We start from the raw sequence: 114,716 nt of genomic DNA on the forward strand, positions 1-114,716 counted from the left end.
GCCGGTCGCGCCGTGCGCCCCCAGGACCTGCGGTAACAGCGCGAGCGGGCCGAAGAGCACGAGGTACCCGCACAACGCCCCGGCCAGGCCGAGCGACACGACCGGCGGCCGCAGCACCGACAGGTGCAGGATCGGGCTCGCCGCCCGGTGCTCCCGCGCCACGAACGCCGCCGCGGCCGCGACCCCCGCCACGAACAGCACCGGGGTCGCCCACCCGGGCAGCCTGAGGCCCGACAGCCCCGACACCGCGAGCAGCACGGCCGTCGACGCGGTCGCCAGCAGCGCCACGCCGGCGCCGTCGAAGCGGCCCAGCGGCGTGCGCTCTCGGGTGCGCGGCAGCAGGTACCGCCCGGCGATCAGCCCCGCGAGCCCCACCGGCGCGTTGACGAGGAACACCCACCGCCAGCCGACGGTGTCGACGAGCAACCCGCCGGCCGCAGGCCCGAGCGCGAGGCCGAGTGCCTGCGCGGCGGCCTGCACCCCCAGCGCCGCGCGCATCTTCTCGCGGCGGACGCTGCCCACGACCAGCGCGACGCTGTTGGCCTGCAGCATCGCCGCCCCCAGGGCCTGCACCACGCGGAACACGACCAGCCAGGTCAGCGTCGGCGCGAGCCCGCACGCGACCGACGCCGCGGTGAACACACCGAAGCCGTGGACGTAGGTGAGCTTGCGCCCGTAGGCGTCCGCGAGCCGGCCGACCGCGGCGAGGGTCCCCACCAGCGTCAGCAGGTACGCGAGCGACACCCACTGCACGGCCGCCAGCGGCTCCCCGAACTCGCGCTGCAGCGCCGGGAACGTGAGCGTGACGATGCTCGCGTCCAGCTGGCCCATGAACGCGCCGAAGCACACCGCGCCCACCGCGAACCAGCCCGCGAGGTGGTGCTCGCGCACCGCCCGCGGCCGCGGCCGCTCCACCAGCACCGCCACGCCTTCCCCTTCCCTCGAACATTTCGTTCTCACACAGAACTATACGAGGCGACTTTCGGCAGTGCAGCGCGATCGGTACCACAGAGTTAACTCGGTATCCGAAGCACTATGTCCGACTGTCGCACATTGAGACCCGCACGGGGGCCGAGGTGCGCTCTGATGACGGGAACCCTCGTCGCCGGCAGGACAGGAGCGTCCCGGATGTCCCACCCCTCGGCACCGGTCACCAGCGCACGCCAGCTCAAGACCCCGCTGGCGCTTTCGCTGGCCGACCTCGCGGCGATCTTCGACGACCTGCAGTTCACGCTGCGCTGCTGCGAGCGCCTGCTCGTGGAGCTGGACCGCGGGGCGCAGAGCGACCCCGCGGTGGTCGAATCGCTGTGGGTCTCGGCCCTGAACTCCTACGCCCGCTGCTTCCGCCCCGGCGAGCGCGGCATGGGGCTGACCGAGGCCGACCTCAAGGCCACCGGCGTCGAAGGCGACGTCGTGGAGTGGCACGGTCTGCTGCGCAAGATCCGCAAGTTCGCCGTCACCGGCGAGACCAACCCGCGCGAGACCTACTCGATCGGGGTCACGCAGGACGCGGACGGCCGGCCCGAGGGCATCGTCATCACCTCGGTCGTCAACCCGGTCGTGGACGACGTGACCGTCCGCCAGACCGGGCGGCTCGCGTTCGAGCTGAGCAAGCTGCTCGACGAGCGCATCAAGGAGCACCAGAAGAAGGTGTTCGCCGCCGTCGAGGACCTGCCGCGGGCGAAGCTCGACGAACTGCCGGCCATCGAGATCACTTCCTGACCCCGCCGCTCGGGACCGCCGGAACCCGGCGGGATGTCCTTCGGGCACTCCGCGGGGAGAAACGGGCACTCCCGCCCGGGTGCGCGTGCACTCGCCGGGGCGGGAGCGATGACCTGGTGTGGACGCGGGTGCGGGAGCCTTCCCTCGCGCACCCGCGTCCTTGCCAACCAGCTGCCAACCGACCGGCGGCCGGCACTCAGCCGGTGATGCTGTCCGAACCGTTCTCCAGGTGCCCGACGTAGCGGCGCGACCAGGAGCTGTCGCCCACCAGCGTCACGCTCAGGTCGTACCAGCCGTGGGACGACGCGCACGGGTCCACCGAGTGCAGCGTGCGGCCGTGCGCCGGCACGCGGTAGGTGCGCGGGCGGTCGTTGGAGTAGTGGTTCGGTGCGACGGTGAACGTCACCGCGCGCGAGCCGTCGTTGACCAGCTCGAGCAGCAGCCGCGGCGTCGAGCCGAGCCCGCCGTCGTGGTAGGTCGCGGTGACCTGCGCGGTGCGGCCGGCCGCGTCGACGTCGCCGGTGAAGTGACGCAGGAAGCGGTTCGGGCCGACCACCGTGAGGTCGTAGGTCCCACCGCCGATCTCCACCGAGCCGGGCACGGTCTCGTCCCGGACCGTGTTCGACGGCGCCACCGTGTACTGGCCCGGGAACTTCGCCGGGTAGTCCGCGAGCGACGGGGTCGCCGCCGTGTTGTCGTACACCGAGAAGTGGCTGGCCTTGCTCACGTGCTTGCCGTTGTTGCTGAACGACAGCTTCGCCGTCACCGCGCCGCCGGCGCCGAAGGCGAACCCGTCGAGGTTCGCGTTGGGCTGGTACGGCAGGGCCCGCGCCTTCTTGGTCCCGGGCTCCTGCACCGGCAGCTTGTTCGTGGTCACCGGCGGCTGGTACGCGCCACCGGCCGGGTCACCGATCACGGCGGTCTTCGGCAGCGCCGGCAGGCCGTAGACCGGCGCCTTGAAGTCGAACGCGCCGGTGAGGTCACCGCACACGCTGCGGCGCCACGCGCTGATGTTCGGGCAGCGCGCGGGCTTGCCGAGCGCGTCGGTCCACTTCTCGAGGAACTGGATCACCGACGTGTGGTCGGAGACCTCCGAGGTCACCCAGCCACCGCGGGTCCACGGCGAGATCAGGATCAGCGGCACGCGGAACCCGAGCCCGACGGGCATCGGCTGCGTGGCCCCCGCGTTGGCGAGCGCGCCGGAGGTCTCGAGGTAGAACTCGTCGGTCGTGCCCGGCGCCGGCACGGGCGGCGGCACGTGGTCGAACTGCCCGTCGTTCTCGTCGTAGTCGATGATCACGAGCGTCGAGTTGAAGACGTCGGGGTCGGCGTTGAGCGATTCGAGGACCCGGTTGACGTAGTAGGCGCCGTCGTTCGGCGGGCCGTCGGGGTGCTCGGAGAAGGCCTGGTTGGTGACGACCCACGACACCTGCGGCAGCTTGCCGGCCACGACGTCGGCGCGGATCGCGTCGGCGAGGTTGTCGGCGTTGGCGGACAGGCCGGTGTGCGGTTCGGGGACGATCGCCACGCCCTGGTCGTAGTAGACGTTGCCGGGCGCGGCGGTGCCGCCCTGCGAGGGGTCGAGTTTGGCGAAGGTGTCGAAGTATTCGAGGCCGTTGTCGCCGTAGTTGTCCGAGCCCTGGTAGACCTTCCAGCTGTAGCCGGCCTTCTGCAGCGTCTCGGCGTAGCTCTCCCACAGCAGGTGCTTGCCGAGTTCGTCACCGCCGTTGTAGGCCACGTAGTCGCCGTGCTGCTTTGCGGCGTTGATCGAGCCGCTCCACAGGTAGGTGCGGTTCGGTCCGGTCGCGCTGAGCACCGAGCAGTGGTAGGCGTCGCCGACGGTGTAGGTGTCGGCCAGCGCGTAGTGCCACGGGATGTCGGAGCGGTCGAGGTAGCCGAGCGTGGTCGGGCCGCCCTTGGCGTAGTACCAGCCGTTCATCAGGCCGCCGTACCAGGCGCCGTGCTGGTCGTCCCAGCTGTGCGAGGTGCCGCCGTAGCCCTGCGCGCCGACCTCCGAGGTGGGCGGCTGGTGGCCGGCCGGGTAGTCGGCCACCGCGGCGTCGGACAGGTGCCACGGGAACTGCGTGGCTTTCACCGGCGCGCCGGGCGCCGTCGTGGGCTGCTGGAACACCGACAGCCCCCCGGGCAGCTGGATGGTCGAGCGGTCGCCGAAGCCGCGCACGCCCTTGAGGCTGCCGAAGTAGTGGTCGAAGCTGCGGTTCTCCTGCATCAGGATCACCACGTGCTTGATGTCCCGCAGGTCTCCGTGGCGCTGCTGCGGGGCGGGCGGCCGGGGCGAGGCCTCGGCTTCGGTGGCGGACAGCCCGCCCCCGACGACCGCGGCGCCGGTGACCGCCGCGGCTGCGCCGAGGAAACCTCTACGGGAAAGATCGGACATGGGTGGGAACCTCCGGATAACGGCCGGCGCCCGCGCACGGGCGCGTCGGGTCCGCCGAAACCTACGGGCGCGGAACAGGTTCGGAGCGAACTTCCCCTGAACACCCGCTGACGCGAGCGGGAACCGTAGCCGGACTCGTCCGACCGGCGCAGTCCACACCGGACAGAGCGGACACGGCACCGCCCCCGGACGCGAGTGGGATCACGGCTCGGTCACGTCCGCAACTTCGCGGCGATCCGCACGTCTTCTCCCGTACAGCAAGCTCGACCGAATTCGTGGGGGATCCAGAGTTGATGCGCGCCGGCCGGTTCAGAACCGCTCTCGCAGCCGCTTCCGTCTCCGCCGCCGTGCTCACCACGGCGTGCACCGGCGGGCCCGGGGCGCCACCCGCTCCCCCGGCTCCCGTGAGCACGTCCGCGGCACCGACCGCGACCGCCGCCCCGGTGGTGGCCGCGGCCGGCACGGGGCTGAAGTTCCCGGGCAAGAGCCTCGACGTGCGGTTCACCGCGTACGACTTCACCACGAACTTCGCATCGTTCTACGTCACGCGGACCGAGCCGACCGGCGGCGGTCCGCACGTGGCCGACGTCCCTGGCCTGCACCGGCTGCCGCTGGCTCCGGCGGCGCGGATCACGTCGAGCGACCCCGGCGGCTTCCCGTTCGAGACGTGCCCGCCGCAGAACTGCACCCCGGGGCACGAACTCGAAGCCGTGCTGGGTCACCACGCCCCCGGCGGCCTCTTCGCACGCATGGACGTCGACGTCTCCGACCAGATCACCGCGATCGCGGAATCGGCGTACTGACGCGGGCGCTGCTGCGGGCGCCAGGCTCCCCCGTCAGCCGTTCTGCTGTGACCGCATGCGCGCCCGGTACGCGCGCAGGTTCACCGCGTTACCGCACACCTGCACGTTGTGCCACACGCCGCTGTTGTTGCGGGAGCGGTCGTAGAACGCCACCGCGCAACGGTTGTTGCGGCAGGTCTTCAGGCGCCGCCAGCGATCGGCGCGCTGGGCTTCGAGGACTTCGATGAGCACGATCGACGCCACGCGCCGCCAGCCGGTGCCGCGGGGCTCGGGCCGCAGCCAGCCGTCGGGCCCCGGCTGCAGCAGCACAGGAGCGCTGGGCAGCGCGCCCGCGTCCTCGGCGGCGTGGCCGGTGGCGGCCTGCAGCTCGTCGCGCAGATCACGCAGGTGCTCGACGTCGTCGGCAGTCAGCTCGACGCGCTCGGCCGGGCGTTCGGTGGCCTCGGCCCAGCGGTCGAGGGCGGCGTCGAGCCAGCGCTGCGCGTCGGCCACCTCGGCCAGCAGGTCCGTCTCGCGGGGTTTGCCCGCCGAGAGCGTGTTGAGCAGGTCGTGCACGAAACCCAGGCCGCCCGGGCTCACCTCGAGCTCGTAGCGGTCGGTGGCCGGCCAGTTCATCCGCACCCCTCCCGGCATAGTCGTCGATCTGTCGACTATTTCGATGCGACTATAACCGACCCGGGCAGCACGGTTGTTCGATCGGAGCTCGGGAAAGTTCCGACACAAGCACTGGTGCTTCGGTTACGTCGGATTTGCGTCGGAGCACCGGGAAACGCGCGACACGCCGGGCCCCTCAGGACAGGTGCTCTTCAAACGAGGATCGCGTGGCGGCACTGGAGCGGGCGAACTCGGCGACGTAGGGGTCGAAGTGCCCGCCCGGGATCAGCTCGAGCTTCTTCGGCTGCAGCGCGCGTTCGTAGGCGGCGAGCGCGAGGTCGGTCACGGTGATCGTGGCACCGAGCGCGACCACCAGCAGCAGCCGCGTCGGCGAAACCCGGCTGATCCACGCGCCGGCCTCGCACCTGCGCGCGGCGCGCGGGGAACGCACGGTGACCTGGTTGGCCCAGCTCCCCGCGGGGATGTCCTGCAGGTAGAACGCGAGGGCGTCCAGCGCACGGTACGACGCGGGCACGGCCGGATCGGCGCTCACGATCGGCTGCCTCCGCGGCGGCTCGCCACGGCCGACGGCGCGGTCGTCTTCGGCGAACGCGTGCTCCAGCGCGGCGACCGCGTCCGACGGCCCCCGGCGCAGGCCCTTTGTCATGGGCAGCCTGAAGTGACTCCCGCCGCAGAAAGCCCTGGAACAGACCAGCTTCAGGGGGCCTCCCGACAGAAGTGACGCCGGTTCACTGCCGGTAGGGTGCGGCCGCGGCCTGCGCCGCCGTGACGAACGCGCCCTTGTTCTTCGGCCAGAACGTGCTGTCCACGCAGGAGTAACGGGGCAGGAACCCGCCGCACGTGCCGCTGGAGGCACCGACCTCGAAGGTGAAGCCGGCGACGCCGAGCGCGCCGTAGGTGAAGTCGTCGGTGGTGCCGCTCGTGTCGTAGCCGACGGTCTCGCGGTTGGTGCCCACGACGTAACCGTTGGACGCGGTGAACTTCGCCCCGAGCTTGCGGTACTGCGCGTCGTTGGGGGAGGTCGCCTGGGTGAAGCCCCACGGGATGACGATGTCGTTGCCGTAGCTGTGCAACGTGATCATCGTGCCGCGCGCGGTCGCCGGCGCCGGATCGTCGTTCCCGGTCCCGCGCTGCACCGGGTAGATCGCGCGGAAGAACTTCTCCAGTGCCTGGGTCTCCGGCTCGGACCCGGCGCTCGCGCCCTGGTAGGTCTCGGCGCACGGCGAGTTCGAGTCGCCACCCCACTGAAAAGTGGAGTTGCGGTTCACGTCGATGCCGATGTTCGTGCCGGTGCAACCGCCGCGGCTGTTGTCGGCGTTCTTGCGCTGCAGCTTGGGCGAGTTGCCGCCGGAGGCGACGACGTCGACGCCGTCGGGGTTCGCGATCGGGATCACCCACACCTCGGTGGTGTCCAGAATGGACTTCGCGGTGGCGTCGCTCGCGTAGCCGTCGGCGAGGTAGTCGATCCAGCGCCAGGCGAGCTCACCCGTCGAGATCTCGCGCGGGTGGATCTGGGCCATCAGCACGAACTTCGGTTTGGGCGAGGTCGTCGAGAGAGCGCAGTCACCGGCTTGCTTCTTGCTCAGGCAGATCGCCCGGAGGTCGTGCCCGCCCTGGCCTTTCGTCTTCTTCCACGACGGGCCGAGGTCGTACACCGTCGCGAGATCCGGGTGCGCGGCCGCGACCTGCGCCAGGTGCGCCTCCTGGGCGGCCACCGTGCGGTACCCGCCGTAGAACGTGTCGGCGGCGGCCGCGCGCGAGCTGCCGGCGGGCAGGTCTTTGTAGACGGTGTCGAAGTAGGACGGCCGGTACCCCAGCGCGCGCAGCCGCACCGCGACGGACTCGTCGCCCACGACGTAGGCCGCCCCGGCGTCGGACTCGCCGACGTCGAACCCGGCGCGGCCGAGCCCGGCGACCTGCACCGCTGTCGCCGGCACGCGCCAGAACACGGGGCGCCGGCGGCCGGCGCGGCGGTCGCGGTGCCGGCGGCCGGCCCCGCCACCAGCGCTCCGACCGCCGCGAGCGCAGCCTTCCACGACGACCTGGCCTTCATCGGCTCTCCTCACGACGTGCGTCCGCAGCGGAACCGTCGGTGACCGGTCCGCAACGCACAGTGTGAACGGCGCGGACAAACCCGGCACACCTGCGAAAGTCGGAAGTCCCCCGGGTTCAGCCTTCCGTGAGGATCGTGGCCAGCAAACCGGCGGCGATGTTGCGCCCGGACACCACGAGCACCACAGGCCGGTCGGCGGGAACGAGGCCCGCCCGCAACGCGGCGAGCGCCGCCGCGGACGACCCTTCGGCCACGAGCCCCGCCGTGAGCGCGAGTTCGCGGACCGACCGGCGGATCGCGGCCTCGTCGACGTCGACCAGCCGCACCCCGGCCTCGCGCACGATCGCCGGAGTGATCGACTCCGGTTCGAGGTTGCCGACGAGCCCGTCGGCGATCGTGTCGCCCACCGGCACGGTCACCACGTGTCCGGCCGCGACCGCGGCGGACACCGCGTGGCACGCGGCGGATTCGACGCCGAGCACCCGCACGTCCGGCCGCGCCCGGCGGGCGCCGAGCGCCGTGCCGGCCAGCAGCCCGCCGGCGCCCGTGGGCACCACGATCGTGAAGTCCTCGCCGAGGGTTTCGGCGACCTCGCCGACGAGCGTGCTCTGGCCCCCGATCACGTGCGGGTCGTTGTAGGCGGACACGAACTTCCGGCCCCCGGCCGCGAGTTCGAGCGCTTTCGCCTCCGCGCCGTCGTATCCACCGGGCGCCAGCACGAGCTCGACCGGGTAGGTGCGCAGGGCCGCGATCTTCGCCGGCGAGCCGCCCTCGGGCACGACCACAGTGGACTTCGCGCCGAGCAGGCGGGACGCGTGGGCGATGCCGAGCGCGTGGTTGCCCGCCGACGCCGTGACGACGGGGACGCCCTCGGCGGCATACGCGGTGAGCGCGGCGACCCCGCCGCGGACCTTGAACGAACCGGTGGGCTGCGCACCCTCGTACTTGAGGTACACCGGTACCTCGAGGCCCGCCGCGTGGTAGGGCAGCAGCGGGGTCCGCGCGAGGTTCCGCGCGACGGTTTCCCTTGCGCGGTCGAGGATTTCGTCGGCGATCACGGTTTCTCCCGGGGGGATGGGGGTTCAGGCATCGCCGGCGAGCTCCCGGCGCAGCCGTGTGAGCAGTTCGTAGGTGTCGAGGGCGGGGTCGCGCCCCACGGCCATCGTGGCGAGCACCAGCATGTCGGCGACGAGCAGCCCGCCGATCGGTTCGGCCGTGAGGCCACCCGCCGACGCCTCGTCGCGCAGGACGACGTCGACGGAGCCGGTGATCTCCTCGCCGAGGTTCTCGGTCACGAGGATCAGCCCGGCCCCGGCGGCCCGCGCGTGGGCGGTGAGCAGCGCGAGCTCGGGCAGCACGCGGCCGGGCGCGAAGATCACCACCGCGTGGCGGGCCGAGAGGGCGAGCAGGTCGTCGGCGAGGGTGAAGCCGGTGGCGCCCGAGGAGACGGCGAACTTGCCGGCCCGGTTGAGCTTCAATGCGAGGTAGCGCGCGGACAGCTCGTTGACACCCCAGCCGTAGCAGAACACCGTCGACGCGGGCGCGATGAGCTGCAGCGCGCGGCCCAGCGCCGCCGGGTCGGTCTTGCGGCCGAGCTCGGCGACGCGGTCACGGGCGTCGGCCACGACCCGCGCGGCGGTCGCCGCGAGGTCGCCGGCGGACCGGGTGAGCTGCAGGCGTTCGCTGATCTGCGGGGCCCCGGTGGCCACCGTCGTCAGGTGCGCGCCGAGAGCCGCCTTGAGGTCCGGCAGGCCCGCGTAGCCGAGACGGCGCGCGGTGCGCACGACCGTGGCGTCGCTGGTGCCCGTGGCGCGGCCGATGTCGCCTGCGGTGGCGAGCATGACGCGCTGTGGCGGTGCCGCGACCAGGTAGCGGGCGACGACGCGTTCGGTCTTGCTCAACCGGGTCCACTCGTGGTTCACCCGGCTCGCGAGGGACAACCCCGATTCTGAAGTGTCCAATTCAGCTAGTGCCGTTTCTGTCGTCACTGCTACAGTGACCGCAGCTTAACCCCCGCCGGCCGGAAGTGCACCGGCTGGTTCCCGCCGCGGTCGACCCGCCGTGAAGAAGGAGGCGCCTTGTCCCCGACCACCGGTGCGATCGCGTCCCCCCACTCGCTGGCCACCCGGGCCGGCGAGGAAGCGTTCCGGGCCGGTGGCAACGCCCTCGACGCCGCGCTCGCGACGGCCACGGCGCTCACCGTCGTCTACCCGCACAACACCGCCCTCGGCGGCGACCTCGTGGCTCTCGTGCGAACCCCCGGCGGCACGATCACGTGCGTGAACGCCACCGGCACCGCCCCGGCCGCGCGCGACCTCGCCGAACTGCGCGCCCGCCACGGCGACCGGTTGCCCGAACGCGGTCCCGACACGATCACCGTGCCCGGCGCCGTGCGCGGCTGGGAAGCGATCCGCCGGCACGGCGCGGCACTGGATTGGGCCGCGCAGTTCTCCGCCGCGATCGGCTACGCGGCTGACGGCGTGCCCGTGGCCCGCTCACTGGCCGCCGCGTTCGTGACCGACCGCGCCCTGCTGGAGGCCGACGCCGGTTCGCGCGCGGTGTTCGCACCCGGCGGGGAGTTCGTGCGCGAGCGGCTCACGCAGCCGCGGCTGGCCGAGTCGCTGCGGGCCATCGCGGCCGGCGGCCCCGGCGAGTTCTACGAAGGCGCCGTCGGCGCGGCGCTGGCCCGCGGCTCACAGGCCCTCGGCTGTCCGCTGACGACGCTCGACCTCGCGGCCTACCGCGTGCGCGAGACAGCCGCGCTTTCCGCACCACTGGGCGGGTTCCGCGTGCACACGAGCCCGCCCAACACCCAGGGCTTCGCGCTGCTGCGAACGGTGCGGGCGCTCACCGGACTCGGGTACGCGGCCGCGCCGTGGACCACCCCCGCCGCCGTGCTGGGCCGCTTGTTCCACGACGGCACCCGCGTCCGCGACACCCTGCTGGCCGACCCGGACTTCGCCACGACCGACGTGGAGAACGACGGGTTCGCCGGACTCCTCGCGTCGCTGCGGGAGCCACGCGGCGCCGCCACCGTCGCCGCCCCGGCGATCCCCCGAGGCGACACGGTCGGCGTCGCGGCGGCCGACTCCTCGGGGTTCGCGGTGTCGATCATCCAGAGCGTCTTCGACAGCTTCGGCGCGGGCGTGCTCGAACCGGAGACCGGGATCATCCTGCAGAACCGCGGCAGCAGCTTCTCCCTCGACCCGGGCTCGCCCAACGTCATCGCACCCGGCAAGCGGCCGAAGCACACGCTGATGCCGGTCCTCGTCACGGCCGGGGACGGCCGCGTCCGCTGGGTCAACTCCACAATGGGCGGACACGGCCAGCCGCAGATCCACGCCCAGGTCCTGCTGCGCCTGCTGGCCGGCGATTCGCCCCACGACGCGGTGAGCGCACCACGCTGGGTCGTCGGCGCTCGCGCGGGAGGCCAGGCCTCCGACACCGTCCACCACGAAGCCGACCTCTCCCCCGCCGTCGTCGCGAGCCTCGCCGCCGATGACTTCCCGCTGTGCGAAGTCCCGCCGCGCACCGAGTTCCTGGGCCACACCAACGTGGTGTCGATCGACGCCGAGGGCGTGTTCACCGCCGGCAGCGACCCCCGTTCCGACGGTTCGGCCGCCGTGGTGCGGCGGTGACCGCTCGCCGCCGGCCCGGTTGAAGGTGGCGGGCGCGTGCGCACCCGCCACCCGGGCGACGTCACGCGCCCTGCGCGGAGCTCCATCGCCCCGAGGAACGTCTCCAGCGCCACGTTGCGTCCACAGAGGACCACCGCGACCTTCTTGCCCCGGTACTGCTCGGCCGTGCGGATCAGCCCGGCCACCGTGACCCCCGCGGCACCCCCGACGATCCAGCGCTCGCCCTCGGCGATCGTGCGCATGGCGCCGGCGATCTCGGCCTCCGTGACCGTCACGGTCTCGTCGATGACGTCCTGGCAGAGCGGGAACGTGACGGACCCGGGTGCGACCGCGCCGGCCGAACCGTCGGACAGCGTGGGCCGCTCCGGCGTCGCCACGAGGTGGCCCGCCGTCAAGGAATCCAGCATGCACGTCGAGGCTTCGGGCCGGACGCCGACGACGCGCGTGGCCGCGCTCAGCCGCTTCAGCGCCGTGCCGGTACCGCCGATCAGCCCGCCGCCACCCACACACACGAACACCGCGTCGAGGTCCGGCGCCTGCTCGGCCAGCTCCACCCCGAGCGTGCCCTGTCCCGCGACGGTGTCGAGATCGTTGTACGGCGCGACGTACGGCTTGCCGGTCAGTTCGGCCTGGCGCCGAGCTTCCTGTTCCGCGTCGTGCGGATTGCCCTCGACCAGCACGACATCGGCGCCCAGCGCTTCCATCGCCGCGATCTTGCCCGGGGTCGTGATCGAGGCGACGTACACGGTCACCCCCACCCCCGCGAGCTGTCCGGCCCGCGCGACGCCCTGGCCGTGGTTGCCGGTGGAGGCGGTGATCACGCCCGTCTCCCGGGCGCTCTCGCCGAGCACGCGGATCTTGTTCGCCGAACCCCGCACCTTGAACGAACCGGTGGGCATGAGGTGCTCGGTCTTGAGCCACACGTCGCACTCGAGCTCACGCGAGAGCCGGGTGCGGCGCTCCAGAGTGCTCACCGGCACCTGCGGACGGATCCCGCGGTGCGCGTCGAGGATGCGGTCGACCAGATCGGGCACAGCAAGCTCCCGCTGGGTTTCGGCGGCGATTTCGGTAGTGGTTCAGAGGAATCGGCCGGAGACGCCGGGGCCTCTGGTCTCCCTTCGGCAGGTAATATAGCCTATAAGCTGTATGGAAGGAGGACCGTGAGCACACAGCCGCAGTCCGGCAGCTACGCCAGCCTCGCCCACCTCGACCTGGGCGGTGAGCGCTACCGGGTGCACCGCCTCGACGCCGTGCCCGGCGCCGAGCGGCTGCCCCTGAGCCACAAGATCCTGCTGGAGAACCTGCTGCGGCACGAGGACGGCCACACCGTCACCGCCGAGCACATCGCGGCCCTCGTGCACGGTGGCTCCGAGCAGGCCCACGACGTCGTGGCGTTCTCGCCGTCGCGGGTGTTCCTGCACGACACCAACGGCGTGCCGGTGCTCACCGATCTCGCCGCGTTGCGCGATGCCGTCGCCGCGGCGGGCGGCGACCCCCGCAGCGTGCGCCCGCGCATCCCGAGCCACCTCACCGTGGACCACTCCGTGGCCACCGAAGTGTCCGGTCGCCCCGATGCCCTGCGCCGCAACGTCGAGATCGAGTACACGCGCAACGCCGAGCGCTACCGCTTCCTCAAGTGGGGCGAGAAGCTCGACGGCGTGCACGTGGTGCCGCCCGGCACCGGAATCATGCACCAGATCAACCTCGAACACCTCGCGAGCGTCGTCGAACGCCGCGACGGCTGGGCGTTCCCCGACACGTGCGCCGGCACCGACTCCCACACCACGATGGTCAACGCGCTCGGCGTGCTCGCGTGGGGCGTGGGCGGCGTCGAAGCGGAAGTCGCGCTGCTGGGCCAGCCGCTGAGCATGCTCGTGCCGCCGGTGGTGGGCGTCGAGCTCACGGGCGAGCTCGGCCCCGGTGTCACGGCGACCGACCTCGTGCTCACGGTCGTCGAAACCCTGCGCGCCCACGGGGTCGTCGGCAAGTTCGTGGAGTTCACCGGTGACGCGGTGACACGGATCCCGCTCGCGCACCGGGCCACGATCGCCAACATGTGCCCGGAGTTCGGCGCCACCGCGGCGATGTTCCCCATCGACGGCGCGACGCTCGACTACCTCCGCCTCACCGGCCGCACCCCGGACCACGTCGCCACCGTCGAGGTGTACGCGAAGGAACAGGGTCTCTGGCACGATCCCGCCGCCGGTCTCCGTTACGACGAGCGCGTGCGCATCGACCTCTCCGGTGTGACGGCTTCCCTGGCCGGGCCCCGGCGCCCGCAGGACCGCGTCGCGCTGGCCGCGGTGCCCGGCAACGCGGCGGCGGCGCTCGAGCGCGTGCGCTCCGCCCGCGAAGACCGCACCCCGAGCGAAAGCCCGGTGCCCGACGGCGCCGTCGCCATCGCCGCCATCACGTCGTGCACCAACACGTCCAACCCGCACGTGATGGTCGCCGCGGGCCTGCTGGCCCGCAACGCCCGCGCGCGCGGGCTGACCAGCCGGCCGTGGGTGAAGACGAGCCTCGCGCCGGGGTCGAAGACCGTCACGGAGTACCTCGCGCGCGCCGGGCTGGCCGAGCCGCTGGACGAGCTCGGCTTCCAGCTCGTCGGGTACGGCTGCATGACGTGCATCGGCAACTCCGGCCCGCTGCTGCCGGCCGCGGCCGCGGCCGTCGCCGACCACGGCGCGGTCGTGGCGTCCGTGTTGTCGGGCAACCGCAACTTCGACGGCCGCATCAACAACGACGTCTCGCTCAACTACCTCGCCTCTCCCCCGCTGGTCGTCGCCTACGCGCTGGCCGGTTCGGTCACCCGTGACCTGACGACCGAACCGCTCGGCACCGACCCCGAGGGCCGGCCGGTGCTGCTGGCCGACCTGTGGCCCGACGACGCCGAGATCGACGAGGTCGTGTCCGCGCACCTCACGCCGGAGCTGTTCCGCGAGGCCTACACCGACGTCTTCGCCGGCGACGAGCACTGGCGCGCCGTGCCGGAGTCCGAGGGACACCACTTCGAGTGGGAACCGGGCTCGACGTACCTGCGCCGCCCGCCGTTCCTCGACGCCGTGCCGGAAACCGCCGCCCCGCCGCGGGACGTGCTCGGTGCGCGCACGCTGCTGCTGCTCGGCGACTCGGTGACCACCGACCACATCAGCCCCGCCGGCCGCATCCCGCCGGACAGCAGCGCCGGGCGTTACCTCAGCGCGCTCGGGGAGGCCGACCTCAACACCTACGCCTCGCGGCGCGGCAACTTCGAGGTGATGGTGCGCGGCGGGTTCGCCAACCCCCGGCTGGCCAATCGGCTCGCGCCCGGCGCCGGCGGCGGGGTCACCCCGGACTTCACCCGCGATGGCGAACTCGTCCCGATCCACGACGCGTCGGTTTCCTACGCCGCCGCAGGCGTGCCGCTGATCGTGATCGCCGGCCAGGAGTACGGCACGGGGTCCTCCCGCGACTGGGCGGCCAAGACGACCGCGCTGTTGAAGGTGAAAGCCGTGCTGGCGCAGTCGTTCGAGCGGATCCACCGAGCCAACCTCGTCGCGCTCGGCGTACTGCCGCTGCAGTTCGCCGACGGCGAGGGCGCCGAGTCGCTGGGTCTCGACGGCACGGAGGAGTTCGACCTCGTCGGGATCGGCGACGTGGTGCGGGATCCGGCGCGACCGCTGACCGTGCGCGTGCGGCCGGCGGACAAGCCCGCGTTCGAATTCGCCGTGCGCGTCCGGCTGGACACCCCGCGAGAGGCCGCGTATTACGCGAACGGCGGGGTGCTGCCCTACGTCCACCGCTTGATCCTGCGAGGTGAGCTTGGCTGAGCCCGCGCCCGTCGTCGAGCCGCTGCTGCTCGGCTACGGCCTCGCGTCCGAGCAGGGCAGCATCGGCTTCTGCGGGGTGTACCTCGTGCAGACTCCGCGGCGGCGGATCCTCTTCGACTGCGGGCACGCGGGCCGCCGCCGCGCCCTGCTGCGGGCATTGGCCCGCCACGGGCTCGGCACGCGGGACGTCGACACCCTGGTGCTCTCGCACGCGCACTACGACCACGTGCAGAACGCCGACCTGTTCGCCCACGCCGACGTGCTGCTGCACCCGGCCGAACGCGAGTTCCCCGTCGGCGACCCGGTCAAGCCCCCGTGGACGGGCGCGATCCTCGGCGGGCTGCGTGTGCGCGACGCCGTCGACGGCCTCGCAATCGCACCGGGTGTGACCGTCACCGGCCTGCCCGGCCACACGGCGGGTTCGATCGGCCTGACCGTCGCCACGGCGACCGGCACGGCCGTGCTCACCGGCGACGCCCTGCCCTCGGCCCGCGCGCTGCGCGCCGGCCGCGCCACCACCGCAGCGGCCGGCGAAGAGGCGGCCGCCGCGTCGATCGAGTTCGTGCGCACGCGCGCCGACGTGGTGTACCCCGGCCACGACCGGCCGTTCACGATCGAGGCCGGACGCCCCGGCCGCTACCTCGTCCCGCGCGTGGCCCTCACCGTCCTCGCGCCCGATCCCCTCACCGAGGACCCCTCCACACCAGAAGACCCAGCACCGTCCTGAGTGCGGGCCACCGGGAAAGGAAGCCCCCAGCATGACCACCGCCACCGGCATCTTCGCCGAGCCGGCACCGAAGTTCTCCGCCGAGGGCCTGGTTGCCGTGCTCGCCGAGCACTGGGCGCTCACGGACCCGGCCCTGAAACCGCTCGACAGCGAACGCGACCTCAACGTGCTCGTCGACGGCCGCTTCGTGCTCAAGATCTCCAACCCCGCCGAGGACGCCGAGGTCGTGGACATGGAGACCCGCGCCCTCGAGCACGTGCACGCCGCGGACCGCGACCTGCCCGTGCCGGAGACGGTGGTGACCACGTCGGGCGAGCCGGTGGCGCACCCGCGAGACGATGCCGGGCGCACCTGCCTGGCCCGCCTGATCACGCTGCTGCCCGGCTCCCCGCTCGAAGGCGGCCCGCTCGACGAAGACCTCGCGGAGCAGGTCGGTGTGGTGGCCGCGCGGGTTTCGGTTGCGCTGCAAGGGTTCTTCCACCCCGCGGCCGGGCGGACGCTGCTGTGGGACATCCGTCGCATGCCGGAGGTCGTGGCCGCGTCGGGCATCGGCACCGGCCGGCTGCGCGAACTCGCCGAACGCGTCGCCCCGGCGCTGGCGGCGACGGCCACACTGCCCTCGAGCGTGCAGCACGCCGACGTGACCCTCACCAACGTCCTCGCCTCGCGCGCCACTGTGACCGGCGTGATCGACTTCGGCGACATGCACCACACGGCGGCGGTCGCCGACCTCGCGGTGACGCTGACGTCCATGCTGCGGCTCAGCGGCGGCGACGCCCACCGCCTGTGGCGACTGACCGACGCGGTGCTGCGCGGGTACCAGCGCCACCGCGAACTCTCGGCCGCCGAAGTCGCGGTGCTGGGCGAACTCGTGATCGCGCGGCTGCTGACGACGCTCGCCGTGTCCGCGACGCGGCGCGACTCGCACTCCGACAACCACCGCTACATCACGCAGTACGACACGAACAGCGAACAGGCGCTGGACCTGCTCGCCGCGCTGTCCCCGGCCGAGCTCGCAGACCGGCTCGCGCGGCTGGCCGGCACGCGCGACCTCACGAACGCGATCTCCCCGGAGGACCTGCCCGCCCGGCGCGCGGCAGCCATGGGCGGCAAGCTCTCGCCGCTGTTCTACCGCCGCCCGCTCGAACTCGTGCGCGGCGAAGGCCCGTGGTTGTTCGCCCGCGACGGCGCGCGCTACCTCGACGCCTACAACAACGTCGCCGTCATCGGGCACACGCACCCGGCCGTCACGCGCGCGGTGAGCCGGCAGCTGGCCGAGCTGAACACGCACTCGCGCTACCTGCACGCGGGTATCGCCGAGCTGGCGGAGCGGATCCTCGCGACCATGCCGGAGCCGCTCGACACGATCCTGTTCACCACGTCCGGCACCGAGGCCAACGAGCTCGCCTGGCGGCTGGCCACCGAGTACACCGGCGGCGGCGCGGCCGTGATCGCGGAGCACGCCTACCACGGCGCGTCGAAGTGGATGGCGGACCTGAGCTCGAACGAGTGGCCCGCGGGGTACCGGCCGGCGCACGTCGCGACCTTCGAGGCGCCGCACGGCACCCCCGACGGGCTGACGGAAACCGTTGCCGCGGAACGGATCCGGCTCGCCGCCGAAACGCTGGGCGCCGCCGGCGAACGCCCGGCGCTGGTCCTCGCCGACTCGCAGTTCACTTCGGAGGGCATCCTCGACGCGCCGGGTGAGTTCGTCGCGGGCCTGGTCTCCGGCGCCCGCGCGGCGGGTGCGCTGTTCCTCGCCGACGAGGTCCAGTCGGGCTACGGTCGCGGCGGCCCGCAGCTGTGGCGGTTCCTGCTCGCCGGCGTGACCCCCGACCTCGTCACACTCGGCAAGCCGATGGGCGCGGGTTACCCGATCGGCGCCGTCGTGACGCGCCGCGAGATCGCCGACGTGCTGGCGCGGGGCTACGAATACTTCTCCACCTTCGCCGCGACCCCGGCGGCCGCCGCGGCCGGCCACACCGTGCTCGACGTGCTGCAGCTGACCGGCCTGCCCGCGCAGGCCGCCGCGACCGGCGAGGTGCTGCGCTTCGGGCTGCGCGAGCTGGCCGCCGACGAGCCGCTGCTCGGCGCCGTCCGCGGCACCGGGCTGCTCGCGGGCATCGACGTCCGGCCCTCCGGCGCGACACCGTCGCGCGCGGTCACGAAGGCACTGCTGGCCGAACTCGTCTCGCAGGGCGTGCTCGCGGGTTCCACCGGCCCCGGCGGCGACGTGCTCAAGGTGCGACCGCCACTGGTGTGGGAGAAGCGCCACGTGACGCTGTTCCTCGACCGGCTGCGCCGCGCGCTGGCCACGTTGCGGTCCTGATTCCGCCGGCCGGGAAAACTGAAACCGGCCGCGGGGCCCGCCGTCAGCGCGGCAGACCCCACGGCCGGGGGCTGGGGGGAGAACTACGCCCGCAGAAGTCCACGCGCGGGCGGCAGGGTCACCGGGCCCGAGTTGACGTTCGTGGCGTGCTCCACGGTGACGCCGGCGTCGTCGAACACCAGCCGCAGCCGGTCGATGAACGGCGACTCCAGGAAGTGCCACGTCAGCTTCAGCACGTCGGCCGACTCCCACTCGGCGGCCGCGAGCACGGCCGCGGCCGGGTCCTGGTAGGAGTGGTGCAGGCGCCACACGCTGAGGCCGGTGTCCTGCCGTCGCCACGAGCCGACGCCGTGGTCGAGCGAGTGGTCGCCGAGTTCGTCCTCGACCGTGAGGCGGACCGCGTCACCGGTGACCGAGACGGCCAGCGACACCAGGCCCTGTTCGTTGGGCTCGAAGTCGTACGCCGCGGAGAAACCGGCGCGCTGCGGGGCCGCGGACACCGCTTCGGGCTCCTGAGCACGCCGCACCCACTCGGTGACAGCGTCCACTTCGGACTGCTCCCGTGACGAGCCGTCGAACGCGGAGCGGAACGCCGACCGCAGCATCCCCGGCAGGTCGTGGTAGGTGCCGTCACCCATGGCGCCCAGGACGACGACCACCCCGCCGTGGCGCGGGAAGACCATGCACTCCTGGCCGAAGATGCCCGAAGCGTTGTAGATGCCGTCCGCGGTGGTCCAGAACTGGTAGCCGTAGCCCTCTTCGGTGACGACATCGGGTGCGGGCGGCACCAGCTCCTTGCCGTTCCACTCCCCGCTGATCGCGCGGCGCACGTGCAGCGCCGAGGCTTTCTGCACCCAGCCGCCGGGCAGGATCCGGTCGCCCTCCCACACGCCGTCCTGCAGGTGCAGCACACCGAACTTCAGCAGGTCGCGCGGACGCAGCGAAAGCCCGTTGCCCCCGCTGGACACGCCCTCGGGGTCGCGTTCCCACGTGTAATCCGTGATGCCCAGCGGGTCGAACAGCCGCGGGCGCAGGTACTCGTCCACGGCCCGGCCCGACACCTCCTGCACGATCGCCGAGAGCACGTGGCTGGTCGTGCTGCTGTAGGTGAAGTTGCGGCCCGGCGGCTCCACGACCGGTTCCTCGAGGAACTCGCCGACCCAGCCCGTGCGCCGCAGCCGGGTGGTCGCGCCGGACAGGCCGCGCGCGTGGCCCGTGCACATCGTCAGCAGATCGCGCACGCGCATCCGGTCGAAGTTCGCGCTCGGCTCGGCGGGCAGGCGGCCGCGGAAGAACCCCGCGACCGGGTCGTCCAGCGACAGCAGGCCCTCCGCCTCGGCGAACCCCACCGCCGCCGACGTGAAGCTCTTGGTGGCGGAGTGGATCTTGTGCTTCAGGTCCGGTTCGTGCGGCCACTGCCACAGGTCGAGCACGGTCCGCCCGTGCCGGTGGACGAGCAGGGAGTGCACCCGCATCCCGCGCTTCGCCAGGTCCCGCAGCAGGGTGTGGACGGGACGGGGGTCCACGGCCGGCTCCTCGTTGGTCATGCTCACCGTTCTCGTCGTGATCTTCTTACAGGACTTGCGAAAGGAACGTCTGCAGCCGCGGCGTCTTCGGATCGGTCAGCAGCTCTCGCGCCGGGCCCTCTTCCGCGATCACACCGCTGTCCATGAACAGCACGCGGTCGGCGACCTCACGGGCGAAGTTCATCTCGTGGGTCACGACCATCATCGTCATCCCCGAGTTCTCGGCGAGGTAGCGCATCACGTCGAGCACGCCCTTCACCAGCTCCGGGTCGAGCGCGGAGGTCGCTTCGTCGAACAGCATGATGTCCGGCTCCATCGCCAGCGACCGGGCGATCGCCACGCGCTGCTGCTGCCCTCCCGACAGGTGCGCGGGCCGCGCCGACGCGAGCGCGCGCAGGCCGACCTTGTCGAGCTGCTCCAACGCGCGTTCGCGGGCTTCCTCGCGCGACATCCCGCGCACGCGCCGCAGCGCGAGCGTGATGTTGTCGAGCGCGCTCTTGTGCTGGAACAGGTTGAAGTGCTGGAACACCATGCCGGTGCGCGAGCGCACCGCGTTGAGGTCCACCTTCGGTTCCGTGATCGCCTCACCGTGCAGGCGGATGGTACCCGAGGTCGGCGGCGACAGCAGGTTCACGCACCGCAGCAGGGTCGACTTGCCCGACCCCGAAGCGCCGATCAGGCACACGGTCTCGCCGTGCGCGACGGTCGCGGACACACCCTTGAGCACGTCGACGGTGCCGAACGACTTGCAGATGTCCACCAGCTCGATCGCGGGGACGTCGGTGCCCGCCCCGGTGGTTTCGGTCTGGGACACGGTTGCCTGGTCCATCGTCACGCCCCCGCTTCGAAGCCGGTCGCGCCGACGGGCACCAGCGGCTGCGGGGCGGCGCTCGGCCCGGTGCCGCCCGAGGTGGGGCGCCGGCCTTCGCGCAGGCGCCGGTCGAACCAGTTCACCAGGTGCGTGAGCGGCACGGTGAAGACGATGTAGACGAGCCCCGCGGCCACGAACGACGACGAGTTGTACGAGATCGCCTGCGCCTGCTGGGCGATGAAGTACAGCTCGCGCTCGCCGACGGCCAGGCCGAGCAGGTACACCAGCGAACTCTCCTTCACGGCCACGATGAACTGGTTCGCCAGCGCCGGCAGCACGTTGCGGATGCCCTGCGGCACCACGACGAGCAGCAAGGTGGTCAGGTGGCTCATGCCGAGGCTGCGGCCGGCCTCGGCCTGCCCCGGCGGCACGGCCTGGATGCCCGAGCGGAAGATCTCGGCGATGTAGGCCGCGTTGATGAGGCCGACGGCGAGGATCGCGTAGCCCATGGGCGACTGGCCGAACAGGCGCACGCCCGCCGACGGCAGGCCGATGCCGATCAGGCTCACCGTCACGATGGCGGGCAGGCCGCGGAACACGTCTACGTAGACCCGGGCAGGTGCCCGCAGCCACCAGCGCGCGGAGATCAGCAGCATCGCCAGCAGCAGGCCCACGGCCAGCCCGAGGACCAGCGCGAGCGACGCGATGATCAGCGTGTTGCGCAGTCCTTCCCCGAGCAGCGCGGGCAGCACGGCGAGGATCTGGTGGATGTCGAAGAACGAATGCAGGAAATCGCCCATGGGACCAGGTGTCCTTACCTCGGTTCGGCCGGGGCCGCGGGAGACGGTGCGGCCCCGGCTTCCGCGGTCGGCGAGCAGCACCGAACCGCGGTGGGTCTTATAGACTATAAGTGTGGCGTGGTGCTCACTGTAGCAGGTTCGACAGGACAGTCAACGGCTGAAATGCCTGTTTCAGCTGGTCCGCCCGGCCAGCAGCCCGGCAACGAAGTCCTGCACCACGGGGATCACCTGGGTGCCCTTGTGCGCGACACCGGGCACGACGTCGAACCGCACCGGGATCCCGTTGCGCTCGAAGCTCGCACGCAGCGTCTCGAGCCGTTCGATCCGCGTGCGGCCGGTCTTCTCCACGCCGTCCATCCAGTTCGGTCCGCCGGCGTTGTTGATCTCCCAGGTCTCCACGTCGTCGGAGCCCACGAGCATCTGCACCGGCACGCGCCGTAGCGCGTCGAGGTCGACGTCGATGCCGAACTTCTCCTTGAACCCGCCCGTGCCGAGCCACCACGGCAGCGAGTCGTCCAGCTGCGTGATGCGCCCCGGCGCGCCGATCGAGAGGCCGGCCAGCCGGTCGGGGTGGGCGTAGGAGAACCGGTGCGCGAACTGCCCGCCGCCGGAAAAGCCGTGGAGGATGAACTTCGCGGTCTCGGTGCCGAACTCCTCGCCGACCTCCTCGACCATGTGCAGCAGCTCTTCGTCGAACCGGATCCCCTGGTACTCCAGGAACTTGAAGCTGTGCAGCTCCCGTCGCTCGACGATCCCGGCGGGGAACAGCGGCGTGAGGACGACGCAGCGGTGCTGCTCGGCGAAGTCCGCCCACTGGTTGCGGTAGTGCTCGGCGGAGCGGCCGGTGCCGTGCTGGACGACGACGAGCGGCAGCGGCGCGGCAGCGGGCGTGTGGTCCTTCGGCACGTACAGCCCGTAGGACAGCCGCTGGTCATGGCGGGACGCGAAGAACGGCGTGCTGCCGACGAAGTGGGCACCCTGCGAGTCGGGTTCGGTGGTGGTCGTCATGGCGCCGGGACTCCTCGTACGGTCGATGGGGACGGATACGGCGGACTTCGCGTCCAGAGAATATAAGCTATAGAATCGGTCGATGATCTCCACAAACCCGTGGGGTGCGTCGACCCTGGCACCCGGGCGCGCCCGACCGGTGGTCCGGGCGCGACCGGATGCAGGCCGCAGGCCCCAGCTTGCCCGCGCACCGGGCCCGCGATCGGTATCCTGGCGCACTGCAGTTCCCGAGCGCAGTTCCCGAGCGCGGTTCCCGAGCACAGTCCCGGGCACGGTCCGCCGGCCCGATCCCCACCCGTCCGGGCGTCAGCCCGCGAGAGAGATTGTCAGGTCGATGAGCGTCAACCCCCGCCCAGCCCTCACGAAGAACGCGTACGTCTACGAGGAGCTGCGCCGGCGCATCCTGGCCGGCGAGCTGGTCCAGGGCCAGTCCATCTCCCAGGAACAGCTCGCGGCGGAGCTCGGCGTGAGCACCACTCCCCTGCGCGAGGCGCTGCGGCGACTGGACGCCGAGGGGCTCGTCACGATCGACGCGCACCGCGACGCGCGCGTGAGCCGGCTCAACGCCGAGGAGGCCCGCAGCCTGTTCGAGGTCCGCGAACGGCTCGACCCGCTGGCCACCAAGCTCGCCGCCGCGCGGCGGACCGACGCCGACATCGCGGCGATCGGGACGGCGCTCAAGGACCTCGAGCCGCTGAGCACGTCCACCGGCTTCGAATCGCTGCTCGTGCACCGCGCGTTCCACCGCAGCATCTACACGGCCTCACACAACCCGCTGCTGATGACTCTGCTGGAAGGCTTGTGGGACAAGGCCGACCGGTACCGGTTGATCGGCCTGCAGTCCAAGCCGGACTCCCCGCAGGACCAGGAACGCGTGCGGCGCGAGCACATCGAGATCGCCGAGGCCGTGATCGCGGGCGACGCGCGCACGGCGGAGCGGGCGATGAAAAAGCACGTGCAGGGCAGCCTCGGGCGCCGCGCGATCGCCGCGCTGGACGCCTGAGCAACCCCACCGCGGTCACAGGACCGCCAGTGGGTTGGCCGGTGACCCCGTCCCGCCCTCCACCACGAGCGGCGCCAGCACGAAGAGGAACTCGTGACGACCTTCCTCGGCACAGGCGAGGGCGAGTGGTTCCAGCGCGCAGTTGTCCACCAGGGCGAGGCCGTAGGCGAAGATCGCGCCGTGCACGGTCCACGGCACGCCGCCGTCGTTCGGGGCGCGGTCGAGCATGTCCCAGGCCAGCACCGCGCAGTCGTGGTCGCGCAGGAACGCCAGGCACGACGCGTGCAGGCCCGGCCGGGTGGCTTCGGTGCCCCACGCGGGGTTCTCGCGGTCCCACGCGTCGCGTCCGGAGTGGACGACGAGCGCGTCACCGGGCCCGACGCTCACCCCCTGCGCCTTCGCGACGGCTTCGAGCTCGTCGCCGTGCACCGGCCGGTCCAGTGTCACGTACGGCTCGCCGCGGAAGGCCGGCACGTCGAGCAGCACGCCGCGGGTGACGATGCCCTGGCGCCAGTGGTCGACCGACCCCCAGCGGCTGCCGCGCGATGTGAGCTCGGCGTCGGGGTCGCGGCCCTGCCACAGACCGCGTTCGTCCCAGACGTGGCAGAGCGCGTCGACGTGGGTCGAGGCGACGCCGTGGTACTCGATGCCGTAGTAGTCGCCCGAAATGCCGCCGGTGCCCCGCGGTGTCTTGGTCGTGTAGTGGGAAGCCGGGCGCGGGTTGTTCTCGTGGGGCCGGGTCGGGAACGGGCGGCTCAGCGACACCGAACGGCCGCTGCGGACCAGCCGGGCAGCCTCGACCCGCTTGGCTCCGGTGACGAGGTTGACGGCGCCGACCTGGTCCTGCTCACCCCAGCGGCCCCAGTTGCTGCGGCCGTGGAGCTGCTGTTCGACCTCGGCGCGGGTCCAGTCGCGCACCGCGGCAGGCGCTTCGCGCTCGGCCACGCCGGCACCCGCCTTTCCGTACGTCCTTTGTGGACGCCCTTCCGCAGGACATCCCAGTGTTGGTATTTTCTAAGCGACAAGTACCAACTTGTCAACCACGGGAAAGGTGGGCACCGGTGAAGAAGATCGTCCTGTTCGGCGACAGCATGCTGGGCCGGTTCACAAAACCGCGCATCGACCAGCTCGAAGCCGAGGCCGGTGACGTCGTGGTGTTCAACTGCGCAGCGGGCGGCTGGAAGAGCGACGACGGGGCCCGGCGCGCGGCCGCCATCGCGCTCATCGAACCCGACGTGGTCGTGCTGTCCTTCGGCGCGAACGACTGCGCCCCGGACCGGCTCGTCGAACTCCCGGCGTACGAGAAGAACATGCGCGTGATCGCCGACGCGTTCGCGCCGGCCGCGCTCGTCGCGTTCCTGCCGCCGGCCATCGAGGAGGTCGACGGGGTCGGCAGGCGCGGCCGGACCAACGCCGTGCTCGACACGTACCGCGGGGTGCTGCGCGACCTCGTTTCGGCACCGAACGCGCTCGAGACCGACGCGGCGCTGGCGCCGCTGATCGCGCGCGGCGAGCCGGTCCACGAGGACGGCCTGCACCTCACCGGCGACGCGTACCGGCTCGTGATCTCGGCGCTGGCCGAGCGCATCACCGCCGTGACGGCGGGTCCCGACCTGCACTGATCCACTTCAGATTGTCGAACTTCCGTCGTTGACCCTACAGTTCCTTATAGCCTATAGTTCCGCACCACGGTGACGTGCTCCCCGTTCCCCCAGAGCTGTTCCCCGTTCCCTCCCCTGTTCCTCCCCGGTCCCGCCCAAGGAGACCCATGTACCGACTCCCCTTCCGACGCCTGCTCGGCGTCCTCGGCATCGCTGCGGTGTCCGCAGCCACGGTCACCGCGTGTGGTGGCGGCGACTCCGCCGCCGGCGGTGACGACTACGGCCTCGCGCAGCCCGGCACGATCACCGCGGCGGTCACGGCGGGCGACTACCCCTTCGTCTCCCCCGACGCCAGTGGCAAGCCCGTCGGCATGCTGGTGGACCTGAACAACCTCATCGCCGACCGGATGCACCTCAAGATCGTCTACAAGACCACCACGGTCGCGGCCGGCCTGCCGGGCCTCACCAGCGGTCAGTACGACATGATGTCGGTCGGCCTGGTGGCGAGCGCCGAGCGCAAGAAGAGCGTGGCTTTCACGAAGGCGATCTTCTGGGGCCAGAACGTGGTCGTGGTGCCGGCGAACTCGACGGTGAAGGCCATCGGAGACCTCACGGGCAAGCGGGTCGGCGCGGGCGCGAACAGCACCCAGGAGGACTTCGCGAAGAAGAAGTTGTCGAACGCGCAGCTCGTTTCCGAGGCGACCGACGGCGCGGGGGTGAACCAGATCCTCGCGGGCAACCTTGACGCGATGGTGCTGGGCTCGACGCACGTCGGCCAGATCTTCAAGGAACACCCGGGGACGCTGAAGGTCGCGATCACCTCGCCGCAGGACCAGCCGGGCGCGGAGGCGGTCAACAAGAAGCTGACGAAGTTCCTCGACGCCTACAACAAGGAGCTCACGGATCTCGCCAACGACGGCACCTTCCTGAAGCTGTACCAGAAGTACTTCCCGGACCTGCCCTACCCGACGCAGATGTACCAGTTCTGGCCGTCCATCAAGGACCAGATCGAGAAGCAGGGCGCCAAGCCGACCCCGTAGCCGGACGGGGTTTCCCGCTCACGCCGCAGATCGTTCCCGCGGCCCGCGGCGCGAGCGGAGCCGGACGAGGGGTTTCCCGCCCGAAGTGGCGGGAAACCCCTTGTCGCGTCGGGGTCAGCGGCATCCGCGTCAGCAGGTGACGGACACCTTGGCCCCGGACTTGAAGGACACGTGCACGTGGTCGAAGTGGTTCGCGGTGGGGCTGCCGCGGTCCTCCATCGGTTTCCAGCCGCTGCCGAGGTTGATGCGCTGGCGCCAGATCACGTACGTGACGCCGAACTGGCTCTGGTGCGCCAGCACGTAGTCGGCGAGCACGTTGCCGGTCGGGGTGTCGACCATGAAGTCGAGCGCGAGGCCAGCGGGGTGGTCGCTCGCGCCGGAGCGACCGGCCCGCCCGCCCACGGAGCTCACCTTGAACTTGGTGAGGATGTGGTTGCCCACCTGGGCGGCGTTGGGCTGCGCACCAGCCAGAGTGGACGAACAGGCCTTGCCTGCGGACAGGGTCTGCTGCACGGTCACCGGAGCCGGGGGCTTGGTCTTCGTGACCGGATTTCCCGTCGCCGTCGACGGTTTCAGGGTCGGCTTTTCGGCCGGTGTCGACGTGCTCGGGGTCGTCGGGGTCGTCGGGGTCGCACTCGGGGTCGTGGGGGTCGTCGGCACCGTGGGCGCCGTCCAGCTCGTCTGCGTTGAATTCACGGCAGTCGAGCTGGACGGCACGCTGAGAGCCAGGCGGTCGGCGGCGGCGACGGGTTCGCCGCCCGGGGTGCCGCCGATCAGCCACCCGACCGTGGCCAGGCCGAGGGCGGCGAGCACGCCGACCACGACAGGCAACCGCCACGACAGCGACCGGAGGCGATGTCGTCCGGACATCCTTGTCTGCACCATTTTCTTCGCTCGGGGAACGGACGCCGCGAATTCGGGGGATACGGCCTCCGCAAAGCCCGTCCGACATTACGAATCGGACACGGGAATGTCACTACTGAGTGATTGTCGGCACAGATCAACACCGATCGCCACTGGTCAGCACCTCTTCGATGTTCCGGCTAGCCGCCATTGACAGGCCACGGACGTCATTTCGCCACGATGCCGATCACCTTTCGCGAACCCGTTGGCACAACCTTTCGCGCCGCCGATTCCGATGGTCGTGACCACCTGAGCGGCGCCACCGAGGCGGCTTCGGAACCGATACCGAAGGGTGGAACCGGTTGACGCGGAGCCTTTTTGGATCCAAACTTCCCCGCAACCTGACCCGACCACTGGAGGCGGTATGTCGTTCTCGTTCCTGTCCCATCTGGAGTGCTCCCGCACCGGCGAGCGGTACGAGGCGGACCAGGTGGCGGGCACGTCGGCTGCGGGGGCGCCCCTGCTCGCGCGGTACGACCTGCAGCGGGTGCGGGAAACCGTGACGCGCGAGGACGTCGCCGGCCGCGAGCCCAGTCTGTGGCGCTACCACGAGGTGCTGCCGGTGCGCTCGCCCGAGCACGTCGTGAGCCTCGGCGAAGGCCTGACTCCCCTGCTCCCGCTGCCGAACCAGGGCAAGCACTCCGGTGTGCCGAAGCTGCTGATGAAGGACGAGGGCCTCGTGCCCACCGGGTCGTTCAAGGCGCGCGGCGCGGCCGTGGGCGTGTCGCGCGCGGCCGAGCTCGGCGTGCGCGGCGTGGCCATGCCCACCAACGGCAACGCCGGCGCGGCCTGGGCCCTCTACGCCGCCCGCGCCGGGCTCGACAGCCTCATCGCGATGCCCGCCGACGCGCCCGCGATCACCATGAAGGAGTGCCTCGCCGCCGGCGCCGAGCTCTACCGCGTCGACGGGCTGATCGGCGACGCGGGCAAGCTCGTCGGCGCCGCCGTGGCCGAACGCGGTGGCTACCAGGACGTGTCGACGCTCAAGGAGCCCTACCGGCTCGAGGGCAAGAAGACGATGGGCTACGAGATCGTCGAGCAGCTCGGCTGGCGGGTGCCCGACGTGATCCTCTACCCGACCGGCGGGGGCGTCGGCATCATCGGCATCTACAAGGCCCTGCTCGAGATGCAGGAACTGGGCTGGATATCCGGTGACCTGCCGCGCCTGGTCGCGGTCCAGGCCACGGGCTGCGCGCCGATCGTCGAGGCGTTCAAGGCCGGTGCCGCCGAGAGCACGCTGTTCCCCGACGCGCACACCGTCGCGTTCGGCATCACGGTGCCCAAGGCGCTCGGCGATTTCCTGGTCCTCGACGCGGTCCGCGCGACCGAGGGCACCGCGATCGCCGTGACCGATGAGGAGCTCCTCGCCGCGCAGCGCCGCTTGGCCGCGCTCGAGGGCGCGTTCGTCTGCCCCGAGGGCGCGGCGTGTTTCGCCGCGCTCGACCAGCTGCGGGAATCCGGTTGGGTGGGAGAGGACGACGAGGTCGTCGTGCTCAACACCGGCGCCGGCATCAAGTACCCCGAGACGATCGAGGTCGACGCCCCGCTGCTGGCCAAGACCGGCGCCATCCCGCCGCGCGGCGTGTTGCGGGCGGATTAACTCCTCGCGCAGACCTTGGCCCCCTCGATTGGATCTGATCCGATGTCCCCACCTCAGCCCCCGCCTCAGCCCCCGAACTGACAGGGACCAGCCCATGAACCGACGACGTTTCCGTGCGGCCCTGCTCCTCGCCACGGCCCTCGCCCTGGGTGCCGCCTCGTGCGGCATCCAGCCGGCGAGCGCGGGCCGCGGTCCCGGCACGATCACGATCGACACCGCGAACTACCCGTCCACCCTCGACCCCGGCAAGCAGTACGACACCGACACGTACTCGGTGTACCGCAACATCTTCGACCAGCTGCTGCGCCGGAACCCGAAGACCAACGCGATCGTGCCGTGGCTCGCCACGGCGTGGCACCAGACCGATCCGCAGACCTGGCGCTTCACGATGCGCCCTGGCGTGACCTTCAGCGACGGCAGCCCGCTGACGGCCGAGGACGCGGCGTTCTCGATCAGCCGGATCCTCGACAAGAAGTTCGGCAGCCAGCAGTACGCGAACTTCTCCGTGATCGACAAGGCGACCGCCGACGGCGGCGACCTCGTGGTGCACACCTCCGTGCCCTCCCCCACGCTGCTGAGCTACCTGACCACGCTGTCGGTGGTGCCGAAGGCCTACGTGCAGCGCGTCGGGCCCAAGCAGTTCGCCGTGAAGCCGATCGGGTCCGGCCCCTACGTGCTGCGGTCGGCCACGGCCGGGTCCGAAGTGGTCCTCGCGGCCAACCCGAAGTGGTGGGGTCCGCAGCCGCAGATCCGCACCGCCGTGTTCCGCGCGGTGCCCAACGTGGCCAGCCGCGTGGCCGACCTGCAGTCGCGCAAGGTCGACCTCGCGACGACGCTGACGCCGGACGCCGCCGACCAGATCCGCCGCGACCCCACGCTGCAGATCCTGACCACGCCCACCGAACGCGTGGCCTACCTGGCCTACAACACGATCAAGGGCGGCGCGACGAACGACCCGCGCGTGCGCAAGGCCATCGCCGAGGCGATCGACTACAACGCCATCATCCAGAACCTGGAACGCGGCTACGCCAAGCCGATCAACTCGATGGCCACCCCGCTCGCGTTCGGCTACGACAAGTCGCTGCCGGACAACCGGCACGACCCCGAAGACGCGAAGAAGCTGCTGCAAGAGGCGCACGCGGTCGGCGCGAAGCTCGTGATGGCGACCTCACCGTCGTTCGACCCGCAGGTGGTGCAGGCGATCCAGGCCGACCTCGGCGCGGTGGGGCTGCAGGTGGAGATCCAGAACAGCGACCAGGCCACGTACCTGAAGAAGGTGCAGGACCCCTCGCACGACTGGGGTTCCATCCGGTTCGGCAAGTGGTCGTGCTCGTGCCTCGACTCCGACGGCGTGATCTACCCGCTCTTCCACACCGGCGAGATCTGGAGCTCCTACAGCAACCCGGACTTCGACAAGATCGTGGAGCAGGCGCGCGAGACGACCGACTCGGCCGCGAGGACCGAGCTCTACCGCTCGGCGTTCGAGCTGCTCAACCGGGACCTGCCGGGGATCGGCCTGTTCCAGTCCTACGCGGTGTACGGCGCGAATTCGCGTCTGAAGTGGACACCCGACGCGTCGGAAAGCCTGTTCCTCGACCAGATGAAGGTGAGCTGACATGACGGCGATCGCGGTGTCCGCCCGCCGGCGGCGGGCCAGGAGCGTGCCGGCGACACCCCGGTACCTCGCCGGGCGGCTCGGGCAGGCCGTGCTCGCGCTGTTCGGCGTGACCACCATCGTGTTCTTCGCGCTACGCCTCTCGGGCGACCCGGCGCGGCTGCTGGTGCCCGAAGGCGCCACGGCGGCCGACATCGAGCGCGTGCGCGAACAGCTGGGCCTGAGCGATTCCCTGTGGCACCAGTACGTCTCGTTCCTCGGCAACGCGGTGCGCGGCGACCTGGGCTACTCCTACGTGCAAAACCAGCCGGCGACCACGCTGATCGCCGAACGGCTGCCCTACACGGCGAACCTGGCCGTGGCGGCGCTGATCCTGTCCGTGGTGTTCGGGGTGACGATCGGCGTGATCACCGCGCTGCGCCGCGGCCGGTGGCAGGAGCGGGTGCTGATGCCGATCGTCCTCATCGGACAGGCGATGCCCGCGTTCTGGACCGGGCTGCTGCTCGTGCTGGTGTTCTCGGTGGCCCTGCGGTGGCTGCCTTCGACCGGTTACGACGGGCCGCTGTCGCTGGTGCTGCCCGCCGTCACGCTCGCGTCGCTGTCCGCGGCGGCGATCGCCCGCGTGACGCGCGGCGCGGTGCTCGAACAGCTTTCGCAGGACTACGTGCGCACGGCGCGGGCCAAGGGCGCGAGCACCACGCGGCTGGTGCTGCGCCACCTGGCCCGCAACAGCGCGATCCCGGTGCTCACCGTCGCCGCGCTGGAGCTGGCCAACCTGCTGGGCGGCGCGGTCGTGACCGAGGTGATCTTCGCGTGGCCCGGCATCGGGCAGCTGACGATCCAGTCGGTCTCGGCGCGCGACTTCCCGGTGGTGCAGGCGATCGTGCTGTTCGCCTCCGCGGTGTACATCGTGGTGAACCTGCTGACCGATCTGCTCTACGGCGTGCTTGACCGGCGCGTGACCGCCGGCGGACGGGGAGGTGCGGCGTGAAGCGGCTCGTGGTCCCTTCGGTGGTACTGGTCGTCTATGTGCTCGCGGCGGTGTTCGCGCCGCTCATCGCGCCGTTCGACCCGAACAAGGTGACGCTCGCGCAGCGGCTGCTGCCCCCGGGCGCGCACCACTGGCTCGGCACCGACGCGCTCGGGCGCGACGTGCTCTCGCGCGTCATCTACGGCACGCAGGTGTCGCTGCTCGTGGCGATCGGCGCGGTCGTCATCGGCGGCGTGGTCGGAGTGGCGCTCGGTGTCATCGCCGGGTGGCGCGGCGGCTGGCTCGGCGCGGTGATCATGCGGGTGGTCGACATCGTGCTGTCGGTGCCGTTCTTCCTGCTCGCGATCCTCGTCGTGGCGGTGCTCGGGCCGAGCCTGCTCAACGTCGTGGTGTGCCTCGCGCTCGTGCGCTGGCCGCGCTACGCCCGCGTCGCCCACTCCGCGACGCTGCAGGCCCGCGGCCGTGGGTTCGTCCGCGCGGCGACGGCGACCGGCGCACCGGTGTGGTGGATCGTGCTGCGGCACGTGCTGCCGGAGGTCCTGCCGGTGTCCATCGTGGTCGGCACACTGGAACTGGGCCTGATGGTGATCTACGAGGCGTCGCTGTCGTTCCTCGGCCTCGGGGTGCAGCCGCCCACCGCGTCGTGGGGCTCGATCCTCTCCGACGGCCAGCAGTACATCGCGTCGGCCTGGTGGCTCGCGACCTTCCCGGGCATCGCGCTGTTCCTGCTCGTGCTGGCCGTGAACCTGCTGGGCGACGCCGCCCGCGACCGACTGGACCCGGCGAAACGCGCCGAGCTGCCGCGCCCGCGGTTGCTGCGCAGGATGGCGAGGCAGACCGCATGATCCCCGACTACCGAGGTGAATTCACCGGCAAACGCGTGGTCATCACCGGCGCCGCCGGGCTGATCGGCACGTGGACGGCCGAGGCGTTCCACGACCAGGGCGCCGAGCTGCTGCTGTCGGACAACCGGCGGGAACCACTGCAGGAGCTGGCCGGCCGGCTCGGCGCGCACGCCGCCGTGGCCGACCTGGACACCGGCGCCGGCGTCGACGGGCTGATCGCGGCCATCGACGAACGCTGGGACACGGCCGACATCCTGGTCAACAACGCCGGTGTCTACCCGCGCACCCCGGTGGCGACGACCGACCGGGCCACCGTGGAAGCCATCTTCGCGATCAACGTGCTGGCGCCGTACCAGCTGGCGCGCCACGTGATCGCCACGATGACCCGCACCGGCACCCCCGGTTGCATCGTCAACCTCTCCTCCGGCGCGGCGAAACGCCCCACCCGCACCGGCGGCGTGTACTCGGCCAGCAAGGCGGCGCTGGAGATGCTCACGCGCTCGCTCGCGCTCGAGACCGGCGAGGCCGGGATCCGCGTGAACAGCGTGGGCCCGGGCTTCGCACCCGGCAGCGAGGTGAGCGAGCTGCCCGAAGAGCACGTCGCCAAGATGCGGCGCGCGATCCCGCTGGGCCGCACGTCCGGGCCGGGTGACGCGCCGTCGGCGATCTTGTGGCTGTGCTCCAGTGCCGCCTCGTTCGTCACCGGCACCACGCTCGACGTCGACGGCGGCCGCACCGCGGGCGACTTCACCCCGTCGGGAGACAAGCCGTGACCCACCCCTGGCCCGGCGGCGCCCGCGCGGCCGTGTGCTTCACCCTGGACTTCGACGGCGAATCGCCGCACCTGTGGCGCACGCGGGCGAACCCGCCCGTGTCCGTCGGCGAGCTGGAGCAGCGGCGCTACGGCCCGCGGCGCGGCATCCGCAACCTGCTGTCCATGATGGACAACCTGAACCTGAGGGCGACGGTGTTCGTCCCCGGCTGGATCGCCGCGAAGTACCCGGAGCAGGTCGCCCAGGTGCACGCGCGTGGTCACGAGCTCGCGTTGCACGGCTGGTGCCACGAAGCACCGACCGGGCTGACTCGCGACGAGCTGCACCGGACGCTGGCGCGCGCGGCGGACACGCTCACCGGGATCTCCGGGGTGCGGCCCGTCGGCTACCGCTCCCCCAGCTGGGACATGACCACTGATGTTTTCGGAGTGCTGCACGAGCTCGGGCTGACCTATGACAGCTCGCTGATGGGCGACGACCGGCCCTACGTCGTCGACGGGATGGTCGAGGTCCCCGTGGACTGGGCCACCGACGACGCGCCCTACTACCGCTACGTCGGCGGTGATCCGCGGCCGCCCGCGACCACGCCCGAGGTGCTCTCGGGCTGGGCCGCGGAGATCGCGGCGGCGAAGAAACTGGGCACGCTGTGCATGATCACCGTCCACCCGTGGCTCTCGGGCCGGCCCGCCCGCGTGGCCGCGCTCGAAGAGCTGCTCGCCCCCGTCGTTGCCGATCGCGAATTGGCCACACCGACCGCCGGCGAGCTCGCGGAGCACCACCTCAAGTACGGCGGTGGCTACACCGTCCCCCTCGAAGAGTTGGGCAGGCCCGGTCATGACTGAGCTGCTGGAAGTGCAGGATCTGAAGGTGTCCTTCGGCGCCGGCCGCGAAGCGGTGCGCGGCGTGGACCTCACCGTCGGGCGCGGCGAAACCCTGGCCGTGGTCGGGGAATCCGGCTGCGGCAAGAGCCTCACCGCGCTGTCGCTGCTCGGCCTCGCCCCCGCCGCCGCGCGGGTGTCCGGCTCGGCGACGCTCGGCGGCACGGAGCTGATCGGGCGGGGCGAGCGCGAACTGCGGCGCATTCGCGGCGACCGCGCCGCGATGATCTTCCAGGATCCGATGAGCTCGCTGAACCCGACCACGCGCATCGGCACGCAGATCGCCGAGGTGCTCTCGATCCACACGCCGATGCGGCGCGCGGCGCGCTTGCGCCACGCCGTGGAGCTCATGGAGTCCGTCGGGATCACCGACGCCGCGGCCCGCGCGCGGCAGATGCCGCACGAGCTCTCGGGCGGGATGCGCCAGCGCGTGATGATCTCGATCGCGCTCGCGGGCAGCCCCGAACTGCTGGTCGCCGACGAGCCGACGACGGCGCTCGACGTCACCGTGCAGGCCCAGGTGCTCGCGCTGCTGCGGGAACGCACCCGGGACACCGCGCTGCTGTTCATCACGCACGACATGGGCGTGGTCGCCGAGATCGCCGACCGCGTGGCCGTGATGTACGCCGGGAAGGTCGTGGAGACCGGCACCGTGCGCGAGGTCCTCGAAACCCCGCGCCACCCCTACACCGCGGCGCTGCTGCGCTCGGTGCCCGATCCCGACCGCCCCGTCGACGGCGAACTGCCCACCATCCCCGGGCAGGTCCCCGCCGTCGGGGCGGTCATCGAGGGCTGCCCCTTCCGGCCGCGCTGCGAGCGGGCCGACGACACCTGCGCCACGGCCCCGTCTCTCCACGAGGGCGTGGCGTGCTGGCACCCCCACCCCGGATTGCGAACGGAGGTCGCGTGATGTCGGATCTCGTGGTCGCGGACGGACTCGTGAAGCGCTACCCGGTGCGCGGCGGCACGGTCGCCGCCGTCGACGGGGTCAGCCTGCGCGTGGAGCGCGGGACGACACTGGCGCTCGTCGGTGAGTCCGGCTGCGGGAAGTCCACCACCGGGCGGCTGCTGCTCGCGCTGGAACGGCCCGACGAGGGCAGCGTCGAGGTCGCCGGCCAGGCCGTGCACTCGATCGGCAAGCGGGAGCTGCGTGACCTGCGGCGCACGATGCAGCCGGTGTTCCAGGACCCGTACGACTCGCTCAACGGGCGCATGACCGTGGGGCAGATCGTCGCGGAACCGCTGCGCGTGCACCGGTTCCGCGGTGATCTCGAGGCGCGGGTGCGGGAGCTGCTGGAGGCCGTGACGCTGGCGCCGGAGCTCGCGGTTCGCTACCCGCACGAGCTCTCCGGCGGGCAGCGCCAGCGCGTGGCGATCGCGCGGGCCATCGCACTCGACCCGGAGTTCCTCGTGTGCGACGAACCCGTGTCCGCTTTGGACGTTTCGGTGCAGGCGCAGGTCGTGAACCTGTTGCGGCGACTGCAGGACGAGCGCGGCATCACCTACCTGTTCATCAGCCACGACCTCGCGCTGGTGCGCCACCTCGCCCACCGCGTCGCCGTGATGTACCTCGGCCGGATCGTCGAGGAGGGCGCCACCGAGGAGCTCTTCGCCGACCCGCGCCACCCGTACACTCAGCTGCTGCTGGCCGCCGCGCCCCGGCCGCGCGTGCGCGACCACTCCCGTGAGGATCCGGTGGAACAGCTCGGTGAGGCGACGAGCGTGCTGACGCGCTCGGGCGGCTGCTCGTTCGCCCCGCGGTGTCCTCTTGCAACGGACCGGTGCCGCACCGAGGACCCGGCGCTGCGCTCGCTGGACGGCACACGCACCGCGGCGTGTCACTTCGCCGAGACTGCGCAGGTCGGCGCCGCATGATCACGAGGGACGCGTACGGGATCCCCACCGTCGAGGCGGAAACCGAGCAGCAGGCGTGGTTCGAGCTCGGCCGCGCCGCGGCCGAGGACCGGCTGTGGCAGCTGGAGTACGACCGTCGCCGCGCGCGCGGCCGGTGGGCGGAGGTCGTGGGTGAACCCGCGGTGGCCGCCGACCGGCTCGCGCGCCGGCTGCGGCTGGCCGACGCCGCCGAGCGCGATCTCGCGGCGATGGACCCGGGCACCCTCGCGACGTTCGAGGCGTACGCGGCGGGGATCAACGCCCACGTCGCCGAGCACGGCACGCCCGTCGAGTACCGGCGCGGCGGGATCGGCTGGGAGGTGTGGACCCCGCGCGACTCGCTGCTGATGTTCAAGATCCGCCACGTGCTCATGGGCGTCTGGCAGTACAAGATCGCGCGGGCCGTGCTGCGCGCGACCGCCGGCGCCGATGCGGCCGCGAAGCTGGATCCGACGCCGCTGCCGGGGATGCGCGTGACCGTCCCGCCCGACGGGCGGGTCGGCGGCGCCCGTGCCGAACTGCTCGAGCAGGCGCGCGCAGACGTCGAGGCGGCGGCCGGGCACCTCGGGTTCCTGAGCGAGTCCGAGGGCGGGTCCAACGCGTGGGTGCTCGGCCCGAGTCGCACCGCCAGCGGGAAACCGTTGCTGGTCAACGACTCCCACCGCGCGCTTGACGTGCCGAACGCCTACTGGCAGGCGCACGTGCGCTGTCCGGAGTTCACGGTGTCGGGCGCGACCTTCCCCGGCCTGCCCGGTTTCCCGCACTTCGGGCACAACGGCCGTGTCGGCTGGGCGATCACCAACGCGGCGGCCGACGCGCAGGACCTGTACGTGGAGCAGTTCGACGGCGAGCGGGTGCGCACGGCCGAGGGCTGGGCCCCCGCGTCGGTGCGCGACGAGGTCATCCACGTGCGCGACGGCGAAGACCGCGTCGAGCGCTGCTGGCTGACCCCGAACGGCCCGGTCGTGCACGGTGAGCCCGCGGGCGGCGCCGCGCTGTCGTTGCGCTGGACCGCCACCGACGGGCCGTGCGAACAGTTCGGCGTGCTGCGCCGCATGCTGCTCGCGCCGGACGTGCGCACGCTGCTCGACGCGCAGGACGGCTGGGTCGACCCCGTCAACAACCTCGTCGCGGCCGACGTCGACGGGCACCTCGGTTACCTGCTGCGCGGGCAATTGCCCGCCCGCGACCGGCTCGCCGCCACGCAGGTGCCAGTTCCGGGCTGGGCACCGGAGTTCGGGTGGCGCGGCCGGGTGCCGTTCGCCGGGATGCCACGGATGGAGGACCCGGCCGAGGACCTGATCGTCACCTCCAACAACACGGTCACGGCCGACGTCCGGCCGTTCGTGTCGCACGCGGTCAACGACGCCTACCGCGTCGAGCGCATCCACGAGCTGGCCGCGGCGACCCAGCGCGCGACCGCCGACGACATGCGCGCGTGGCAGGGCGACACCACGTCGGTCGCGGCCCGGCGCTGGGCGGAGCTGCTCGCCGGGCGCGGCCCGTTCACCGGCGACGCCGAGCTCGCCCGTGCGGCCCTCGTGGCCGGGCAGGGCGACCTGGGCCCGGCCGGGACGACGGGCCTCGTGCACGCGTGCGTCCGCCGGGAGCTCGCACAGCGCGTGCTGGACCAGGAGATCGGCACCGCCGCCCGGGCGTGGCTGATGAAGTGCGGCCTGCCGGGCATGCCCGTGGTGCTGCGCCGGTGGTTCGCGGGCCTGACCTGGCCCCGGGAGGACGGGTGGCCGGCCGCGGACCTGTCCGACGAGCTGCTCGCCGACGCGCTGGCCGCAGGCTGGCGCCGGGCGCGGGAAGCCGGGCTGCGCCCGTGGGGCCGCCTGCACCGCACCGCCGCGCGGCACCCGCTGCACCCCGTGACCGGCGCGGAGTTCGACCCGCCGGCCGTCGGCATCGGCGGGGACAACGAGACGATCCAGAACGGCGCGTACGGCTGGGCACCGGGCGGACCGTTCGCCATCACCAACCTCTCGGTCTACCGGCAGGTGCTCGACCTGGCCGAACTCGGCGCCGCCGGGTGGGTGATTCCCGGCGGGGCGTCCGGCTCGCCCGGTTCCGAGCACTATTCTGACCAGTTGACCTCGTGGCAACGGCACGAGCTCGTCCCGATGACGCCGACGACAGGAGCCCCGACCCGGTGAGTGCCCAGCCACCCGAACCGGCCAGCCTGGTCCGCACCGCGTACCGGGCGATCCGTGCGGCTGTGCTGGAACGCGAGCTGCTGCCCGGCGAGCGCGTGACCGTGCGCCCGCTCGCCGAGCGCCTCGGTATCTCCCCCACCCCCGTGAAGGCCGCGCTGGCGATCCTCGAACGCGAGGGGTTCCTCGTCGCGCGGCAGCACTCCGGTTACTTCGTGGCCGAACTGAGCGTGGCCGACATGCGCGACATCTACGAACTGCGCTCGGCCGTGGACACCCTGGCCGCGCGCGACGTCGCCCGAGCACGCCCGGCCGAGCTGCTCGAGCGGCTCAGCGGCCTCGTCGCCGGCCAGCACGCTGCCCTCTCCGCAGGGGACGTGCCCCGCTACGCGGAGCTCGACCGGCAGTTCCACGCCCTCATCTGGCAGGGCTCGGCCAACCGCCGGCTCCTCGCGATCGCCGACCTGCTCGGCGCACAGCTCCAGCTGGGTCAGAACGTGACCATCACCGTGCCCGGCCGTCCCGAAGCCAGCCTCGGCGAGCACCAGGAGATCCTGGACGCGCTCCGCTCGGGCGACACGGCGGCCGCGGAACAGGCGACGCGCAGACACGTCGCGCAGGTGATCCGCGCGCTGGAGTCGGCACTGCCGGAATGACAGGGTTTTCCGGAAACAGCAGTGCCTTCGGAGTCGATCGGAGGTGACAAGTGGACTTCGCGTTCACCGAAGACCAGGAAGCGGTGCGCCGCGGCGCCCGTGAGCTCGCGGCGAAGTTCCCCGACGAGTACTGGGCCCGCTGCGACGCCGAGGGCGAGTTCCCGTGGGACTTCTACACCGCGTTCGCCGACGCCGGCTGGCTCGGCATCGCGATCCCCGAAGAGTACGGCGGCGGTGGGCTCGGGATCTTCGAGGCCGCGTTGCTGCTGGAGGAGGTCGCGGCGTCGGGCGCCGGGATGAACGGGTGCAGCACCATGCACCTGACCATCTTCGGGCTGAACACGATCGTCAAGCACGGCAGCGCCGAGTTGCGTGAGGAGATCCTCCCGCGCGCGGCCGACGGGTCGCTGCATGTCTGCTTCGGCGTCACCGAACCGGACGCGGGCACCGACACCACGCGCATCCGCACCTTCGCGCGCCGCGACGGCGGTGACAACGCGGGCTACGTGATCGACGGCCGCAAGGTCTGGATCACCAAGGCGGGGCAGTCGCAGAAGATGGTGCTCATCGCGCGCACCACGCCGCTCGAGGAGGTCACGCGGCCGACCGACGGGATGTCGCTGTTCCTCGTGGACGTCGACCCGGCGGCGATCACGCTCAACGCGATCCCCAAGCTGGGCCGCAACGCCGTCAGCTCGTACGAGGTCGCGATCGACGGCCTGCGCGTGCCGGCGTCGGCGCGGATCGGCGAGGAGGGCCAGGGGTTCAAGTACCTGCTCGACGGGCTGAACCCGGAACGCATCCTGCTCGCCCACGAGGCGCTGGGCATCGGCCGCGCCGCCGTCGAACACGCGGTGTCCTACGCGAAGGACCGCGTCGTGTTCAACCGGCCGATCGGGCAGAACCAGGGCATCGCGTTCCCCCTCGCCGAAGCCCAGACCCGGCTCGACGCCGCCGCGCTCATGGCCCGCAACGCCGCCTGGCGCTACGACCGCGGTCTCTCGTGCGGCCGGGAGGCCAACATGGCCAAGTTCCTGTGCGCCGACGCGGGATTCACGGCCGCTGACCAGGCCGTCCAGACCCTCGGCGGCATGGGCTACGCCAAGGAGTACCACGTCGAACGCTACTTCCGCGAAGCGCGGCTGCTGCGGCTCGCGCCGGTCAGCCAGGAGATGGTGCTGAACTACGTTTCGACGCACGTGCTCGGGCTGCCCAAGTCCTACTGACGACAAACCGAGCGGTCCCGTCCGGGTGACTCCGGACGGGACCGCTCGTGTTTTGTTGTCCTGCCTAGATCTTCGGCAACGCCACGTCGGTCACCGTGGCTTGCCCGGCCTGCACCTTCGTCTGCCGGAACTGCGGCTGGTAACCGTTGGCGGCGATCGTGACCACCAGCGGGTTGTAACCCTTGTCCAGCCACAGCCGGTAGTGGCCGTGCGCGTCGGTCTTGAGGGTGTACGACACTTCGCCGCACACTCCGTTGTGGACCATCGTGCACACCTGCACCGTGGCGTTCGCGATCGGTGCGCCCGACGCGGTGTCGGTGACCGTGCCCGAGAGTTCACCCCACGCCCTGGGCGGCGCGGCCTGCAGCGAGACGGGCAGGGCCGGTACGGCGTACGGCGAATCGGTGTCGAGCCCGATCGTCGCCGTGTACTCGCCGGGCTGGGTGACCTTGCCGGAGTCGACGGTCACGGTGACCTTGGTCGTGGCGCCGGGCGCGAGGTCCAGCTCCGTGCTCGCCTCCGACAGCCAGCCGGCGTCGTCGTCACCGCACTGGTCGTAGCCCGGCAGCGCCGCCGTGGTGCGCAGCGCCGGCACCAGCGAGCCGACCTGGTACAGCGCGCAGGCACCGCGGCCACCGCCGTAGTACTCCTGCGGCAGGTCCGGCAGCGACGACCACTTGTCGCTCACCGGGTCGTACTCGATGGTGTGCGCGGTTTCGCCGAGCGGCACCTTCGGGCCGCCGCCGGTGAATCCGCCGGCGAGCTGCAGGCGGCCGTTCGCCCCGCTGTAGGCCATTTGCGACACGGTGTACGGCGCGTCGGCCACCTTCGTCCACGTGCCGGCAGCCGGCTTGAACACGTAGGCCGAGCTCGTGTTCACCCCGCCGGAGAGGTAGCCACCCGCGCAGACGAGTTCACTGTGGACGCCCGCGCAGGCCGCATCGCTCTCGGCCTCCGGGTAGTCGGGCAGCGCCGACCAGGTGTTGCGCGCCGGGTCGTAGACATACGCCGACTTCACCGGGTCCTGGCCGCACACCGTCACGCAGCCGCCGACCACGTACAGCTTCCCGCCCAGCGTGGCCGCGGTGCCGCCGTACAGCTTCGCCGGCAGGTCCGCCAGCCGCGACCACGTGTCCGTTTCCGGGTGGTAGGCGTAGGTCGTGGACAGGATTCCGGGCATCCCGGCGCCGCCGACGACGTAGAGCGAACCGTTCAGGAACGCCGCCGCGCCGCGCATCACCGGTTCCGGCATGTCCGCGATCGGCGACCACGCCGCGGTGACAGGGTCGTACACGTAGCTGCGCGCCGAGGGCGAGAGCATGTGCATGGGCATGCCGCCTGCGCTGTAGACCTTGCCCTGGTACGCCCCGAGGGCACTGGTGTAGGTGAACTCCGGGACGTTCGCCATCGGCTGCCAGCCCGTTGCCGCCGACGGGTCGACCGCGGTGAACCCGGTGGCGTGCTCCCCGAGCGACACGTGGAGGGGCGCCGTGCCGGAGTTGGTGAGCTTCACCGTCTGGGTGGCGACCTCTCCCATCGTCTTGCTCACGGCCAGCCCCGTCGAGCCGACGGCCAGCTGCCCGGCCTTGAGCTTGACGTCCTGGCGAGCCACCGAGTTCAGCCCCGTGGTCGTCGACAGCGCCGGCGACGTGTAGCGCGGCAGGGTCGCCGTGTACTGGTGCGTGCCGGTGGTGTCGAACAGCTCGTAGAAGCCGTCGGCCAGCGCCGCGTCGTCCGGCGTCGCCACGCTGACCGCCGAGTGCGCCGCGGCGGCCGAGTCGGCGACCGTCGCGTCGTCGAGCGGCTCACCGGTGTTGGCGTCGGTGACGGCGCCCGTGACGAGACCACCGTCGACGGGCGAGCACGAGCCGATCACGACGTCGTCGACCTCGGCGAGCGAACCGCCGCCGCCCTGGAAGTGGAACCGCACGCCCACGGACTGCTTGCCCGCGGCCTGCGGCACCGGGATCGACACCTGCGACTGCACGACGCTCGTGGTCTGGTGCCACACCGTGGTCCACGTGGCGCCGCCGTCGAGGGACAGGTCGGCGTCGAACGAGGTCCCGGCGTCCGGCACGTACACGCCGCCGAACGACAGCACGGGCGCGGCGTCCCCGGTCAGGTCCACGTCCGGAGATACCAGCGTGGTGTCCTCCGCCTTGCCGTCGCGGGTCAGCGGGCTCGCGAGGGCGTAGTTGCCGCTGCTGATGAAGTTGTACAGCTCGGTGTTGTCGTCGAAGACCCAGCCGGTGGCAGCCGGGTCGGCGTTGGCGAGGGTCCAACCGTCCTTCGGTGTGGTGCCGAGCCAGCCGTCGAAGTGCGTCAGCGCGGCGTGGCCGTAACCGAGCGCGGTGCACGCGTCCGGATCCATCGTCGCGGTGAAGTCCTGCCGCACACCGGCGTCCCCGACGGTCACCTTCGGGTCGAGCTGCCGGTAACCGGGCAGGACCGGGCTGACGTGGAGCTGGTAGTCCGCGCCCTGGGGCAGGTCGACGCTGTAGCGGCCCGAGAACGGGTCGGTGAACACCGCGCCGTTCGGGTAACCGTCGATGGTGATCTCGGCATAGAGCGGCCAGCCGTGCCCGGAGCCGTCGGTGACGGTGCCCGACACGGTCTGCGTGGCGATCTTCGTGACCGAGTAGTCGGACGCGGCCGCCTGACCGTCCACGATGGACAGCGAACCGCTGCCCGCTTCGTAACCGAACCGGGTCACCTGGACCTGGTAGGAGTCGGCGGCGACGGCGAGGTGGTAGGCGCCCTGCGCGTCGGTCGTCGCGTGGTAGACGTTACCGGTGACCGTGCCCGTCGCCGTCACCGTGGCGCCCGCGATCGCCGCGCCGGCGGAGTCGCGGACGTGTCCGTCGACCGTCCCTTGTGGAGTGTAGGCGAGCGTGGCGACACCGTGCGGTGAACCGAGGCCGGTCGGGCCGTCCCAGCCGGGACCGGCGGTGCACAGCACGGTGCCGCACGTGCCGTTGGTGCCCTCGGTGACGTCGTAGAGGTCGTTGCCGTGGTTGAAGTACGGGTAGGTCGCGGGGTTCGTGCCCGGTCGCGGGTCACCGGCAAGCGCGTACATCGCGGCAATCAGTGGCGAAGACAGGCTCGTGCCACCCACCTGACCCCAGCCGCCGGTCTTGCCCGTGTCGTAGATCGCGAAGCCGCTCGCCGGGTCGGCGATCGCGGAGACGTCGGCGATGGCGCGGTTCGCGCACCCGGTGGCCACGTCCTGCTGGTAGGCGGGCTTCGCCTCGTACGGGGAGCAGCCCGAGCCGGCGTCGGACCAGGCCTGCTCGCTCCAGCCGCGCGGGTTCGCCGGGTCGCGGTAGAGGTTCGTGCCACCGGCGGCGACGACGTCCGGGTTCGAGGCGGGCCAGTCCTGCCTGGCGTAGGCGTGGTCACCGGTCGAGGCGACCATGGCGACGCCGGGCACGCTGTAGTGCGAGTCGAGCGTGCCCTGTTCCGGGTCCTCGCCGTCGATGCCGTAGGAGTTCGACACGAACTTCGCGCCGAGCTTCACCGCGGTGTCCACGCCGACGACGATGTCGTACGGGCTCGTCGAATCCGCTTCCACGAGCAGGATGTGGCACGCGGGACAGGCGGCGGACACGGCGTCGAGGTCGAGGGAGGTTTCCTGCGCCCAGCCGTCGTCATCGGCCGGGAAGTAGATGCCGCCGCGCTGGTCGACCTTGCGGAAGCAGCCGTTGTCCGTCGTGCAGGCGGGCAGGCCGTACTGCGCGCGGTACACCGCGAGGTCCGCCTCGGCGTGGGAGTCGCCGAGGGCGTCGATGATGGCGACGGTCTTGCCGGCGCCGCCGTCGGGCAGGTCGTAGGCGGCCTGGATGTCGGCCGGGCCGAGCGAGTCCGGCAGCGGACCGGCGGCACTGGTCAGCGGGCGGAGGTCCTTGCCCGCCTTGAACAGCGAGTTGCAGGTGACGACGCGCGGCTTCGGCTTGGCCGGGTTGCAGCCGGCCGGCGCGTACAGCGCCTTCGGCGGCTTCGCGGCGGTTTTGCCGGTCGTGGTCTGGGTGGCCTTGGCGGTCGCGGCGGGCTTGGCGTCGCCGGACGTGGCGGCCGCGTCGAGCGCGATGTGCGCGGCCGATGCCCCTGACGCCGACGCGGGCGCGGTGGCCGCGATCGGGTTGTCGCCGGGTGAGAGGGCGGGTTGGGTGGTGCCGACGACCAGCGCGAGGCCGGCCAGCACCGGGACAGCGAGCGCCAGCAGGCGCCCCCGGGGGACTCTCAAGGAGGGTTTCCTTCCGTTCGCCCGCGCCCGACGAGGCGTCACAGGGGTTCGTAACCCGCGGGCCGCTCGCGCCCGTGGTCCTCGTCTGCGCGGCGGGACCGTTCGCCGGGCCGCGGTGCGGCTTCGGCGGGATCCGCGGTGGTGGGGTGGGGATCCGTTCCCGCGGCGGGCCGGGGAGGCACGGTGCCGCCGGGGCCAGTGGTGCAGTCCACCGGACGGTCATCGTCGGGTCTCGTCGCGTTCACCGGCGAAGTATCGGGGCGCACGGGCCGCGTTCGCGATTGGGCGGATGACCTAATCTACGGGCGCGGCCCGGTCGGCGGGCTTGATCCCGGCCTGGGTCGCGCTCACTGCGAGCGCCGTGCGCGAGGTGACGTGGTGCTTGCGCATCGCCGAGTTCAGCTGCGCGGCCACGGTCTTCGGCGAGCGCGAGAGCACCTGCGCGATCTCCGGGTTGGTCAGGCCGGTCAGCAGCAGCCGCACCACTTCCAGCTCACGCGGGGACAGCTGGTCGCCGTAGCCGCGCCGGCCGCCGCGCCACACGGACGAGGTGGCGCCGTGCTCACGCTGGGCGGCGCGGGCGCGTTCCGCGGCGGCCGTCGCGCCAAGACTTTCGTATCCGGCCAGGACTTCCTCGAGGCGGTCGAGCCCCTCGGTCCGGGTGTCGGCACCGGCGAGCAGGCACGCGGCTTCGCGTTCGCGCGCCAGCAAAGCGTCGTACGGCCGGGGCAGCTCGGCCCACGCGGCCGCGGCGGCTGCCCACGCCTGCGCGGCCTGCGTCTGGTCCCCGCTCGTCTGCGTCACGAGTGCCCGGCAGACCAGCGCTGCTGCCGCGACCGTCGCGCCGCTGCGGCTCGCGGCGAACTCCGCCGCGAGCTGTTGCGCTTCCGCGCCGCGCCCGGCGGCGAGCAGCGCTTCGACGCGCACGGGCGCAAGTTCTTGCGCCCACAGCCAGATCTGCTTGTGCGCCACCACGGCCATCGGCTCCTCGGTGACTTCGAGCGCTTCGGCGACGCGGCCGGCGGCGAGGTGCAGCCGGGCGAGCGCGGCCGCGGGTTCGAGGGGCATGTCGGCGATCCCGCGCCGGCGGGTCTCGTCGAGCACGAGCTTCAGCTTCCGTTCGACGTCGGGTCCCGGCGCGGTGGCCGCTTCCAGCAACGCGCCCACGAGCGTCGTGTCGAGCTGGATGAGCGGTTCCTCGGCGAGGTCGGCGAATCCGGCGACCCGCTCGGCGAGCCCGCGCCACGCGCCCGTGAGCCAGTCGAGGCGGATGAGCGTCGCCAGGACCATGTCGCGCAGCCGCTGCAGCCCATGGCGTTGCGCCAGCTCGACGCCCCGCGTCAGCTTGGCCCGGGCTTCGCCGTAACGGCCCCAGTGCAGTGCGGCGTCGCCGAAGTTCAGCAGGCCGCGGGTGATCTGCAGCGGATCACGCGGGTCGTCGTCGGGCACGGTCGCGGCGACGGCCCAGCCCGCTTCGTCGCCCATCTCCAGCAACGCCGTCGCCCGGTCCACGATGAACGACAGCCGTTCGTCCTCCGGCACGGCCGAGCGGATGACGGTTTCGGCGCGGTCGAGCCATTCCCGGTGCTCCGGTGCGGACCACGCCGTGCCGGCGGGGCGGCCGAGCACCGACATCGCCTGCGCGACCGCGACCGGGTTGTCCACCAGGTCGGGGATCGCGCGGGCCAGCTCGGCGGCGCCGGTCGCGTAGTCCCCGGCGTGCATCAGCAATCGGCCGAGCTGGCTGCGGATCTCGGCGCGCTCGCGGCGGTCGAGCACCGCGCTGTCGAGCACGCCGCGCACCGTGCGCACGAGGTCGACGCGGCCCAGGTACCCGGTGAACGCGAACAGCGGGGTTTTGCGCGCCAGCCGCGCCACGGCCGTCGGCGGCAGCTCGGGCTCCGCCAGCAGGCCGTGCAGGAACGACACGGCGGTGTGGTGGTCACCGGACGCGAGCGCGAGGTCCGCCGCGCGTTCGGCGTACTCGCACCACTTCGCCGTCTCGCCCGCCTCGCGGAAGTGGTGCGCCAGCACGGCGACCGGCGCGGGGTCGCGCGCGGCGAGCGCCCGGCCCGAACGCCGGTGCAATTCGCGGCGTTCCCGTCCGCCGATGCCGTCGTACACCGCTTTGGCGGCCAGCAGGTGCCGGAACGCGAGCCGGCCGCGGTCGTCGTCGGCGAGCAGGCCGCTGCGCGCGGCCTCGTCGATCGCCCGGCCCGCCCGCTCGGCGGGCAGCCCGCCGACCTCGGTGACGTCGTCCTCGGTCGCGGGGGTCGACAGCACGGCGCACGCTTTGAGCGCCGCCTGCGCGTCGGGCGTGAGCCGCACGAGGCGCTCAGCCACGGCGTCGCGGATCGTCGGCGGCACGGCGATCTCGTCGAGCGAGCGGCGGATCCACTCGCCGCCCTGGCGGATGAGGTCGGCGCGGTCGCGCAGCAGCCGCACGGATTCCTCGAGGGCGAACGGGATGCCATCGGTGTGCCGGTGCAGGAACCGCGCGAACGGCTCGGACACGCGCTCGTCGCCCAGCATCGATGACACGAGGTCCGCGGTCTGGGCCACGTCGAGCGCGCCGAGCGTGATGCGCGGGTAGCGCGACGACAGGCGCAGCAGCAGGCTGTCATCGCCCACCTCGTCGGGCCGGTAGGTCAGCACGAGCCCGGGGCAGCGGTCCTGGCGGGCGGCGAGGAAGAGCAGGAACTCCAGCGTCGTCTCGTCGGCCCAGTGCACGTCCTCGACCACGAGCACGCCGACCTCGAAGCGGTCGAGCAGTTCGCCGAGCGCACGCAGGAGCCGGTGGCGGGCGGCACCCGCGTCGGCCAGGCCTTCGGGCGCCGGCGGCAGGTCCCATTCGGGGAAGAGCGGTCGCAGCGTGCCTACCAGCGGGCTCAGGTCCAGACCGGTGACGCCGGGGCGGGCTTGGCGCAGCGCGTCGACGATCGGGCCGAGCGTGAGGGCTTCCCGCAGCGGCGGGCACCGGGCGACCAGCACACCCGGAGCCGGGAGCAGTTCCCGGACGAGCCGGCTCTTGCCGATACCCGCTTCGCCGGAGACGAGCACGACGCCGGGGTCGGCGAGGGCGGCGGTGAGCCGGGAGAGCTCGTGGTCGCGGCCGATGAGCCGGGGCGTGCCGACGGCGGGGAGGTCACGCGCGTCAGCCGTCACCTGTCCCCCGTTCCTTCACCACCGGATGCGCCGTCGCAGGATTCTGGGCGGGTGAGGCGCCGGCGGGCAAGCGTTCCGGGTCGGGTTTCACACGTATGCAACGTGGTTCCGACAAAAAGAGACAGCCGCGCGGGAGCCGGGTCCGTCGCCGAACGGCGCAACACCCTGCGCCGTTCGGCCGGGTCCGAAGAGGACGGTCCTCAGAGCGAGGGCGGGATCTCCGCGGAGTCGGTGAGGCGCAGCTTGCGGCGAGCGCGCTGGAAGAACGTGGTGCGGCCCAGCCGGACCACGCGGGCGGCGCTGGGCCGGGCGCAGAGTTCGATGCGCTCGCCCGGTTCGACGTACGCCTCGACGATGCCGTCGACCTCCACCGCGAGGCTGCCGCTGCTCGGCAGGACCTCGAGGGCGAGCGTGTCGTGCACGGACAGCACGACACCGCGGCCGTAGGCGGAGTGCGGGGCGGCCGGCGTGACGAGCAGCGCCTCCACGGCGGGGCTCGTGATCGGCCCGCCGGCGGAGAAGCTGTAAGCGGTGGACCCGGTGGGCGTGGCGACGATGACCGCGTCGGCCGCGTAGCTCACGAACTGCTCTTCGTTCACCCGCACCGCGACGAGCGCGCCACCGTCGCCGGGGACGCGGACCACGGCCACGTCGTTGAACGCGGTCACCCTCTTGCCGCCGATCGTCGCATCGACGGCAAGACGGGGTTCGACGGTGAACTCGTGCGCGTCGATCGCCGACAGCGCACCCGGCAGGTCGGGCACGTCGACCTCGGCGAGGAAGCCGAGCTTGCCGAGGTTCACACCGAGCACCGGCGCGTGCTTGCCGTCGGCCAGGCGCATCGCGCGCAGCATCGTACCGTCGCCGCCGAGGCTCACCAGCAGGTCGGACTGGGTGGCGAGCTCCTCGGCCGACACACCGACAGCCTTGCAGTCGAGCCGCACGATCTCTTCCGCGATCCCGAGGACCTTGATCCCGCGGTTCGCGGCCCACCCGAGGACGGCCTCAACCGCCGGGGCGGAGTCCCGTTTCGGGTGCAGTACCAAACCGGCCGAATGCATTTCAGAGCTCTGTGAGTTCGGGAAGCATGGGGCCAAGTCTGCCCGGATCCGCCGCCTTTGGCGAACCCGGCCTAGGCTGGGCGTTCGTGATCGACAGTGCGCGCGCCAACTGGGCCGGAAACCTCACCTACGGGGCCGCCGGCGTCCTGACCCCACGGTCGCTCGACGAAGCCCGGGAGCTCGTCACGGGCGCCGAGCGGGTCAAGGCGCTGGGCAGCCGGCACAGCTTCAACGACGTCGCCGACACCCCGGGCCTGCTGCTCGACCTGTCGGGGCTCGACCTCCCGGTGACGATCGACGCGGCGGCGGCCACCGTGACGCTCGGCGGCGCCGCCCGCTACGGCGACGTCGTGCGGCAGCTGGACGAGGCCGGGTTCGCCCTGGAGAACCTCGCGTCGCTGCCGCACATCACGGTCGCGGGCAGCGTCGCCACGGGCACCCACGGCTCGGGCGAACGCCACCCCGGCCTCGCCGCGGCCGTGTCCGCCGTCGAACTGCTCACCGCCGACGGTTCGCTGCACAGCTTTTGCCGCGGTGACATCGACTTCGCCGGTGTCGTCGTCGGCGTCGGCGCGCTCGGCGTCCTCACCCGGCTGACGCTCGATCTGGTCCCGGCGTTCTCCGTGCGCCAGGACGTGTACGACGCCCTGCCGTGGCCGGCCGCGCTGGCGCACTTCGACGAGATCCAGGCGGCGGGCTACAGCGTCAGCCTGTTCACCAACTGGGCCCGCGACGTGGTCGACCAGGTGTGGCTGAAGAACCGTGTGCTGCGCTCTGCTTCCGGCGGCTCCCTGCCGGGTGCCGAGCCACCGGGCTCTCTCTTCGGCGCCGTCCCCGCCGACGGCCCCCGCCACCCCGCCCACGCGGCCGGTGTCGCGGCCGGCAACACCACCGAACAGCGCGGCGTTCCAGGCCCTTGGTACGACCGCCTCCCCCATTTCCGCCTCGGCTTCACCCCGAGCGTGGGCGCCGAACTGCAGACGGAGTACTTCGTGCCGCGCGCGCACGCCGCCGCGGCCTTCGAAGCCCTGCGCGGTATCGGCGACCGCATCGCCGAGCTCCTGCTCGTCTCCGAAATCCGCACCGTCGCGTCCGACGACCGCTGGCTCAGCCCGACCACCGCCGGCGACCGCGTCGCGCTGCACTTCACCTGGTTACCGCGCCAGTCCGAAGTCGAGGCTCTTCTGCCACTCATCGAAGCCCGCCTCGCCCCCTTCGCCCCGCGTCCCCACTGGGGAAAGCTCTTCCACGGCGAAGCACTCGACCTGGCCTACCCGCGCCTGCCCGCCTTCCGCACCCTGGCCACTCGCATCGACCCGACGGGCAAGTTCCGCAACGCGTTCCTCGACCGGCACGTCTTCGCCGGCTGATCACCTCCTGACCGGTCCGGCCGCGACCGGCGTCGGCTGTTGCCCACAGTGCCTTCACCCGCGTCCGAGCGACGCGGGTGCATCGCCATGCGCCCCGCCCCGCGCTGAGTTCGCCTGATCACACCGCCAAGCGGTACCCGGCGTATGCAACTATTGTCAACGACGGTAGTTGTCCACGCATCAGGGGGAAGTCCCGTGCCGCTCGCCCTGCTCGCGCTGGCCATCGGCGCGTTCGGCATCGGCACGACGGAGTTCGTCATCGCGGGGTTGTTGCCCGAGGTGGCCGCCGACTTCGGCGTGTCCATCCCCGCCGCGGGGTGGCTGATCACGGGGTACGCGCTCGGCGTCGCGGCCGGCGCGCTGCCGATGACCGCCCTCGGCACGCGCATGCGCCGCAAGCACCTGCTCACGCTGCTGATGGCGGTGTTCATCGCCGGCAACGCGCTGTCGGCGCTGGCCCCCGCCTACGGCGTGCTCGTGGTCGGCCGGATCGTCGCCGCCCTCACGCACGGCGCGTTCTTCGGCGTCGGCGCCGTCGTGGCGGCCGACCTCGTGAAACCGGAGAAGAAGGCCAGCGCGATCGCGCTCATGTTCACCGGCCTCACGCTCGCCAACGTCCTCGGCGTGCCGATGGGCACCTTCCTCGGCCAGGGCCTCGGCTGGCGCGCCACGTTCTGGGTCGTCGCCGGGCTCGGGGTGCTCGGCCTGATCGGAGTCGCCGCGCTCGTGCCCGACACGCCGCGCCCCGAGGGCGCGCGCATCACCGCGGAGTTCGCCGTGTTCCGCCACGCCCGCGTGTGGCTCGCGATCGGCACGACGATCCTCGGGTTCGGGGGCGTCCTCGCGAGCTTCACCTACATCGCGCCCTTGATGACCGACGTCGCCGGCCTGCCCGCGAGTGCCGTCAGCTGGCTGCTCGTGCTGTTCGGCGTCGGCCTCGTGCTCGGCAACCTGCTCGGCGGCAAGTTCGCCGACCGCGCGCTCATGCCGACGATGTACACGGTGCTCGTCGCGCTCGCGGTGGTCCTGGCGGTGTTCGCCTTCACCGCCCACGCGGCCGTGCCCGCGATCGTCACGCTGTTCCTGCTCGGCGGGTTCGGGTTCGCGACCGTGCCGCCGCTGCAGATGCGGATGCTGGCCAGTGCGGAAGCCGCCCCCACGGTCGCCTCGGCGGTGAACATCGGCGCCTTCAACCTCGGCAACGCGCTCGTCGCCTGGCTCGGCGGCGTCGTCATCGCCGCCGGCTACGGCTACGCCTCGACCAACTGGGTCGGGGCCGCCATGACAGTCGCCGCCCTGGCGCTGGCCGTCGCTTCGGGCACGCTCGACCGCCGCGGGGCGAAGCGCCCGGCACCGGTGCCGGCGCACTGACCACTGTGGACGGTGGGGGCCTGGCCACACGCCAGGCCCCCACCGCGGTCACACCAGCTTGCGCAGCTTCGGCAGGATCTCGGTGCCGTAGGCCTTGAGGAACCGCTCCTGGTCCGGCCCGGGGGCGTGGAACACCAGGTGCGTGAAGCCCAGGTCGAGGTAGCGCTTGATCGCCGCCACGTGCTCGTCCGGGTCGGACGACACGATGAAGCGGCTCGCGGCCCGCTCGATCGGCAGCGCGTCGGCCAGCCGCTGCATCTCGACCGGATCCTCCACGCCCGTCTTCTCCTCCGGCTTCAGCGCGAGCGCACCCCAGAACCGCGTGTCCTGCAGCGCGCGCCCGGCGTCGGCGTCGAAGGACACCTTGACCTCGATCATCAGGTCGACGTCACCGATCGCGCGACCCGACTGCTCCACGCCTTCGCGCACGGCGGGCAGCAGCGTGTCCGTGTACAGCGACGGCGCCTTGCCGCTCGTGGTGATGAAGCCGTCACCGCGACGGCCGGCCAGGCGCGTGGCCGCCGGGCCGGACCCCGCGATGTACAGCGGGACCGGGACGTCGGGACGGTCGTAGACGGTGGCCTTCTCGGTGCGGTAGTACGTGCCCTCGAAGTCCACCCGCTCCTGGATCCACAACGTGCGGATGAGCTCGATCGCCTCCTTCAGCCGCCCGAACCGCACCTTCGGCTCCGGCCACTCGATGCCCAGCGGCGACTCGTTCATCGACTCGCCCGACCCGATGCCCAGCACCACCCGGCCCGGGAAGAGGCACCCGAGCGTCGCGAACGCCTGCGCCACCACCGCCGGGTGGTAGCGGAACGTCGGCGTCAGCACGCTCGTGCCGAGCACCACCCGCTGCGTCGCCGAGCCGAGTGCGCCGAGCCAGGGCAGCGCCGCGGGCGCGTGCCCGCCGTCGTGGCGCCACGGCTGCAGGTGGTCGCTCACGAACACCGAGTCGAACCCGTTCTCCTCGGCCAGCACGCCGTAGCGCAGCAGCTCGGCCGGCGCGAACTGCTCGGCCGACGCCTTGTACCCGAACCTCACCATGGACCTCGTCCTCTCTCAGACTCCCGCGTTCACCTTGCCGATGATCTCCGACCCCAGCAGCTCGATCTGATCGAACCACCGGTCGAACTTGAACCGGAAGTCGAACACCAGGTGCTCCACCCCTGTGGCGGCGAAGCGGTCGATCTCCTCCAGAGCATCTTGGGGGGTCCCGACGATGAGCTGACCTGAGAGATCCTTCACGGTCTCGAATCGGCCGGACGGCGGCTTGACCGCGAACTTTGCCTTGTTCGCCCAGGCCAGCAGGCCCGGGATGTTCACGTGTTTCACCGCCTCCTCGTACGTGCGCTCGATCGACGTGGGCGGGATCACGGCCACCGTCGGCGTCGTCCGGCCGGCCTGCTCCGACAGGTCCCGCATCGTCCGCACCCGCTTGTCGAGCGTGGCCATCGAGATGCGGCCCGGCATCCAGCCGTCGCAGAACTCCACCGCGAGCCGCGCCGACCGCGGTGTCGCGCCGCAATACCAGAACGGTACCCGCCCGCCGAGCGGCTTCGGCTCGATCGAGACGTCGGTGAACGAGAAGTTCGCGTCCGAGTAGTCCACGTTGTTCTCGGTGAACACGCGCTTGAAAATCTCGGCGTTGGAGCGCACGAGCTCCACCCGATCGCGCTCACCCCATTCGATGGCTTCGAATTCGTGGTCGAACGTGCCGGCTCCGAAGCCGAGGATCACGCGCGGACCGAACAGCTGCGTCATCGTGCCCGTCATGAGCGCGGTGACGAGCGGGTGGCGGAACGGGATCAGCGAACCCGTGCCCAGTTCGATGCGCTCGGTCACCGCGCCGATCGCGGTGAGCGTGGTGAGCGCGTCGTAGAACGTGCGGTTGGGCTTTTCCATCTCGCCGTGCGGCTCGAACACCAGGTGGTCGCGCACCCACACCGAGTCGAACCCGGCCTTCTCGGCCATGATCGCACCCTGGAGCACGTTGTCGCGCGTGGCGTGCTCGCCGAAATGCGGGAGCAACAGTCCGAACTTCATGCGTTCTGCACCTTTCCTGACACCGCCTGCTTGCCGTGCCCGGCCTCGCCGGTCACCTTGCCGTGCGCGAACACCTCGGTGCCGCGCACGTAGGTCTGCTCGATCGCGGCCGTGAGCTGCCGGCCGTCGTACGGGGTCCAGCCGATCTTCGACAGCACGCCTTCGTTGGTGATCGTCCACGGCGCGTCGAGGTCCGCGATCACGAAGTCCGCGTCGCAGCCCGGGGTCAGCGCACCCTTCACGCCCGACAGACCGAACTTGCCCGCCGGCGCACCGGCCACCAGCTCCACCGCGCGGTCGAGGGTGAGCAGGCCCTTGTTCACCGCGTCGAGCGTGAGCGGGTAGAAGTACTGGATGCCGGGTGTGCCCGTGTGCGAGCTCCACATCTTCGTCCAGCCGATCTCCTTCTCCTCGCGCGTGTGCGGCGCGTGGTCGGAGGAGAACATGTCGATCGTGCCGTCGCGCAGGCCGTCCCACACGGCTTCGCGGCCGTCGTCGGGCACCCAGTAGGACAGCGCGTACGGACCGAGCTTCTCGACGTCGTCCCAAGTGGACAGGAACGGCAGCCAGTGGTTCACCTCGCACGTCACGTCCACGCCGTGCTCACGCGCCCGGCGCACGGCCTCGACCGACCGGCGCGTCTGGATGTGCGCCAGGTGCACGGGGCACCCCGACGCCTCGGCCAGCCGCAGCACGACCTCGATCGCGGTGTCCCAGATGACCCCGTTGCGCGCGGCGTAGGCCGACGCGTACCCCTGCGGCGTGTTCTCCCCGCGCGCCAGGTACTCCCCTTCGATGTAGTCCATCAGGGACTGGTCGTGCGGATGGATGATGAACCGCTTGCCCGTCTTGGCGATCGTGTCCATCATGCGCAGCAGGTCGCCGTGCCCGTGCATGCCGGTACCCGCCGGGTGGGGGTAGGTGCGGCCGGTGTCCACGACCATGTAGATCTTGTAGGCGTTCACGCCCATCGCCGCCATCGGCGCGATCTCGTCGGGACGGGTGGCCGCCGGGTTGTGGTTCCAGTCCACGATGGACTTCTCTGCGTAGAGGTCGAACACCTCGCGCAGCGTCTGCGCCGTGGTGGTCGGCGGGTTCAGGTTCGGCATCCCGAAGATCGTCGTGACGCCGCCCGCGGCCGCCTGCAGCGACGTGGTGTGGATGTCCTCCTTGTGCGTGAACCCGGGTTCGCGCGTGTGCACGTGGACGTCGACCATGCCCGGCAGCACCAGCTTCCCGGTGGCGTCGACCGTGCGCCCGACGTCGGCCACCTCGACCGAGCCCGCGACGACGCCGACGACCTTGCCCTCGTTCACCAGCAGGTCGCCGTCGACGGCACCGCTGGGCAACTGCACGCGGCCACCGGCCACACGGAGATCGATGCTCATTCCGTCACCTCCAGAACGACGGGGTGCTGCCCCGGCTTGCTCGACCGCACGACCACGTCGGCCGGGCGGAGGTACTGCTCGAACCACGCGACGATGCGCGGCGTCGTCGCGGTCCAGTACTTGTCGTACGCGGCGTAGTGGCTCGTGTGCCGCTGCATGATCAGTTCCTTCGGCCCGCGGGCGGCTTCGTAGATCCGCTCCGCGTGGTCGGTCGGTGTGGTGGCGTCGTTCTCCACGCCGATCACGAGCAGCGGTGTGTCCAGCGTCGCGGCCGCCTCGGCCGGGCGGTAGGCGATGATCTCCTCCGCCGCGGTGAGCCGCACCTGCTTCGGCACCCGTCCGTCCACGTCGGACTTGACGCTGGTGGCCCGGCGCTCCGACGTCGGCACCATGATCTCCTCGCGCGGGTTCACGAGCCGGCCGGTACCGTGCAACGTGCGCTCGCGCCGATCGGCCGCCAGCTCCGCCAGGAAGTCGAGCCACTGGTACTCGCTGCGCATGCGGTGCAGCCAGTCGCCGCCGTCGGCCACGGGCAGCTGGCTCACCGCCGCCCGCACGCGCGGATCGACCGAAGCCAGCAGGACCGCGTTGCCCCCGCCCGTGCCGCCGCTGCCGAACACGCCGATGCAGTCGGGCAGCACGTCGGAGCGCGCTTCGGCGTAGGTGACGGCGCTGCGCAGGTCGGCCAGCTGCCGGGCCGGCGAGAGCAGTTCCGGATCGCCCTCGGAGCCGCCGAACCCGCGGTAGTCGAACACCAGCACCGCGAACCCCGCGTCGGTGAGCGCCTGGTGGTAGCGGACGTAGAGCTTCGCGTCCTTCAGCCCCAGCCAGCCGGGGCCCTGCACGACGACGCGGTAGGGGCCCGCCCCGTCGTCCGGGGTGCGCCACAGGCCGCTGATGCGCTCGCCGTCGCTGAACCAGGAGACCTCGTCAGTTCTCATGCCGTTTCCGTTCACTCCTGCCCGCCGGTTTCCGGGCAGGGGGTACCTGCCCGGCGATCCGGCCGGGTTGACGAACACGTTTTCGGGCCACCGCGATTCACGCGGTGCAGAATTGTTTTCCAGCGCGGTTTTCGGGTTGTGCGGTCCGTCAGGCGGGGAATTCGCTGTCGGGTTCGCGATCGCTTTCGCCGGAAAGGATCTTCGCGACGCCCTCGCTCACCTCGCGCAGGTGCTCGTGCAGCGCCGTCTCGGCCTTCTCGGCGTCACCGCGCTCCACGTGGTCCACGAGCGTGGTGTGCCGGCCGTGGTGGCTGCGGCGGCCCGAGACCCGCCAGCCGAGCAGGTACCGCCCGACGCTGCTGCGCAGGTCCTCGATCAGCTCCACGAGCCGCGGGTTGCGCTCGGCGTCGTAGAGCTCGCGGTAGAACCGCACCCGGACGTCGAGGAAGCCTTCGCCCTCTTCCTCGGAGTCCAGCACCTCCGCGCTCTTGCGCAGGCTGGCGATCCGCTCCGGGGTCATCGTCTTCATGGACTTGCGCAGCGCGTGGGTCTCGAGCAGGTCGCGCAGCTCGTAGATCTCGATGAGCTGCTCCGGCGTGAGCGTCTTGACCACGGCGCCGCGGCGCGGGTGGAACTCCACCAGCCCCTCGGCGTCGAGCCGCAGCAGCGCCGCCCGCACCGGGAGCCGGGAGACCCCGATCGCGGTGGCGAGCGCCTCCTGCCGGAGGTGCTCCCCGGGGGCGAAAGCCCCGGACAGCAGCGCTTGGCGCAGCACTTCGTAGACCATGTCGCCGATCGACCGGTAACCGCTCGACAACCGCGACACAACCTCGTCGAAGCTGGCGCGGCCGGTGATCCCGGAACCCTCACCGGCGCCGCTGCCCGTGCCCCCGCCGGCTCCGCCGGACTGACGCTGAGCCATCGTGACTAGCCTCCCCTCGACCGGAGCACCCGGCCGTCAAGCGATTTCCGTTCGTCCAGGTAGACCGGACAACCGTATCCTGGATCCATTATCGGACCGACCCGGCGAGCCGATCCCCCGCGGGTCAGCCGAGATTCATCGCCGCCGTCGCCTTGTCCCAGGTCGCGGTGTCGACCCAGACGGACGTGGCGGGCGCCTTGGTGATCGCGCCGACCTGGTTGGCCAGGTCTTCCTGCGTCTTCGCCGAGGCCTCGGAGTACGCGAACTTCGACGCCGGGAACGTGTCCGCCGCCTTCAGCGCGTCGTAGGTCGAGGACGCTTCCGCCTGGTCCGCCTTGGCGTAGACGACCGCGGCCTTGACCCACTGGTCCTTGTCGGTGTTGAAGATCTGCGCCGCCTTGATCCACGCCTGGTCGATCGCCACGGCCAGCGCCCCGTGGCTCGCGAGCCACTGCGGCGAGGTCGCGAGGAACGAGTCCGCGAGCTCCGGCGCGGTCTTCGACATCGTCACGAGGTCGTGGAAGCCGGCCGAGGTCAGCTTCGAAACGTCGGTGGCGTGGGCGAACGTCGCGTCGATGTGGTGGGTGAGCATCGCGCTCACGCGCACCGACGCACCACCGGCCACCGTCGTCGTGACCGACTTCGGGTCGATCTTGTTCTTCGCCAGCAGGTCGGCGAACATCAGTGCCTCGACGCCGTGCACGTTCGACGTGCCGTAGACGTGGCCGGGCAGGTCCTTCATCGAGCTGAGCGAAGGGGCACCGATGAAGTGGTAGTCGAGCCGCGGCTGGCTCGGCCCGAAGATCTTCAGGCCCGAGTTGATCGACGACGACACGGCGAGGGTGCCGATGTCGGCGTCGCCGGCGAGCAGCACGCGGATCGCCGCGGGGTCACCGGTCTGGTTCACGATCGTCGCGTCGGCGCCCCAGCTCTTGAGGACCTGGGCGACGAGCGCGATCTTGGTGTCTTCGATGGCGGGGGCCGCGCCGGTGACGATGCGGATGGTGGTGCCCTTGAGGTTGGGCGTGCCGTCGGCCGAGGTCGGCAGCTTGTCGCCGGTCCCGGCGGCCGCGTCGCCGGAGCTGCACGCGGTCGCCAGCGACACGGTCAGCGCGGCGATCGCGCCGGCGACGAGCGCCGTGCGGCGCCGCCGCGAAGCGGGTGCGGACATCGCGGACCCTCCTTTCTGGACGGTTCTGGTGGGGACGGGGAGACGGGACCCCAGCAGGGATGGCAAGGGGATTTCAGCGAGATCTTCAGCGGAATTTTCAGTGGAATTTTTCAGTGGGATTTCAGCGGGGATTTCAGTGCAGGCCGAGCACGATGCCCAGCACGTGGTCGCGCAGCTTCGCCACCTCGGGATCACCGAGGAGCTCCGCGTGCGTGCGCGGTTTGGGGAACGGGACTTCGACGACGTCGCGGACGGAGCCGGGCGAGGTGCCCATCACCACGATGCGGTCGGAGAAGAACACGGCCTCGTCGACGTCGTGCGTCACGAGCACCGTGGTCGCGCCGATGCCCTGGATGATCGTGGCGATGTCCTGCTGCAGGCGGCGCCGGGTGAACGCGTCGAGCGCGGACAGGGGCTCGTCCATGAAGAGCACGTCGGGGTCGCAGGCGAGCGCCCGGGCGAGCCCGGCGCGCTGCTGCATGCCGCCGGAGAGCGCCGACGGGTAGTAGCCCGCGAAGTCCCGCAGGCTCGTCATCTCCAGCTTGGCCGCGATCGCGGCGTCGACCTCGGCGGGGCCGAGTTCCTTGGCCTTCAAGGCGAAGACCAGGTTCTCGCGCACCGTCTTCCACGGCAACAGTGCCGGCTCCTGGAACACGAACCCGATCGAGGGCGGCACGCCGTCCACCGGGTTGCCGTTGATGCGGATCTGCCCGTCGTCGACCGGGATGAGGCCGGACATCATGCGCAGCAGCGTGGTCTTGCCGCAGCCCGAAGCCCCGATCAGCGAGATGAACTCGCCGTGGCGGACGTCGAGGTGCACGTCGGAGACGGCGAGGAAGCTCTCGGCCTTGCGGCCCGGGCGCTGGTAGCGCTTGGACACGTGCTCGATCTCGATGCAGGCCGTGGGTGCGCTCATGGCGGACCTTTCGGTGCTGGCCGGGTTTTCAGACCCGGGTGTGGGCGGAGGCGTTCGAGGACCACGGAGCGAGCCTGCGGCGCAGCACCTCGAGGATGATCGTGCCGACGACACCGACGATCGAGGAGCTGATGATCGACGCGAGCAGCGGCGCGGTCTGGAACGAGTCGCCGTAGTTCTGGATGAGCCCGCCCAGGCCCTTGAGGCTGATGTCCATCTCGCCGATGATCACGCCGATCAGGGCCTTGGCGAGCGCGATGCGCAGGCCGGCGAAGATGTAGGGCACGGCGTTGGGCATCGCCACGTGGCGCACCACCGACCACTCCCCCGCCCGGTAGACCTTCGCCATGTCGAGCAGGATCGCCGGGGTGTTGCGCGTGCCCTCGGCGGTGTTGATGATGATCGACCACACCGCGAGCAGGAACGTGATCGTGATTTCCGAGACGAAGCCGATGCCGGTCCAGATCACCACGAGCGGGGTGAGGGCGATCAGCGGCGTCGCCTGGAAGAAGCTGACGTAGGGGTTGAGTACGCGCGCCACGGTTTCGCGCCGGCCCATCCACACGCCCACCGCGATGCCGACCACGGCCGAGATGCCGAAGCCCGCGGCGAGCACCTCCATGGCGCGCAGGAACGCCGCCCCGAGCTCACCGTTGCCGATGATGTCCACGAAGGACGACGCGACGGCCGAGGGAGTGGCCAGCAGGATGGGGTTGACCTGGGCGCCGAAGATCTGCCACACGCCCAGGAACACGACGACCGACGCGATGGGCAGCACCCGGCGGCGAACCTTCGCGTTCCACGGGATCCGGAACCTGCGGGCGGCCGGCGCCGGACGTCCGGCCCGGCCCGGCGCGGAACTGGCCAAGCTCGTGTCTTCGGTGAGGGACACCGCTACCTCCTCCAGTTTGTCAGTTGGAGCCTGGATCCATTCGACACGAGGGTCAAGCAGTCCGGCCGTGAACTGGTTCGGGTTCGGGGCTGACGTACGAGTGCACGGCTTGTGCACTGTGGACCCCGGATGTGCGCACAACGACTGCCGCAGCGTGGTTTCGCGGCCACGGCAAGGTGTAGCGAGCGTCCGATATGGACACTGCGGACGCTTCGGACGGCGGGGGAAGGGTCAGGCGGCGAGCACCCCGGCCTGGCGGCCGAGGTGCACGTAGTGGTCCCAGAGCTTGCCCGGGCGGTGCCCGCCGCGGTCGTAGCTCTCGGCCACTCGGGTGATCTCTTCTGGGGTGAGCGGCAGCGGTGTGCCGAGCTGCCGGGCGATGAGCAGCGTGCGGGCGTTCTCCTCGAGGTCGAGGCAGTCCATCAGCAGCTCCTGCACCCGATTGGCCACGACGACCGTGCCGTGGGAGCGCAGCAGGCAGGCGCCGGCGTCGCCGAGCGTCTTGGCCACCGCGTCACCTTGCTCGCGGGAGCGGATGTGCGTGGGGTCCGGATGCACGGCCGGCCCGTCGGGGAACTTGTAGGCGAAGTGGCGCATCGGCAGCAGCGGGTGGTCGACCATCGAGAACGACGTCGACAGCGACGGGTGGCCGTGGCAGACGAAGTTCACGTCCGGCCGCGCCCGGTAGACGCCGGTGTGGATCGCCGTCTCGGCCGGTGGCGGCAGCTCACCTTCGACGAGGTTGCCGTCCAGGTCCACGACCAGCAGGTCTTCCGGCTTCAGAGCAGCCCGGCTGGCGTCGCGGGGCTGGATGTAGACGCGGTCGGTCGTGCCCGGCACCCGGGCGGACAGGTGGCCGCTGTAGTCGAGAACGCCCTTGAAGACCAGCAGGCTGGTGCAGGTGACGAGATCCGCCCGGACGGCGTGGGGATCGGTCATGGCAGCCCTTCCTCTCGGATTGGCGATTGGATCCAGGATAAAGGAAACATTTGCAAGGCGGAAGTATCTGTTGGGTCGCGAAGTGGAAACGGTGGTGCCGGGGACTCAGTGGGGACGCGGTGGGGACCGGTTGCGGGGAAGGTTAGGCCTGCGAAGGGTCTGGGCGCTACGGGGTGGCGTGAAGGTTCGGATTTTCGTGGTGGACGGAGAGTGGGGTTGATGTCCACCGGAGGCGTCGGACGGAGGTCGGCCACGGGCCGTTGACGGGCCGTCCAATCGGCGGGTGCGGCGGGTAGTCGCGGGCGGCTCGTCGCGCTGGGGCGCGACGTTGCGCCGGGGGGACTGGGGGCACCCCGACCCTTGATGGTCGCCACGGTCTGGACCACGTGTCGGGGCGGGAAAGCATACCTTGACACGTGGTCCGGACCGCGAAGAAGCGGGGATCGAGGTGCAGGGCCGGGGCTGGGTGCGCTGGTGGGTTTTGCAGAGCGGTGCGGACAGGCCGATTTGGGGGTGCTGGTGCGTGGCGTAGAGGCGGTGCGGATGGGGTCGTTGCTTTGGTGTGCTACTTGGCGAAGGCGGTCAGGAAGCGGTCGCGGAAGGTGTCCATTTTCCAGACCGGGGCGGTTTGTGCGGGTTTGAGGCCGGTGGTCCAGTGCCAGTCGGAGATGCGGTCCAGGACGGCGGGGTCCTTGGCGACGATGGTGATGGGGACCTGGTGGTTGATGCCGGCGGGGGTGACGACCGGGGGCTGGTGGTCGCCGAGGAAGACGAGGACGGTGTTGTCGTTTCCGTACGTCTTGAGGTAGGAGACGAGGGTGTCCAAAGTGTACTGAATAGCGTTGCCGTAGGCGTGGCGGATCTGGTTCGGGTCCTTCCAAACCTGTTCGGGGTCCTCCCCCTGTGCGGGCTGCGGGTCGAAGATCGAGCCGTCGCCGACTTTGTTCCAGTCGACGAGGGTGGGGCGCGGGGACCAGGGGGCGTGACTGGAGACGAAGTCGACCTCGGCCATCACGGGTTTGCGGTTCTGCGCGGCGAGTTCGGTGCGCTGCAGGAACGACAGCGTGTACTGGTCGGGCATCGTCGCGTAGGCGTAGCCCGGGCCCTGGTACCCCACGTTGCGGAAGTCGTAGTACTGCTGGAAACCGTAGTACTTGCCCTCGGGCCAGGGCTGCGTGTGGGCGGGCACGTCCTGCACCGTCTTCCAGCCGGCCTTGCCGAAGGCGCGCGTGAGCGACAAGCGGTCGCTGCCGAGCAGTGTGTTGTAGCGCTGCTGGTTGTCGACCCACGTTCCCGATTGGACGCTTGCGTGAGCGAGCCAGCTGCCGCCGCCGAAGGTGGCCGAATCCAGGAAACCGGAGCGGGCCGAGAAGCCCGCGGCGGCGAGCTGCTGCGTGCCGGCGTCGAGCTGGGCGTCGATGGCCGGGGCGATGTCGGAGCCCTCGACCGCGAAGCGGCCGTAGCTCTCGACGAACGTCAGCAGCACGTCCTTGCCGCGCAGGCCCTGCAGCAGCTGGTCGCCCGGGACGTCGCGGAACGGGTCGGCCGCGAGCTGCGCGGCGAACTCCTGCTTGTCGTGCAGGTCGGTGCCGACCTGGCGCAGGTCGTCGAACGCGAGCGCGGCGGCGCTGCGCGAGGCGATGGGCTGGCCGGGCGCGAGCTGCACCCCGAACACCGCCGCGACGATCCACCCGACACCCAGCACGGCGAGCACCCGAGTCGACCCGGTGCGCCGCCCCGCGGCCAGGCGCGTGAGGCGCAGCGCGGCGAGCACCGTGAAGACGACGACCGCCAGGATCAGCAGCACCACCCCGATCGCGGCCGCGACGGCACCGGCGCCGCCGACCTCGCCGCGCAGGAAATCGAGGCCCGCGCTCACGAAGCTCCAGTCGAGGATCGGGTCGAACGGGCGCGAGAGCACCTCGTTGAAGCCCATGTCCACGAGCTTCAGCACCGTCAGCACACCGAGCACCGCCCCCACGACGCCGGCCAGCACGCGCCGCCACCGCGACGGCAGCACCAGCGCGAGCGCCGTGACCACCAGCGCCTCCACCGGGATCCGCACGAACGCCGCGGGCGTCAGCTGCGCCAGGTTGTTCGGCGCGACCAGCGCGAACAGCACGAGCAACCCCGCCACCACCGTGAGCACCACCGCCGCCACGCGGCGCGCGCGGCTCCGGCCGGGCGAGGCGGCTTGCGTGTCCTCGCCGGACAGCTCTGGGTCGTCGGTGCTGGTGGAGAGTGACACGGGTTTCCTTTCCGCCCGGGACAGGGTGGTCCTCTTCCCTATACGGACGGCATCGACGGCCGGTTCACGAGAACCGGGTCACAACCCGGTCAAACGGCGGTCAGCCCCTGATCGCGGCAGCGCAAACCGGGCACCAGAACGTGGACCACCGAAACCCGGCCGGTGTGGTGCTCCCGCTGGAACGCCGCGAGATCCCGCGCGGCGAGGCTGTCCAGCAGCTCGGCGAGCAGCTCCGGCGCGGTGCCGCTCAGGTTGTTCTCGCGGTAGGGCACCAGCTCCGCCGACTCGGCCATCGGGGTCAGCCGCGCGGCCGGGCACGCGGCCGCACGCCGCAGCAGGCCCGTCAACGCACCGGTCAGCGCGCGGCGGCGGCTGAAGGACACGCCGGAGCCCCACACGGCCCGGTCGCCCGCGAGGTAGGCCGGCACGCCGAGCTGCGGCGTCAGGTCGGCGACGCGCACCGGGCCGCCCGCGGCGAGCGCCGCAGACGCCAGCAGCGCGGACAGGTCCGGCGGCAGCGTGGCCGGGTCGAGCAGGACCGGCCGGGAGCCGGCGAGCATCGCGTGGTGGGCGTCGTGGTCGAAGAGCCCGGTGAGCGCTCGCACCGTCGCCTCGGCGCGCGTTCCCGCGGCGGCCCACGCGGCGACCGCCGGGCGGGTGCCGAGCGCGTCGTAGTCCACGACGTCGCCCACCGAGTGGCGCAGCAGCATGTGCCCACCGCGGCCGTAGTCGCTGATCGCGAGCAGTGCGGGCACCGACGCGAGCGGGCCGGGCCCGGTCGGCAGCAACCGCCGGTACGACAGGGTGCCCACGGGCAGGTCGGTGTAGCGCGCGAGCGTGCGCACGGTCTCGTCCTCGGCGAGCCGGCCGGTCGCCAGTTCGGGTGCCGGTACCGCGCGCACGTCGGCCGGGCGCAGCCAGGCGGCACCGGCGAACCGGCGGGTCAGGGCGTCGAGCACGGCATCGATCTCGGCGTCCGCGCCCGCGCCGTACCCGGGCCCGTCGGACAGCGCCACGCCGTCGCGCAGCAGATCGCACCGCCACACCGGAGCGGCGCCGCCCGCCACCGGCGTCAGTTTCGCGGTCAGCCCCAGTTCGGCCACTTCGGCCAAGACGTCGTCCATGTGTTCGCACCAGCTCGTCGTCCGGGGTCCCCGGAGGAACCCACCTGCCCCCACCGGCATCAAACTCGATCACCACCGCGGAGTCGAGGATTTTCCCGGCGCGGTGGCCGAACGGGCAGCACGAAGGGCCCTCTGCGTGCCGACTGAACGACCACTGAACGCCCGGCGCCACGCACCCCCGTGGATGATCAGTGCGCGCGCGCATGCTGGTGGCATGAACCAGACCCTGCGGACGGGGACCGTACGGACCTTGCTCTCGGTTTCCGACGCGCTCACGCGCGCGTGCCTGGAGAGCTACTTCGACGGCAGGCCCGAGGTCACCATCGTCGACCGCACCCGGCCGATGGGCGCCGAGGTCTCGCTCGTGGTCACCGACCGGCTCAATCCCCGCACGCGCGACATCCTCGAGCGCGTCGCCGCCACCCTCGACATCCCGACCGTGCTGGTCATCGGCCGCCTCGACGACCTCCCGGTCGGCGAGCTCGCCCAGCACCGCGTCGTCACGGTCCTCGACAAGGCGACCACCCGGAGCGAAGCGGTGATCCAAGCGGTCCTCGACGCGGCCGGCACGCACCCCGCGGACCCGGTCGAGCGCCTGACCACGCAGGTGCGCCGCCTCACCCACGCGGCCGCCCGCCAGACTCGCCTGGACCGCCGCGAGACCGATATCCTGCGCTTTCTCGCCGACGGCCTCTCCGCCGGCGAAGTCGCCCACCAGCTGGGCTACAGCGAGCGCACGGTGAAGAACATCATCAGCAAGATGACCGTGCGGCTCGAACTGCGCAACCGCGCCCACGCCGTCGCCTACGCGATCCGCGAAGGCCTGATCTGACCCGGTTTCCGCCCGGCGGCGAGGAATCCCGCGCTGCCGGGCGGCGCCGGCGCTGAAGGCTCGCTCAGCCGCCCGGTGGCGGCGAAACCTCCCCGGCCGGCTCGTCGAGCCGCTTCCGCACGCCCGCCGCGGCGGGCAACCCCAGCTCGTCGAGCACGTTGAGGGCCTCCCGCCAGGACTTCTCGGCGCCTTCGGGATCACCGGCATCACTGAGGGCGTCGCCGAGTGCGACGAGGGAATCGGACTCGTCGGTGCGGTTGCCGAGTTCCCGGTAGTACGTCACGGCGCGGCGCCACGCGTCGATCGCCTGGTCCAGGTGGCCGAGCGCGCCGTACGCGGTGGCCAGCGTGCTCCAGCAGTTTCCTTCACCGTTGCGGTCGCCGATGTCCTCGTACAGCTTCATCGCCCGCAGGATCAGCGGCACGGCCTCGGCGTTGCCGCCCATCTCGCTGAGGCAGCGGCCGATCCCCTCGAGCCCGATGGCCTCGCCCTTGACGTTGCCGCTGGCCCGGTACAGCTCGAACGCGCGCTCGTGGTGCTCCAGCGCCGCGTTGAACCGGCCCAGTTTCGCGAACACCGTGCCGAAGTTGCTGTGCACGTAGGCCTGATCGGCCCCCATCCCCAGCTGTTCGAACAGTTCGGTGGTGCGGTTGAGGTGCTCGAGCGCCTCGTCGTAGCGCTCCTCGAAGTGGTAGGCCCCGGCGAGACTGCGGTGCATGTTCGCCTGCGCCACCAGGTCTCCGCTGCCGACGGCGACGTGCAGCGCGAGCTCCGCCTGAGTGCGCCAGTCGTGGTACAGCGCGCTGCGCTGGTAGTACGGCTGCAGGCTCAGCACGAGCTTGCACACCGAACCGGCCAGCCTCGGGACGCGCGAGATCTGCTGGATCAGCAGCGTCAGCGCGGGCAGCTCGGCCTCGAACCACTCCATCGCCTCGCCGTAACCGCTCGCCTGGTCGGCCGTCACACCCGGCTCCAGCACCGGTGGGTCGATCGGCAGCTGGTGCGGGTTCAGCGCGAGGTACGCGCTGTAGGCGCTGACGAGGTAGTGGTTCACCAGCCGCGCGAGGGCCGCCGCTTGTTCCTCGGGCGGATCGGTCTGCTCGCGCAGCTCCATCGCGTACGAGCGCACCAGGTCGTGCGCCAGGTAGCGGCCCGGCCGGTGCTCGCTGAGGTAGCGGATGCGCGTGAGCTCGTCGAGCAGGTCCTGCGCCCGGTGCGGCGGCGCGCCGGCCAGGCTCGCGGCGGCCGCGGCGGACAGGTCCGCGCCGCGGTGCAGCGACAGCAGCCGGAACAGCCGCGCCGCGCCGGGTTCGAGGATGCGGTAGGACCACGAGAACACCGTCCGCACGTCGCCCGCGCTGTCCCCCCGGAACGCCTCCAACGTGCCCTGCGTCGCGCGCAGCTTCGCGGTGATGTCGGACAGCGAGAACTGCGGGTGCGTGCGGGCCCGCGCGGCCACGATCGCGAGCGCCAGCGGCAGCCGCCCGCACAGCTCGATGATCTCTTCCACCGCCTCCGGCTCGGCCGCGACCTTCTCCTCGCCGAGACGGCGCACCAGCGTCTCCCGCGCCTCCGACGCAGAAAGCGTGTCCAGCGTCAGCAGATCGGCGTCCTCCGTGGCCACCAGCGCGCTCAGCCGGTTGCGGCTCGTCACGATCACCGCCGACCCCGCGCTGCCCGGCAGCAACGGACGCACCTGGTCACCGTCGCGGACGTTGTCCAGCACCACCAGCATCCGCCGTCCCGCCAGCAGGCTGCGGTAGAGCCCACTGCGCGCGTCCAGCCCCGCGGGCGCCTGCGTCGGCTCGATCCCCAGCACGTCGAGGAACCCGCGCAGCGCGTCAGCCGGCTCCACCGTCGCCCCGGTGGGGTCGAACCCGCGCATGTTCACGTACAGCTGCCCGTCCGGGAAGCGGTCGGCGACCTGGTGCGCCAAGTGGATCGCGAGCGAGGTCTTCCCCGTCCCGGCCAGCCCGTCGATCACCACGACGGTGACCCGGCGGGCTTCGGCGGGGCACCCGAACAGCTTCGTGAGCCTGGCCAGCTGGTCGCGGCGGCCGGTGAACGTGGCCAGGTCCGGCGGCAGCTGCGCCGGCCGCACCAGGGGGCGGGTCTGCGGGGCCCGTGCCGCCGGGGGCTCCTCGGCCTGCTGCGCCAGCACGTCGTGCTGCATCCGCGTGAGTTCCGCGCCCGGCTCCACACCCAGCTCGTCGACGAGCCGCTTGCGGATCTCGCGGTACACCTCCAGCGCGGCGGCCCGGCGGCCGACGGAGTCGAGCGCGAGCATCAACCGGGCGTGCACGGTCTCGTTGAAGGGATCGGCTTTCACGGCGCGTTCGAGGTGCGCGAGCAGCGGCTGCAGCGGGCGCCCCGCCGCGTGGGCGACGTCGGCGGCCTCCACGACGGTGGCGAGGCCCTCCTGGTCGATTCCGGCGAGCAGCGCCCGGGCCCGCCCGGGCACCATCAGGCCGGCCGCGCACGGGCCGCGCCACAGCGCCAGCGCGGCGTTGAACTCCACCAGTGCCTCGTCGGCGTACTGCGCGCGGCGGGCGCGCAGCACGCGCGTGCGGAACTCCACGAGGTCGGACGAACTCGCGTCCACCTGCAGGCCGTAGCCCCCCGGGTGGCGGACGAGCCAATGGCCGGGCGAGCGCGCGGGCAGATCCGGCTCCACGAGCCGGCGCAACGCCCCGACGTAGCGCTGGATCACGTTCACGGCGCTGGCCGGCGGCTCGTCGTCCCACAGGAGGCCGACGAGCTCGTCGACGCCGGTGGGCTGACCGGCACGGGCGAGCAGCACCGCGAGCAGCAGGTTCTGCGCCGGCGAGCCGATCGCGAGCTCGCGACCCCCACGCCACGCACGCAGCGGCCCCAGCAGCTCGAACCGGACGCCGACGGGGGCACCGGGTTCGCTCACCGGTTCCTCCCTCGTTCACCGGTCGCGGGTACTTCTCCCCAGAGCGTAGCGCCCGCTACCGTCACGGCCCCCGCGAGAGCCCTGCCGACCAGGACCCACCGTCGCTGGTAGGACGTGGGACGATCACGGCGAGATCACCGCATGGCAAACGGAATCCGTTGGTACAAAAGCGATTGTGCGCGCGGTTGTACGGCGGATGTACGACCGCGCCGGAGCCTGGGCGCACCTTCGACGCCGGCCCGCGGGGCGCGGACCGGCCCCCAGGACGGAGATCCGACAGTGAAGTTGAGACGTGTCGCACGAGGACTGCTCGCGGCGCTGGCCGGGCTGACGGCGTTCGGCGCCGCGGCCGCGGTGGCGGGTGTCACGCCCGCGGCGTCGGCGGACGCGGCGAGCACGGTGGTGTACCAGGCCGGAACCGGGGGCTACTCGTGCTTCCGCATCCCGGCGATCGTCAAGGCCAACAACGGCGACCTGCTCGCGTTCGCCGAGGGGCGCAAGAACAGCTGCGCCGATGCCGGCGACATCGACCTCGTCATGAAGCGGCTGCCCAAGGGCAGCTCCACGTGGGGTCCGCTGCAGATCGTGATCCAGGGCTTCGGCGACACGAAGGGCAACCCCACGCCCGTGGTCGTCCCGCCGAGCGCGGACGAGCCCGACGGCCGTGTGGTCCTGCTCTCGGTGATGCAGTGCATCAGCCCCCACGCTTCCTGCGGCCGCACGCCGCGCGTGAGCATCAGCAAGGACAACGGCACGACGTGGACCGCGCCGCAGGTACTCACGACCCAGCTGGGTTTCGCCGCGCCGCCCGGTTGGCTGGCGACCGGGCCCTCGCACGCCTCGGTGCTCACGCGGGGTGCCCACAAGGGACGGCTCGTCGCCGGCATGAGCTACCAGATCAACGGTTCGGCCGCGGACACCGGCTCGATCATCTACAGCGACGACCGTGGCTCGACCTGGCACCGCGGCGCCACCGACGCGAGCACGAACAACAGCACGCTGAACCCGCAGGAGATCAGCCTCACCGAGCTGCCCGACGGCAAGATCTACGCGTCGGCGCGCAACAACGCGGGCACGATGTGCTCCACCGTCGAGCGGGCGTACGCGATCAGCAGCGACGGCGGGCAGACGTTCAGCCAGAAGTTCACGGTCGAACCGGGTCTCGCGAAGACGCCGGACGTGCAGGGTTCGACGCTGGCGCTGAGCGCCACGGACACCGGCGGCGCGTACACGCGGCTGATCTTCGCCGGGCCTTCGGTGTGCGACCACCGGCACGCGCTGCGCATCCGCTCGTCGTTCGACGACGGCGGAAGCTGGCAGGGCGACACCGACGGGTTCCTGGTGTGGAGCCAGGACGCGGCCTACTCGGACCTGGTCTCGCTCGGCACCGGCTCCGCCGGCGTCCTGTTCGAAGGCGGCCCGCAGGGCAACTCCAGCGCCGCGATCCGCTGGGCGAAGTTCACCGACGAGGACCTCGGCGCCCCGGCGTGCGGCACGGGCTACGGGATCATCGATCAGGGCTCGCTCGGCACCGCGGGCACGGTGTACGTGTCCTACAACGCTGCCACCGGCAAGAACTGCGTGAGCACGATGAAGAACTCCGGAGCTGGCACACCGTCGCAGACCACCGCGTACTTGCAGGTGGAAGGCGGGACGAAGCAGACCGACTCCGGCTCCTTCTCCTGGTTCGCCGGCCCGGTCACGGCCTCGGCCGCCGGCAAGTGCGTCACGTGGGGCGGCTCGATCGGCACCGCGAAGTTCGACGCGCCGCTCGGCCACTGCGGCTGAGTCCGGGTACGAAGAAGTGGCCGGGGGTTTCGTCCCCCGGCCACTTCCGCGTGTTCCGGCGCCCTTCGGTCAGCGCTCCTCGCGGAAGTCCACGTGCTCGCGGACCACCGGGTCGTACTTGCGCAGGACCATCCGGTCCGGGTCGTTGCGGCGGTTCTTCGTCACCACGTACGTGAACCCCGTACCGGCGGTGGAACGCAGCTTCACGACCGGGCGCATGGTGCTCTTCGCCATCGGTCTCACCCCTTCCTGCTCGAGGCGGTCACCGGGGTCGTCCGGCTTCCGCATTGTTTGGAACACCGCGGGGGCCCGGAAAAGTCCCGGGACGAGGTGTCCGGGGTCACCGTCTCCGGAGCCGGCGCGCGCTCGTCCACTCTTCGTCCACTTCGGACGGTTGTGGTGCGGGGACAGTGCCGACTCGCGGTCGGGTCACCGGCCCCGCGGTGGTCAGCGCGCGCAGAGGGCGCAGGCCGGGCGTTCGACGGGGGCCAGCGGCCGCCGGGGCGCCGGGACCGTCGCGTCGCCGCACGGCCGGCACGTGTGGACCGTCGCGGCGAGGGAGACGGAGCCGGTACCGGCCGCCCGGCGGGCCGAGCCGGAGAGCGAGATCGGCCGGACGCGGGGCAGCACGTCGGCGACAGCGCGCAATTCCTCGGCGAACCGCCGCGACGCCCGCGAAGGGCGCGCCGAATGGCGGCGGTGCAGGACCAGCACCGCCGCGGCGAGGGGGCCGCCGGCCATCGGCAGGCCTGCGAACACCATCGCGAGTTGTCCCATCACCGACCCCCGAGGTGCGCGGACTGATCCCCTGCTTCGAGGGGCGCCCGATGCTAGCCCCGGTCACCGTCCGGCCGACAGGATCACCACCCGGCCGTGGTGGCATCGGGGGCACGAACGTCACTTGACACGGTGAATGACATCCGTCAGGCCTCTGTCACTTCTGCCCGGTCGGCCACGCACTAGTGGTACGAACGACTCTTTCCCCGGATGGCCCATTTTCTACACAAGCGCCGACGACGGCTCGAAAAGCGAAGTGTGTCTGTCCTACCCCGGGGCAGGTCGTGCTACCGTCCGCGTCAACGCGCGGTTGCACGTGCGGATTCCTGAGCTGATGGCGGCAAGAGGCAGGGATGATGAGCGACCACTCCGGCGACGACCTCTGTGACGTCGACGCCGGTCTGCACGCCCTCATCGCCCGCGGTTACCAGTTCGTCCACCCCAGCGACGCCACCGGCGAAGTCCTCGCCGTCGTCGGCGTCCGCGTCCACGGCGACGTCGTGGACGTCTTCCGCCTCAACGCCGAGGACGACGCACTCGCGATGCGCATGCCCGCGTCGGAAGAAAACGTTTTCGCGCCGGGCACCTGCCTGTGGCGCTGCGCGGGTCCCGCCGACCGTGTCCTGACCGCCCTCCTGTCCCTCCCGGACTGTGCCGTGAATTCCCCCGCAAGCGGCTGCTGGGTCCCCGTCCGCCCCGGCCACGCGAAGTGGCTCGCGGCGAGCTGAGCCGCCGGCTGCCGGAAACGACGAAACACGCCGGCTGACCACGCACCGTCGCCCGCGGGCAGCCCGCCGGCCCTCAGAGCGCGGCCAGCACCTCGGTTTCCTCCACCGCCGACAGCCCCGACCGGCGAGGCCGGTCCAGACCCCGCTCCCGTTCCGTCGCCAGCGCACCGGCCACCGTGTCCGCGAGCGGGCGCACCGCGAGCCCCGCCGCCAGGGACGGCGCCGGATCGTGGGCGGCGACGCCGGCCAGTTGCGGGGGCACCCACAGCGGCAGGGACCGCGGTCCGCCCCAGGGGTTCACGCCCGCGGACGTCAGCCGGTCCGGGCGGACGAGCACGAGTTCCACGTCCGTGGCGACCGCGGCGGCGATGCCGGCCAGCAGCTCGCCCAGCGGCACCGCCGGGCCGACGCCGTCGAAGGTGCCGCCCAGGCCGGCTTCGAACGCGGTGACGAGCCACGCGGCCAGGTCGCGCACGTCGAGGTGTTGCACGAGCTGATCCGGCGTGTCCGGCACGAGCGCGCGGCCGCCGCGGGCGAAACGGGCGGGCCAGTAGCCGAAGCGGTCGCTGTCGTCACCCGGGCCGCTGATCAGGCCCGGCCGCACGACGAACGCGCGGTCACCCAGCGCCGCGCGCACGGCGTTCTCACTGGCGACCTTGATGCCGCCCGCCGTACAGCTGCGTGCCGCCCTCGGCCGTCAGGTCGGCACGAGTCGCGTGGCGCTCGAGGGCCGGCACGAGCGGGCCGGTGGCCGGCGTCTGACCGGGCGTCGCCTCGTCGGCGTAGACGTTGATCGTCGAGACGAACGTCCAGTGCCCCACGTGATCCGCGAACGCCGCCAGCGCCCGCCGCACCCACGGGAACGACGACGACGGCGCGACGTCCACGACCGCGTCGAACTCCTCCCCTCTCACCGGCGTGAGGCCGTCCGGCGCGTCACGGTCCACCCGCACCAGCCGCGCCCCGTCCGGCACCCCGCCGGATTGGCCGCGCGCCGCGCACACGACGTCGTGGCCCCGGCGCAGCGCCTCCGCCGCCACCGCCCGCCCGACGAGCGCCGTCCCGCCCAGCACCAGAAGTCTCATGTCCGCCACCCTGGCGGTCCTGACCACCGGCGCACCACCGGTCTCGCCGAGGGCGAAAACGCGGCTCAGCCCAGGATCTCCTCCGCGGCGAGCGCCGCCTGGGTGCGGCTGGCCACGTGGAGCTTCGCGAGGAGGTTGCCGACGTGCACCTTGACCGTGCGTTCCGCCACGCCGAGTTCCGTGGCGATGTCCCGATTGGACAGTCCGCGGCCGAGCAGCGCCAGCACGTCGCGTTCGCGCGGGGTGAACGGTTCGGCCGGCGTGCCCAGTTCCGCTGCGACGGCCGGGCTCACGGCGGTGACGCCCGCACACGCCGCGCGGACCGCGGCGGCCAGCTCTTCACCCGTCGAGTCCTTCAGCACGAACCCGTCGGCGCCCGCGGCCAGCGCGCGGCGGATGTCGCGGGCGCGCCCGATCGTCGTCAGCATCACCACGCGGGGCGCGGCGGGGCGAGCGCGCAACCGCCGCAGCACCTCGATGCCGTCGAGGCCCGGGAGGTTGAGGTCCAGCAGCACCACGTCGCCGAGCTCGCCGGACACAGCCAGGAGTTCGGCGCCGTCGGCGTGCACGCCGGTGACGGTCAGGTCCGGCTGCGCGGCGACGATGAGGGCGAGCCCTTCGCGGACCAGCGCGTGGTCGTCGACGACGCGGATCCCGATCACGGGCGCAGTCTACCCTCGGCCCGTGCGCCGACTCGCCGATCGACGGCTCCTCACCGACCTCGCCACCACCCTGCTGGTCGCCGTGCTCGTCGCGCTGGGCGGCTCGTGGTCGCAGGACGCCGCCGGGCTGGTGCTCGCCGGAGCGCAGCTGGCGCCCCTGCCGCTGCGCCGCCGCTTCCCCGGCTGGGTGCTCGCGGCCGTCGCCGCCGCGACCGTCGCGCACCTGGTCACCACCGCGCCCCGCAACCTCGACTACCTCCCGGTCCTGCTCGCGCTTTACACCGCGCCCATGTCGCCGCGTCGGCTCGTGCGCTACGGCCTGTGCGCCGCGGCGACCGCCGCGGTCGGCGCGGCGATGGTGCCCGCCAAGGGCTTCGTGGACGGCGCGGCGCTGACCACGGCGATCTGCGTCGTCGCGTGGCTGCTCGGGGTGGAGCGGCAGCGGCACGTCGCCGAACGCGCGGAGCTCACCCGCCACCGCCTGGAGCGCCTCGCCGCCGACCGCCGCGACCGCACCGCGCGCCGCCTGCACGACACGCTCGCGCGCACCACCACCGTGATGCTCGTGCAGGCCGAAGCCCTGCTCGCGGTCGGCGATCTCACCGCAGCCGACCGCCGGCGGGTCGATGCGATGCTCGCCGCGGGCCGCGACGCGCTCGGCCAGGTCCGCGCGACGCTGCGCGAGCTGCACGGCGACGACGAACCGGCCGGCGAGCCCGCGCTCGCCGAGGTCCTGGCCCAGCTGCGCACGGCCGGGCTGGTCCTCGACCGGGTGCCGGACGACGCCGCGGTGCCCGATCCCGTGCGCCCGCTCGCCGGCCGCGTGATCGCCGAAGCCGCCACCAACGCGTTGCGCCACCACGGACCCGGCACCCGCCTCGGGGTTGACATCGCCGTCGCGAACGGCGAAGTCCGCATCGCCGTCGCCTCCCGCGCCCGCGACCTCCCCGGCCCGGCGGCACCCGGATCCGGCTACGGGCTCACGAGCCTGCGCGCCCAGCTCGCCGAACGCGGCGGCTCCCTCACCGCCGGTCCGGTGGACAGCGGCTGGTCCGTCGTCGCCGTCATCCCGTGCCCCGCAACGCCAGTAGCTGCGACACCGTGACCAACCGGTAGCCGAGCGCCCGCAGCCCGTCGATCGCGGGGCCGAGTGCCTCGCGCGTCGCCGCGCGGCCCGGGTACATCGTGTGGAGCACGACGATCGAGCCCGGCCGCACGTGGCTCACCACGTACTCGGCGGTTTTCGTGGCCGAGGCATCGATGTCGGGGTAGGAGTTGGGTTCGACGTCCCACGTGATCGTCTGCCGGCCGTGCTCGTGGAGGTAGTACGGAAGCGCGAGCAGCTTCTTGCCGTTGGGCGGGCGCACGGTGATCTCGCCGCGGTAGCCGGTGCCGCGGATGAGCGCGTCGGTGCGCTCGATCTCCGACGCGACGTGCGACGGCGTCACGAGCACCATCCGCTCGTGCGAGTAGGTGTGGTTGCCGAGCTCGTGCCCGGCGGCGGCGATCTCGCGGCCCAGGTCCGGGCGCGCCTGCAGTTCGCTGCCGATGAGGAAGAACGTCGCCTTCACGCCGCGCGCCGCGAGCGTCGCGAGCACCGGGGCGACGCCCGCCGGGTCGGGCCCGTCGTCGAACGTCAGCGCGACGACCTTCTGCGTGGTGTCGACGCGATCGGTGAGCCCGCCGAACAATTGGAACGTCCGGGCGTCGGCCACGCGCAGCAACGCGTACCCGGCGCCGAGCACCAGCACGAGCACCACGGCGACGGAGATCGTCCACCGGCGCGCCCGCCGGGACAGGTGGGGTCGGAGCATGCGGGCCACCCTGCCCGCCGGGCCGAAACCCCGGAAGCGGCGGAGGTACTAGTCCCTCCGGCCGATTCCCTCCGGCCGATCCGGTGCTCGGGCTTCGCGCCCGGGGGCTACCCCCGGTGTCCCGGACGTTCTAGCGTTTTCCCATGACGACGAAGCAGGAAGCGGCCGACGCGGTGCTCGAGGCCAAAACCCGGCTGGGACTCACGTGGGCGCAGCTGGCCGAAACGCTCGACGCACCGCTGGCGTGGACGACCTCGGCCTTGCTCGGCCAGCACCCCGTGCCCGCCGACCTGGCCGCGAAGGCGGTCGCGATCCTCGAACTGGGCGACGACGTGGCGGCCGCGCTGCAGCTGCAGCCGATGCGCGGCGCGCTGGGCGAGCTCGTGCCGACCGACCCCACGATCTACCGGTTCTACGAGGTTTTGCAGGTCTACGGGCCGACGATCAAGGAGCTCATCCACGAGCAGTTCGGCGACGGCATCATGAGCGCCATCAACTTCAAGCTCGACGTGAGCCGCCGCGAAGATCCTGGTGGCGAACGCGTGGTCGTGACCCTCGACGGGAAGTTCCTGAAGTACCAGTGGGGCTGACGGCACCGGCCGCCGGTCTGGCACGGGACGCGTGAGCACGATCGCCGGCACCCGAGCCGGGCCGACGGACCGAGCTGGCCGGCGCCCCTGAGCTCACGCCGACCGGCGAGACCGTACCTCGGCCGCCCGGGCGATCATGCCCGCCAGGTCCACCACGGAGGCCGGGTCGTCGGGGAGCTGCCCGGTCGCGAGCCGGATGTGCGAGTGGCCGGGCGGGTGGTGAAGCAGCGGGTGCCCGCGCCGGCCGAGACGCCGTGGGCGGCCAGCGTCACGAGGGTGCGCGTCTCGTCCGGGACGGGGATCCAGAGGGTCAGGCCGTCGCGCGCGTCGGCGGCCACGCCGTCGTCACCCAGGGCCTCGGCGAGGGCCGTGCGGCGCTCGGCGTAGCGCAACCGCGCGCGGTGCAGCGGGCGTCCGTGGCCGGATCCGTGAGCAGGAACGCCTGAGCGTCCTGCAGGACTTGGCTGGACCACGGAAGGCCCGCTGGGCCCGCACCCGCTCCACCAGCGCTGCCCCTCCGCCCAGCACACAGCTGCGCAGCTCGGGACCGAAGGCGGTGCAGTAGGACCGCACGAGCAGCACCCGGCCGGGCAGGTGCCGGCCGAGGCTCGCCCCGGCGCCGGCGGCGAGCGGGCCGAAGGCGTCGTCCTCGATCGCGGCGGTGTCGGCGGAGGCGAGCACGGCCGCGAGTTCCGCGACGCGGCCCGCGGGCACGGTGTGGCCCGACGGGTTCTGGGCGCGCGGCTGGTAGACGAACGCGACCGGCCGGTGCGCCAGCGCCGCCGCCAACGCCTCCGGGCGGGGTCCCGCGATGTCGCACGGCACGCCGACGGCGTGGATGCGCGCGGTGCGCAGGTGGCGCACCAACCACGGCGCGGCCGGCTCCTCGACGGCGACGACGTCGCCCGGGCGGGCCACCGCGCGGCACGCCAGCGCCGCCCCTCGTGTCCGCCCGCCGTGACCGTCCACTCCTCGGCCGCGAACCGCCACGCCGGCTTCACCGCGGCGCGCAGCCTCGGGCTGATGGCCTCCTTGACCGCCGATCGCTCGGAGCGCCCGCCCGCGGCAACGGCGTCTTCCAGCGGTGGCAGCAGCGCCGGGTCGGGCAGGCCGTGCTCGAGGTCGACCGACTGCCAGCCCGGGAACATCCGCGCGGGCGTGTGCCCGGCAGGCGGTGCCGGCACGGTCGTGCCGTGGCGGCGCCCGGTGCCGATCAACCCGGCCGTGCGCAGCTGCGCCCACGCTTCCGCGATCGTCGTCGGGCTCTGCGTTCGCCGATCCGGACGGCGAGCCAGCCGAGGCCGACCGGCGCCCGTCGACGCGAGTTCGCCCGAGGCCACGCGCCGGCCCCCTCGTCGTTGACGGAAAACGATCTGTCGCGACGGGAAACCTGGCCGGAAACACCCACCGGCAAAGCCTTTTCACATCCTGGTCACGGCGCGGAAAGGCGGTACAAACCCGATTTCCTTCGGCCACCGAGCGAACCTCGGAACCGGTTTCGGAGCTTCGGACCGAAAAGAGAATGTTTGCGAAACCCACCGGGAGGGTATTCCGTGATCATCGGTCCCCATTACGGAACTGCTGGAGAATCCATGATCGTACTCGGAGTCATCCTGCTCGTCGTCGGCCTGCTCACCGGCATCTCGATCCTGTGGACGATCGGCATCGTCCTGCTGGTCGTCGGCGCCGTGCTGGCCATCCTGGGCGGCACCGGCCGGAAGGTGGGCGGTCGCGCCCACTGGTACTGACCCACCGCGTTTGAATGCCCGGAAAGGGGGTACCCGGGCGGGCACCGAAAGGAGCGGTCGTGAACGATAAAATGGAGAACAAGGCCGAGGAATTGAAAGGCCGCGCCAAGGAAGCGCTCGGAAATGCCACAGGTAACGAGCAATGGCAGGGCGAGGGCAAGGCAGACCAGGCGAAGGGCGCCCTGAAACAAGCGGGGGACAAGGTGAAGGACGCCGTCGACGGGATGCGGAACAAGGACTGACGAGTCCTGCAACGAGTGCCGCCGGCCTGGCCGGCGGCACTCGTGCCGTTCACCCGCCCGTTGCCCGGATGTACCCGGATCTCCTGCGCCTCAAGGAAAATCCAGTCCGAACGGGTGAGATCGCAGTCTCAGAAAACCGATGGTTGGACCAGGGAGTGAGAGGGTAGCCGGAGGACGCCGCAGGTCCCGATGGACGCGGCCTCGATCGCGTGTTACCGCCCGACCAGGGAGAAACCGCCATGACGACCTCGCTCACCGACGCACTCACCGAACACACCGTCCGGGAGGACACGCGGGAGGGCACCGCCGAATCCGAGCACGCGGGAATCCCGCGCCCGGCCCGCGAACGCACCCCCCGCGAAACCGGCCCGACCCTGCACCGCCTCGCCGCCATGGCGTCGCTGCAGGACTGGATTCACCGGAGCAGCCCCGTTCTGATGCACGAAGCGGTGCTCGCCGGTGAAAATCCCGCGGAAGTCGCCGCCGCCGCCCGCCTCACCGTCGCCGAAGCGCACCTCACCTGGAACACGTGGGCTTCGCGCCGCCTCGCCGCGCCGGCGAATGGCGAGAGCCTCACGCTGCTGGAATACCTCCGCGTGCACACCGCGTTCGCAAGCGCGCTGAATGAGACCGCGCCCTCGATCGTTCGGTGACCGAACGGAACTCGTACGGCGCGTAATGCGGCCATGACAGCCCGCGGCTTGGCAGTGTGTCCGCATGGCTGACTCCGGTGGCGCCGGGCGGGGTGGAGACCACGGGCAGCGCCGTCGCGATGCGCGAGAGCGACGGTGCTGGCCGTCAGCGGTGCCCTCGACCTCGCGCTCGCGCCCAAGCTGCGCCAGCTCGTCGACCACGCGGCACGCACGGCCGCCCCGGTCGTCGTCATCGACCTCACCGCCGTCGACTTCCTCGCCTCCGCGGGCATGGCCGTGCTCGTGCGGGCCCACCGGCAACCCGAGCCCGCCGACGTGCGCGTGGTCGCCAGCGGCCGCCTCACGTTGCGCCCGCTCGAGCTGACCCCCCTCACCGACGAGCTCGCCCTGTTCCCGTCACTGTCCGCCGCGCTGCAGGGGGTGTGACCGGCCTCGGCCCGGTGGCCGCAGCCGTCCGCCGGGCCTTCGTCGACGCCGGCGGCCGGCCCGTCGCGGTGCAGGTCCACGACCTCGGCGCGGACGGCGAACGATTCCGCGGCGACGGCCCGATCGTCGTCCCCGACGCGAAGACGCTGGCCGAGCTCCTGCCCCGGCAGCGGGTCACCGGTGCCGTCGTGGTCACCGACGACCACGGCACCGTCCTGCTCCACACCGACGCCCCGGGAGGCGCGCGCCTCGCGGCCACCGCCACGGGAATCGCCGTGGCGGTGGCCGAGCTCGCCGGCACCGTCAGCCGGCTGCGGGCCGAAGCCGGCGTCGTCGATGCGTTGCACTCCGTCGGCCGCCGGCTCACCGCGCAGCTCGACCTCGACGGTGTGGTGCAGGACGCGACCGACGCCGCCACGGGCGCCACGGGCGCTGCCTTCGGGGCGTTCTTCTACAACCTGATCGACAAGTTCGGCGAGTCCTACACGCTCTACACCCTCTCCGGTGTGTCGCGCGAAGCCTTCAGCCGCTTCCCGATGCCGCCCAACACGGCCGTGTTCGCGCCGACCTTCGACGGCACCGGCACGGTCCGCAGCCCGGACATCACCGGCGACCCGCGATTCGGCCACAACGCGCCCCACCACGGCATGCCCGAGGGCCACCTGCCCGTGCGCAGCTACCTCGCCGTGTCCGTCGTCAGCCCCACGACCGGTGAGGTGCTCGGCGGCTTCTTCTTCGGCCACCCGGAAACCGGCCGCTTCACCGAGCGCCACGAGTACCTCGCCGAAGGCATCGCCGGCTACGCCGCCATCGCGCTCGACAACGCGCGCCTGTATGAGCGCGAGCGCACCCTCGCCGCCGAGCTGTCACGCAGCATGGTGCGCGCCGTGCCGGAGGTCCCGGGCCTCGACCTCGTCACGCGGTACCTGCCCGCCGCCACCGGCACCAAGGTCGGCGGCGACTGGTTCGACGTGCTGCGCCTGCCTTCGGGCGCCACCGCGTTGGTGATCGGCGACGTCGTCGGTCACGGCGTCACCGCGGCCACCGCCATGGGCCAGGTCCGCACGGCGATCCGCTCGTACGCACTGCTGGAACTGCCGCCGGGTGAGGTCCTGCGCCACGTTTCCCAGCTGACCGGGAGCTTCGCCGGGCCGAGCTTCGTCACGTGCTTCTACGCCGTGCACGACCGCGACACGCTGGTGTTCGCCAACGCGGGTCACCTGCCCGGTGTGCTGATCCACGCCGACAGCACCGCCGAGCAGATCGGCGAGGCGCTCGCCCAGCCGCTCGGCGTCGGCGTGGACTTCCCGCAGCGCCAGGTGGACTTCCCGCCGGGCACGGGCCTCGTGCTCTACACCGACGGCCTCGTCGAGAGCGGGCCCCGCGACCTCACCGCCGGCATCGAGCGCCTGCTCGGGGCGCTCGGCGGGCTCCGCTGGGCGCCCGACGCGGGAGCGGCCTGGGACCGGCTGATCCACGACCTCACCGGCGGCGTCCACGACGACGACATCGCCCTGATCCACGCGCACCGCCACCACGGGGCGGTGCCGTGACCGGGCGCGCGGCCGGAGACCAGACCGCACCCGGGTTCCGCCGCCGCGTCACCGCCGCACCCGATCCGCTGATCGGCCTGCGCCGGGCGCTCGCGACCTGGGTGGCGGGTCTCGGCGTGCGCACCGCGCAACAGGAGGACGTGGTGATGGCCAGCTACGAGGCGATGGCCAACTCCGCCGAACACGCCTGCCAGGGCCGGGACTCGGGTGAGCTCGACGTGACCGCGACCGCCGGCGGCGACACGACTACCGTGGTCGTCACCGACTACGGCCGCTGGCTGCCGCCCCGGGAAACCAACGGCCTGCGCGGCCGCGGCCTGCCGCTGATGCGCGGCCTCGCGCACGAAGAGCGAGTGCGTGCAGCGCCCGGACGGGACCACGGTGACCCTGCGCTGGCGGCGCGAGGCCACCTAGCCGGTGCGCCCCGGCCGCAGGACCCGGTTCGCCGACCACGCGAGCAGCACCAGCTCCGCCACGGAGAAACCAGCAGCGCGATCGGGCTCGGCACCCACACCAGCGCGACACCGACCGCGAGCACCGGCACCAGAAGCCCGGCGTACGCCGAGAGGAACAGCCCCGCCGGCACCTCACCGCGCGAGCGCCGGCTCGGCGAGCGCGGCCACAGTGGCGACGGACGCGCGAAAGCCCAGCCCCAGCCCCGTTCCCGCCACCACGCTGCCCACCAGGAACAGCCACAGCGACGGAAGCAGCGCGGCCACCGGCAGCACCACGAGACCGGCAGCCATGAGCGCGAAGCCCAGCCGCAGCTGGACGGCCCGGGCCGGGCGAGCGAACGCGATCTGGCCGAGCGCGGCCGCGGCCCGCGACGTGGTGCAGGAGGTGTCGGCGGGCCTGCGCGGCCGCGCTTCGGCGCGCTCACGAGCGTCGGGACGCTGGACCTGCCCGCGCTGCTCGGTGCTTTCCACCGGCGGCACTCCGCTGGTCGACCTGCACGTGACGGTGTCGGTGACGGGCTCGACCGGCCTCGCCGACGACGTGCGTCACGGCCGGCTCGACGTCGCCCTGCTCGCCCTGCCCGCCGCGGACCTGCCGGGGCCGGCCGTGCGCACGATCTTCGCCGCGCCGTACTACGCCGTGCTCCCGGAGGGACACGCGCTGGCACGCGCACCGTCGATCTCGGCGCGCGACCTGGCGGCCGAGCGGTTCGTGGATTCCCCGCGGGGCTTCGGCAACCGGATCGCCGTGGACCGGGTCTACGAGTCGTTCGGCTCGCCGCGCCGGGTGTCGGTCGAGGTGGCCGACCTCCGCACGCTTCCGGAGTACGTCTCGGCCGGGCTCGGGGTCGCGCTGGTGCCCGACGTCGTGCCGCTCGCCGCGCCCGGCACGGCCGTGGTGCCGCTGCACGCCCCGGGTCTCACGTGGCCGCTGTCGGTCGTGAGCCGCGGCGGGAAGGCGCCCGGCCGGGCGGTGCGCACCCTGCTCGACCTGATCGCGTAAACCCAGTCCTTACAAAAGAAAGACGACGGCGCAAGGGGCCGTCAGAGGGAATAGATGACGCCCGTAGGGTGTCTGTGTAACTGCACGTCCAGGTGCGTTTCACCTGGTTCCCCAGGTTCGCGCCGAAAGGCCCGGAAGGGAGAGCTGTGCCCCAGCAGACCCAGTACCACAAGAACCCGGAAGCCGTCTCGCGGCTCGACCCGGAGCAGTACCGCGTCACCCAGCAGGACGGCACCGAGCGCCCGTTCGCCAACGCCTACTGGGACAACCACGAGCCCGGTATCTACGTCGACGTCGTGTCCGGCGAGCCGCTGTTCGCCTCGGTCGACAAGTACGACAGCCACTCGGGCTGGCCGAGCTTCACCAAGCCGATCGAGAAGACCAACGTCGTCAAGCGCGAGGACTTCAGCCACGGCATGATCCGGGCGGAAGTCCGGTCGCTGCACGGCGACAGCCACCTCGGCCACGTCTTCGACGACGGCCCGCTCGAGGCGGGCGGTCTGCGCTACTGCATCAACTCCGCGTCGTTGCGGTTCATCCACCTCGACGACCTGGAGCAGGAGGGCTACGGCGACTACCGCACCCTGTTCACCACCGACACCGACAAGTACACCGACAAGTAAGGAGACGACGTGACCACCGAAAAGGCGATCCTCGCCGGCGGCTGCTTCTGGGGCATGGAGGAACTGTTCCGCCACCAGCCCGGCGTCGTATCCACCCGCGTCGGCTACAGCGGCGGCGACATCCCCCACGCCACCTACCGCAACCACGGCACCCACGCCGAATCCATCGAGGTCCTCTACGACCCCGACCAGACCGACTTCCGCACCCTGCTCGAGTTCTTCTTCCAAATCCACGACCCCTCCACGAAGAACCGCCAGGGCAACGACATCGGCACCAGCTACCGCTCAGCGATCTTCTACACCACCGACCAGCAAAAACACATCGCCGAAGACACCATCGCCGACGTCAACGCCTCAGGCCTGTGGCCCGGCAAGGTCGTCACCGAACTCACCCCCGCCGGCGACTTCTGGGAAGCCGAGCCCGAGCACCAGGACTACCTGCAGAAGTACCCCCACGGCTACACCTGCCACTTCCCCCGCCCCGGATGGAAACTCCCAAAGCGGGCAACAGCCTGACCACCACGGCGCGCGGACCCCACGTCCGCGCGCCGGCGCGTATGCAGGGAAGGGAAAGTGCCCGGCGCGAGCGAGGAGTGCCCCATGCGTGACTACCCCGAAGCGATCACCGCGATCGACCACGTCGAGCCCGTCCCGCGGCGGGTGAGAGCCGTGCTCGGCGGTGCGACGGTGCTCGACACGACCCGCGCGAAGTACGTGTGGGAATGGCCGTACTACCCGCAGTTCTACATCCCGGTCGCCGACGTGGCCCCTGGCGTCCTCGTCGACGAGAACCACCCGCAGCGGCTCAAGCGCGGTACGGCGCGCCGCCATACCCTCAAGGCGGGCGACGAGGTCCGGGCCGCCGCCGCGCGCGTCTACGGTGACGACGCCGTCGCGGGCCTGGCCGAGCACGTCCGGTTCGAGTGGGACGCCCTCGACGCCTGGTTCGAGGAGGACGAGCAGATCTTCGTCCACCCCCGCAACCCGTACGCCCGCGTCGACGCGCTGCGTTCCACCCGCCACGTGCGGGTCGCCCTCGAGGGGCACACGCTCGCCGAGTCGTCGTCGCCGGTGCTGCTGTTCGAAACCGGCCTGCCGACGCGCTACTACTTCAACCGCACCGAAATCGACTTCGCGCGGTTGGTGCCCACGAGCACGGAAACCGAATGCCCCTACAAGGGCCGGACGACCGGCTACTGGTCCGTGCGCGTCGGCGACGTCCTGCACCAGGACCTCGCCTGGGTTTACGACTTCCCCACGGCCGCCCTCAGCCCGATCAAGGGCCTGGTGTGCTTCTACAACGAGAAGGTCGACCTGTTCGTCGACGGTGTCGAGATCCCCCGGCCCACCACGCACTTCTCCTGACGGATCAGTTCACTTCGGACTGCAACCGGGCGAACGCCGTCCGCACGGTCTCCGCCAGCCGGTCGCCCCGCGCGGCGTGACCGGCGGGGACCGTGACGCACACGGTGAAGCGGTCGGCCCACGTCATCACACCCACGGCGACCGGCACGCCCGGCGCGAGCGAAAGCACCGGGTAGACGGTGCGCACCAGCGAACCGTTGAGCACGACCGGCGAACGGGCGCCCGGCAGCACCGACGCGATCATGCTGAACCACGTGCCGCGGTAGACGAGCCGCGCAACGCGGCGGTGTAGCCCCGGCGGCAGGATCCCGATCACGCGCACCACGGCGTTGCCCGCCCGCGGGGCGCCGCGCGTGACCTGCTGGGCGAGCAGCTCGCGCGTCGCGCGGACGCGCTCGGGCAAGGACATCGCACCCGTCGGCAGGTCGACGCTCGCGGCGCCGGTGTGGTTGCCGAGCTGGCGGAACGTGCCCGTGTCGCGGATGGACATCGGGATGAGCACGCGCACGCGCTCGGGCGCCACAGCACCCAGCTCCCGGTGCACTGCCTCGGCGACGAGCGCGAGCACGAGGTCCGTTGTCGGCACCCCGACCCGGCGCGCGGTGGCGCGGACCTGCGGCGCGGACAGGTGCGCCCGCGCGTAGTGCCGCCGGGGGCCGGCGATCGAGGTTTCCCACCGCACCCGGGGAGCCGTGCCCGCCCGCGCGAGCGCCCACACGCCGCGGGCCAGCTCTTCGGCATCCTTGCGCTTCGCGCCCTTCTTCGCGCTGTCCGTGGCGCCGCTGTGCGCGCCGCGGATCAGCGCGCCGGCCCGGCCGACCGCTCCACGCAGCCCGGCGCGCAGCCGATCCGGCGCCGAGTGCTCTGCCGCAGCACCCGATGCTCCCCCGCTCCGCCCGGCCGGCTCGCGCAGTCCGGCGTGCGCTTGGTTCGCCGCCGAGGTCGTACCGGGCGCGCCCGCGACCGATACCCCTGGCCTCGCACCGGCCCGCTCCCGAACCAACGCGACCGCCCGATCGGCGGCTGCGCGCACGCCCCCGCGCCGCGCCGGTGCGGGCGGCGGGTCGAGCGGCGGTTTCCCGCGCGCCTGCCCGACGAGGGCACCGATCACCGCGATGCCGTCGCTCGCCGCGTGGTGCAGCGCGATGAGCAGCGCGCCCTGCTCGCCTTCGAGACCCGTCACGAGCCGCGCGCGAACCGGGTGCTCCGGCGTGACCGGCTGGGAGAAGAACTCGTCCATCTGGGCCGTGAGCGACGATTCGAGCTCGCTGCCGACGGGCAGCTCGACGTCGCCGAGGATGCCCTCGGCCGTGCGCGCCGGGTCCTCCTGCCACTTTGCGCGCCACAGCCCGTCGCCCGGCAGGAGCCGCGCGCGCAGGCCGGGCGTCGCCCTGAGCAGGTGAACCGCATCGGCGTGCGTGACGCGAGAACCGTCGGCCTTCGGGTCGAGCATCAGCACCGCGCCGACCTGCTGCGGCACCTCGGGCGTCGCGACGTGGAGGAACAGCGCGTCCTCCGGCCGCAACCGCTGCGGCGCCGGGTTCAGCGGCGAGGAAACGAGCGACTCGAGCGCGGCGACGAGCGGCGTGGCCGAGTCGCAGTGCCGCGTGGCCGCCTCCCCCATCGCCTTGAGCCGCTCGGGCTCGGCCAGCAGCTGCCGGACGGTCTCGGTGAGCTCACCGTCCTTTTCGGTCACCACGGCCAGCCCCGCCTCGGCCATGAGGCGGGCGTTGGCCTTGCCGTGCGCGGCGATCGGCCGGTGCATGAGCACGGGCCGGCCGCACGCGAGCGCTTCGAGCCCGGTCGCGCCGCCGGCGTTGGTCACCACCACGTCGGACGCGATCGTGTACCCCGCCATCCGGTCGGTCCACCCGACGACCCGCAGCCGCGGCTCACCGAGCGCACGCAGCCGGCGCTCCAAGGCCTCGTTGCGGCCGCAAATCGCCACCGGCACCACCTCGGGCCCGGCGGCGAGCAGTTCACGCACCGTGCCCTCGACGTCACCGAACCCCAGAGAACCGCACGAGACCAGCGCGACGAACGCGTCGGGCGGCAGCTCCAGCTCGTGGCGTGCCCCCGCCCGGTCGCCCGGGCGGAACTCGGCCCGCACCGGCGGCGCGGACACCCCCACCGCCGCGGCCGGCGCGCACCGGCGCGCGAGGCCCACGGCGACGTCGTGCATCACCATCGTCAGGTCGGCGGAGCCGTAGACCCAGAACGGGTGCGGCGCGAAGTCCGACACCCACGCGCCGATCGGAGCGTCGAGCTTCCCCCGCCGGCGCAGCCACGCGAGCCCGGCGGTGCCCATCGGGTAGGTCGAGAGCACGAGGTCGGGCCGGAACCGCGCGACCGGTTTCGCGAGCCGCCGCCCGCACCAGGCCGCGGTGAAGCCCTTCGAAGCGGCGGCGAACCAGGCGAGGCGCCAGATGGCGCCGTAGAAGAACTCGTACAGCCACGGTGTGCTCTCGACGTTCGCCACGTAGATGCGGCGGAACAGCCCACCGAAACCCGGACCCAGCTGGTCGAGGGCGTCGAGCCACTTCACCTCGGCCTGCGGCCACCGCTCCCGCAGGGCGCCCTCCAGCGCCCGTCCGGTCGCGTTGTGGCCTTCTCCCATGTTCGCGGAGACGATCAGCACGCGCTCCAACGCGCCCCCTTCGGCGAGGTGCCGCGGACTGCGGGCACCGGCTAACAGGTGGATCCGGCCAGACCGTACCCGTCGTCGGGTTCCGGCCCGGCGGACTCGGCCTCGGCGTGTTCGAGTTCGCGCTCGCGCTCGTGCTGGCGCTCGAGCGCCGCGGCCTGGGCGACGTCGAGATGCGCGGCGCGCGTGGACAGCATCGCGATGCCGACCACGATGACGAGCCCGGCCAGCGCCTCCCCGAACAGCGCGAGCGGGGTGCCGTTGGCCGTCTCCCCCATCCAGGACAGTCCGATCGCGACGCCGACGAGCGGGTCGAGCGCCGTGATGACGGCCAGCGCCGGCGTCAGGTAGCGGCCCTGCTGGAAGGTGTTCTGGCTGAGCAGGAACCCGAGCGGGCCGACGACGCAGACGATGTAGAGCGTCCAGTGCTTGAACGGCTCGTCGAGGCCTTGCCGGAACTGCCCGGCGACGACCTTCATCAAGCCGGCGGTCAGGCCGTACAGCACGCCGGTGGCCACGGCGAGGCCCAGCACCCGTGGCGACCCGGACTGGGTCAGCGCGGCGAGCGCCAGGCCGGCCAGCGTCACCACGGCCAGCGCGATGCCCAGCGGCAGCAGCGCCGATCCCGTGACGAGCACGTCGCCGTTGCCGCTCGGGCGCGCGATGACGAGGAACACGGCGAGGCCCGCGACACACAGCAGCGAGCCGGCGGTCATCACCCGGTCGGGGCCCCTTCGCTCGAGCCGCCCGAAGACGAACCCGGCGAACATGAGCGACGTGATGAGCAGCGGCTGGACCAGCAGCAAGGGCCCGAACGCGAGCGCGACGAGCTGCAACCCCAGCCCCAGTACCGTCGCCACGATCCCGATGAGCCACAATGGGCGACCGACAAGGCGCCTGAACAAGGTGAGGTCGAGCGGATTCGCCGTTTCGACCTCTTTGGCCGCCTTTGCCTGGGTGGCGCTCGCGAGGCCCATGCACGCAGCGCCCAGCACCGCGGCAGGGACGGCCACGAAAAGCGACACCCCCGTGACACTCATGGAATACTCACCTCACACCATTCCCATCCGCCGTGCCTATGCTGCGTATGCTGTTGAAAAACTCGTGGGCCGTAAGGGGGATGGTCAACCCCGCACCGGAGGTACTTGAACCGTATGCGACACCACATGACGATCGACCTCCCCTCGTTCCGCAACCTGGTCGTGGACGGGGGTCGGCATCTGCTGGAGTCGACACTTGTACCTGCCGGTCTCTTCTACCTCCTGTTGACTCTGGTGAGTTTCGACAGCGGGGTGATCGCCGCGCTGTGCTGGTCGGCCGTCGTGATCATCACGCGCCTCGTGTTGCGCAAGCCCATCCCCGCGGTGCTCTGGCTGACCAGCGCCCTGCTGGTGGCACGGACCGCGTTGGGGCTGGCCACCGGCAGCGCGTTCCTGTACTTCTTGCAGCCGACCCTACAGAACTTCGTGATAGCGAGCCTGTTCCTCGTTTCCGCGCCGTTCAACAAACCGCTGCTCGCGCGGCTGGCCGGTGACTTCTGCTCGTTCCCCGACACCCTGTCCGGGCACCCCGGCATGCGGCGGTTCTTCCAGCGCGTGTCGGTGCTGTGGGCGCTCGTGTTCGCCGTGAACGGTTCCGTGACGCTGGTGATGCTCGCGAGGGCCACCGTCGGCAACTTCCTCATGGTCAGCACCGCGGGCTCGTACACCCTGGTCGGCCTAGCGATCGCCGCGTCGCTGTGGTGGTTCCGCCGCTCTCTGCGCTCCCACGGCATCGTGCTGCGGATGGCGGCGCACAAGCCCGCACTCACCGCGGTCTGATGCCCGCTGACCACGGCGGCGGCGACCAGCTCACGGCCACCGCACTGGTCACCGGCGCGTCGTCCGGCATCGGCGAGGCGACCGCCCGCCTGCTCGCCGCCGGCGGCACCCACGTCCTGCTGCACGGCCGCGACCGCGACCGCCTGGCCGCGCTCGCCGGCGAACTCGGCGGCACCGTGCTCGACGCGGACCTCGCCGACCCCGAGGCCGCCGGCAAGCTCGCCGAGCGCGCGCTGGCCGTCACCGGCCGCGTTGACGTGCTCGTGAACAACGCCGGCCTCGGCTGGGCCGGTCCGCTGCCGGAACTGCCGGCCGAGCACCTCGCCCGCCTGGTCGCGGTCAACCTGACCGCGCCGCTGGAGCTCACCCGGGCGCTGCTGCCGGGGATGCTGGCGCGGGGCTGCGGCCGGATCGTGTTCGTGACGTCGATCGCCGGCCGCACCGGCGTCGCCGGCGAAGCCGTGTACGCAGCGACCAAATCGGGGCTCGACGCCTTCGCCGACAGCCTGCGCTTCGAGCTGCACGGCACGGATGTCACCGTCGGCGTGGTGGTGCCGGGCGTGGTGCGCACCGCGTTCTTCGAGCGCCGTGGCCGGCCCTACGCCCGCACGACACCGCGGCCCGTGTCCGCCCAGCGCGTGGCCGCCGCCGTCGTGCGCGCGACCGCGAAGCCCGGTGACTACTACGTGCCGCGGTGGCTGCGCGTGCCGGTCGCTCTGCGCGGCGCCGTGCCCGGCGCCTACCGCGCCCTCGCGGCGCGCTTCGGCGCCGAAAGCTGATCGTTCCCCCCGGCTGACCACGGCACCTCCCTCGTCCGGCTCACGTCGGCAGTCTGCTCCTGCCGACAACAACTTAGTTGTGCTAACCATTGCACACGCGGTTTTATTCCGCCCGCCTGTTGTGGTGCCGCGCACGTCACGCCGGGTCGGCGTCGCCTCCCGGCGGGCCCCAGGCCAGTGCGATGAGCAGCGTCGCCCGCGCGGCCGGGTCGTCGAGCACCGGCCCGAACAGCTCGTGCAGGCGGCCGAGGCGGTAGGACACGGTCTGCGGGTGGATGTGCAGGTCCTCGGCCACGGCCTTGCGGTCGCCGAGGTGCAGCAGCCACGACGTGAGAGTGGTCACGAGCCGTTCGCGTGACGACTCGTTCAGGTCGTCGAGTGGAGCGAGGCAGCGCCGGCGCAGCACGTCGAGCAACCGGTCGTCGCGGTGGACGATGATCGCGTCGAGGTGCTCGTCGGCGAAGACGGGGTCGTCGGACAGCAGGCGGTCGCGGCGCAGCCGGGCCGTCACCTCGGCGATCCGCAGGCTCGCGGGCAGCCGGTCGATCGGCACCGTCGCGCCGACCACCGCGCCACCGCCCCGCAGAGCGCGCGCGAGCCACGCGCGCCGGCCCGGTCCACCCGGGTCCGGCACGATCGTGACCAGCTGGCCGGGCCGGCGCAGCCGCAGGCAGGTGTCGTCCAGCCGGGCCACGAGCTCGCGGCCGAGCTCGTTCTCGTCCTCCACGAGCACGACCGCGGCCGTGCGCGGCAGGCGCCACTCCGCGCGCAGCGCCGCCGCCTGCACCGCCTGCACGTCGGCGCGGTCGGACAGCAGCAGCTCGGTCAGCTCGTCGCGCAGCCGCTCGCGCATGCGCACCGCGTCGGACTGCTCCTGCAGGTAGCCCTTGAGCGACGACTCCGACAGCTGGTCGACCAGCGCGAACACCGTGGTGGCCAGCGACGCGAACAGCTCGGCGGGCACGTCGAGGTCCAGCGCAGCTTCGGACACGTGCCGCCACGCGACGCGCGCGCCGACGCGGTAGGCCGACAGCAGGCTCGTCACGCGCCGCCCCTGCCGGAACTGCGTGCGCCCGATCTCCTCGAATACGACCTGCTCGACCCCGGAGCCGAGCTCGGGCAGGTCCTCGTCGGGCTCTTCGGCCAGGTTGATGAGCCGGCGCACGAACCCCGTGCTGGCCGTGACGATCTCCGCGAGTTCCTTCGTCAGGAACGCAGCGTAATCGGGGTGCTGCTCGACCAGCTGATCACGAACCTCGTTCAGGATGGCGGGCATCCGCCGAGTCACGACGGCCTCCAGCTCACCCAGCCGGGTCACTTGGTCTGATCCCATGTGTGCAGCTTGTCCTTCCGTAGCAGGTAGCAGGTCTACGGGGTCGGTCCGCTTTATCCTCACCCCACTTTGTCCGCTCGTGCCAAGTCGAAGCCAGCAAAATTCTTCTTCCGATTGCAGAAGCCGCCCATAAGTGCGAGTCAGACTGTGTTCGATGAGATCGACTTCACCTGGCGGTCACGCTGCGGACACGGACGGTCTGCGGGCGAAGCGACACGCGGAGAACTTCCCGGTCGCACTCAAAGTGCTGCCCGGACGACTCCGCTCGGACCTGGAAGCGGTTTACGCCGTCGCCCGCACCATCGACGATGTGGGCGACGAGGCCGACGGTGACCGCACCGCGCTGCTGACGGAGTTCGGCGGCGAGCTCTCGGCCGCGTTCGACGGCGCCGAGCCCGCCCACGCCGTGATCCGTGGCCTCGTCCCGGCGATACGCGCGGGTCGCGTGGAGTACGAACCGTTCCGCCGGCTGATCGAGGCGAACCTCCAGGACCAGCACGTGACGCGGTACGGGACCTACGACGACCTGCGGGCCTACTGCCGGCTGTCGGCCGACCCGGTGGGGCGGATCGTGCTGCGCCTGTTCGACGTCGCGGATCCCGAGGCCGAGGAGCTGTCGGACCGGGTGTGCACCGCGCTGCAGCTGCTCGAGCACTGGCAGGACGTCGGCGAGGACTACGAGAAGGGCCGGATCTACCTCCCGCAGGAGGACCTCGAGGCGTACGGCGTCACCGAGGACGAGCTGGGTGCGGCGCAGGCTTCGCGCCGGCTGAGAGAGCTGATGCGCTTCGAGATCGACCGCGCCGCCGCCCTCCTGGGCAGCGGCGCTGGTCTGGTCGGGCTCCTACGCGGCTGGGGACGGCTCGCGGTCAGCGGCTTCATCGCGGGCGGGCTGGCCACCGTCGACGCGTTGCGGGACACGAACGGCAACGTGCTGGCGACGTACGCCAAGCCGGGCAAGGCCGACGCGCTGGCGTGGCTGGTGTGGCTACAGGTGGGTGAGCCCAAGACGGGGAGGCGGTCGGATTGACGACGATCGAAGAGGCGTACGAGCACTGCGCCCAGGTCACCAAGGAGCAGGCGCGCAACTTCTACTACGGGATCCGGTTGCTGCCGCCCGACAAGCGCTCGGCGCTGTGCGCGGTGTACGCGCTGGCCCGCATCGTCGACGACATCGGTGACGGCGACCTCCCGGACGAGGCGAAGCTGCAGGGCCTGGCCGGAATCCGCAAATCGCTGGGTGACCTGTCCGCGAGCACGGACCCGGTCTACATCGCGGTCGCCGACGCCGCGCGTCGCTACCCGATCCCGCTCGGCGCGTTCGAGGAGCTGCTCGACGGCGTCGAGATGGACGTGACCGGCCGCGAGTACGGCACGTTCGAGGAACTCGTCGAGTACTGCCGGTGTGTCGCCGGGTCGGTCGGGCGGCTGTGCCTGGGGGTGTTCGGCAACAAACCGGAGCCGGAGGCGCCGACGTACGCCGATGAGCTCGGGATCGCGTTGCAGCAGACCAACATCCTGCGTGACATCCGCGAAGACCTGCTCAACGGGCGCGTGTACCTGCCCAAAGAGGAGCTGCAGAAGTTCGGCGTCCAGCTGCGGGTCGGCGACGACGGTCGCCTGGCCGACGACGAGGGCGGCCTGACCGCACTCATCCACGACAGCGCCGCGCGCGCCCGCGACTGGTACGCCCGCGGGCTCAGGCTCGTGCCTTCGCTCGACCGCCGCAGCGCCGCGTGCTGCACGGCGATGTCCGGCATCTACCGCTCCCTGCTCGACCGCATCGACGACGAGCCTTCGCAAGTCTTCGACCGCCGGCTTTCGCTGTCGGGCCGGGAAAAGGCGGTGGTGGCGGTCCGCGCGCTCACCGGGATCGGCCGATGACGGCCGACGTCGCGGTGGTCGGCGGCGGGCTCGCCGGCATCACCACCGCACTGCGCTGCGCCGACGCCGGGCGCGCGGTGACGCTGTTCGAAGCCCGGCCGCACCTGGGCGGGCTCACGCACTCGTTCACGCGCGGCGACCTGCACGTGGACAACGGCCAGCACGTGTTCCTGCGCTGCTGCACCGCCTACCGCGAGCTGCTGGAGCGCCTCGGCGTCGCCGACCGCGTGATGCTGCAGCCACGGCTGGAGATCCCGATCCGCACGCCGGGCGCGACCGAGCCGACGTGGCTGCGCCGCGGGGACCTGCCCGCGCCACTGCACCTGGCTGCTTCGCTGCTGCGCTACGACCCGCTGCGCCCGCTCGATCGCGCCCGCTTCGCGCTGGCCGCGATCGCCTTGCGCCGCGTGGATCCGGCCGACGACCGCACCGACCGCCAGTCGTTCGGCGAGTGGCTGCGCCGGCACGGGCAGAGCGCCGCGGCCATCGAAGCGCTGTGGGACCTGGTCGGGGTCGCGACGCTCAACGCGACCGCCGACGAGGCCTCGCTGTCGCTGGCGGCGACGGTGTTCCAGGAGGGCCTGCTCACCGACCCGACCGCGGCCGACATCGGCTGGTCGCTGGTGCCGTTGCGCGAACTGCACGGCGATGCCGCGCTCGACGCGCTCACCACGGCCGGCGCCGACGTGCGCACCGGCACGAAGGTGCGCTCGATCGAGCAGACCGGCAGCGGCTGGCGGGTGCGCACCGACGCCGGCGAGGCCGCCTTCGCCCAGGTCGTGCTCGCGGCACCGCCGCCCGTGACCGAGAAGCTCGCGCCGCCGGACGCGATCCCGTTGCCGCCCGGCTGGTCCGGCGGGCTCGGCAGCTCGCCGATCGTGAACGTCCACGTGGTGCTCGACCGGCACGTGCTGGACGAGCCCTTCGTGGCCGGGGTGCGCACGCCGGTGCAGTGGGTGTTCGACCGCACCGGCCAGTCGGGCCTGGCGTCGGGGCAGTACCTCGCGATGTCGCTGTCGGCCGCCGACGACCTGATCGACCTGCCGACGGCGCAGCTGCGCGAGCGGCTCCTGCCGGAGCTGACCGGGCTGCTGCCCGAAGCGCGCGGCGCCGAGGTGCTCGACTTCTTCGTGACCCGCGAGCGCCACGCGACGTTCCGGCCCGGCCCGGGCACGGCGTCGCTGCGCCCGCGCGCGGAGACGAACGCCCGCGGGCTCTACCTGGCCGGGGCGTGGACCGCCACCGGCTGGCCCGCGACGATGGAGGGCGCAGCCCGCAGCGGTGCGGCCGCGGCGACCGCCCTCCTCGAGAAGAACGTGCACGAGGAAAAGGAGGGAGTCGGAGCATGACCGCCACCATGCGACCCGCAGCCACCGCTGCCCCGGCGGTGCCGGAAGTACTCGGCCGCACCCGTGACGCCGTGCAGCCCGCGTTGCGCGCGGCCGTCGACCGGCTGGACGAGACCAGCCGCGCCATCAGCGCCTACCACCTCGGCTGGACCGACGCCGACGGCACGCCCGTGAGCGGCAGCAACGGCGGCAAGGCCGTGCGGTCCGCGCTCGCGGTGCTCTCGGCGCTCGCCGCCGGCGCACCCCAGCAGACCGGGGTGCCCGGAGCCGTCGCCGTGGAGCTGGTGCACAACTTCTCGCTCGTCCACGACGACCTCATGGACGGCGACACCGAACGGCGCCACCGCCCCACCGTGTGGGCGCTGTGGGGCGCGCCGAGCGCCATCCTGACCGGCGACGCGATGCTCGCGCTCGCGCAGGAAGTGGTGCTGGACAGCGGTTCTCCGCACGCGATCGCCGCGGGACGGCTGGTGTCGGAGACCACGCGCCGGCTCATCCACGGGCAGGTGCTCGACGTCCAGTTCGAACAGCGCGACGACGTGACACTGCCCGAGTGCGTGACCATGGCCGCCGGCAAGACCGGCGCGCTGTTGTCGGCGAGCTGCGCGATCGGCGCCGTGCTCGCCGGGGCGCCGGCCGAGGTCGTCGGCGCGCTCGCGGTGTTCGGCGAGGAGATCGGGCTCGCGTTCCAGCTCGTGGACGACGTCCTCGGCATCTGGGGCGACCCGGCGGTGACCGGTAAGCCGGTGTACTCCGACTTGCGGGCGCGCAAGAAGTCGCTGCCCGTCACCTACGCCACGACCCACGGCGGCGCCGCGGGCGACGAGCTCGCGAAGTGGCTCGCCGGCGGGGAAACCGGTGACGAAGCCGAGCTCGCGCGCGTCGCGGCGCTCGTGGAGTCGGCGGGCGGGCGCGAGTGGGCCACGGCCGAAGCGGCGCGCCGCGTCGAGACGGCCGAGCGCGCGGTCGCGGCGATCCCCGCCGGGCCGCGCGAAGAGCTCATCGGCATCGCCCGCTTCATCGTCCACCGGGAGGCGTGATGACCCGGACCGTCCCCGAACCGTCCACTTCGGACTCACCCCGCGAACCGGTCCGCGCGCGGACGCCGGAGGAGGCCCTGGCCGCCGGGATCGAGTTCCTGCGCGGCGAGCAGCACGCGGCCGGCTGGTGGAAGGGCGAGCTCGCCACCAACGTCACGATGGACGCCGAAGACCTGCTGCTGCGCCAGTTCCTCGGCATCCTCACCGAGCAGCAGAAGGAGGAGTCCGCGCGCTGGATCCGCTCGCAGCAGCGCGAAGACGGCACGTGGGCGAACTTCCCCGGCGGGCCCGCGGACCTGTCCACGACCGTGGAGGCGTGGGTGGCGCTGCGGCTGGCGGGCGACCCGGCCGACGCGCCGTGGCTCACCGCCGCCGCCGAGTGGATCCGCGCGAACGGCGGCCTCGAGGCCACCCGGGTGTTCACGCGGATCTGGCTCGCGATGTTCGGCCAGTGGTCGTGGGCCGATCTGCCGAACCTGCCGCCGGAACTGATCTTGCTGCCGTCGTGGTTCCCGCTCAACGTCTACGACTTCGCGTGCTGGGCGCGCCAGACGATCGTGCCGCTCACGATCGTCGGCACGGTGCGGCCGAAGCGGTCGCTGCCGTTCGACGTGAACGAACTGCGGATCGGCAAGCGCCCGAAGAAGTCGTCGGCGCCGTGGACGTGGGACGGGTTGTTCGAGAACCTCGACACCGCGCTGCACACGTACGCGAAGCTGCCGTTCAACCCGGTGCGCAAGGTCGCCCTGCGCCAGGCCGCCGAGTGGATCCTGGCCCGCCAGGAGGCCGACGGGTCGTGGGGCGGCATCCAGCCGCCGTGGGTGTATTCGATCCTCGCGCTGCACCTGCTCGGCTACCCGCTCGACCACCCGGCGCTCAAGGCCGGGCTCGAGGGCCTCGACGGGTTCACCATCCGCGAGGAGACCGAGCAGGGCTGGGTGCGCCGGCTCGAAGCGTGCCAGTCCCCCGTGTGGGACACCGCGCTCGCGATGACCGGGCTGCTCGACGCCGGCGTCTCCCCCGGCGACGAGATGCTCGTGCGCGCCACGGAGTGGTTGCTGGGCGAGGAGATCAGCGTGCCGGGCGATTGGACGGTGCGCCGCCCGTCGCTCGCGCCGGGCGGGTTCGCCTTCGAGTTCGCCAACGACGGTTACCCCGACACGGACGACACCGCCGAGGTCGTGCTGGCGCTGCGGCGCATGGGCCGCCCGGACCACCTGCGCATCCGCGGCGCGATCGACCGCAGCGTGAAGTGGCTCGAAGGCATGCAGTCGAGCGACGGCGGCTGGGGCGCGTTCGACGCGGACAACACCCAGGTGCTGGCCACGAAGCTGCCGTTCTGCGACTTCGGCGCCGTGATCGACCCGCCGTCGGCGGACGTCACCGCGCACGTGGTCGAGATGCTCGCGGCCGAGGGCAAAGCCGGCTCGCGCGAGTGCCGCCGGGGCGTGAAGTGGTTGCTGGACAACCAGGAGGCCGACGGTTCGTGGTTCGGCCGCTGGGGCGCGAACTACGTCTACGGCACCGGTGCGGTCGTACCGGCGCTCGTGGCCGCGGGCATCCCAGCGGGCGACGAGCGGATCCGGCGGGCCGTTAAGTGGCTGGCCGATCACCAGAACGCCGACGGCGGGTGGGGCGAGGATCTGCGCTCGTACGACGATCCGGTCAACTGGTCGGGCCGCGGCGAGTCGACGCCTTCGCAGACCGCCTGGGCGCTGCTCGCGCTGCTGGCCGCCGGCGAGCGGGATTCGGCCGTGGTGACGCGTGGTGTGGCGTGGCTGTGCGAGCGGCAGCGCGCTGACGGTGGCTGGGACGAGGACCAGCACACCGGAACGGGCTTCCCCGGCGACTTCTACCTGTCCTACCACCTCTACCGCGTGGTGTTCCCGCTGTCGGCGCTGGGCCGGTACGTGCGGAGCGGCGCGTGACCCCGGCCGTGCTGTGCGCGCCGCTGCGCCTCGAGCGGGCCGCCCTGCGCGCGGCCGGACGTGAGGTGCACACAGTGCGCACGGGCCTCGGCCCCCGGCGGGCCGCGGCGACGGCGGCGCGGCTGCCGGCCGGGCCCCGGATCGTGGCGGGCCTCGGCGGCGGGCTCGCGCCGCACGTGCGCCCGGGGGACCTGGTCGTGGCCGACGAGGTGCGCGGCCCCGGCGGGGTGGTCGAGGTGCCCTCGGCTCCCCTGCTGGCCGGGGCGTTGCGGCGGCTCGGGCTGACGGTCCACATCGGACCGGTGCTCGGCACCGACCACGTGGTGGGCGAACGGGAACGGGACTCACTGGCCGGCACCGGCGCGCTGGCGGTCGACATGGAGTCACACCGGCTGGCCGCCGCGGGTCAGCCGTTCGCCGTCGTCCGGTCCATCGTGGACACCGTCGGCGCGCCGCTGGCGCGGCCCGCCACGGTGGCCCACGGGCTGGCCGGGCTGCGCAGCCTGCGCGCGGCCGTGCCCGCGCTCACGGCGTGGGCGGCGGCGACCTCGCCGCGGCAGCTGCTGCTGGCGAGCCCCCGGTCGTTCTGCGCCGGTGTGGAGCGGGCCATCGACATCGTGGAGCGGGCGCTGGAGAAACACGGCGCCCCGGTGTACGTGCGGCGCCAGATCGTGCATAACACCCACGTGGTGCGGAAGCTGCAGGATCGCGGGGCCGTGTTCGTCGACGAGGTCGAGGAGGTCCCCGAAGGCGCGACGCTCGTGTTCGCCGCCCACGGCGTCACCCCGGCCGTGCGCCGAGACGCCGCCGACCGCGGCCTGGCGGTGATCGACGCGACGTGTCCCCTCGTGACCAAGGTGCACAACGAGGTCCGCCGCTACAGCAACCGCGGCGACACCGTGTTCCTCATCGGGCACGCCGAGCACGAGGAGGTCGAAGGGACCGTCGGGGAAGCCCCCGGCTCGGTCGTGGTCGTCGGCGACGTCACGGAAGCTCGCGCCGTGCCCGCACCGGCGACCGAAGGCGTGGCCTACACCATGCAGACCACGCTGGCGCTCGATGAGGCCGAGGAGATCGCGTCCGTGCTGCGGACGCGCTTCCCCGGGCTGTCGGCGCCCCGCAAGGACGACATCTGCTACGCCACCACCAACCGGCAGCGGGCGCTGCGGGCGATCGCGCGCGAGGTCGACCTCGTGCTGGTGGTGGGATCGGCGAACTCGTCCAACTCGCGCCGGCTCGTGGAGGTCGCCGAGCGCGAGGGAACCCCGGCTGTCCTGATCGACGGCAGTTCGGACATCGACCTGCGCCGCCTCGCGGGCGCGGGCCGGATCGGCCTCACCGCGGGCGCCTCGGCGCCGCCGCACCTCGTCGACGAGGTCGTGGCGTGCCTGGGCGGACTCGGGCCGGTCACCGTCGCCGAGAGCCGGCTGACGGAGGAAGAAGTCACTTTCACCCTACCTCGGGAGGTGCTCTGAGCCATGGCCATGCCGTTGCGACAGTCCGTGCGGCTGGGCAGCTATCTGATGAAACAGAAGCTGCTGCGCAAGGAAAAGTTCCCGCTGCTGGTGGAGCTGGAGCCGCTGTTCGCCTGCAACCTCAAGTGCTCCGGCTGCGGCAAGATCGAGCAGCCGCACACGCTGCTCAAGCAGCGGATGCCGGTCGAACAGGCCGTGGGTGCGATCGAGGAGAGCGGCGCGCCGATGGTGTCCATCGCCGGTGGTGAACCGCTGATGCACCCGAAGATCGACGAGATCGTGCGGCAGCTGCTCGATCGCCGCAAGATCGTGTTCCTGTGCACCAACGCCCTGCTGCTGCCCAAGCACATCCACAAGTTCAAGCCGCACCGCAACTTCGCGTGGATGGTGCACATCGACGGGCTCGAAGAGCGCCACGACGCGTCGGTGCGCAAGGAGGGCGGTTTCCAGGCCGCCGTCGACGCGATCAAGCTCGCGAAGGAAAAGGGCTTCCGGGTCATGACGAACACGACGTTCTTCACCGGGGACACCCCGCAGGACGTGATCGACGTGCTCGACTACCTCAACGACCTGGGCGTCGACAACATGCAGATCTCGCCCGGGTACGCCTACGAGAAGGCGCCGGACCAGGACCACTGGCTCGGCGTCCAGCAGACCCGCGAGCTCTTCACGAAGGCCTTCGGCGGCGGCAACCGCAAACGCTGGCGGCTCAACCACTCGCCCGTGTTCCTCGACTTCCTCGAGGGCAAGCGCGAGCTGGAGTGCACGCCGTGGGGCATCCCGTCGTACTCGCTGCTCGGGTGGCAGCGTCCCTGCTACCTGCTCGACGACGGCTACGCCAAGACCTACCAGGAACTCATCGACGAAACCGACTGGGACGCCTTCGGCCGCGGCAAGGACCCGCGCTGCGCCAACTGCATGGCCCACTGCGGCTACGAACCCACCGCGGTGATCGCCACGCTGGGCTCCCTGAAGGAATCGGTGCGGGCGGCAGTCGGGCACTGAGCGTTCGTGTTGCCGCGAAAAGCCGCGGGTCCGGTGACCCGCGGCTTTTCGTTGCCCGACCCGCCGATCACTCCAGCATCGCGGCCATGATCTGTTCCGGGGTCAACGGCAACGTCCGCACCCGTACCCCCAGCGCGTCGGCCACTGCGTTGGCGATCGCGGCGGCCGTGGGGCCCTGGGCGCATTCGCCGACGCCCAGGGGTGGGTTGCCGTTGCCCGGGAGGAGGTCGACGGTGACGGCGGGGACCTCGGAGAAGCGCAGGATGGGGTAGGTCTCCCAGGTGTCGCTGGTGACGGTGAAGCGGTCGAAGCGCACGCGTTCCTTGCAGGTCCAGCTGGTGGCCTGGATCGCGCCGCCCTCGAGCTGGTTTTCGGCGCCGTCCGGGTTGACGACGAGGCCGGCGTCCACGGCGACGACCAGGCGGCGCACGCGGACCTGCTCGACGGCCTCGACCTCGGCGACCACGGCGCAGTACGCGCCGGAGTTCTTGTAGCGGGCGTAGGCGACCCCGTGGCCGGCCGAGTCCGCCGGGGTCCACTGTGTCCAGTCCGCGCGACGGGCAGCCGCCGTCAGGACGGCGCGGGCCCGCGGGTCCGACAGGTGCGCGAGGCGATACTCGACGGGGTCGCGCCCGGCCGTGGTGGCCAGTTCGTCGAGGAAGGATTCGGCGGCGAAGACGTTGAGGAACCCGCCCAGCGAACGCATCGAGGACGTGCGCAGCGGTGGCGTGGTGAGCTGGTGGTTCACCACGCGGTAGGCCGGGAAATCGTAACCGGGCACGGCGTTGCGGCCCGCCGCGCCGCCGCGCTCCAGCGGCGGCTCGCCGGCCCCGCGGATCTCCTCGCCGCCCGCGCGGTGGCTCGCCGCGAGCAGGCCGACGGTGGTGGTCGCGCCGGGCCGGGCGACGTGGCCACTGCCCCAGATGTCGTGCTGCCACGAACGCACACCGCCGTCCGGGGCGACGTCTGCGGCGATCCGCACCACCGCACCCGGCCCGAGCGGCGCCCAGCCCAGCTCGTCGCGCCGCGACCACACCACCTGCACCGGCCGGCCCGGCGTGGCCAGCGCCAGCAGGGCCGCGTCCATCGCGACGTCGTCGGCGCCGTTGTGGCCGTAGCAGCCGGCGCCTTCGACGTGGCGCACCACGATGTCCGCCGGGGCGAGCGCCAGCGCCCGCGCCAGTTCGCGGCGCAGCACGTGCACGCCCTGGCTGTGCGACCACACGACCAGGCCGGCGTCGCTCGCGAGCGCGGTCGCGCTCGACGGGCCGATCGAGCCGTGCGCGAGGTAGGGCCGGTGGTAGGCCGCCACGACGGACCCCGCCACCGGCGAACCCCGCTCGGCGAGCACCGTCGTCTCGGCGGGCGCGGACGTGAGGAACGCGGGAAGGTCGTGCTCGTCGGGCAGGGTCGGCCGCTGGTCCCACTCCGTGGCGCGCTGCAGGACGTCCGCGGCCCGCAGCGCGACCTCCTCGCGTTCGGCGACCACGCCGAGGAAGTCCCCGTCCCGCACCACGGTGACCACGCCCGCCAGGGTCAGCGCTGGGCCGGTGTCGACCGACCGCAGCGTGGCGCCCCGCGAAGGCGGGCGCACGATCCGGCCGTAGACCAGGCCGTCGAGGGACAAGTCGTGCACGAACCGCGGCCGCCCGGCGAGCTTGTCCGGCAGGTCCACCCGCGCCACGCTGGTTCCGACCACCTGGTATGCCGATTCCGGTTTGGGGGTCACCGCGCCGGTGGCCGCGTGGTCGAGCAACGCGTCGTCGGCCAGCGCCCAGTAGCTCGTGGCGGTGCCGTCGGGCGCGGCGAACCGTCCGTCGTGGACGGTCACTTTCTCTTCCCCCACCCGGAGTTCCGCCGCGGCCGCGGTGAGGTAGCGAGCCCGGGCCTCGGCGCACACGATGCGCAGCGCCGCCCCGGAGTGCTGCACCGACAGGCTGCCCGCGGTGTATCCCTCGTCCGGGCTCACGTCGGTCGCCGCGGCGGTCATCCGCACGCGCGCCACGTCGACGTCGAGCTCCTCGGCGGCCACCTGGGCGAGCGCGGTCAGCACCCCTTGGCCCAGCTCCACCTTCCCGGACCGCACCTCGACCGTGCCATCGGTGCCGATCCGGAGCCAGTCGCCGAGCCGTGGGTTGGCCGCGAGCGAGGGCGGCAGTCCGACCGTGGTCACCGCGCGCCCTCCCGGATCTCCGCGGCGGCCGCGAGCACCGCGCGGACCACGCGGTTGTGCGCGCCGCACCGGCACAGGTTCCCGTCGAGCGCGGCGCGGACCTCGGCGTCGGACGGATCGGGGTTCCCGGCGAGCAGCGCGGCCGCCGCGACGACCACGCCGGACGTGCAATAGCCGCACTGCGCGGCCTGTCCGGCCACGATCGCGCGCGCCAGCGGGTGCGAGTCACCGAGTCCTTCGACAGTGGTGACCTCCTTGCCCTCGACCGACCACACCGGGGTGTCGCACGAGTTGACCGGCCGCCCGTCGACGAGCACGGAGCACGCGCCGCACAGCCCCAGGCCGCAGCCGAACCGCGTGCCCTTGAGGCCCAGGTGGTTGCGCAGCACGTAGAGCAGCGCGGTGTCGTCTTCCGTCCGGACCTGCCGCGGCCGGCCGTTCACCGTGAGGGTGCGGCCCGCGGGAACGTCGTCCTCCGCCATGCCTCCAGCGTGCCCGCCCCGGGCCGGACGGGAAACCCCGCGTCGCTCATTCTCCGCCGAAGGTGAAGAGGATCTTCCCGCTGCGGCCGGGTTCGAGGGAGTGGGCGAAGGCCTTTTCGTAGTCGGCCAGGGCGTAGGTGGCTTCGACCGGCGCGGTGAGCGTGCCCTCGGCGACGAGGCCGGCGAGTTCGCCGTACAAGGCCGCCACTTCGCCGGCCGAGGCGCGCCGGAACCAGTTCACCAGCCGGCGCGGGCGAGTTCCTTGACGACCGGGCCGCCGGTGGCGTCCAGGACGAGGGAGAGCCGCTCGCCGGCCAGGGCCTTCTTCACCGACGCCCGCAGGGTGTCGTCGGAAACCACGAGCTGGTCACCGCCCGCGGCGAGGACCAGGTCGACGGCCGAGGCGCGGCGCACGACGTTCAGGGTGCGCAGGCCTTGCCGGTGGGCGAACGCGTTGAGGTAGCGGCCCATCGCGGAGTTCGCCGCGGTCTGGGCGAGCCACGACCCCGGCGCCAGGGAAGCCGCGTACTGGCTCAGCAGCAGCTGGGCCGTGGCGGGGTTGAGGGCGAGCATCGACAGCTGGTGCAGGTCGACGTCGTCACCGACGGGCAGGACGCGGTGGCGCGGCAGCACGACGCGGTCGGCCCACAGGCCCTGCTCCAGGCCGGGCATGATCAGCACCCGGCGGCCGGCCAGCGCGGGAGCACCGTCGACGACGCGGCCCACGCCCTCCGCGCCCAGCGGCGCCGGCAGCTCCGGACGGACGCCGTAGAGCCCGCGCATCAGCAGGAAGTCCGCCGGGTTCAGGGGAGTGGCGAGCATCTCCACGGCAACCTCGTCCGGGCCGGGCGCGGGCGGCGGAGTGTCGTCGAGGCGGACGGAGGAGATCGGGTCACCGAAGTCGGTCAGCTGGAGGCGGGCCATCGCGGAAGTCCTCTCTCGGATTGGACGAAGGTTCAGGCAGGCGGGAAAGGGCCCGGCCGGGCGCCGCTTCACCGCCGACCAGACCGGCCGGCGTCAGGGCAGAGGTCAACGGCCGGTGGTTTACCCCAAGCTCGTCGGTCTCCCCACTGTCGTCGTGGTGGGACGTCGCGGTCCCGAACATCCGGCGCCCGCGCACCAGCGTGGTGTACTCCTCGACGTACCGGTCGCCGAACTCGTCCCGCCGGCGGAATGTCCTGTCCTCGTAGCAGCCGGCCACGGCGAGGACCTGCGCATTCACGGCTTCCGGCCCGTGGAGGACGTCGTCGAGGGTCGTGCCCGCGAGGCGCACACCGTGTGCGATCCGGTCGAAGAGCCAGGGTCCGCCGGGCACGGGCAGCTCCTCGGTCGGATACGTCGACCATCCGAGAATTATGACAGTTGTCATAATTGGCAAGCGCACGGTGACACAATCGACAAGCCGACGGCTCTATCGAGTGAGGAGGTCCCGCACGGCGACGCCGACGACGGCCGCGCCGGAGTGCGTCATGATCGTCGCCGCGTGGTCGGCGCCCGACACGCGGCGCGGGCGGCGCAGCGTGGGCAGGTCGGCGCGGAAGGACTCCAGCGCTTCGTCGCTGTAGGCAGGCGGCGCGCCCTCCCCCGCGCTCCACTGCGCGCACACCAGTTCCGTCGGCACCCCGATGTCGCGCCAGTGCGTCTCGCCGAAGAACACGTCGGTGGCGTCGGCGATCACGGCGGTCCGGCTCAGCATCACGCGGCCGTCGATCAGGTCGTGCTCCAGGCAGTCGCGCAGCAACGGGTCACGCGCGTCGAGCAGCGGGTTGATGTGTGTGAAGTAGGCGAGGTACTCGTCGACGCCGGTCCAGCGGCGGGAGACGCGCGCGAGCTGCCGGGCGAACGCCTTCGGCACCCCCGCCGGCGTGAGCCGGGGCGGCATGATCATCGGGAGCCCGCCGTCGACCAGCACGAGCCCGCGCACCCGGTCCGGTCGCCGCGTCGCAAGTTCCACCGCGACGAACGCGCCCATCGACATCCCGCACACGTCGACGACGTCGTGCCCCAGCGCGTCGAGCACGCGGATCAGGTCCTCGCCGTGCTGGCGCAGCGACGAGGTGCCCGCGACGCCGAAGCTGCCCGCACGCCCGCGCAGGTCCGGCATCACCAGCGACAGGTCGGGCGCCCCGGCCCGTAGCCAGTTCCACAACTTGCGGTTGCTCGTGATGCCGTGCACGGCGAGCACTGGCGGCGAGGCCGCCCGCACGACCTCCACCTCCAGCTCGCCGCCGTCGACGGGCACCGACAGCGTCCGCACGTCGCCCACCACCACTCCACGGTAGCGCGGCCGGGTGCTCCCAGGACCACTGTGGACGGTCAGGGGCCGATCGGCGCCCACTCCTCGTGGTGGTCGAGCCACCACTGCGCGATGTCGAGCCGCCGCACGAACCGCACACCGGGCTTTTTCGCGGCGTACCGGACGAAATCCCGCACGGCCGACGCCCGGTTCGCCTGACCGCTCCACCGGGGGTGCAGGCCGACGGTCATCATCCGCGCGCCGAACCCGTCGTCGGCTTCCTCGCAGAGGTAGTCGAGGCCGAGGCGCAGGCTGTCGAAGAACTGCGCCGGCGACCCGTAGGTGGGGCTCAGCAGGTAGCGGGTGTCGTTGTACACCTTGGAATACGGCACGATCAGCAGTCCCGACGGCGAGAAATACGGCAGTTCGTCGTTGCAGGGATCGGAATCGTAGAGGAACCCCCCGGCTTCGACGAGCAGGTCGAGCGTGTGCTCGCTGGCGAACGACCGCACGTACCAGCCGCGCGGGCGCTGCCCGGTCGTGCGCTCCAGCGACTCGATCGCGCGGTGCAGGTCGTCGCGTTCCTCGTCGACCGGCATCCGCGCGTAATCGAGCCAGCGGTAGCCGTGGCCGATCACGTCGTGGCCGCGTTCCCGGATCCACCCGGCCACGGCGGGGTTGCGCTCGAGCGCGACCGCGCACGCGCCGACGCTGACCGGCACCGAGTAGCGGTCGAAGATCCGCGCGAGGCGCCAGATCCCGACGCGGCTGCCGAACTCGTAGTGCGTTTCGGTGCCGAGGTCGCGGACCTCGGGGCCGACCTCGTAGGCGTACTCACCCCAGCCGTCGTTGCGGCCGTCACCGTCGGGGATCGAGTACTCGGCCCCCTCTTCGTAGTTCACGACGACGTTGACCACGACCTTCGCGTCGCCGGGCCAGCGCACGCGCGGCGGGTACCGGCCGTAGCCGACGAAGTCTCGCGGGGACGTGGCAGCCGGGTCACGGGGTTCGGGCACGCACCCCAGGGTGGCACGGCCGTCGCGTCCCGGCAGCCCGGGCACCGGCTCAGTGCGGCGGCAGTCCCCCGGGCCCCCGGCCGGCGTGCTCTTCGGCGGAACGGCGAGCAACTCGTCGCCGCGCAGCTCGATCTGCCCGCGCACCCCGCCCGCAGATGGGCTTCGCGGTCCTCGGCGCCGCGCGCCGGGCCCAGCTCGTGGCAGGCGACGTGAAGCAGGCCGGTGCGCGCCGTGCTCAGGCCCGGTGCCGCACCGGTTCCCCTCGCTGGGGATGCCGGCGCGGCGGCCACGGCCGGGCCACCGAGGGCCGGGCGTCAGGCGGCGATGGCCCCCGCGCCCACGGCCCTCCCGAATGCCCGCCGGGAGCTCATGGTGTCCGTCCCCGTCGTCCGGAGGCGTCGTCGGGCGACGGTCGCGTCGATGGTGACCTCGACGTTGCCGCGGGTCGCCTTCGAGTAGGGGCAGATCCGGTGCGCGGCGGCGCCGAGCTCTTCGGTGGTCTTCTGGTCCACGCCGGACACCTCCAGGTGCAGGGCCGCGCTGAGCCAGAAGTCGGCGGAAGCGTTGTGGAGCGTGATGTCGGCGACGACGGCGAGGTCCTCGATCTTCACCTTCCGTTGCGCCGCAACGATCTTCACCGCCCCGAGGAAGCACGAGGCCCAGCCGGCGCCGAGCAGCTGCGCGGGGTTGGTCGCGCCGCCGTTGCCACCGAGCTCCTTGGGGACGGCGAGGGTGACGTCCAGTGAACCGTCTTCGGCGACCGCGCGCCCGCCGTTGCGGCCTTCGCCGGTGGCGGTGACGACTGCGGTGTAGGTGGTTTCAGTCATGACAGTGTCCTTTCTCAACGGAACTCCGGGGTTTCTCAGGCGACGGTGCGGGCTTGCGCCGGCAGGACGTCGCGCAGGATTTCGAGCTGGCCGTGGTGCTGGACGAGGGCGGCGCACAGGTGCCGCAGCGCGCCGCCGGCGTCGAGCGGGTCGCCGAGGTCCTCGAGCGCGGCCGGGACCGGCGTCTTCGGATCGGCGCGGGCGACGTCCTTCTTCAGCTGGTCCGCGATCTTGCGCGTGCGAGCCAGCAGCGCGGCGACCGGGCCGGACGCGGCGAATTCGGCGTCGCGGTCGCGGTGGGCCGGGCGGCCGGCGACGATTTCGCCGGCCCAGTAGGCAGTGGCGCCGAGGCAGTGGTTGAGCACGGCGTACGCGCTGTTGGCGCCGGGCACGTCGAGGCCGACGCCGGCCAGGTCGTCGCCGAGGTGCTCGACGATGGCCGCCATGCCGGCGAGGGCGCGGGTGGCGACGTGCAGGTACTGGCCGGGGGTGATCACCGGTGCTCCCCCGCCGCCAGGCCCGGGAGCACGGCCGTGGTGCCGGCGAGGGCACCCATCGTGGCAAGCAGGTTCCGCAGGACGAGCAACAGCGTGATGGTCGGATCCATGAGAGTGCGGCCTTTCGCAACTTGCGGGGCCGCCGTTTCCCGGGGCCTGCCGTATCGATGCCGAAACTCTCGCACGCCTATTCATCACCAGTCAAGACGGTGACGAATCCTACCGACAAAAGTTTATGACGGCGTTGCACGTCGATTCGTCACCTGTCAGACTGGTGCCCATGGAACACGCCTTCCCCTGCGGAAACCCGGCGCTCGACTTCGTCGGGACCCTGCGCGCCCGCCGCAACGCCGAACCCCTGGAGAAGCTGGGCTCACCCCGCAGCCTCGACGCGTGGTTCCGCGAGTCCGGCGTCACCGACACCGACCCGGGCAGCCGGCTGCCTGACCTCGCCGCCGCCCTCGAGCTGCGTGAAGCGATCTACGCGCTGGTCGCGGCCCGGCTCACCCACCACGACGCCGACGTCGGCGCGCTGACCGTGGTCAACGAGTTCGCCGCGCGGCCACCGGTCGTCACCCAACTGTCGGCCGATGGGCGTCACCTGGAAGCCACGCCGGCGCAAGCGCTGTCGTCCGTGGCCCGCGCCGCCGTCGAGATCCTCGGCGGCCCCGACGCGGACCTGCTCAAGGAGTGCGGCCGCCCCGAGTGCACCCAGGTCTACCTCGACCACTCCCGCGGCTCCCGCCGCGAGTGGTGCGCCATGGCGACCTGCGGCAACAAGATGAAGGCCGCCGCCTACCGCGCCCGCCGACGTGGCAACCCGCCCCTGGCCCCCGCGCGGCAAGCCTGACGGCTCCCCGTCCCCCGGCACCGGCCGGCGAAGGTTCGCCTTAGCCGGCCGTTTCCGTGGCGCCTACCGCAAGAAATTAGTAACCACTCTGACAGGTTACGATCAGGCTCGAAGGTGCGCTAATCTCCCCGCAGGATTGCGCGGGGAGAATTCCAGGCTCACGCTGGTACTGTCCGGCCTGCTCGCGGGCGTGGTCACGAGCATTTCGCCGTGCGTGCTGCCGGTCGTGCTGACGGCCGGGACGCGACGGCCGGCGCGGATGGTGGCGGGGCTCGTGCTGAGCTTCAGCGGTGCGATGCTGTTCGGCTCGCTGCTGCTGAGCGCATTCGGCTTGCAGCAGGACCTGGTGCGCAACGCCGGCATTGCCGCGCTGGCCCTACTCGGCCTCGGCTTGCTCGTGCCACGGTTCGGTGAGCCGCTGGAGCGGCCGTTCACGCGGCTGCGCGGGCGCGCGACGGACCCGGACCGCAGCGGGTTCGTCGTGGGACCTCGCGCTCGCTCTAGTCCACGTGCCGTGCGCGGGACCTGTGCTGGCGACGATCGCCGTGCTCGGTGCGACGCACCGGATCGGGTTCGGCGCACTGGTCCCCACGGCGGCGTTCGGCGCCGGGATCCCGCTGCTCGTGATCGCCGTGGCGGGCGACCAGGTGACGCGCCGGGGGCGGTAGCTGCGCGCCCGGGCCCGCGCGATCCGCGTGACCACCGGCGTCGCGCTGCTCGCGCCGGCGGCCGCGACGACGTTCGACCTCACAGCCGGGCTGCAGCGCCGGACTACGCCGCCGCGCTGAGGCAGAAGTTCGAAAGCGGCGCGTCGGCGGCAGCTCACCGGCGCACCCGAGCCGACTGGCATCGTGGCGTGGCTCAACACCCCCGGCGGCCGGCCGCTGACGATCGCGAGCCTGTGCGGAAAGGTCGTGCTGGTCACGTTCTGGACCTACAGCTGCCTGAGCTGCCGCCGCGCCCTGCCCCACTACGAGAGCTGGTACCACGCCTACCCCGACTCCGGTCTCGTCGTGCTCGGCGTGCACAATCCGGAATTCGCGTTCGAGCACGAGGCCGCGAACGTGGCCGACCAGACCAAGGGCCTGGGCGTCGACTACCCCGTGGCCATCGACAACGACTACGCCACCTGGCAGGCCTACGGCAACCAGTACTGGCCCGCCTCCTCTGTCGTCGACGCGTCGGGGCAGGTCCGCGGCTCCCACTTCGGCGAAGGCTCCTCCGCGAACACCGAGCAGCAGCTGCGGCAGCTGCTCACCGACGCCGGCTCCGGCCCGCAGCCCGCGCCCACCGACGTCCCCGACACGACCCCGGCGGAGCCCACGAGCCCCGAGACCGATCTCGGACCGAAGAACGCCCCCTCTCTTCGCCCTCGACGGCACGTGGACGGCGGCACCCGAGTACCTCACCGCCGGCCGGGGCGCGGCTGCGCCCGGACTTCCACGGCCCGCACCGTGCACCTCGTCCTGGCCGGCACCGGCACGACCCTCCCGGCCTCCAGGCGTACGACTCCACCTTCGACTGGCCACAGTGGACGAGCCAATCCGCGATACGTTCGGCCCCTCAGCCGAAGACGAGGCGCTTTCTCGGCTTGCCGGGCTCGAGCAGTTCGAACTTCAGCTTCAGGTCGGTGCGGTTCAGCAGATCCACTTGCTGTGCGAACGGCTCACTCGTGACGTAGACGGTCCTGTCGAGCTTCCATTCATCCTTGAACCACCCACGGAGCGCCGCAAGAAGACGCTCGTCCATACCGCTCACCATCCGGGAAAGACGAGCCCAGAAGAAGACGACGGCGTCGACGTCCGCCCACTCGTCGTCGCCGACTGGCGTCACCGTGGATTTCGCGAGGAACGTGGCGTTCGTGGGGAAGACGTAGACGCAGCCCAAGCAAGTGGTGCCGGCGGGGTCGAGCACCGTGTACGTGTACGCACGCTGCGCAGCGTGACGTTGTTCGAGGTCGATGAGGTCTTTCCGGTTCGCCTCCACCGTGAAGTCGTCCTCGGGCCACGTCGACTGCCGCCACAACCGCAGGTGTTCACGCGTTTCCATCACGGCCGCATAGTCCATCTCCGTGTCGCCGACCACGATCGGACGCAAGGCGAACTCCTCAGTCCTCAGCTCCGCGGGCACGGGTTTGCTCGAATCGGTGAATGGCACGGGCGGCTCCTTCGACCAGTAGCCCTGGACTCTGTTCATGCTATGGCCGCGCTCAAGTGGTTTTGGCGGCCGGCGGTTGCCAGGCCACAGTGGACGCTCACTGCCCCCGCAACGGCAGCTTCGTGATCTTCCCGGTCGGCCCCTTCGGCAGCTCCGGCACGATCCGCACCCGCCGCGGGTACTTGTACGCGGCGATCCGCTCCTTGGCCCACGCGACGATTTCCTCGGGCTCGGCCGCGGCACCCGGTTTCAGCGAGACCACCGCGACGATCTCCTCGCCCAGGCGGTCGTCCGGCTCACCGATCACGGCCGCCTCGGCGATCGCGGGGTGGCGGTAGAGAAGTTCCTCGACCTCACGAGGGTAGACGTTGTACCCGCCGCGGATCACCAGGTCCTTCTTGCGGTCGACGACGAACACGAACCCGTCGTCGTCGACGTAGCCGAGGTCGCCGGTGTGGAACCAGCCGCCGCGGAAGGCTTCGGCCGTTTCGGCGGGGCGCTTGTAGTAGCCCTTGGTGATGTTGTGCCCGCGCAGCACGATCTCGCCGACGTGGTCCGGACCGGGCGGCAGCGGCCGGTCGGCGCCGTCGACGATCCGCAGCTGCACCCCCCAGATAGGCTTGCCGATGGAGAGCACCTTCCGGTTGGCGGCGCCCGGGTTCACGGTGGTCGTCGACGCCGACTCCGAGAGGCCGTAGCCTTCCAGGACCGGGATGCCGTACTTCTCCTCGAACGTCCCCAGCACCTGCTCCGGGATCGCGGCACCGCCCGAGCTGCCGATGCGCAGGCTGCTCGTGTCGTAGCCGGAACTGTCCGCGACCGCGAGCGCGTGGTACATCGTGGGCACGCCGGCCATGATCGTCACGCGGTCGCGCTCGATCGCCGCCAGCACGGCCTGTGGTTCGAACCGCGGGACGACCGACACCGTGCGGCTGTGGCGGGCGGCGGAGTTGAGGATGCTGGAGAGGCCGTAAACGTGGAAGAACGGCAGCACGGCGAGCACCACGTCGTCGGGTTCGGCGCCGAAGGTCTGGCCGCCGATCGTGCACGTCATGTACAGCGAGAAATGGGACAGCTCAGCGCCTTTAGGACGGCCGGTGGTCCCGCTCGTGTAGAGCAGCACTCCGGTGTCGTCGGCCGCACCCGGGTACAGGTCGCCGTCGTCGGGCGCGTCGAGCAGCCGCGCGAACGGCACCGTACCGGCGGGCCAGCCGTCGAGGTCACCGGCCACGACCGCGGACACCGCGGGAACCTCCGTGAGCGCTTTCGCCGCTTCGTCGACCACGGCGGCGCCGGCGATCAGCAGGCGCGCGTCGGAATCGGCGAGGTGGTAGGCGATCTCGCCGGCCTTGAGCAGGGGGTTCAGCGGCACCATCACGAGCCCGGCCTTGAGGATCCCGAAGTACGCGAACACGAACTCGGGCACGTTCGGCAGCTGCACCGCGACCTTGTCGCCCGGGGCCAGCCCGCGCTGCCGCAACGCGGTCGCGACCCGGCCGGACAGCTCGTCGACCTCGGCGTAGGAGTGGATTCCGCCCGGAAAACGGAGAAAGTCCTTTTCCGGCTGAGCGAGAGCGGACTCCCGCAGGATCGTGGCCAGGTTGAAGCTCACGCTACCTCCGAACCTCGTTCTGCTCGCGACCTGCGCGAACGGTGCACTTCGTTGTCGACCCCAGTCCGGTCGACGCCAGATTACCGAATCATGTTCGGTTCACTGACCCGCGCTAGTTCGACGATCGAACAAATAGGGGTTACAGTCGGATCATGCCCTCTTCCGGAGAAACCCGCGAGCACTCCGCGCTCGGCGCGGTCCGCGCGCTCGCCCGCGCCTCGCGGCTGCTGGAGCGCTCGTCGGGTGAGCTGAACCTCGCGCACTACCGCGTGCTGTCGGCGATCGCGTCGGGCGACGAACGCGCTTCGCGGGTCGCACGGCGGCTCGCGCTCGGCCGCCCGGCCATCAGCGCCGCGGTCGACGCCCTCACCAGACGCGGCCTCGTCGTCCGCGGCGGCGTCGACGCCGACCACCGCGCCACCGCGCTTTCCCTCACCCCGGAGGGCGAACGCCTGCTCGCCGCGACGGAGGGCGAGATGATCGCGCGGATCACGGCCCTGGTCGCTCGCACACCCGACCCCGAGCGCGTCCTCGAAGCCTTGAGCTGGCTCGACACGGCCATCGACGAGGTCATGGCGGAGCGGATGGCCGAGACCAAGTGACCGCCGCGGAGCCACCGACCGGCAACGGACGACTCGCGACCCAGGACCAGCACGGCACCGCACCATCAGACCCCACACCATCCCACCCCGCCCCTCGAGGCAAGCGCGCCGAAGAGGAGAACTCGCGCTGGCTGCGCCGCCTCGGCGGTTACGTCCTGCGGCATCGCCGGGAGCTGTTGATCGCGTTCGGCGCGGCCGTGCTCGGCAGCGCGTGCCAGACCGTGGTGCCGCTGCTCGAACGGCAGATCGTCGACGGGGTGATCCTCAGCGGGTCGGCGTCGTTGTGGCCGTGGCTCGTCGCGCTGCTCGTGCTGTCGGCCGCGGCGTTCCTGTTCGCCTACCAGCGGCGCTACCGGGGCGGGCGGGTCGCGCTCGCGGTGCAGTACGACCTGCGCAACGACATCCAGGCGCACCTGCAGCGCCTCGACTTCGCCGCCCTCGACCGCATGCCGACGGGCCAGGTCGTGTCTCGCGCGACGTCCGATTCCGCGCTCGTGCAGGGCCTGCTCAGCCTCCTGCCGATCATGAGCGGCAACATCCTGCTGGTCTTGCTCTCGCTGGGCGTGATGCTGGTGCTGTCGCCGGTGCTCGCGCTCGTCAGCCTCGTCGTGGTGCCCGGACTGCTCGCCGTGTCGTACCGGATGCGCCGCCGGATCTTCCCCGCGACCTGGGACGCGCAGCAGCGCGAAGGCGACGTGGTGCAGATCGTCGACGAGGACGTCAACGGCGTGCGCGTGGTCAAGGCCTTCGGCCAGGAAGGCCGCGAGCTCACCCGGCTGGCCGACACCGCGGGTGACCTCTACGGCCGGCAGCTGCGGGCCGTGCGGCTGCAGTCGCGCTACCAGCCGCTGCTGCAGGCGATCCCCGCGCTCGGGCAGGTCGCGATCCTCGTGCTCGGCGGCTGGCTCGCACTGCACCACGGGCTCAGCCTCGGCACGTTCCTCGCCTTCTCCACCTACGTCGGCCAGCTCATGGCCCCGGCGCGCCAGCTCGCCGGCGTGCTCGCGATCGGCCAGCAGGCCCGCGCGGGCGTGGAGCGGATCTTCCAGCTGCTCGACCTCGAGCCCGCCATCGCCGACGCGCCCGACGCCGTCGACCTGCCACCCGCGCGCGGTGAGCTGACCTTCAAGGATGTCCACTTCGGATACTCGGCGGACGCGCCGCTGCTGCGCGGCTTCGACCTGCAGATCGCCGCGGGCGAACGGGTCGCGCTCATCGGGCCCAGCGGCAGCGGCAAGACCACCGCGACCACGCTCGTATCGCGCTTCCACGACCCGGATTGCGGCGCCGTGCTGCTCGACGGTCACGACCTGCGCACGGTGCGCCTGCGGTCGCTGCGCTCGCAGGTCGGCGTGGTGTTCGAAGAGAGCTTCCTGTTCTCCGACACCATCCGCGCCAACATCGCCTACGGCAGACCCGGCGCCACCGACGAGGAGATCCTGGCCGCGGCCAAGGTCGCCGAAGCCGACGGCTTCATCCGCGCCCTGCCGCAGGGGTACGAAACCGTGGTCGGCGAGCGCGGGCTCTCGCTCTCGGGCGGGCAGCGCCAGCGCATCGCGCTCGCCCGCGCCATCCTCACCGACCCCCGGGTGCTCGTGCTCGACGACGCCACCAGCGCCGTCGACGCCAACACCGAGGAGTCGATCAACGCGTCCCTGCGCGAAGTGCTGGCCGGGCGCACGACGCTGCTCGTCGCCCACCGCCGTTCGACCCTGCACCTGGCCGACCGCGTGGTGGTCCTCGACGGCGGCGTCGTCGCCGACCAGGGCACCCACGAGGAGCTGCTCGAGCGCAGCGCGCTCTACCGCACCCTGCTCACCGGCCTCGAGGAAGAAGCCGCCGAACGAGTCGGCGACCGCATCGAAGCGCTCACCGAAACCGGCACCACCGCGTCGGCGTGGCGGGGCGAGCAGGGCGACGGCCACCGCAACCGGCAGCGGTTCGCGACGCGCGCCCCGGGGCTCGGCGGCGGCCTCGGCGGGTCCGGCGGCGGCAGCTGGCGAGCCGCGCTGCCGCCGACGCCGCAGCTGCTCGCGCGCGTCGACGAACTGAAACCGGTGCGGGACTTCGCGAAGGTGGACCTCGCGGCTGAATCGCGCCAGGACCGGTCGTTCTCACTGGGCACGCTGCTGCGCGAGTTCCGCCGGCCACTGCTGTTCGGGTTGCTGCTGGTGGTGATCGACGCCGTCGCGTCGGTGATCGGGCCGGTGTTCGTCAAGAGCGGCGTCGACGACGGGGTGCTGCGGGGCTCGCAAGCCGTGCTGTTCGGTGCGGCGGGGCTGTTCCTGCTGATCACACTGGTGGCGTTCCTCGACGAGATGGCCCAGACGTTCGTCACCGGCCGGACCGCGCAACGCGTGATGCTGTCGTTGCGGATCCGGATCTGGGCGCAGCTGCAACGGCTTTCGCTCGACTACTACGAGCGCGAGATGGCCGGCCGGATCATGACGCGCATGACCACCGACGTCGACCAGTTCGAATCGCTCATCCAGAACGGGCTGCTCTCGGCACTGGTCGCGTTCGTCACCTTCGCCGGGGTCGGGGTCACGCTCGTGGTGGTCAACCCGCTGCTGGGCCTGTGCACGCTCACCGTCGTGGTGCCGCTGGCGATCGGCACGGTGATCTTCCGCCGGCGCGCCGCGAAGCTCTACGACGTGGCGCGCGACCGCGTGGCCATCGTCAACGCCGACTTCCAGGAGAGCCTTTCCGGCGTGCGCGAATCGCAGGCGTTCGCGCACGAGGGCGAGACGATCCGCCGGTTCCGCCGCCTCGGCCGCGACTACCTCGACGCGCGCTACTCCGCGCAGCGCCTGGCCGCGACGTACTTCCCGTTCGTGCAGTTCCTCTCCGCGGGCGCCGACGCGATCGTGCTCGGCGTCGGCGCCGGGATGATCCACACCGGGCGCCTGACCCCGGGCGCGCTGATCGCGTTCATCCTGTACATCGACCTGTTCTTCTCCCCCATCCAGCAGCTGTCGCAGGTGTTCGACTCCTGGCTGCAGACGCGCGTGTCGGTGAGCCGTATCGCCGACCTGATGCGGCTCGAGACGCTCACCCCGCCCGCCGCGGACCCCGTCGACCCGGGCCGGCTGCGCGGCGAGGTCGCCTTCACCGGTGTGCGGTTCGCCTACCCGGCGCCGCCGCGGCCGCTCGCGGAACGCCGCGGCCCGGCCGACCCGCGGCTGGTCGCCGGTTCGCAGGTCGCCGTCAAACCACCGGAGGCGCTGCGCGAGATCGACCTGACGATCGCGGCCGGTGAGACCGTGGCGCTGGTCGGCGAGACGGGCGCGGGCAAATCGACCGTGCTGAAGCTGCTCGCCCGCTTCTACGACCCCGACCACGGCAGCGTCCGCGTCGACGGCCTCGACCTGCGCACGCTCGACCTCGCCGCCTACCGGCGCGCGCTCGGGTACGTGCCGCAGGAGGCGTTCCTGTTCACCGGCACCGTGCGCGACAACATCGCGTACGGCCGGGCGGACGCCACCGACGCCGAAGTCGAGGCCGCCGCCCGCGCGGTCGGGGCGCACGAGTTCGTGGCCGCGCTGCCCGGCGGGTACCTGCACGAGATCGCCGAACGCGGCCGCTCGCTCTCGGCCGGGCAGCGCCAGCTGCTCGCACTCGCCCGTGCCCAGCTCGTGGACCCGGCGATCCTCCTGCTCGACGAGGCGACCTCCAACCTCGACCTCGCCGCCGAAGCCCACGTCGCCGACGCGATGCGCACCCTGTCCCGCGGCCGCACGACGATCGTCATCGCCCACCGCCTGCAGACCGCGCAGACGGCCGACCGCATCGTGGTGCTCGACCGCGGCCGCATCGCCGAAATAGGCAGCCACGACGAACTGCTCACCCGCGGCGGGCGCTACGCCGGGATGTGGGAGGCGTTCGAGCTGCTGTCGGGACAGCGTTCGTAGGGCCTCGTTCGGCGAGCGACGTGCTCCGGGCTACTCGTCCGCCTCGTCGAGGCGGTGCGGAGCGGGGCGCAGCTCGTCGTTGCGGTGCAGCTCGGCGAGCGCTCGGGTCAGGCCGGTCACTCCGGGATCGCGGACGATCAGACTGTCCGAATAACAGAAGTAGCTACCCCGGCCGTACTTGCCGGTGCCGGCCCAGCGTGTCAGGAGGCATTGCACCTCGGCGACGGTGAAGATCGTCGCGCTCCAGCGGGAACCGTCGGGCAAGCGAACCTCGGCTTCGACGTTCTCGACCGTCTCCGGCCGTTCGCCGCCGCCGATCACGAAGGTCACGTCGAGGACCGAAGTCCGGACCCGGTGGAATGGCCCGTCCCAATCCTCCGAGGTGACAGCGAACGTCGCACTCATCACGGCTGAACAACCTGTCCGGCCGCAGCGCCGGGCGGCGTTCGCCCTGGCGGAGCTGAAGACGGGCGCCGGGAAGGCGTACTGGTAGGACGCGGGCCTCGGTGGCGACGGCGCGAGCGCCACCGCAGTGCCGGCCTACTCCGTGCCGGTGTCCGGTGTGGACCCCGAGGACACGTGGCCGGTCGTCGTCGGCGCCGACAGCGGCCAGGTGCTG

General features: G+C 72.0%; 103 protein-coding genes and 2 pseudogenes (2 of these 105 running past the window's edge). 52 read left to right on the forward strand and 53 right to left on the reverse strand.

Annotation, left to right across the window (positions count from 1 at the left end; all coding sequences use genetic code 11):
- On the reverse strand, positions 1 to 927 hold the 5' portion of the coding sequence (locus tag I6J71_RS28375) for an MFS transporter (protein WP_204089658.1). The gene continues 444 nt to the left of window position 1, outside the view; the window shows 927 of its 1,371 coding nt (coding positions 1-927); its start codon is at positions 925 to 927; the stop codon falls past the left edge of the window.
- Positions 928 to 1,086: 159 nt separating this feature from the next.
- On the opposite strand from I6J71_RS28375, the gene I6J71_RS28380 reads away from it, so the two are divergent.
- Complete coding sequence (locus I6J71_RS28380; protein ID WP_204089659.1) at positions 1,087 to 1,722, forward strand: hypothetical protein; 636 nt, start codon at positions 1,087 to 1,089, stop codon at positions 1,720 to 1,722.
- A 196-nt stretch (positions 1,723 to 1,918) separates the two neighbouring features.
- On the opposite strand, the gene I6J71_RS28385 is transcribed toward I6J71_RS28380, so the two are convergent.
- Entirely contained in the window at positions 1,919 to 4,120 is a 2,202-nt protein-coding gene (locus I6J71_RS28385; protein ID WP_204089660.1) for a phosphocholine-specific phospholipase C, read from the reverse strand.
- A 404-nt stretch (positions 4,121 to 4,524) separates the two neighbouring features.
- Here I6J71_RS28385 and I6J71_RS28390 point away from each other — a divergent pair, with 404 nt between their 5' ends.
- Complete coding sequence (locus tag I6J71_RS28390; protein ID WP_204089661.1) at positions 4,525 to 4,923, forward strand: hypothetical protein; 399 nt, start codon at positions 4,525 to 4,527, stop codon at positions 4,921 to 4,923.
- Between the two features lie 33 nt (positions 4,924 to 4,956).
- On the opposite strand, the gene I6J71_RS28395 is transcribed toward I6J71_RS28390, so the two are convergent.
- From I6J71_RS28395 to I6J71_RS28415, 5 genes are all read right to left on the reverse strand, one after another.
- Positions 4,957 to 5,538, reverse strand: a complete 582-nt coding sequence (locus I6J71_RS28395) for a CGNR zinc finger domain-containing protein (protein ID WP_204089662.1) — start codon at positions 5,536 to 5,538, stop codon at positions 4,957 to 4,959.
- A 175-nt stretch (positions 5,539 to 5,713) separates the two neighbouring features.
- The gene (locus I6J71_RS28400) at positions 5,714 to 6,184 is read right to left on the reverse strand and encodes a hypothetical protein (protein WP_204089663.1); all 471 of its coding nucleotides are present in this window, start codon (positions 6,182 to 6,184) and stop codon (positions 5,714 to 5,716) included.
- A gap of 82 nt (positions 6,185 to 6,266) precedes the next feature.
- Positions 6,267 to 7,604: a M14 family zinc carboxypeptidase gene (locus tag I6J71_RS28405; protein WP_239153957.1), complete on the reverse strand. Its 1,338-nt coding sequence runs from the start codon at positions 7,602 to 7,604 to the stop codon at positions 6,267 to 6,269.
- A gap of 103 nt (positions 7,605 to 7,707) precedes the next feature.
- Positions 7,708 to 8,649, reverse strand: a complete 942-nt coding sequence (locus I6J71_RS28410) for a threonine/serine dehydratase (RefSeq protein WP_204089664.1) — start codon at positions 8,647 to 8,649, stop codon at positions 7,708 to 7,710.
- A gap of 24 nt (positions 8,650 to 8,673) precedes the next feature.
- Complete coding sequence (locus I6J71_RS28415) at positions 8,674 to 9,552, reverse strand: MurR/RpiR family transcriptional regulator (RefSeq protein WP_204089665.1); 879 nt, start codon at positions 9,550 to 9,552, stop codon at positions 8,674 to 8,676.
- A gap of 117 nt (positions 9,553 to 9,669) precedes the next feature.
- Here I6J71_RS28415 and I6J71_RS28420 point away from each other — a divergent pair, with 117 nt between their 5' ends.
- Positions 9,670 to 11,229, forward strand: a complete 1,560-nt coding sequence (locus tag I6J71_RS28420) for a gamma-glutamyltransferase family protein (protein WP_204089666.1) — start codon at positions 9,670 to 9,672, stop codon at positions 11,227 to 11,229.
- 140 nt (positions 11,230 to 11,369) lie between these two features.
- On the opposite strand, the pseudogene I6J71_RS51155 reads toward I6J71_RS28420, so the two are convergent.
- A pseudogene (locus I6J71_RS51155) lies at positions 11,370 to 12,263 on the reverse strand (threonine/serine dehydratase); the annotation flags it as partial.
- 126 nt (positions 12,264 to 12,389) lie between these two features.
- Between I6J71_RS51155 and acnA the strand changes: the two are divergent.
- Genes acnA through I6J71_RS28440 form a run of 3 tightly spaced genes read left to right on the forward strand, consistent with a single transcriptional unit; the run spans position 12,390 to position 18,094 of the window.
- Positions 12,390 to 15,038, forward strand: a complete 2,649-nt coding sequence (gene acnA, locus I6J71_RS28430; RefSeq protein WP_204089667.1) for an aconitate hydratase AcnA — start codon at positions 12,390 to 12,392, stop codon at positions 15,036 to 15,038.
- Positions 15,031 to 15,765 carry an MBL fold metallo-hydrolase gene (locus I6J71_RS28435; RefSeq protein WP_204089668.1) on the forward strand — a complete coding sequence of 245 codons (735 nt, stop codon included), beginning with the start codon at positions 15,031 to 15,033 and terminating at the stop codon, positions 15,763 to 15,765. Before acnA ends, I6J71_RS28435 begins: the two co-directional genes overlap by 8 nt.
- 31 nt (positions 15,766 to 15,796) lie before the next feature.
- Positions 15,797 to 18,094: an aminotransferase class III-fold pyridoxal phosphate-dependent enzyme gene (locus I6J71_RS28440; protein ID WP_204089669.1), complete on the forward strand. Its 2,298-nt coding sequence runs from the start codon at positions 15,797 to 15,799 to the stop codon at positions 18,092 to 18,094.
- Positions 18,095 to 18,177: 83 nt separating this feature from the next.
- On the opposite strand, the gene I6J71_RS28445 is transcribed toward I6J71_RS28440, so the two are convergent.
- The 4 genes from I6J71_RS28445 to I6J71_RS28460 form a co-directional block, all read right to left on the reverse strand.
- Positions 18,178 to 19,641, reverse strand: coding sequence for a serine hydrolase (locus tag I6J71_RS28445; RefSeq protein WP_204089670.1), 1,464 nt, complete (start codon positions 19,639 to 19,641; stop codon positions 18,178 to 18,180).
- Between the two features lie 25 nt (positions 19,642 to 19,666).
- Positions 19,667 to 20,449 (reverse strand): amino acid ABC transporter ATP-binding protein, encoded by a 783-nt coding sequence (locus tag I6J71_RS28450; RefSeq protein WP_204089671.1) that lies wholly within the window; start codon positions 20,447 to 20,449, stop codon positions 19,667 to 19,669.
- A gap of 2 nt (positions 20,450 to 20,451) precedes the next feature.
- Positions 20,452 to 21,231 carry an amino acid ABC transporter permease gene (locus I6J71_RS28455; protein WP_204089672.1) on the reverse strand — a complete coding sequence of 260 codons (780 nt, stop codon included), beginning with the start codon at positions 21,229 to 21,231 and terminating at the stop codon, positions 20,452 to 20,454.
- Between the two features lie 171 nt (positions 21,232 to 21,402).
- A complete protein-coding gene (locus I6J71_RS28460) occupies positions 21,403 to 22,239 on the reverse strand; it encodes an alpha/beta hydrolase (protein WP_204089673.1) in 837 nt (278 codons plus the stop codon).
- 334 nt (positions 22,240 to 22,573) lie between these two features.
- Here I6J71_RS28460 and I6J71_RS28465 point away from each other — a divergent pair, with 334 nt between their 5' ends.
- A complete protein-coding gene (locus I6J71_RS28465) occupies positions 22,574 to 23,242 on the forward strand; it encodes a GntR family transcriptional regulator (RefSeq protein WP_204089674.1) in 669 nt (222 codons plus the stop codon).
- 15 nt (positions 23,243 to 23,257) lie between these two features.
- Here I6J71_RS28465 and I6J71_RS28470 read toward each other — a convergent pair whose 3' ends face one another.
- A complete protein-coding gene (locus I6J71_RS28470; RefSeq protein WP_204089675.1) occupies positions 23,258 to 24,187 on the reverse strand; it encodes a cyclase family protein in 930 nt (309 codons plus the stop codon).
- Between the two features lie 116 nt (positions 24,188 to 24,303).
- Between I6J71_RS28470 and I6J71_RS28475 the strand changes: the two genes are divergently transcribed.
- Together I6J71_RS28475 and I6J71_RS28480 are read left to right on the forward strand one after the other, a co-directional pair.
- On the forward strand, positions 24,304 to 24,864 hold the full coding sequence (locus tag I6J71_RS28475; protein ID WP_204089676.1) for a GDSL-type esterase/lipase family protein: 561 nt from the start codon (positions 24,304 to 24,306) through the stop codon (positions 24,862 to 24,864).
- Positions 24,865 to 25,010: 146 nt separating this feature from the next.
- Positions 25,011 to 25,883: an ABC transporter substrate-binding protein gene (locus tag I6J71_RS28480; protein WP_204089677.1), complete on the forward strand. Its 873-nt coding sequence runs from the start codon at positions 25,011 to 25,013 to the stop codon at positions 25,881 to 25,883.
- 129 nt (positions 25,884 to 26,012) lie between these two features.
- Here the strand turns inward: I6J71_RS28480 and I6J71_RS28485 are convergent, their stop codons facing one another.
- Entirely contained in the window at positions 26,013 to 26,753 is a 741-nt protein-coding gene (locus I6J71_RS28485) for a hypothetical protein (protein ID WP_204089678.1), read from the reverse strand.
- 397 nt (positions 26,754 to 27,150) lie between these two features.
- On the opposite strand from I6J71_RS28485, the gene I6J71_RS28490 reads away from it, so the two are divergent.
- From I6J71_RS28490 to I6J71_RS28540, 11 genes are all read left to right on the forward strand, one after another.
- Positions 27,151 to 28,386 (forward strand): threonine synthase, encoded by a 1,236-nt coding sequence (locus tag I6J71_RS28490; protein ID WP_204089679.1) that lies wholly within the window; start codon positions 27,151 to 27,153, stop codon positions 28,384 to 28,386.
- Between the two features lie 94 nt (positions 28,387 to 28,480).
- The gene (locus I6J71_RS28495) at positions 28,481 to 30,001 is read left to right on the forward strand and encodes an ABC transporter substrate-binding protein (protein WP_204089680.1); all 1,521 of its coding nucleotides are present in this window, start codon (positions 28,481 to 28,483) and stop codon (positions 29,999 to 30,001) included.
- Between the two features lies 1 nt (position 30,002).
- Positions 30,003 to 30,992 carry an ABC transporter permease gene (locus I6J71_RS28500; RefSeq protein ID WP_204089681.1) on the forward strand — a complete coding sequence of 330 codons (990 nt, stop codon included), beginning with the start codon at positions 30,003 to 30,005 and terminating at the stop codon, positions 30,990 to 30,992.
- Positions 30,989 to 31,837 (forward strand): ABC transporter permease, encoded by an 849-nt coding sequence (locus tag I6J71_RS28505; RefSeq protein WP_204089682.1) that lies wholly within the window; start codon positions 30,989 to 30,991, stop codon positions 31,835 to 31,837. Before I6J71_RS28500 ends, I6J71_RS28505 begins: the two co-directional genes overlap by 4 nt.
- On the forward strand, positions 31,834 to 32,610 hold the full coding sequence (locus I6J71_RS28510) for an SDR family NAD(P)-dependent oxidoreductase (RefSeq protein WP_204089683.1): 777 nt from the start codon (positions 31,834 to 31,836) through the stop codon (positions 32,608 to 32,610). The genes I6J71_RS28505 and I6J71_RS28510 overlap by 4 nt, the downstream gene beginning before the upstream one ends.
- The gene (locus tag I6J71_RS28515) at positions 32,607 to 33,452 is read left to right on the forward strand and encodes a polysaccharide deacetylase family protein (protein WP_204089684.1); all 846 of its coding nucleotides are present in this window, start codon (positions 32,607 to 32,609) and stop codon (positions 33,450 to 33,452) included. The genes I6J71_RS28510 and I6J71_RS28515 overlap by 4 nt, the downstream gene beginning before the upstream one ends.
- Positions 33,445 to 34,398, forward strand: a complete 954-nt coding sequence (locus tag I6J71_RS28520) for an ABC transporter ATP-binding protein (RefSeq protein WP_204089685.1) — start codon at positions 33,445 to 33,447, stop codon at positions 34,396 to 34,398. Before I6J71_RS28515 ends, I6J71_RS28520 begins: the two co-directional genes overlap by 8 nt.
- Complete coding sequence (locus I6J71_RS28525) at positions 34,398 to 35,363, forward strand: ABC transporter ATP-binding protein (protein ID WP_204089686.1); 966 nt, start codon at positions 34,398 to 34,400, stop codon at positions 35,361 to 35,363. Before I6J71_RS28520 ends, I6J71_RS28525 begins: the two co-directional genes overlap by 1 nt.
- Complete coding sequence (locus tag I6J71_RS28530) at positions 35,360 to 37,540, forward strand: penicillin acylase family protein (RefSeq protein WP_204089687.1); 2,181 nt, start codon at positions 35,360 to 35,362, stop codon at positions 37,538 to 37,540. Before I6J71_RS28525 ends, I6J71_RS28530 begins: the two co-directional genes overlap by 4 nt.
- Positions 37,537 to 38,193, forward strand: coding sequence for a GntR family transcriptional regulator (locus I6J71_RS28535; RefSeq protein WP_204089688.1), 657 nt, complete (start codon positions 37,537 to 37,539; stop codon positions 38,191 to 38,193). Before I6J71_RS28530 ends, I6J71_RS28535 begins: the two co-directional genes overlap by 4 nt.
- Positions 38,194 to 38,243: 50 nt before the next feature.
- Positions 38,244 to 39,419 (forward strand): acyl-CoA dehydrogenase family protein, encoded by a 1,176-nt coding sequence (locus tag I6J71_RS28540; RefSeq protein ID WP_204089689.1) that lies wholly within the window; start codon positions 38,244 to 38,246, stop codon positions 39,417 to 39,419.
- 64 nt (positions 39,420 to 39,483) lie between these two features.
- On the opposite strand, the gene I6J71_RS28545 is transcribed toward I6J71_RS28540, so the two are convergent.
- From I6J71_RS28545 to I6J71_RS28555, 3 genes are all read right to left on the reverse strand, one after another.
- A complete protein-coding gene (locus tag I6J71_RS28545; protein WP_204089690.1) occupies positions 39,484 to 43,662 on the reverse strand; it encodes a carboxypeptidase regulatory-like domain-containing protein in 4,179 nt (1,392 codons plus the stop codon).
- Positions 43,663 to 43,956: 294 nt separating this feature from the next.
- Positions 43,957 to 46,827: an AAA family ATPase gene (locus I6J71_RS28550; protein ID WP_204089691.1), complete on the reverse strand. Its 2,871-nt coding sequence runs from the start codon at positions 46,825 to 46,827 to the stop codon at positions 43,957 to 43,959.
- Between the two features lie 200 nt (positions 46,828 to 47,027).
- Complete coding sequence (locus tag I6J71_RS28555) at positions 47,028 to 47,888, reverse strand: NAD(+)/NADH kinase (protein ID WP_204089692.1); 861 nt, start codon at positions 47,886 to 47,888, stop codon at positions 47,028 to 47,030.
- A gap of 86 nt (positions 47,889 to 47,974) precedes the next feature.
- Between I6J71_RS28555 and I6J71_RS28560 the strand changes: the two genes are divergently transcribed.
- Both I6J71_RS28560 and I6J71_RS28565 read left to right on the forward strand, forming a co-directional pair.
- Positions 47,975 to 49,258 (forward strand): FAD-binding protein, encoded by a 1,284-nt coding sequence (locus tag I6J71_RS28560; protein WP_239153959.1) that lies wholly within the window; start codon positions 47,975 to 47,977, stop codon positions 49,256 to 49,258.
- Between the two features lie 195 nt (positions 49,259 to 49,453).
- Positions 49,454 to 50,629, forward strand: coding sequence for an MFS transporter (locus I6J71_RS28565; RefSeq protein WP_204089694.1), 1,176 nt, complete (start codon positions 49,454 to 49,456; stop codon positions 50,627 to 50,629).
- Positions 50,630 to 50,677: 48 nt separating this feature from the next.
- On the opposite strand, the gene fgd is transcribed toward I6J71_RS28565, so the two are convergent.
- The 11 genes from fgd to I6J71_RS28620 all read right to left on the reverse strand — a co-directional run bounded on the left by fgd (position 50,678) and on the right by I6J71_RS28620 (position 63,216).
- On the reverse strand, positions 50,678 to 51,676 hold the full coding sequence (fgd, locus tag I6J71_RS28570) for a glucose-6-phosphate dehydrogenase (coenzyme-F420) (protein ID WP_204089695.1): 999 nt from the start codon (positions 51,674 to 51,676) through the stop codon (positions 50,678 to 50,680).
- Positions 51,677 to 51,691: 15 nt separating this feature from the next.
- A complete protein-coding gene (locus I6J71_RS28575) occupies positions 51,692 to 52,675 on the reverse strand; it encodes an LLM class flavin-dependent oxidoreductase (RefSeq protein WP_204089696.1) in 984 nt (327 codons plus the stop codon).
- Positions 52,672 to 54,063 carry a dihydroorotase family protein gene (locus I6J71_RS28580; protein ID WP_204089697.1) on the reverse strand — a complete coding sequence of 464 codons (1,392 nt, stop codon included), beginning with the start codon at positions 54,061 to 54,063 and terminating at the stop codon, positions 52,672 to 52,674. Before I6J71_RS28580 ends, I6J71_RS28575 begins: the two co-directional genes overlap by 4 nt.
- A complete protein-coding gene (locus I6J71_RS28585) occupies positions 54,060 to 55,004 on the reverse strand; it encodes an alpha/beta hydrolase (RefSeq protein WP_204089698.1) in 945 nt (314 codons plus the stop codon). Before I6J71_RS28585 ends, I6J71_RS28580 begins: the two co-directional genes overlap by 4 nt.
- Before the next feature lie 148 nt (positions 55,005 to 55,152).
- Entirely contained in the window at positions 55,153 to 55,926 is a 774-nt protein-coding gene (locus I6J71_RS28590) for a GntR family transcriptional regulator (protein WP_204089699.1), read from the reverse strand.
- A gap of 124 nt (positions 55,927 to 56,050) precedes the next feature.
- On the reverse strand, positions 56,051 to 57,097 hold the full coding sequence (locus I6J71_RS28595; RefSeq protein WP_204089700.1) for an ABC transporter substrate-binding protein: 1,047 nt from the start codon (positions 57,095 to 57,097) through the stop codon (positions 56,051 to 56,053).
- A 133-nt stretch (positions 57,098 to 57,230) separates the two neighbouring features.
- Entirely contained in the window at positions 57,231 to 58,013 is a 783-nt protein-coding gene (locus I6J71_RS28600; protein WP_204089701.1) for an ABC transporter ATP-binding protein, read from the reverse strand.
- A gap of 28 nt (positions 58,014 to 58,041) precedes the next feature.
- Entirely contained in the window at positions 58,042 to 58,905 is an 864-nt protein-coding gene (locus I6J71_RS28605; protein WP_204089702.1) for an ABC transporter permease, read from the reverse strand.
- Between the two features lie 231 nt (positions 58,906 to 59,136).
- Entirely contained in the window at positions 59,137 to 59,844 is a 708-nt protein-coding gene (locus I6J71_RS28610) for a class II aldolase/adducin family protein (protein WP_204089703.1), read from the reverse strand.
- Between the two features lie 565 nt (positions 59,845 to 60,409).
- Entirely contained in the window at positions 60,410 to 62,059 is a 1,650-nt protein-coding gene (locus I6J71_RS28615) for a sulfatase-like hydrolase/transferase (RefSeq protein ID WP_204097271.1), read from the reverse strand.
- Between the two features lie 122 nt (positions 62,060 to 62,181).
- Positions 62,182 to 63,216, reverse strand: coding sequence for a YcaO-like family protein (locus tag I6J71_RS28620; RefSeq protein WP_204089704.1), 1,035 nt, complete (start codon positions 63,214 to 63,216; stop codon positions 62,182 to 62,184).
- A 214-nt stretch (positions 63,217 to 63,430) separates the two neighbouring features.
- Between I6J71_RS28620 and I6J71_RS28625 the strand changes: the two genes are divergently transcribed.
- Positions 63,431 to 64,048, forward strand: a complete 618-nt coding sequence (locus I6J71_RS28625; RefSeq protein ID WP_239153960.1) for a LuxR C-terminal-related transcriptional regulator — start codon at positions 63,431 to 63,433, stop codon at positions 64,046 to 64,048.
- Positions 64,049 to 64,112: 64 nt separating this feature from the next.
- On the opposite strand, the gene I6J71_RS28630 is transcribed toward I6J71_RS28625, so the two are convergent.
- The gene (locus I6J71_RS28630) at positions 64,113 to 66,965 is read right to left on the reverse strand and encodes a BTAD domain-containing putative transcriptional regulator (RefSeq protein WP_204089705.1); all 2,853 of its coding nucleotides are present in this window, start codon (positions 66,963 to 66,965) and stop codon (positions 64,113 to 64,115) included.
- A 279-nt stretch (positions 66,966 to 67,244) separates the two neighbouring features.
- On the opposite strand from I6J71_RS28630, the gene I6J71_RS28635 reads away from it, so the two are divergent.
- The gene (locus tag I6J71_RS28635; protein WP_204089706.1) at positions 67,245 to 68,753 is read left to right on the forward strand and encodes an exo-alpha-sialidase; all 1,509 of its coding nucleotides are present in this window, start codon (positions 67,245 to 67,247) and stop codon (positions 68,751 to 68,753) included.
- Positions 68,754 to 68,822: 69 nt separating this feature from the next.
- Here I6J71_RS28635 and rpmG read toward each other — a convergent pair whose 3' ends face one another.
- A complete protein-coding gene (rpmG, locus tag I6J71_RS28640; RefSeq protein WP_204089707.1) occupies positions 68,823 to 68,987 on the reverse strand; it encodes a 50S ribosomal protein L33 in 165 nt (54 codons plus the stop codon).
- Between the two features lie 213 nt (positions 68,988 to 69,200).
- A complete protein-coding gene (locus I6J71_RS28645; protein ID WP_204089708.1) occupies positions 69,201 to 69,530 on the reverse strand; it encodes a hypothetical protein in 330 nt (109 codons plus the stop codon).
- A 356-nt stretch (positions 69,531 to 69,886) separates the two neighbouring features.
- On the opposite strand from I6J71_RS28645, the gene I6J71_RS28650 reads away from it, so the two are divergent.
- Positions 69,887 to 70,258, forward strand: coding sequence for a hypothetical protein (locus I6J71_RS28650; RefSeq protein ID WP_370541982.1), 372 nt, complete (start codon positions 69,887 to 69,889; stop codon positions 70,256 to 70,258).
- Between the two features lie 73 nt (positions 70,259 to 70,331).
- On the opposite strand, the gene I6J71_RS51160 is transcribed toward I6J71_RS28650, so the two are convergent.
- From I6J71_RS51160 to I6J71_RS28660, 3 genes are all read right to left on the reverse strand, one after another.
- Complete coding sequence (locus tag I6J71_RS51160) at positions 70,332 to 70,895, reverse strand: hypothetical protein (protein ID WP_239153961.1); 564 nt, start codon at positions 70,893 to 70,895, stop codon at positions 70,332 to 70,334.
- 7 nt (positions 70,896 to 70,902) lie between these two features.
- A complete protein-coding gene (locus I6J71_RS51165) occupies positions 70,903 to 71,343 on the reverse strand; it encodes an NAD-dependent epimerase/dehydratase family protein (protein ID WP_239153962.1) in 441 nt (146 codons plus the stop codon).
- A 65-nt stretch (positions 71,344 to 71,408) separates the two neighbouring features.
- Positions 71,409 to 72,005: a response regulator transcription factor gene (locus tag I6J71_RS28660; protein WP_204089710.1), complete on the reverse strand. Its 597-nt coding sequence runs from the start codon at positions 72,003 to 72,005 to the stop codon at positions 71,409 to 71,411.
- Between the two features lie 22 nt (positions 72,006 to 72,027).
- Here I6J71_RS28660 and I6J71_RS28665 point away from each other — a divergent pair, with 22 nt between their 5' ends.
- Positions 72,028 to 73,110, forward strand: a complete 1,083-nt coding sequence (locus tag I6J71_RS28665) for a sensor histidine kinase (protein WP_204089711.1) — start codon at positions 72,028 to 72,030, stop codon at positions 73,108 to 73,110.
- On the opposite strand, the gene I6J71_RS28670 is transcribed toward I6J71_RS28665, so the two are convergent.
- A complete protein-coding gene (locus tag I6J71_RS28670; protein WP_204089712.1) occupies positions 73,070 to 73,819 on the reverse strand; it encodes a polysaccharide deacetylase family protein in 750 nt (249 codons plus the stop codon). The two genes, I6J71_RS28665 and I6J71_RS28670, sit on opposite strands and share 41 nt — an antisense overlap.
- 143 nt (positions 73,820 to 73,962) lie before the next feature.
- On the opposite strand from I6J71_RS28670, the gene cynS reads away from it, so the two are divergent.
- Positions 73,963 to 74,409 carry a cyanase gene (gene cynS, locus I6J71_RS28675; protein ID WP_204089713.1) on the forward strand — a complete coding sequence of 149 codons (447 nt, stop codon included), beginning with the start codon at positions 73,963 to 73,965 and terminating at the stop codon, positions 74,407 to 74,409.
- A 134-nt stretch (positions 74,410 to 74,543) separates the two neighbouring features.
- On the opposite strand, the gene I6J71_RS28680 is transcribed toward cynS, so the two are convergent.
- Complete coding sequence (locus I6J71_RS28680) at positions 74,544 to 74,801, reverse strand: hypothetical protein (RefSeq protein WP_204089714.1); 258 nt, start codon at positions 74,799 to 74,801, stop codon at positions 74,544 to 74,546.
- Positions 74,755 to 75,399, reverse strand: coding sequence for an aminotransferase class I/II-fold pyridoxal phosphate-dependent enzyme (locus I6J71_RS28685; RefSeq protein ID WP_204089715.1), 645 nt, complete (start codon positions 75,397 to 75,399; stop codon positions 74,755 to 74,757). The genes I6J71_RS28680 and I6J71_RS28685 overlap by 47 nt, the downstream gene beginning before the upstream one ends.
- A 602-nt stretch (positions 75,400 to 76,001) precedes the next feature.
- Between I6J71_RS28685 and I6J71_RS28690 the strand changes: the two genes are divergently transcribed.
- The 6 genes and pseudogenes from I6J71_RS28690 to I6J71_RS49010 all read left to right on the forward strand — a co-directional run.
- Positions 76,002 to 76,157, forward strand: a complete 156-nt coding sequence (locus I6J71_RS28690; RefSeq protein ID WP_204089716.1) for a DUF6131 family protein — start codon at positions 76,002 to 76,004, stop codon at positions 76,155 to 76,157.
- Positions 76,158 to 76,216: 59 nt separating this feature from the next.
- Positions 76,217 to 76,399 (forward strand): CsbD family protein, encoded by a 183-nt coding sequence (locus tag I6J71_RS28695; protein WP_204089717.1) that lies wholly within the window; start codon positions 76,217 to 76,219, stop codon positions 76,397 to 76,399.
- 239 nt (positions 76,400 to 76,638) lie between these two features.
- A complete protein-coding gene (locus I6J71_RS28700) occupies positions 76,639 to 77,052 on the forward strand; it encodes a hypothetical protein (RefSeq protein ID WP_204089718.1) in 414 nt (137 codons plus the stop codon).
- Between the two features lie 135 nt (positions 77,053 to 77,187).
- Positions 77,188 to 77,478, forward strand: coding sequence for an STAS domain-containing protein (locus I6J71_RS28705; protein ID WP_204089719.1), 291 nt, complete (start codon positions 77,188 to 77,190; stop codon positions 77,476 to 77,478).
- Positions 77,475 to 79,031, forward strand: a complete 1,557-nt coding sequence (locus I6J71_RS28710; protein ID WP_204089720.1) for a PP2C family protein-serine/threonine phosphatase — start codon at positions 77,475 to 77,477, stop codon at positions 79,029 to 79,031. The genes I6J71_RS28705 and I6J71_RS28710 overlap by 4 nt, the downstream gene beginning before the upstream one ends.
- A 101-nt stretch (positions 79,032 to 79,132) precedes the next feature.
- Positions 79,133 to 79,336 (forward strand): annotated as a pseudogene (locus tag I6J71_RS49010) (ATP-binding protein); the annotation flags it as partial.
- A 282-nt stretch (positions 79,337 to 79,618) separates the two neighbouring features.
- Here I6J71_RS49010 and I6J71_RS49015 read toward each other — a convergent pair.
- Positions 79,619 to 79,957, reverse strand: a complete 339-nt coding sequence (locus tag I6J71_RS49015) for a hypothetical protein (protein WP_239153963.1) — start codon at positions 79,955 to 79,957, stop codon at positions 79,619 to 79,621.
- On the opposite strand from I6J71_RS49015, the gene I6J71_RS28725 reads away from it, so the two are divergent.
- The 4 genes from I6J71_RS28725 to I6J71_RS28740 all read left to right on the forward strand — a co-directional run bounded on the left by I6J71_RS28725 (position 79,947) and on the right by I6J71_RS28740 (position 82,477).
- On the forward strand, positions 79,947 to 80,489 hold the full coding sequence (locus tag I6J71_RS28725) for a LysR family transcriptional regulator substrate-binding protein (RefSeq protein WP_239153964.1): 543 nt from the start codon (positions 79,947 to 79,949) through the stop codon (positions 80,487 to 80,489). The genes I6J71_RS49015 and I6J71_RS28725 overlap by 11 nt on opposite strands.
- Before the next feature lie 146 nt (positions 80,490 to 80,635).
- Positions 80,636 to 81,112 (forward strand): peptide-methionine (R)-S-oxide reductase MsrB, encoded by a 477-nt coding sequence (gene msrB, locus I6J71_RS28730; RefSeq protein ID WP_204089722.1) that lies wholly within the window; start codon positions 80,636 to 80,638, stop codon positions 81,110 to 81,112.
- Between the two features lie 54 nt (positions 81,113 to 81,166).
- Positions 81,167 to 81,628: a peptide-methionine (S)-S-oxide reductase MsrA gene (gene msrA, locus I6J71_RS28735; protein ID WP_239155464.1), complete on the forward strand. Its 462-nt coding sequence runs from the start codon at positions 81,167 to 81,169 to the stop codon at positions 81,626 to 81,628.
- A gap of 84 nt (positions 81,629 to 81,712) precedes the next feature.
- On the forward strand, positions 81,713 to 82,477 hold the full coding sequence (locus I6J71_RS28740; RefSeq protein ID WP_204089724.1) for a DUF427 domain-containing protein: 765 nt from the start codon (positions 81,713 to 81,715) through the stop codon (positions 82,475 to 82,477).
- 4 nt (positions 82,478 to 82,481) lie between these two features.
- On the opposite strand, the gene I6J71_RS28745 is transcribed toward I6J71_RS28740, so the two are convergent.
- Positions 82,482 to 85,115 carry a WS/DGAT domain-containing protein gene (locus tag I6J71_RS28745; protein ID WP_239155466.1) on the reverse strand — a complete coding sequence of 878 codons (2,634 nt, stop codon included), beginning with the start codon at positions 85,113 to 85,115 and terminating at the stop codon, positions 82,482 to 82,484.
- A 50-nt stretch (positions 85,116 to 85,165) separates the two neighbouring features.
- Positions 85,166 to 86,161 carry a DMT family transporter gene (locus I6J71_RS28750; RefSeq protein WP_239153965.1) on the reverse strand — a complete coding sequence of 332 codons (996 nt, stop codon included), beginning with the start codon at positions 86,159 to 86,161 and terminating at the stop codon, positions 85,166 to 85,168.
- A 126-nt stretch (positions 86,162 to 86,287) separates the two neighbouring features.
- Between I6J71_RS28750 and I6J71_RS28755 the strand changes: the two genes are divergently transcribed.
- Together I6J71_RS28755 and I6J71_RS28760 are read left to right on the forward strand one after the other, a co-directional pair.
- A complete protein-coding gene (locus I6J71_RS28755; protein WP_370541983.1) occupies positions 86,288 to 86,941 on the forward strand; it encodes a VC0807 family protein in 654 nt (217 codons plus the stop codon).
- Positions 86,941 to 87,720 (forward strand): SDR family oxidoreductase, encoded by a 780-nt coding sequence (locus I6J71_RS28760; protein ID WP_204089727.1) that lies wholly within the window; start codon positions 86,941 to 86,943, stop codon positions 87,718 to 87,720. The genes I6J71_RS28755 and I6J71_RS28760 overlap by 1 nt, the downstream gene beginning before the upstream one ends.
- Positions 87,721 to 87,856: 136 nt before the next feature.
- Here the strand turns inward: I6J71_RS28760 and I6J71_RS28765 are convergent, their stop codons facing one another.
- Positions 87,857 to 89,053 carry a CdaR family transcriptional regulator gene (locus I6J71_RS28765; protein WP_204089728.1) on the reverse strand — a complete coding sequence of 399 codons (1,197 nt, stop codon included), beginning with the start codon at positions 89,051 to 89,053 and terminating at the stop codon, positions 87,857 to 87,859.
- A gap of 154 nt (positions 89,054 to 89,207) precedes the next feature.
- On the opposite strand from I6J71_RS28765, the gene hpnC reads away from it, so the two are divergent.
- Genes hpnC through hpnH form a run of 7 tightly spaced genes read left to right on the forward strand, consistent with a single transcriptional unit; the run spans position 89,208 to position 97,734 of the window.
- Positions 89,208 to 90,083: a squalene synthase HpnC gene (hpnC, locus tag I6J71_RS28770; protein WP_204089729.1), complete on the forward strand. Its 876-nt coding sequence runs from the start codon at positions 89,208 to 89,210 to the stop codon at positions 90,081 to 90,083.
- Positions 90,080 to 90,937, forward strand: coding sequence for a presqualene diphosphate synthase HpnD (hpnD, locus tag I6J71_RS28775; protein WP_204089730.1), 858 nt, complete (start codon positions 90,080 to 90,082; stop codon positions 90,935 to 90,937). The genes hpnC and hpnD overlap by 4 nt, the downstream gene beginning before the upstream one ends.
- A complete protein-coding gene (gene hpnE, locus I6J71_RS28780; RefSeq protein WP_204089731.1) occupies positions 90,934 to 92,286 on the forward strand; it encodes a hydroxysqualene dehydroxylase HpnE in 1,353 nt (450 codons plus the stop codon). The genes hpnD and hpnE overlap by 4 nt, the downstream gene beginning before the upstream one ends.
- Entirely contained in the window at positions 92,283 to 93,326 is a 1,044-nt protein-coding gene (locus I6J71_RS28785; RefSeq protein ID WP_204089732.1) for a polyprenyl synthetase family protein, read from the forward strand. Before hpnE ends, I6J71_RS28785 begins: the two co-directional genes overlap by 4 nt.
- Complete coding sequence (shc, locus tag I6J71_RS28790) at positions 93,326 to 95,254, forward strand: squalene--hopene cyclase (RefSeq protein WP_204089733.1); 1,929 nt, start codon at positions 93,326 to 93,328, stop codon at positions 95,252 to 95,254. Before I6J71_RS28785 ends, shc begins: the two co-directional genes overlap by 1 nt.
- On the forward strand, positions 95,251 to 96,729 hold the full coding sequence (gene ispH / locus I6J71_RS28795) for a 4-hydroxy-3-methylbut-2-enyl diphosphate reductase (RefSeq protein ID WP_204089734.1): 1,479 nt from the start codon (positions 95,251 to 95,253) through the stop codon (positions 96,727 to 96,729). The genes shc and ispH overlap by 4 nt, the downstream gene beginning before the upstream one ends.
- A gap of 3 nt (positions 96,730 to 96,732) precedes the next feature.
- Positions 96,733 to 97,734 carry an adenosyl-hopene transferase HpnH gene (hpnH, locus tag I6J71_RS28800; RefSeq protein ID WP_204089735.1) on the forward strand — a complete coding sequence of 334 codons (1,002 nt, stop codon included), beginning with the start codon at positions 96,733 to 96,735 and terminating at the stop codon, positions 97,732 to 97,734.
- A 67-nt stretch (positions 97,735 to 97,801) separates the two neighbouring features.
- Here hpnH and I6J71_RS28805 read toward each other — a convergent pair whose 3' ends face one another.
- From I6J71_RS28805 to I6J71_RS28845, 9 genes are all read right to left on the reverse strand, one after another.
- The gene (locus I6J71_RS28805) at positions 97,802 to 99,907 is read right to left on the reverse strand and encodes a molybdopterin cofactor-binding domain-containing protein (protein WP_204089736.1); all 2,106 of its coding nucleotides are present in this window, start codon (positions 99,905 to 99,907) and stop codon (positions 97,802 to 97,804) included.
- Entirely contained in the window at positions 99,904 to 100,389 is a 486-nt protein-coding gene (locus tag I6J71_RS28810) for a (2Fe-2S)-binding protein (RefSeq protein WP_204089737.1), read from the reverse strand. Before I6J71_RS28810 ends, I6J71_RS28805 begins: the two co-directional genes overlap by 4 nt.
- Positions 100,390 to 100,435: 46 nt before the next feature.
- Positions 100,436 to 100,630: a hypothetical protein gene (locus I6J71_RS28815; protein WP_204089738.1), complete on the reverse strand. Its 195-nt coding sequence runs from the start codon at positions 100,628 to 100,630 to the stop codon at positions 100,436 to 100,438.
- Positions 100,627 to 101,313: a hypothetical protein gene (locus I6J71_RS28820; protein WP_204089739.1), complete on the reverse strand. Its 687-nt coding sequence runs from the start codon at positions 101,311 to 101,313 to the stop codon at positions 100,627 to 100,629. Before I6J71_RS28820 ends, I6J71_RS28815 begins: the two co-directional genes overlap by 4 nt.
- Positions 101,282 to 101,704, reverse strand: a complete 423-nt coding sequence (locus I6J71_RS28825; RefSeq protein ID WP_204089740.1) for a hypothetical protein — start codon at positions 101,702 to 101,704, stop codon at positions 101,282 to 101,284. The genes I6J71_RS28820 and I6J71_RS28825 overlap by 32 nt, the downstream gene beginning before the upstream one ends.
- Before the next feature lie 96 nt (positions 101,705 to 101,800).
- The gene (locus I6J71_RS28830) at positions 101,801 to 102,655 is read right to left on the reverse strand and encodes an alpha/beta fold hydrolase (RefSeq protein ID WP_204089741.1); all 855 of its coding nucleotides are present in this window, start codon (positions 102,653 to 102,655) and stop codon (positions 101,801 to 101,803) included.
- 50 nt (positions 102,656 to 102,705) lie between these two features.
- Positions 102,706 to 103,641, reverse strand: a complete 936-nt coding sequence (locus I6J71_RS28835; protein WP_204089742.1) for a polysaccharide deacetylase family protein — start codon at positions 103,639 to 103,641, stop codon at positions 102,706 to 102,708.
- 314 nt (positions 103,642 to 103,955) lie between these two features.
- Positions 103,956 to 104,468 (reverse strand): Ohr family peroxiredoxin, encoded by a 513-nt coding sequence (locus tag I6J71_RS28840; RefSeq protein WP_204089743.1) that lies wholly within the window; start codon positions 104,466 to 104,468, stop codon positions 103,956 to 103,958.
- A gap of 35 nt (positions 104,469 to 104,503) precedes the next feature.
- Positions 104,504 to 104,965 carry a DUF664 domain-containing protein gene (locus I6J71_RS28845; RefSeq protein ID WP_204089744.1) on the reverse strand — a complete coding sequence of 154 codons (462 nt, stop codon included), beginning with the start codon at positions 104,963 to 104,965 and terminating at the stop codon, positions 104,504 to 104,506.
- A gap of 280 nt (positions 104,966 to 105,245) precedes the next feature.
- Here I6J71_RS28845 and I6J71_RS28850 point away from each other — a divergent pair, with 280 nt between their 5' ends.
- The 3 genes from I6J71_RS28850 (at position 105,246) to I6J71_RS51170 (ending at position 107,491) form a co-directional block, all read left to right on the forward strand.
- The gene (locus tag I6J71_RS28850; protein ID WP_204089745.1) at positions 105,246 to 105,815 is read left to right on the forward strand and encodes an ABATE domain-containing protein; all 570 of its coding nucleotides are present in this window, start codon (positions 105,246 to 105,248) and stop codon (positions 105,813 to 105,815) included.
- Between the two features lie 410 nt (positions 105,816 to 106,225).
- Positions 106,226 to 106,483, forward strand: a complete 258-nt coding sequence (locus tag I6J71_RS28855) for a hypothetical protein (RefSeq protein ID WP_204089746.1) — start codon at positions 106,226 to 106,228, stop codon at positions 106,481 to 106,483.
- Between the two features lie 246 nt (positions 106,484 to 106,729).
- Positions 106,730 to 107,491, forward strand: coding sequence for a redoxin domain-containing protein (locus tag I6J71_RS51170; protein ID WP_370542232.1), 762 nt, complete (start codon positions 106,730 to 106,732; stop codon positions 107,489 to 107,491).
- Here I6J71_RS51170 and I6J71_RS28865 read toward each other — a convergent pair.
- Positions 107,379 to 107,945 carry a hypothetical protein gene (locus I6J71_RS28865; RefSeq protein ID WP_204089748.1) on the reverse strand — a complete coding sequence of 189 codons (567 nt, stop codon included), beginning with the start codon at positions 107,943 to 107,945 and terminating at the stop codon, positions 107,379 to 107,381. The two genes, I6J71_RS51170 and I6J71_RS28865, sit on opposite strands and share 113 nt — an antisense overlap.
- Positions 107,946 to 108,069: 124 nt before the next feature.
- Entirely contained in the window at positions 108,070 to 109,584 is a 1,515-nt protein-coding gene (locus I6J71_RS28870) for a long-chain fatty acid--CoA ligase (protein ID WP_204089749.1), read from the reverse strand.
- A gap of 152 nt (positions 109,585 to 109,736) precedes the next feature.
- On the opposite strand from I6J71_RS28870, the gene I6J71_RS28875 reads away from it, so the two are divergent.
- Positions 109,737 to 110,186 (forward strand): MarR family winged helix-turn-helix transcriptional regulator, encoded by a 450-nt coding sequence (locus tag I6J71_RS28875; protein WP_204089750.1) that lies wholly within the window; start codon positions 109,737 to 109,739, stop codon positions 110,184 to 110,186.
- Entirely contained in the window at positions 110,183 to 114,097 is a 3,915-nt protein-coding gene (locus tag I6J71_RS28880; protein ID WP_204089751.1) for an ABC transporter ATP-binding protein, read from the forward strand. Before I6J71_RS28875 ends, I6J71_RS28880 begins: the two co-directional genes overlap by 4 nt.
- Positions 114,098 to 114,127: 30 nt before the next feature.
- Here the strand turns inward: I6J71_RS28880 and I6J71_RS28885 are convergent, their stop codons facing one another.
- Positions 114,128 to 114,427, reverse strand: coding sequence for a hypothetical protein (locus I6J71_RS28885; RefSeq protein ID WP_204089752.1), 300 nt, complete (start codon positions 114,425 to 114,427; stop codon positions 114,128 to 114,130).
- 202 nt (positions 114,428 to 114,629) lie between these two features.
- Between I6J71_RS28885 and I6J71_RS28890 the strand changes: the two genes are divergently transcribed.
- On the forward strand, positions 114,630 to 114,716 hold the 5' end (the start) of the coding sequence (locus I6J71_RS28890; RefSeq protein ID WP_204089753.1) for a hypothetical protein. 351 nt of this gene lie beyond the right edge of the window; the window shows 87 of its 438 coding nt (coding positions 1-87); its start codon is at positions 114,630 to 114,632; the stop codon falls past the right edge of the window.

It is taken from the genome of Amycolatopsis sp. FDAARGOS 1241, assembly GCF_016889705.1.
In the GTDB taxonomy this organism is placed as follows: domain Bacteria; phylum Actinomycetota; class Actinomycetes; order Mycobacteriales; family Pseudonocardiaceae; genus Amycolatopsis.

Excerpts from the sequence above, each read along its gene's own strand:
- I6J71_RS28670 (WP_204089712.1), bottom strand. The coding sequence starts at position 73,819 with ATGCTCCGACCCCACCTGTCCCGGCGGGCGCGCCGGTGGACGATCTCC.
- I6J71_RS28380 (WP_204089659.1), top strand. The coding sequence starts at position 1,087 with ATGACGGGAACCCTCGTCGCCGGCAGGACAGGAGCGTCCCGGATGTCC.
- I6J71_RS28600 (WP_204089701.1), bottom strand. The coding sequence starts at position 58,013 with ATGAGCGCACCCACGGCCTGCATCGAGATCGAGCACGTGTCCAAGCGC.
- I6J71_RS28755 (WP_370541983.1), top strand. The coding sequence starts at position 86,288 with ATGACGATCGACCTCCCCTCGTTCCGCAACCTGGTCGTGGACGGGGGT.
- I6J71_RS28490 (WP_204089679.1), top strand. The coding sequence starts at position 27,151 with ATGTCGTTCTCGTTCCTGTCCCATCTGGAGTGCTCCCGCACCGGCGAG.
- I6J71_RS28440 (WP_204089669.1), top strand. The coding sequence starts at position 15,797 with ATGACCACCGCCACCGGCATCTTCGCCGAGCCGGCACCGAAGTTCTCC.
- I6J71_RS28840 (WP_204089743.1), bottom strand. The coding sequence starts at position 104,468 with ATGACTGAAACCACCTACACCGCAGTCGTCACCGCCACCGGCGAAGGC.
- I6J71_RS28740 (WP_204089724.1), top strand. The coding sequence starts at position 81,713 with ATGCGTGACTACCCCGAAGCGATCACCGCGATCGACCACGTCGAGCCC.
- I6J71_RS28765 (WP_204089728.1), bottom strand. The coding sequence starts at position 89,053 with ATGGGATCAGACCAAGTGACCCGGCTGGGTGAGCTGGAGGCCGTCGTG.
- I6J71_RS28700 (WP_204089718.1), top strand. The coding sequence starts at position 76,639 with ATGACGACCTCGCTCACCGACGCACTCACCGAACACACCGTCCGGGAG.
- I6J71_RS28875 (WP_204089750.1), top strand. The coding sequence starts at position 109,737 with ATGCCCTCTTCCGGAGAAACCCGCGAGCACTCCGCGCTCGGCGCGGTC.
- I6J71_RS28460 (WP_204089673.1), bottom strand. The coding sequence starts at position 22,239 with ATGACGACCACCACCGAACCCGACTCGCAGGGTGCCCACTTCGTCGGC.
- I6J71_RS28455 (WP_204089672.1), bottom strand. The coding sequence starts at position 21,231 with ATGGGCGATTTCCTGCATTCGTTCTTCGACATCCACCAGATCCTCGCC.
- I6J71_RS28495 (WP_204089680.1), top strand. The coding sequence starts at position 28,481 with ATGAACCGACGACGTTTCCGTGCGGCCCTGCTCCTCGCCACGGCCCTC.
- I6J71_RS28445 (WP_204089670.1), bottom strand. The coding sequence starts at position 19,641 with ATGACCAACGAGGAGCCGGCCGTGGACCCCCGTCCCGTCCACACCCTG.
- I6J71_RS28820 (WP_204089739.1), bottom strand. The coding sequence starts at position 101,313 with ATGGCCCGCCTCCAGCTGACCGACTTCGGTGACCCGATCTCCTCCGTC.
- I6J71_RS28485 (WP_204089678.1), bottom strand. The coding sequence starts at position 26,753 with ATGTCCGGACGACATCGCCTCCGGTCGCTGTCGTGGCGGTTGCCTGTC.
- I6J71_RS28595 (WP_204089700.1), bottom strand. The coding sequence starts at position 57,097 with ATGTCCGCACCCGCTTCGCGGCGGCGCCGCACGGCGCTCGTCGCCGGC.
- I6J71_RS28385 (WP_204089660.1), bottom strand. The coding sequence starts at position 4,120 with ATGTCCGATCTTTCCCGTAGAGGTTTCCTCGGCGCAGCCGCGGCGGTC.
- I6J71_RS28760 (WP_204089727.1), top strand. The coding sequence starts at position 86,941 with ATGCCCGCTGACCACGGCGGCGGCGACCAGCTCACGGCCACCGCACTG.
- I6J71_RS28610 (WP_204089703.1), bottom strand. The coding sequence starts at position 59,844 with ATGACCGATCCCCACGCCGTCCGGGCGGATCTCGTCACCTGCACCAGC.
- I6J71_RS28395 (WP_204089662.1), bottom strand. The coding sequence starts at position 5,538 with ATGAACTGGCCGGCCACCGACCGCTACGAGCTCGAGGTGAGCCCGGGC.
- I6J71_RS28625 (WP_239153960.1), top strand. The coding sequence starts at position 63,431 with ATGAACCAGACCCTGCGGACGGGGACCGTACGGACCTTGCTCTCGGTT.
- I6J71_RS28650 (WP_370541982.1), top strand. The coding sequence starts at position 69,887 with ATGAGCGACCACTCCGGCGACGACCTCTGTGACGTCGACGCCGGTCTG.
- hpnE (WP_204089731.1), top strand. The coding sequence starts at position 90,934 with ATGACGGCCGACGTCGCGGTGGTCGGCGGCGGGCTCGCCGGCATCACC.
- I6J71_RS28500 (WP_204089681.1), top strand. The coding sequence starts at position 30,003 with ATGACGGCGATCGCGGTGTCCGCCCGCCGGCGGCGGGCCAGGAGCGTG.
- I6J71_RS28575 (WP_204089696.1), bottom strand. The coding sequence starts at position 52,675 with ATGAAGTTCGGACTGTTGCTCCCGCATTTCGGCGAGCACGCCACGCGC.
- I6J71_RS28555 (WP_204089692.1), bottom strand. The coding sequence starts at position 47,888 with ATGCATTCGGCCGGTTTGGTACTGCACCCGAAACGGGACTCCGCCCCG.
- I6J71_RS28400 (WP_204089663.1), bottom strand. The coding sequence starts at position 6,184 with ATGACAAAGGGCCTGCGCCGGGGGCCGTCGGACGCGGTCGCCGCGCTG.
- I6J71_RS28530 (WP_204089687.1), top strand. The coding sequence starts at position 35,360 with ATGATCACGAGGGACGCGTACGGGATCCCCACCGTCGAGGCGGAAACC.
- I6J71_RS28810 (WP_204089737.1), bottom strand. The coding sequence starts at position 100,389 with ATGGCGGAGGACGACGTTCCCGCGGGCCGCACCCTCACGGTGAACGGC.
- hpnH (WP_204089735.1), top strand. The coding sequence starts at position 96,733 with ATGGCCATGCCGTTGCGACAGTCCGTGCGGCTGGGCAGCTATCTGATG.
- I6J71_RS28620 (WP_204089704.1), bottom strand. The coding sequence starts at position 63,216 with ATGGACGACGTCTTGGCCGAAGTGGCCGAACTGGGGCTGACCGCGAAA.
- shc (WP_204089733.1), top strand. The coding sequence starts at position 93,326 with ATGACCCGGACCGTCCCCGAACCGTCCACTTCGGACTCACCCCGCGAA.
- cynS (WP_204089713.1), top strand. The coding sequence starts at position 73,963 with ATGACGACGAAGCAGGAAGCGGCCGACGCGGTGCTCGAGGCCAAAACC.
- hpnC (WP_204089729.1), top strand. The coding sequence starts at position 89,208 with ATGAGATCGACTTCACCTGGCGGTCACGCTGCGGACACGGACGGTCTG.
- fgd (WP_204089695.1), bottom strand. The coding sequence starts at position 51,676 with ATGGTGAGGTTCGGGTACAAGGCGTCGGCCGAGCAGTTCGCGCCGGCC.
- I6J71_RS28520 (WP_204089685.1), top strand. The coding sequence starts at position 33,445 with ATGACTGAGCTGCTGGAAGTGCAGGATCTGAAGGTGTCCTTCGGCGCC.
- I6J71_RS28480 (WP_204089677.1), top strand. The coding sequence starts at position 25,011 with ATGTACCGACTCCCCTTCCGACGCCTGCTCGGCGTCCTCGGCATCGCT.
- I6J71_RS28525 (WP_204089686.1), top strand. The coding sequence starts at position 34,398 with ATGTCGGATCTCGTGGTCGCGGACGGACTCGTGAAGCGCTACCCGGTG.
- I6J71_RS28750 (WP_239153965.1), bottom strand. The coding sequence starts at position 86,161 with ATGAGTGTCACGGGGGTGTCGCTTTTCGTGGCCGTCCCTGCCGCGGTG.
- I6J71_RS28850 (WP_204089745.1), top strand. The coding sequence starts at position 105,246 with ATGGAACACGCCTTCCCCTGCGGAAACCCGGCGCTCGACTTCGTCGGG.
- I6J71_RS28785 (WP_204089732.1), top strand. The coding sequence starts at position 92,283 with ATGACCGCCACCATGCGACCCGCAGCCACCGCTGCCCCGGCGGTGCCG.
- I6J71_RS28580 (WP_204089697.1), bottom strand. The coding sequence starts at position 54,063 with ATGAGCATCGATCTCCGTGTGGCCGGTGGCCGCGTGCAGTTGCCCAGC.
- rpmG (WP_204089707.1), bottom strand. The coding sequence starts at position 68,987 with ATGGCGAAGAGCACCATGCGCCCGGTCGTGAAGCTGCGTTCCACCGCC.
- I6J71_RS28590 (WP_204089699.1), bottom strand. The coding sequence starts at position 55,926 with ATGGCTCAGCGTCAGTCCGGCGGAGCCGGCGGGGGCACGGGCAGCGGC.
- I6J71_RS28450 (WP_204089671.1), bottom strand. The coding sequence starts at position 20,449 with ATGGACCAGGCAACCGTGTCCCAGACCGAAACCACCGGGGCGGGCACC.
- I6J71_RS28585 (WP_204089698.1), bottom strand. The coding sequence starts at position 55,004 with ATGAGAACTGACGAGGTCTCCTGGTTCAGCGACGGCGAGCGCATCAGC.
- msrA (WP_239155464.1), top strand. The coding sequence starts at position 81,167 with ATGGAGGAACTGTTCCGCCACCAGCCCGGCGTCGTATCCACCCGCGTC.
- I6J71_RS28465 (WP_204089674.1), top strand. The coding sequence starts at position 22,574 with ATGAGCGTCAACCCCCGCCCAGCCCTCACGAAGAACGCGTACGTCTAC.
- I6J71_RS28690 (WP_204089716.1), top strand. The coding sequence starts at position 76,002 with ATGATCGTACTCGGAGTCATCCTGCTCGTCGTCGGCCTGCTCACCGGC.
- I6J71_RS28645 (WP_204089708.1), bottom strand. The coding sequence starts at position 69,530 with ATGGGACAACTCGCGATGGTGTTCGCAGGCCTGCCGATGGCCGGCGGC.
- I6J71_RS51165 (WP_239153962.1), bottom strand. The coding sequence starts at position 71,343 with ATGAGACTTCTGGTGCTGGGCGGGACGGCGCTCGTCGGGCGGGCGGTG.
- I6J71_RS28510 (WP_204089683.1), top strand. The coding sequence starts at position 31,834 with ATGATCCCCGACTACCGAGGTGAATTCACCGGCAAACGCGTGGTCATC.